The sequence below is a fragment of the Lysobacter sp. A421 genome (genome assembly GCF_054052145.1).
The window spans coordinates 1-113,656 of record NZ_JBSVRL010000005.1 but is presented as its reverse complement, the minus strand read 5'-3'; the positions used below and the strand labels follow the sequence as shown (position 1 = coordinate 113,656).

At 64.4% G+C, this 113,656-nt stretch carries 101 protein-coding genes, 3 pseudogenes and 3 riboswitches (1 of these 107 cut by a window edge); of the genes and pseudogenes, 43 read left to right on the top strand and 61 right to left on the bottom strand.

Annotation, left to right across the window (positions count from 1 at the left end):
• The 4 genes from ACW7G6_RS13150 to ACW7G6_RS13135 all read left to right on the top strand — a co-directional run.
• On the top strand, window positions 1–291 hold the 3' portion of the coding sequence (locus tag ACW7G6_RS13150; protein WP_456980241.1) for an ATP-dependent zinc protease family protein. Its footprint begins 177 nt before the window's first position; only the last 291 of its 468 coding nucleotides appear in the window; its start codon lies beyond the left edge, outside the window; it ends in the stop codon at window positions 289–291.
• Entirely contained in the window at window positions 288–1,208 is a 921-nt protein-coding gene (rimK, locus tag ACW7G6_RS13145) for a 30S ribosomal protein S6--L-glutamate ligase (protein ID WP_456980240.1), read from the top strand. Before ACW7G6_RS13150 ends, rimK begins: the two co-directional genes overlap by 4 nt.
• 265 nt (window positions 1,209–1,473) lie before the next feature.
• Window positions 1,474–2,157, top strand: coding sequence for a response regulator transcription factor (locus tag ACW7G6_RS13140; RefSeq protein WP_456980239.1), 684 nt, complete (start codon window positions 1,474–1,476; stop codon window positions 2,155–2,157).
• On the top strand, window positions 2,144–3,544 hold the full coding sequence (locus ACW7G6_RS13135; protein WP_456998447.1) for a sensor histidine kinase: 1,401 nt from the start codon (window positions 2,144–2,146) through the stop codon (window positions 3,542–3,544). Before ACW7G6_RS13140 ends, ACW7G6_RS13135 begins: the two co-directional genes overlap by 14 nt.
• 7 nt (window positions 3,545–3,551) lie before the next feature.
• Here ACW7G6_RS13135 and ACW7G6_RS13130 read toward each other — a convergent pair whose 3' ends face one another.
• The 12 genes from ACW7G6_RS13130 to ACW7G6_RS13075 form a co-directional block, all read right to left on the bottom strand.
• A complete protein-coding gene (locus tag ACW7G6_RS13130; RefSeq protein ID WP_456998446.1) occupies window positions 3,552–4,481 on the bottom strand; it encodes a branched-chain amino acid transaminase in 930 nt (309 codons plus the stop codon).
• A gap of 43 nt (window positions 4,482–4,524) precedes the next feature.
• Window positions 4,525–5,157: a hypothetical protein gene (locus tag ACW7G6_RS13125; RefSeq protein ID WP_456998445.1), complete on the bottom strand. Its 633-nt coding sequence runs from the start codon at window positions 5,155–5,157 to the stop codon at window positions 4,525–4,527.
• Between the two features lie 44 nt (window positions 5,158–5,201).
• The gene (locus ACW7G6_RS13120; protein WP_456998444.1) at window positions 5,202–5,843 is read right to left on the bottom strand and encodes a hypothetical protein; all 642 of its coding nucleotides are present in this window, start codon (window positions 5,841–5,843) and stop codon (window positions 5,202–5,204) included.
• Between the two features lie 106 nt (window positions 5,844–5,949).
• Window positions 5,950–6,774 carry a methylenetetrahydrofolate reductase [NAD(P)H] gene (gene metF, locus ACW7G6_RS13115; protein ID WP_456998443.1) on the bottom strand — a complete coding sequence of 275 codons (825 nt, stop codon included), beginning with the start codon at window positions 6,772–6,774 and terminating at the stop codon, window positions 5,950–5,952.
• A gap of 146 nt (window positions 6,775–6,920) precedes the next feature.
• Window positions 6,921–8,381 carry an adenosylhomocysteinase gene (ahcY, locus tag ACW7G6_RS13110; protein ID WP_456998442.1) on the bottom strand — a complete coding sequence of 487 codons (1,461 nt, stop codon included), beginning with the start codon at window positions 8,379–8,381 and terminating at the stop codon, window positions 6,921–6,923.
• A gap of 57 nt (window positions 8,382–8,438) precedes the next feature.
• A riboswitch (S-adenosyl-L-homocysteine riboswitch) is annotated at window positions 8,439–8,542 on the bottom strand.
• Window positions 8,543–8,575: 33 nt separating this feature from the next.
• Window positions 8,576–10,168: an SDR family NAD(P)-dependent oxidoreductase gene (locus ACW7G6_RS13105; RefSeq protein WP_456998528.1), complete on the bottom strand. Its 1,593-nt coding sequence runs from the start codon at window positions 10,166–10,168 to the stop codon at window positions 8,576–8,578.
• A 207-nt stretch (window positions 10,169–10,375) separates the two neighbouring features.
• Window positions 10,376–11,614 carry a methionine adenosyltransferase gene (gene metK / locus ACW7G6_RS13100; protein WP_456980232.1) on the bottom strand — a complete coding sequence of 413 codons (1,239 nt, stop codon included), beginning with the start codon at window positions 11,612–11,614 and terminating at the stop codon, window positions 10,376–10,378.
• Between the two features lie 145 nt (window positions 11,615–11,759).
• On the bottom strand, window positions 11,760–12,758 hold the full coding sequence (gene dusB, locus ACW7G6_RS13095) for a tRNA dihydrouridine synthase DusB (RefSeq protein WP_456998441.1): 999 nt from the start codon (window positions 12,756–12,758) through the stop codon (window positions 11,760–11,762).
• A gap of 10 nt (window positions 12,759–12,768) precedes the next feature.
• Entirely contained in the window at window positions 12,769–13,758 is a 990-nt protein-coding gene (locus tag ACW7G6_RS13090; protein WP_456998440.1) for a ribokinase, read from the bottom strand.
• A 13-nt stretch (window positions 13,759–13,771) separates the two neighbouring features.
• A complete protein-coding gene (locus ACW7G6_RS13085; protein WP_456998439.1) occupies window positions 13,772–15,046 on the bottom strand; it encodes a nucleoside permease in 1,275 nt (424 codons plus the stop codon).
• Between the two features lie 122 nt (window positions 15,047–15,168).
• Window positions 15,169–16,305, bottom strand: a complete 1,137-nt coding sequence (locus ACW7G6_RS13080) for a diguanylate cyclase (RefSeq protein WP_456998438.1) — start codon at window positions 16,303–16,305, stop codon at window positions 15,169–15,171.
• Window positions 16,306–16,366: 61 nt separating this feature from the next.
• Window positions 16,367–16,945: a TMEM165/GDT1 family protein gene (locus tag ACW7G6_RS13075; RefSeq protein ID WP_456980227.1), complete on the bottom strand. Its 579-nt coding sequence runs from the start codon at window positions 16,943–16,945 to the stop codon at window positions 16,367–16,369.
• A 71-nt stretch (window positions 16,946–17,016) separates the two neighbouring features.
• A riboswitch (yybP-ykoY riboswitch) is annotated at window positions 17,017–17,183 on the bottom strand.
• 141 nt (window positions 17,184–17,324) lie between these two features.
• Between ACW7G6_RS13075 and ACW7G6_RS13070 the strand changes: the two genes are divergently transcribed.
• The 8 genes and pseudogenes from ACW7G6_RS13070 to gcvH all read left to right on the top strand — a co-directional run bounded on the left by ACW7G6_RS13070 (window position 17,325) and on the right by gcvH (window position 25,189).
• The gene (locus ACW7G6_RS13070; RefSeq protein ID WP_456980226.1) at window positions 17,325–18,296 is read left to right on the top strand and encodes a potassium channel beta subunit family protein; all 972 of its coding nucleotides are present in this window, start codon (window positions 17,325–17,327) and stop codon (window positions 18,294–18,296) included.
• Window positions 18,297–18,503: 207 nt separating this feature from the next.
• Window positions 18,504–18,608: pseudogene (hemP, locus tag ACW7G6_RS13065) on the top strand (hemin uptake protein HemP); the annotation flags it as partial.
• A gap of 129 nt (window positions 18,609–18,737) precedes the next feature.
• The gene (locus ACW7G6_RS13060) at window positions 18,738–20,963 is read left to right on the top strand and encodes a TonB-dependent hemoglobin/transferrin/lactoferrin family receptor (protein ID WP_456998437.1); all 2,226 of its coding nucleotides are present in this window, start codon (window positions 18,738–18,740) and stop codon (window positions 20,961–20,963) included.
• Window positions 20,964–21,058: 95 nt separating this feature from the next.
• Window positions 21,059–22,012, top strand: a complete 954-nt coding sequence (locus tag ACW7G6_RS13055) for a DUF6607 family protein (protein ID WP_456998527.1) — start codon at window positions 21,059–21,061, stop codon at window positions 22,010–22,012.
• 58 nt (window positions 22,013–22,070) lie between these two features.
• A complete protein-coding gene (locus tag ACW7G6_RS13050; protein WP_456980223.1) occupies window positions 22,071–23,027 on the top strand; it encodes an SPFH domain-containing protein in 957 nt (318 codons plus the stop codon).
• 3 nt (window positions 23,028–23,030) lie between these two features.
• Complete coding sequence (locus ACW7G6_RS13045) at window positions 23,031–23,468, top strand: NfeD family protein (RefSeq protein ID WP_456980222.1); 438 nt, start codon at window positions 23,031–23,033, stop codon at window positions 23,466–23,468.
• 89 nt (window positions 23,469–23,557) lie between these two features.
• Window positions 23,558–24,694, top strand: coding sequence for a glycine cleavage system aminomethyltransferase GcvT (gene gcvT / locus ACW7G6_RS13040; RefSeq protein WP_456998436.1), 1,137 nt, complete (start codon window positions 23,558–23,560; stop codon window positions 24,692–24,694).
• 99 nt (window positions 24,695–24,793) lie between these two features.
• Entirely contained in the window at window positions 24,794–25,189 is a 396-nt protein-coding gene (gene gcvH, locus ACW7G6_RS13035; protein ID WP_456980220.1) for a glycine cleavage system protein GcvH, read from the top strand.
• Window positions 25,190–25,275: 86 nt separating this feature from the next.
• Here the strand turns inward: gcvH and ACW7G6_RS13030 are convergent, their stop codons facing one another.
• Window positions 25,276–25,443, bottom strand: a complete 168-nt coding sequence (locus ACW7G6_RS13030) for a hypothetical protein (protein WP_456980219.1) — start codon at window positions 25,441–25,443, stop codon at window positions 25,276–25,278.
• A 543-nt stretch (window positions 25,444–25,986) separates the two neighbouring features.
• Between ACW7G6_RS13030 and ACW7G6_RS13025 the strand changes: the two genes are divergently transcribed.
• Window positions 25,987–26,637, top strand: a complete 651-nt coding sequence (locus ACW7G6_RS13025) for a hypothetical protein (protein ID WP_456998435.1) — start codon at window positions 25,987–25,989, stop codon at window positions 26,635–26,637.
• Between the two features lie 95 nt (window positions 26,638–26,732).
• Here the strand turns inward: ACW7G6_RS13025 and ACW7G6_RS13020 are convergent, their stop codons facing one another.
• Entirely contained in the window at window positions 26,733–28,184 is a 1,452-nt protein-coding gene (locus ACW7G6_RS13020) for a serine hydrolase domain-containing protein (protein WP_456980217.1), read from the bottom strand.
• A gap of 70 nt (window positions 28,185–28,254) precedes the next feature.
• Between ACW7G6_RS13020 and ACW7G6_RS13015 the strand changes: the two genes are divergently transcribed.
• The 3 genes from ACW7G6_RS13015 to ACW7G6_RS13005 are packed head-to-tail and all read left to right on the top strand — an operon-like array spanning window position 28,255 to window position 32,137.
• Window positions 28,255–28,848 (top strand): LemA family protein, encoded by a 594-nt coding sequence (locus tag ACW7G6_RS13015; protein ID WP_456998434.1) that lies wholly within the window; start codon window positions 28,255–28,257, stop codon window positions 28,846–28,848.
• 32 nt (window positions 28,849–28,880) lie between these two features.
• On the top strand, window positions 28,881–30,791 hold the full coding sequence (locus ACW7G6_RS13010) for a M48 family metallopeptidase (RefSeq protein ID WP_456998433.1): 1,911 nt from the start codon (window positions 28,881–28,883) through the stop codon (window positions 30,789–30,791).
• Window positions 30,788–32,137, top strand: a complete 1,350-nt coding sequence (locus ACW7G6_RS13005) for an NTP/NDP exchange transporter (RefSeq protein ID WP_456980214.1) — start codon at window positions 30,788–30,790, stop codon at window positions 32,135–32,137. The genes ACW7G6_RS13010 and ACW7G6_RS13005 overlap by 4 nt, the downstream gene beginning before the upstream one ends.
• Window positions 32,138–32,173: 36 nt before the next feature.
• Here the strand turns inward: ACW7G6_RS13005 and ACW7G6_RS13000 are convergent, their stop codons facing one another.
• Complete coding sequence (locus ACW7G6_RS13000; RefSeq protein WP_456998432.1) at window positions 32,174–32,560, bottom strand: hypothetical protein; 387 nt, start codon at window positions 32,558–32,560, stop codon at window positions 32,174–32,176.
• Between the two features lie 105 nt (window positions 32,561–32,665).
• Complete coding sequence (locus ACW7G6_RS12995; RefSeq protein ID WP_456998431.1) at window positions 32,666–35,134, bottom strand: acyl-CoA dehydrogenase; 2,469 nt, start codon at window positions 35,132–35,134, stop codon at window positions 32,666–32,668.
• Window positions 35,135–35,306: 172 nt separating this feature from the next.
• Between ACW7G6_RS12995 and ACW7G6_RS12990 the strand changes: the two genes are divergently transcribed.
• A complete protein-coding gene (locus ACW7G6_RS12990; RefSeq protein ID WP_456998430.1) occupies window positions 35,307–35,924 on the top strand; it encodes a TetR/AcrR family transcriptional regulator in 618 nt (205 codons plus the stop codon).
• Window positions 35,925–36,008: 84 nt separating this feature from the next.
• Window positions 36,009–37,844 (top strand): phosphoenolpyruvate carboxykinase (GTP), encoded by a 1,836-nt coding sequence (locus ACW7G6_RS12985; protein ID WP_456998526.1) that lies wholly within the window; start codon window positions 36,009–36,011, stop codon window positions 37,842–37,844.
• 51 nt (window positions 37,845–37,895) lie between these two features.
• Here the strand turns inward: ACW7G6_RS12985 and ACW7G6_RS12980 are convergent, their stop codons facing one another.
• The 4 genes from ACW7G6_RS12980 to hslO all read right to left on the bottom strand — a co-directional run bounded on the left by ACW7G6_RS12980 (window position 37,896) and on the right by hslO (window position 44,489).
• On the bottom strand, window positions 37,896–39,203 hold the full coding sequence (locus ACW7G6_RS12980) for an aspartyl/asparaginyl beta-hydroxylase domain-containing protein (RefSeq protein WP_456998429.1): 1,308 nt from the start codon (window positions 39,201–39,203) through the stop codon (window positions 37,896–37,898).
• A gap of 135 nt (window positions 39,204–39,338) precedes the next feature.
• A complete protein-coding gene (locus tag ACW7G6_RS12975) occupies window positions 39,339–42,269 on the bottom strand; it encodes a TonB-dependent receptor (RefSeq protein WP_456998428.1) in 2,931 nt (976 codons plus the stop codon).
• A gap of 338 nt (window positions 42,270–42,607) precedes the next feature.
• The gene (locus tag ACW7G6_RS12970) at window positions 42,608–43,423 is read right to left on the bottom strand and encodes an XOO1806 family protein (protein WP_456998525.1); all 816 of its coding nucleotides are present in this window, start codon (window positions 43,421–43,423) and stop codon (window positions 42,608–42,610) included.
• Window positions 43,424–43,565: 142 nt separating this feature from the next.
• A complete protein-coding gene (hslO, locus tag ACW7G6_RS12965) occupies window positions 43,566–44,489 on the bottom strand; it encodes an Hsp33 family molecular chaperone HslO (RefSeq protein WP_456998524.1) in 924 nt (307 codons plus the stop codon).
• Between the two features lie 120 nt (window positions 44,490–44,609).
• On the opposite strand from hslO, the gene mtgA reads away from it, so the two are divergent.
• From mtgA to ACW7G6_RS12950, 3 genes are read left to right on the top strand one after another with little or no spacing between them, the layout of a single operon-like run.
• A complete protein-coding gene (gene mtgA / locus ACW7G6_RS12960) occupies window positions 44,610–45,380 on the top strand; it encodes a monofunctional biosynthetic peptidoglycan transglycosylase (RefSeq protein WP_456998427.1) in 771 nt (256 codons plus the stop codon).
• Between the two features lie 45 nt (window positions 45,381–45,425).
• The gene (locus ACW7G6_RS12955; protein ID WP_456998426.1) at window positions 45,426–46,469 is read left to right on the top strand and encodes a glycosyltransferase family 2 protein; all 1,044 of its coding nucleotides are present in this window, start codon (window positions 45,426–45,428) and stop codon (window positions 46,467–46,469) included.
• A complete protein-coding gene (locus tag ACW7G6_RS12950; protein WP_456980205.1) occupies window positions 46,429–46,857 on the top strand; it encodes a CBS domain-containing protein in 429 nt (142 codons plus the stop codon). The genes ACW7G6_RS12955 and ACW7G6_RS12950 overlap by 41 nt, the downstream gene beginning before the upstream one ends.
• A 40-nt stretch (window positions 46,858–46,897) precedes the next feature.
• Here ACW7G6_RS12950 and ACW7G6_RS12945 read toward each other — a convergent pair whose 3' ends face one another.
• Window positions 46,898–48,901, bottom strand: a complete 2,004-nt coding sequence (locus tag ACW7G6_RS12945) for an AsmA family protein (RefSeq protein WP_456998425.1) — start codon at window positions 48,899–48,901, stop codon at window positions 46,898–46,900.
• Between the two features lie 87 nt (window positions 48,902–48,988).
• The gene (locus ACW7G6_RS12940; protein ID WP_456960877.1) at window positions 48,989–50,593 is read right to left on the bottom strand and encodes a peptide chain release factor 3; all 1,605 of its coding nucleotides are present in this window, start codon (window positions 50,591–50,593) and stop codon (window positions 48,989–48,991) included.
• A gap of 160 nt (window positions 50,594–50,753) precedes the next feature.
• On the opposite strand from ACW7G6_RS12940, the gene ACW7G6_RS12935 reads away from it, so the two are divergent.
• Entirely contained in the window at window positions 50,754–51,875 is a 1,122-nt protein-coding gene (locus ACW7G6_RS12935) for an HDOD domain-containing protein (RefSeq protein WP_456980202.1), read from the top strand.
• Window positions 51,876–51,888: 13 nt separating this feature from the next.
• Here ACW7G6_RS12935 and ACW7G6_RS12930 read toward each other — a convergent pair whose 3' ends face one another.
• Together ACW7G6_RS12930 and ACW7G6_RS12925 are read right to left on the bottom strand one after the other, a co-directional pair.
• Entirely contained in the window at window positions 51,889–52,836 is a 948-nt protein-coding gene (locus ACW7G6_RS12930) for a peptidoglycan DD-metalloendopeptidase family protein (RefSeq protein WP_456998424.1), read from the bottom strand.
• Window positions 52,833–53,954, bottom strand: a complete 1,122-nt coding sequence (locus ACW7G6_RS12925; protein ID WP_456998423.1) for a phytase — start codon at window positions 53,952–53,954, stop codon at window positions 52,833–52,835. The genes ACW7G6_RS12930 and ACW7G6_RS12925 overlap by 4 nt, the downstream gene beginning before the upstream one ends.
• Before the next feature lie 152 nt (window positions 53,955–54,106).
• A riboswitch (SAM riboswitch) is annotated at window positions 54,107–54,231 on the top strand.
• Between the two features lie 64 nt (window positions 54,232–54,295).
• Between ACW7G6_RS12925 and metX the strand changes: the two genes are divergently transcribed.
• Genes metX through ACW7G6_RS12910 form a run of 3 tightly spaced genes read left to right on the top strand, consistent with a single transcriptional unit; the run spans window position 54,296 to window position 57,749 of the window.
• Window positions 54,296–55,366 carry a homoserine O-succinyltransferase MetX gene (metX, locus tag ACW7G6_RS12920; protein WP_456998422.1) on the top strand — a complete coding sequence of 357 codons (1,071 nt, stop codon included), beginning with the start codon at window positions 54,296–54,298 and terminating at the stop codon, window positions 55,364–55,366.
• A complete protein-coding gene (metB, locus tag ACW7G6_RS12915; protein ID WP_456998421.1) occupies window positions 55,363–56,601 on the top strand; it encodes a cystathionine gamma-synthase in 1,239 nt (412 codons plus the stop codon). Before metX ends, metB begins: the two co-directional genes overlap by 4 nt.
• On the top strand, window positions 56,598–57,749 hold the full coding sequence (locus tag ACW7G6_RS12910) for a homoserine dehydrogenase (protein WP_456998420.1): 1,152 nt from the start codon (window positions 56,598–56,600) through the stop codon (window positions 57,747–57,749). The genes metB and ACW7G6_RS12910 overlap by 4 nt, the downstream gene beginning before the upstream one ends.
• Window positions 57,750–57,774: 25 nt before the next feature.
• Here the strand turns inward: ACW7G6_RS12910 and ACW7G6_RS12905 are convergent, their stop codons facing one another.
• On the bottom strand, window positions 57,775–58,926 hold the full coding sequence (locus ACW7G6_RS12905; RefSeq protein ID WP_456998419.1) for a phytase: 1,152 nt from the start codon (window positions 58,924–58,926) through the stop codon (window positions 57,775–57,777).
• Between the two features lie 154 nt (window positions 58,927–59,080).
• Here ACW7G6_RS12905 and ACW7G6_RS12900 point away from each other — a divergent pair, with 154 nt between their 5' ends.
• Both ACW7G6_RS12900 and ACW7G6_RS12895 read left to right on the top strand, forming a co-directional pair.
• Window positions 59,081–61,438 carry a TonB-dependent receptor plug domain-containing protein gene (locus ACW7G6_RS12900; protein ID WP_456998418.1) on the top strand — a complete coding sequence of 786 codons (2,358 nt, stop codon included), beginning with the start codon at window positions 59,081–59,083 and terminating at the stop codon, window positions 61,436–61,438.
• Between the two features lie 158 nt (window positions 61,439–61,596).
• Window positions 61,597–62,304: a response regulator transcription factor gene (locus ACW7G6_RS12895; protein WP_456980194.1), complete on the top strand. Its 708-nt coding sequence runs from the start codon at window positions 61,597–61,599 to the stop codon at window positions 62,302–62,304.
• Here the strand turns inward: ACW7G6_RS12895 and ACW7G6_RS12890 are convergent.
• Entirely contained in the window at window positions 62,280–63,659 is a 1,380-nt protein-coding gene (locus ACW7G6_RS12890) for a sensor histidine kinase (protein ID WP_456980193.1), read from the bottom strand. The two genes, ACW7G6_RS12895 and ACW7G6_RS12890, sit on opposite strands and share 25 nt — an antisense overlap.
• Before the next feature lie 348 nt (window positions 63,660–64,007).
• Between ACW7G6_RS12890 and ACW7G6_RS12885 the strand changes: the two genes are divergently transcribed.
• Entirely contained in the window at window positions 64,008–71,474 is a 7,467-nt protein-coding gene (locus tag ACW7G6_RS12885; protein ID WP_456998417.1) for an ESPR-type extended signal peptide-containing protein, read from the top strand.
• Window positions 71,475–71,567: 93 nt separating this feature from the next.
• Complete coding sequence (locus ACW7G6_RS12880) at window positions 71,568–73,529, top strand: S8 family peptidase (protein WP_456998416.1); 1,962 nt, start codon at window positions 71,568–71,570, stop codon at window positions 73,527–73,529.
• Between the two features lie 106 nt (window positions 73,530–73,635).
• Here ACW7G6_RS12880 and ACW7G6_RS12875 read toward each other — a convergent pair whose 3' ends face one another.
• A complete protein-coding gene (locus ACW7G6_RS12875) occupies window positions 73,636–75,018 on the bottom strand; it encodes an L-serine ammonia-lyase (protein ID WP_456998415.1) in 1,383 nt (460 codons plus the stop codon).
• A gap of 94 nt (window positions 75,019–75,112) precedes the next feature.
• Here ACW7G6_RS12875 and ACW7G6_RS12870 point away from each other — a divergent pair, with 94 nt between their 5' ends.
• Window positions 75,113–75,343, top strand: a complete 231-nt coding sequence (locus tag ACW7G6_RS12870) for a glutaredoxin family protein (protein WP_456998414.1) — start codon at window positions 75,113–75,115, stop codon at window positions 75,341–75,343.
• A 7-nt stretch (window positions 75,344–75,350) separates the two neighbouring features.
• Here the strand turns inward: ACW7G6_RS12870 and ACW7G6_RS12865 are convergent, their stop codons facing one another.
• Genes ACW7G6_RS12865 through ACW7G6_RS12855 form a run of 3 tightly spaced genes read right to left on the bottom strand, consistent with a single transcriptional unit; the run spans window position 75,351 to window position 77,258 of the window.
• Window positions 75,351–75,911 carry a YceI family protein gene (locus ACW7G6_RS12865; protein ID WP_456998413.1) on the bottom strand — a complete coding sequence of 187 codons (561 nt, stop codon included), beginning with the start codon at window positions 75,909–75,911 and terminating at the stop codon, window positions 75,351–75,353.
• Window positions 75,901–76,482, bottom strand: coding sequence for a cytochrome b (locus tag ACW7G6_RS12860; protein ID WP_456998412.1), 582 nt, complete (start codon window positions 76,480–76,482; stop codon window positions 75,901–75,903). Before ACW7G6_RS12860 ends, ACW7G6_RS12865 begins: the two co-directional genes overlap by 11 nt.
• Window positions 76,479–77,258, bottom strand: coding sequence for a YceI family protein (locus ACW7G6_RS12855; protein WP_456998411.1), 780 nt, complete (start codon window positions 77,256–77,258; stop codon window positions 76,479–76,481). The genes ACW7G6_RS12860 and ACW7G6_RS12855 overlap by 4 nt, the downstream gene beginning before the upstream one ends.
• 169 nt (window positions 77,259–77,427) lie before the next feature.
• On the opposite strand from ACW7G6_RS12855, the gene ACW7G6_RS12850 reads away from it, so the two are divergent.
• Window positions 77,428–80,976 carry a hybrid sensor histidine kinase/response regulator gene (locus ACW7G6_RS12850; protein WP_456998410.1) on the top strand — a complete coding sequence of 1,183 codons (3,549 nt, stop codon included), beginning with the start codon at window positions 77,428–77,430 and terminating at the stop codon, window positions 80,974–80,976.
• 25 nt (window positions 80,977–81,001) lie between these two features.
• On the opposite strand, the gene hemE is transcribed toward ACW7G6_RS12850, so the two are convergent.
• The 4 genes from hemE to ACW7G6_RS12830 form a co-directional block, all read right to left on the bottom strand.
• Window positions 81,002–82,075 carry a uroporphyrinogen decarboxylase gene (hemE, locus tag ACW7G6_RS12845; RefSeq protein ID WP_456998523.1) on the bottom strand — a complete coding sequence of 358 codons (1,074 nt, stop codon included), beginning with the start codon at window positions 82,073–82,075 and terminating at the stop codon, window positions 81,002–81,004.
• 71 nt (window positions 82,076–82,146) lie between these two features.
• Complete coding sequence (locus ACW7G6_RS12840; protein WP_456980185.1) at window positions 82,147–82,401, bottom strand: WGR domain-containing protein; 255 nt, start codon at window positions 82,399–82,401, stop codon at window positions 82,147–82,149.
• A 46-nt stretch (window positions 82,402–82,447) separates the two neighbouring features.
• The gene (gene aroB, locus ACW7G6_RS12835; protein WP_456998409.1) at window positions 82,448–83,593 is read right to left on the bottom strand and encodes a 3-dehydroquinate synthase; all 1,146 of its coding nucleotides are present in this window, start codon (window positions 83,591–83,593) and stop codon (window positions 82,448–82,450) included.
• Window positions 83,590–84,129 carry a shikimate kinase gene (locus ACW7G6_RS12830; protein ID WP_456998408.1) on the bottom strand — a complete coding sequence of 180 codons (540 nt, stop codon included), beginning with the start codon at window positions 84,127–84,129 and terminating at the stop codon, window positions 83,590–83,592. The genes aroB and ACW7G6_RS12830 overlap by 4 nt, the downstream gene beginning before the upstream one ends.
• Before the next feature lie 132 nt (window positions 84,130–84,261).
• Between ACW7G6_RS12830 and ACW7G6_RS12825 the strand changes: the two genes are divergently transcribed.
• The 3 genes from ACW7G6_RS12825 to ACW7G6_RS12815 all read left to right on the top strand — a co-directional run bounded on the left by ACW7G6_RS12825 (window position 84,262) and on the right by ACW7G6_RS12815 (window position 86,030).
• A complete protein-coding gene (locus ACW7G6_RS12825) occupies window positions 84,262–84,465 on the top strand; it encodes a dodecin family protein (RefSeq protein WP_456980182.1) in 204 nt (67 codons plus the stop codon).
• Between the two features lie 111 nt (window positions 84,466–84,576).
• Window positions 84,577–85,203, top strand: a complete 627-nt coding sequence (pdxH, locus tag ACW7G6_RS12820; protein ID WP_456998407.1) for a pyridoxamine 5'-phosphate oxidase — start codon at window positions 84,577–84,579, stop codon at window positions 85,201–85,203.
• Window positions 85,204–85,205: 2 nt separating this feature from the next.
• Complete coding sequence (locus ACW7G6_RS12815) at window positions 85,206–86,030, top strand: ABC transporter substrate-binding protein (RefSeq protein WP_456998522.1); 825 nt, start codon at window positions 85,206–85,208, stop codon at window positions 86,028–86,030.
• A 6-nt stretch (window positions 86,031–86,036) separates the two neighbouring features.
• Here the strand turns inward: ACW7G6_RS12815 and ACW7G6_RS12810 are convergent, their stop codons facing one another.
• On the bottom strand, window positions 86,037–86,552 hold the full coding sequence (locus ACW7G6_RS12810; protein WP_456998406.1) for a DUF4426 domain-containing protein: 516 nt from the start codon (window positions 86,550–86,552) through the stop codon (window positions 86,037–86,039).
• A gap of 4 nt (window positions 86,553–86,556) precedes the next feature.
• Complete coding sequence (gene proC / locus ACW7G6_RS12805; RefSeq protein WP_456998405.1) at window positions 86,557–87,408, bottom strand: pyrroline-5-carboxylate reductase; 852 nt, start codon at window positions 87,406–87,408, stop codon at window positions 86,557–86,559.
• A 236-nt stretch (window positions 87,409–87,644) separates the two neighbouring features.
• Here proC and ACW7G6_RS12800 point away from each other — a divergent pair, with 236 nt between their 5' ends.
• Together ACW7G6_RS12800 and ACW7G6_RS12795 are read left to right on the top strand one after the other, a co-directional pair.
• Complete coding sequence (locus ACW7G6_RS12800) at window positions 87,645–88,682, top strand: type IV pilus twitching motility protein PilT (protein WP_456980177.1); 1,038 nt, start codon at window positions 87,645–87,647, stop codon at window positions 88,680–88,682.
• 69 nt (window positions 88,683–88,751) lie between these two features.
• The gene (locus ACW7G6_RS12795; protein ID WP_456980176.1) at window positions 88,752–89,894 is read left to right on the top strand and encodes a PilT/PilU family type 4a pilus ATPase; all 1,143 of its coding nucleotides are present in this window, start codon (window positions 88,752–88,754) and stop codon (window positions 89,892–89,894) included.
• 47 nt (window positions 89,895–89,941) lie between these two features.
• Here the strand turns inward: ACW7G6_RS12795 and ACW7G6_RS12790 are convergent, their stop codons facing one another.
• From ACW7G6_RS12790 to ACW7G6_RS12780, 3 genes are read right to left on the bottom strand one after another with little or no spacing between them, the layout of a single operon-like run.
• Window positions 89,942–90,763 (bottom strand): DUF4377 domain-containing protein, encoded by an 822-nt coding sequence (locus ACW7G6_RS12790; RefSeq protein ID WP_456998404.1) that lies wholly within the window; start codon window positions 90,761–90,763, stop codon window positions 89,942–89,944.
• 26 nt (window positions 90,764–90,789) lie between these two features.
• The gene (locus ACW7G6_RS12785) at window positions 90,790–91,227 is read right to left on the bottom strand and encodes a response regulator (protein ID WP_456960903.1); all 438 of its coding nucleotides are present in this window, start codon (window positions 91,225–91,227) and stop codon (window positions 90,790–90,792) included.
• The gene (locus ACW7G6_RS12780; protein WP_456998403.1) at window positions 91,224–93,077 is read right to left on the bottom strand and encodes a sensor histidine kinase; all 1,854 of its coding nucleotides are present in this window, start codon (window positions 93,075–93,077) and stop codon (window positions 91,224–91,226) included. Before ACW7G6_RS12780 ends, ACW7G6_RS12785 begins: the two co-directional genes overlap by 4 nt.
• A gap of 175 nt (window positions 93,078–93,252) precedes the next feature.
• Here ACW7G6_RS12780 and ACW7G6_RS12775 point away from each other — a divergent pair, with 175 nt between their 5' ends.
• The 3 genes from ACW7G6_RS12775 to ACW7G6_RS12765 are packed head-to-tail and all read left to right on the top strand — an operon-like array spanning window position 93,253 to window position 95,281.
• The gene (locus ACW7G6_RS12775) at window positions 93,253–93,819 is read left to right on the top strand and encodes a YqgE/AlgH family protein (RefSeq protein WP_456998402.1); all 567 of its coding nucleotides are present in this window, start codon (window positions 93,253–93,255) and stop codon (window positions 93,817–93,819) included.
• A complete protein-coding gene (gene ruvX, locus ACW7G6_RS12770) occupies window positions 93,816–94,328 on the top strand; it encodes a Holliday junction resolvase RuvX (RefSeq protein WP_456998401.1) in 513 nt (170 codons plus the stop codon). Before ACW7G6_RS12775 ends, ruvX begins: the two co-directional genes overlap by 4 nt.
• Window positions 94,325–95,281 (top strand): aspartate carbamoyltransferase catalytic subunit, encoded by a 957-nt coding sequence (locus ACW7G6_RS12765; protein WP_456980171.1) that lies wholly within the window; start codon window positions 94,325–94,327, stop codon window positions 95,279–95,281. The genes ruvX and ACW7G6_RS12765 overlap by 4 nt, the downstream gene beginning before the upstream one ends.
• Before the next feature lie 32 nt (window positions 95,282–95,313).
• On the opposite strand, the gene ACW7G6_RS12760 is transcribed toward ACW7G6_RS12765, so the two are convergent.
• From ACW7G6_RS12760 to ACW7G6_RS12690, 15 genes and pseudogenes are all read right to left on the bottom strand, one after another.
• The gene (locus ACW7G6_RS12760; protein ID WP_456998400.1) at window positions 95,314–96,177 is read right to left on the bottom strand and encodes a DNA ligase; all 864 of its coding nucleotides are present in this window, start codon (window positions 96,175–96,177) and stop codon (window positions 95,314–95,316) included.
• A gap of 328 nt (window positions 96,178–96,505) precedes the next feature.
• Window positions 96,506–97,006: a hypothetical protein gene (locus ACW7G6_RS12755; protein WP_456980169.1), complete on the bottom strand. Its 501-nt coding sequence runs from the start codon at window positions 97,004–97,006 to the stop codon at window positions 96,506–96,508.
• Between the two features lie 80 nt (window positions 97,007–97,086).
• Window positions 97,087–97,470 carry a fluoride efflux transporter CrcB gene (crcB, locus tag ACW7G6_RS12750; RefSeq protein WP_456980168.1) on the bottom strand — a complete coding sequence of 128 codons (384 nt, stop codon included), beginning with the start codon at window positions 97,468–97,470 and terminating at the stop codon, window positions 97,087–97,089.
• A gap of 186 nt (window positions 97,471–97,656) precedes the next feature.
• Window positions 97,657–98,052, bottom strand: coding sequence for a VOC family protein (locus ACW7G6_RS12745; RefSeq protein WP_456980167.1), 396 nt, complete (start codon window positions 98,050–98,052; stop codon window positions 97,657–97,659).
• Between the two features lie 150 nt (window positions 98,053–98,202).
• A complete protein-coding gene (locus ACW7G6_RS12740) occupies window positions 98,203–98,553 on the bottom strand; it encodes a VOC family protein (protein WP_456980166.1) in 351 nt (116 codons plus the stop codon).
• A 200-nt stretch (window positions 98,554–98,753) separates the two neighbouring features.
• Complete coding sequence (locus ACW7G6_RS12735; RefSeq protein ID WP_456980165.1) at window positions 98,754–99,074, bottom strand: DUF1330 domain-containing protein; 321 nt, start codon at window positions 99,072–99,074, stop codon at window positions 98,754–98,756.
• 299 nt (window positions 99,075–99,373) lie between these two features.
• Window positions 99,374–99,937, bottom strand: a complete 564-nt coding sequence (locus tag ACW7G6_RS12730) for a DUF7010 family protein (protein ID WP_456998399.1) — start codon at window positions 99,935–99,937, stop codon at window positions 99,374–99,376.
• 88 nt (window positions 99,938–100,025) lie between these two features.
• Window positions 100,026–100,910 carry an amidohydrolase family protein gene (locus ACW7G6_RS12725; RefSeq protein WP_456980163.1) on the bottom strand — a complete coding sequence of 295 codons (885 nt, stop codon included), beginning with the start codon at window positions 100,908–100,910 and terminating at the stop codon, window positions 100,026–100,028.
• 95 nt (window positions 100,911–101,005) lie between these two features.
• The gene (locus tag ACW7G6_RS12720; RefSeq protein WP_456980162.1) at window positions 101,006–101,461 is read right to left on the bottom strand and encodes an IS3 family transposase; all 456 of its coding nucleotides are present in this window, start codon (window positions 101,459–101,461) and stop codon (window positions 101,006–101,008) included.
• Window positions 101,458–101,718 (bottom strand): IS3 family transposase, encoded by a 261-nt coding sequence (locus tag ACW7G6_RS12715; RefSeq protein ID WP_456980161.1) that lies wholly within the window; start codon window positions 101,716–101,718, stop codon window positions 101,458–101,460. Before ACW7G6_RS12715 ends, ACW7G6_RS12720 begins: the two co-directional genes overlap by 4 nt.
• Before the next feature lie 92 nt (window positions 101,719–101,810).
• Window positions 101,811–102,167 carry a transposase gene (locus ACW7G6_RS12710; protein ID WP_456998398.1) on the bottom strand — a complete coding sequence of 119 codons (357 nt, stop codon included), beginning with the start codon at window positions 102,165–102,167 and terminating at the stop codon, window positions 101,811–101,813.
• Window positions 102,168–102,803: 636 nt separating this feature from the next.
• Window positions 102,804–103,067 (bottom strand): Txe/YoeB family addiction module toxin, encoded by a 264-nt coding sequence (locus tag ACW7G6_RS12705; RefSeq protein WP_456998397.1) that lies wholly within the window; start codon window positions 103,065–103,067, stop codon window positions 102,804–102,806.
• On the bottom strand, window positions 103,064–103,312 hold the full coding sequence (locus ACW7G6_RS12700; protein ID WP_456980158.1) for a type II toxin-antitoxin system Phd/YefM family antitoxin: 249 nt from the start codon (window positions 103,310–103,312) through the stop codon (window positions 103,064–103,066). The genes ACW7G6_RS12705 and ACW7G6_RS12700 overlap by 4 nt, the downstream gene beginning before the upstream one ends.
• 184 nt (window positions 103,313–103,496) lie before the next feature.
• Window positions 103,497–103,592 (bottom strand): annotated as a pseudogene (locus ACW7G6_RS12695) (IS3 family transposase); the annotation flags it as partial.
• A 318-nt stretch (window positions 103,593–103,910) separates the two neighbouring features.
• Window positions 103,911–104,402: a GNAT family N-acetyltransferase gene (locus tag ACW7G6_RS12690; protein ID WP_456998396.1), complete on the bottom strand. Its 492-nt coding sequence runs from the start codon at window positions 104,400–104,402 to the stop codon at window positions 103,911–103,913.
• A gap of 219 nt (window positions 104,403–104,621) precedes the next feature.
• Here ACW7G6_RS12690 and ACW7G6_RS12685 point away from each other — a divergent pair.
• Window positions 104,622–105,613, top strand: a pseudogene (locus tag ACW7G6_RS12685) (IS30 family transposase).
• A 1-nt stretch (window position 105,614) separates the two neighbouring features.
• Here ACW7G6_RS12685 and ACW7G6_RS12680 read toward each other — a convergent pair.
• The 4 genes from ACW7G6_RS12680 to ACW7G6_RS12665 form a co-directional block, all read right to left on the bottom strand.
• Entirely contained in the window at window positions 105,615–105,935 is a 321-nt protein-coding gene (locus ACW7G6_RS12680; protein ID WP_456998395.1) for a type II toxin-antitoxin system RelE/ParE family toxin, read from the bottom strand.
• Window positions 105,923–106,180, bottom strand: a complete 258-nt coding sequence (locus ACW7G6_RS12675; protein WP_456960923.1) for a type II toxin-antitoxin system prevent-host-death family antitoxin — start codon at window positions 106,178–106,180, stop codon at window positions 105,923–105,925. The genes ACW7G6_RS12680 and ACW7G6_RS12675 overlap by 13 nt, the downstream gene beginning before the upstream one ends.
• Window positions 106,181–106,244: 64 nt before the next feature.
• Entirely contained in the window at window positions 106,245–106,718 is a 474-nt protein-coding gene (locus ACW7G6_RS12670; protein ID WP_456980155.1) for a GNAT family N-acetyltransferase, read from the bottom strand.
• A gap of 110 nt (window positions 106,719–106,828) precedes the next feature.
• Window positions 106,829–107,329 (bottom strand): arsinothricin resistance N-acetyltransferase ArsN1 family B, encoded by a 501-nt coding sequence (locus ACW7G6_RS12665; RefSeq protein ID WP_456980154.1) that lies wholly within the window; start codon window positions 107,327–107,329, stop codon window positions 106,829–106,831.
• Window positions 107,330–107,955: 626 nt separating this feature from the next.
• On the opposite strand from ACW7G6_RS12665, the gene ACW7G6_RS12660 reads away from it, so the two are divergent.
• The gene (locus tag ACW7G6_RS12660; protein WP_456998394.1) at window positions 107,956–108,726 is read left to right on the top strand and encodes an SDR family oxidoreductase; all 771 of its coding nucleotides are present in this window, start codon (window positions 107,956–107,958) and stop codon (window positions 108,724–108,726) included.
• A 219-nt stretch (window positions 108,727–108,945) separates the two neighbouring features.
• Here ACW7G6_RS12660 and ACW7G6_RS12655 read toward each other — a convergent pair whose 3' ends face one another.
• Window positions 108,946–109,155 (bottom strand): DUF1737 domain-containing protein, encoded by a 210-nt coding sequence (locus ACW7G6_RS12655; RefSeq protein ID WP_456978858.1) that lies wholly within the window; start codon window positions 109,153–109,155, stop codon window positions 108,946–108,948.
• A gap of 246 nt (window positions 109,156–109,401) precedes the next feature.
• On the opposite strand from ACW7G6_RS12655, the gene ACW7G6_RS12650 reads away from it, so the two are divergent.
• The gene (locus ACW7G6_RS12650; protein ID WP_456998393.1) at window positions 109,402–110,325 is read left to right on the top strand and encodes an IS110 family RNA-guided transposase; all 924 of its coding nucleotides are present in this window, start codon (window positions 109,402–109,404) and stop codon (window positions 110,323–110,325) included.
• A 499-nt stretch (window positions 110,326–110,824) separates the two neighbouring features.
• On the opposite strand, the gene ACW7G6_RS12645 is transcribed toward ACW7G6_RS12650, so the two are convergent.
• Window positions 110,825–111,478 (bottom strand): hypothetical protein, encoded by a 654-nt coding sequence (locus ACW7G6_RS12645; protein WP_456998392.1) that lies wholly within the window; start codon window positions 111,476–111,478, stop codon window positions 110,825–110,827.
• A 238-nt stretch (window positions 111,479–111,716) separates the two neighbouring features.
• Here ACW7G6_RS12645 and ACW7G6_RS12640 point away from each other — a divergent pair, with 238 nt between their 5' ends.
• On the top strand, window positions 111,717–112,640 hold the full coding sequence (locus tag ACW7G6_RS12640; RefSeq protein WP_456998391.1) for an IS110 family RNA-guided transposase: 924 nt from the start codon (window positions 111,717–111,719) through the stop codon (window positions 112,638–112,640).
• Window positions 112,641–113,238: 598 nt separating this feature from the next.
• On the opposite strand, the gene ACW7G6_RS12635 is transcribed toward ACW7G6_RS12640, so the two are convergent.
• On the bottom strand, window positions 113,239–113,514 hold the full coding sequence (locus tag ACW7G6_RS12635; RefSeq protein WP_456998390.1) for a hypothetical protein: 276 nt from the start codon (window positions 113,512–113,514) through the stop codon (window positions 113,239–113,241).
• Between the last annotated feature and the right edge of the window lie 142 nt (window positions 113,515–113,656).

Here is a 113,656-nt window from a genome sequence, read left to right as displayed (position 1 = left end):
GTCGGCGGCATTTCGATGGAATGTGTCGCGCCATTGGCGGACGAGCGCGAGGTCACCGACTCGGGTGGCCATCGGACCCGTCGCGCGTTCGTGAGGACGTCGCTACGCCTGGGAGGTGTCGAGCGCCAGATCGACATCAACCTGGCCGACCGACGAGGCATGCTGTTTCCGATGTTGCTCGGCCGTACCGCGATGGCCCATGCGTTCATGGTCGATCCGGCACGCTCGTTCCTGCACGGCAAGCCCGTGTCCGATCGTTCGTTCGACCACCCATGGACCCTGTCCGCATGAAACTCGCGATCCTGTCGCGCAACACCAAGTTGTACTCGACCCGGCGCCTGGTCGAGGCCGCCCGGGAGCAGGGCCACAGCGTCCGCACGCTCGATCCGTTGCGTTGTTACATGCGCATCTCCGGCGATGGCTTTGCGATGAATTACAAGGGCCGGCCCATCTCCGGTTACCACGCGGTGATTCCCCGTATCGGCGCTTCGGTCACCCGCTACGGCAGCGCGGTACTGCGCCAGTTCGAGCTGATGGGCACCCTCAGCCCGAACCCGTCGGACGCGATCCTGCGCGCACGCGACAAGTTGCGCAGCCACCAGCTGCTCGCCGCGGAGGGGATCGGGATGCCGGCAACGGTGTTTGGCGACAACCCCGATGACACTGTCGACCTGCTGTCGATGCTGGGGCCACCCCCGCACGTGATCAAGCTCAACGAAGGCACCCAGGGCGCCGGCGTGATGCTGACCGAGAAGATGTCGGCCTCACGCGGAGTGATCGAGGCGTTGCGTGGCCTGTACGCGCAATTTCTGGTGCAGGAGTTCATTCCCGAGGCCCAGGGCGCGGACCTGCGTTGCTTCGTGGTTGGCAGCAAGGTGGTGGCGGCCATGCGACGCCAGGCGCCAGCGGGGGATTTCCGTTCCAATCTGCACCGCGGCGGCAAGGCCAAGGGCGCACGTGCCACGTTGGCTGAACAGGAGGTCGCGATCCGCGCGGCACGGGTGCTGGGACTGGGCGTCGCCGGTGTCGACCTGATCCGTTCGCGCCAGGGCCCGCTGGTGCTCGAGGTGAATGCCTCGCCGGGTCTGGAGGGCATCGAGTCGGCCAGTGGCGTCGATGTGGCCGGCGAGATTGTTGATTACGTGGCCCAGCGATACAAACGGCGCGCGGCCAAGCGTGTCACTGCAAAAAACCGAGGGTCCGATTAACAAACGTTTAATCGGCGACCACGTAGATTGATCTGGACCGGAATACTGTCCGTTGCATATCAGTGTTCGCGCCAATTGACCAAGTCAGTCGATTACACCGCAGCAGTGGCAATGCAGGTTTCGGTATCGGGCAACAACTTTTGGCCCAGGCGCGGTGGTCCCGTGTCTGGGCTTTCTTTTATGCTGGTGCCCAGCGCCAGCACACTGCCATGATGTGAACCCTGTCACGCTGATTGCCGGCCAACCCTCAACCAGGAACCACCACATGCGCATCCTCGTCATCGAAGACAATCAGGACATCGCCGCCAACCTGGGCGACTTCCTGGAAGATCGGGGCCACACCGTCGACTTCGCCGCTGATGGCATTACCGGACTGCACCTGGCGGTCGTCCACGACTTCGATGCGATCGTGCTCGATCTCAACTTGCCGGGCATGGACGGGCTGGAAGTCTGCCGGAAGCTGCGCAACGAGGCGCGCAAGCAGACCCCGGTATTGATGCTGACCGCGCGCGACAGCCTGGACAACAAGTTGGCCGGCTTCGACTCGGGCGCGGATGACTACCTGATCAAGCCGTTTGCGCTGCAGGAAGTCGAGGTCCGGCTGAACGCGCTGTCGCGCCGGGGGCGCGGGGTGCAGACCCGGGTGCTGACTGCCGCCGATCTGGAGTACAACCTGGACACGCTGGAAGTGCGTCGCCAGGGAAAGCTGCTGCAGCTCAATCCCACCGGTCTGAAAATATTGCAGTCACTCATGGAGTCGTCGCCTGCGGTGGTGACCCGGCAAGAGTTGGAGACCCGGGTATGGGGCGAAGAGCTGCCGGACTCCGATAGCCTGCGTGTGCATATCCACGGGCTGCGCGCGGTGGTCGACAAGCCTTTCGAAACGTCGCTGATCCACACCCGTCACGGCATTGGCTACCGGATCGCCGAACTCGATGCCACCAACTGAGTCAACGTCCGGCTCGCCGGCGCCGACGCGCCGTCGGATGCGTTACCGGCGGCGCCTACGCAGCCGCATCATCCTGTCGTTCGTGCTGCTGGGTTTCAGCCTGACCCTGCTGTTTGCCTGGGCGACCAACTGGACCCGCACCCGGGTGGAAAACCAGCTGGTCGAGGAGATGATGAATCGCAACATCTCCGAGGCGGCGCGGCAGTTTGAACTGGACCCGGAGAACCCGTTGTTCCCGGTCGACCAGATCAAGGCTTATGTCTACACGCCCGACAAGTTCGGGTCGGTCCGGCGCAACCGGCCCGAGTGGTACGAGCTGTCCGACGGCATCACCGGCATGCTCGGGGTCGATGAGACCGGTGACGAGTTCGCGTACAAGCTGGCGGTGCGGAAAACGCCGCAGGCCTGGTTCTTCCTGGCCTATGACATGACCCAGTCCAAGCGCAGCGAAGAGCAGTTCAATCGCGCCTTGTATGGCTCGGTGTTGCTGTTCACCCTGCTGTCGCTGGTGCTGGGCTGGTGGTCGGCGTCGCGGGTGATGAGCCCGGTGCTGGAGCTGGCGAAGCGTCTCAAGGTATCCGGCCGCAGTGCCGAATCGGAGGAGCTGGCCGCGCACTTTCCCGATGACGAAGTTGGCCAGTTGGCCGAGGCGCTGGATGACTATGCCGGGCGACTGACCGAAGTCGTCCAGCGCGACCGGGAGTTCAACGCCGATGTCAGCCACGAACTGCGCACGCCGCTGGCGGTAATCCGCGGCGCGGCGGAATTGTTGCTGTCACGGCCCGATATCGACGACAAGAGCCGCGCGCGTCTGCACCGGATCGAGCGCGCCGAGCAGCAATGTACCGACCTGATCAGCGCGCTGTTGCTGCTGTCCAGGAACGAGCGTGGGCGTGGCTCGACCGATGTGGCCAAGCTGGCGGCGCAGTCGCTGGATGTGCATCGCACCCAGCTTGCGGGAAAGCCCTTGCAGTTGCGGCTTGAGGATGAGCTCGGCCCGCTGGTGGTCGATGCACCGGAAGCCGCCGTCGCGGTGGCGCTGGGCAACCTGATTGGTAATGCGGTCAAGTACACCACCCGGGGGGAGGTGATCGTACGCATGCTGCCCAACGCAGTCGAGGTGATTGATTCGGGCCCCGGTCTGAGTGCCGAAGATGCCGCCCACGTATTCCAGCGCGGCTATCGGGGCACCCACGCCGGTTACTCACAAGGGGGCGGGATCGGCCTGTCGATCGTACGCCGGCTGTGCGACCTGTATGGCTGGAACGTATCGGTACGGCCAGGCGCCGAAATCGGCGTGGTTGCGACATTGAGGTTCGACGAGGGCGACGCGCTGGCGGCGACCAGCGATGCCGGTGTCGATCCCGACACCGGCCCGCCGGCCTGAGCCGAAGCTACGATCTGGCCGGCTCTTCCACTGGTTCCAACCAGCCGTACGTGTCCGGCGTACTGCCGTCAAACAGACCGAAGAACAATTCCTGGATTCGCTGCGTCACCGGTCCCGGTTTCCCGGTGCCGACCTGGCGGCCGTCAACCGAGCGGATCGGGGTGATCTCCGCCGCGGTGCCGCACATGAACAGCTCGTCGCACAGGTACAGGTACTCGCGTGGCATGTCCCGTTCGACCACCTCGATGCCGGCATCGCGGGCCAGGCGGATGATCGAGTTGCGGGTGATGCCGTTGAGTAGCGCGGCACTGACCGGGGTGGTGTGCAGGGCGCCATCGAACACCAGGAATATGTTCTCGCCGGCGCCCTCCGACAGCAGGCCGGTCGATGCCAGCGCGATCCCTTCGCCGAAGCCGAGCCGACGTGCCTCACGTGCGATCAGCTGGCCGGACAGGTAGTTTCCGCCGGCCTTGGCCCCGGTCGGGATGGTGTTGGGGGCGAGTCGCTGCCAGCTCGACACGCAAGCGTCGATGCCGGCCTCCAGCACGCCGGCGCCGAGGTATGGGCCCATTTCCCAGGCCGCCACCGACAGCTCGACCGGGGTGTCGGCAGACAGGCCGAAGCCGCCGAGGCCGCGGAAAGCGAGGGGACGCAGGTAAGCCTTGCCCAGGTTGTTGCGGCGAATGACCTCGCGACAGGCGGTGTTGACCTCGGCCACGCTGTAGGGCATCGGCATGTCGTAGATCCTGGCCGATGCGTACAGGCGAGTGTTGTGGTCGGTCAGGCGGAAGATCGCCGGGCCGTCGGGCGTCTCGTAGCTGCGGATGCCTTCGAACACCGATGAGCCGTAGTGCAGCGCGTGCGACATCACGTGGGTGGTTGCATCTTCCCAGCGCTTGATCGCGCCGTTGTGCCAAATCCATTCGGGGTATTGCATCGGTCGGGTATCCGCGTGTGGGTGAGCGTTTCATTGTGCCTGCTCAATTCCTGATCCACAGGCAACCGAAGTAGCGGTGCAACCCGAACACCGTTTCCGATGGCGTGACGCCGTTCTCGAGGGTCTGCATGACCCGCAATGCAACCGGCTTGGCGTCGGTCACCGTGGAGGGGTAATAGCGTTCGCCTGGGTCACCTACGGTCCGCGTGAACACCGGCAATGGTGCTGGCTCCGGCTCCGGCACCACGGGCACGATGTCGACCAGTGGCCGGCTGACCACCACGGCAAGCCGGGTCATCACCGCGGCGGCGCCGCGGCTGGACGCGCCCGCCCAGTGGTAGACGCTGGCAAGCCGGTTTGCGTCGCCACCGTCGATCGCGGTGGTCATCTCGAACATCAGGTCCTGCACGTTGCGCGCGCAGCCATCACGATAGATCCGGCGACTGCCGACGCGGGCGGGCGCGGGTGCCCGTTCGACCGCGCCAATGTCCGAGCAACGACGGTCGGTATACGCCATCGTGCCGTCGCTGTGCTGGCAGCGGTTGATCTGGGCGGCCGCGTTGGGTGACCAGGCCAGCGCGCACAACAGTCCGAGCGCGACCAGGCCGCCGCGGCGCGACAAGCCGGGCGGGAGCAATGTCTGGTCAGGGTGGCTCTGGTCAGGGTGGAATGCCATCCCGCCAGCGTACGCGGCGGCGACGCATCGTTGAAGCGGGTCGCTCAGAACTGGACGAAATAGCAGCCGTGGTAACGCCGGACCTTGAAATCCTGCACCCGGCGCGACGCGTCGTCGCCAAACACGAGTTGCATGACCCCGACATTGCGGTGGTCGGCGCCGCCGGAGGCATCGGCCAACTGCATCATTCCGCCACCGATCCGGGCGTCGAAAAAGTGGGCCTGCCACAGCGGTTGCTCTGCCAGGCGGCCGAGCCGCTGCATGATCGAACGCGTCTGGCCGGAGTCGAGCCCGACCCAGTGGTAACTCTCGGCGATCCGGTTGACGTCGCCCAGCGCCCATGCACCTTGCAGATCCATCGACAGCTGGGTCGAGGAGCGGGCGCAGCCGCTGGCGGCGGAACGGCGCGCAACTGCCGGGGCACGGCGGCCGCCGAACACGGCATGGGCGGCGCCGTCATCGCCAGCATTGTCGGAGGCCAGGCGCGTCAGCAGTTCGCCCGACATCGGCATCGCGGTGGCGCCGAACGTCGAGCAGGCCTTGTCGGTGTAGATCTCGGTGCCGTCGGGCGCTTCGCAGCGTTGGATGCCGTCCTGGAGGTTGCCGCCTTGGGCAGGCGCAACGCCGGGCATGGCGAGTGCGGCCAGCACGGTTGCGGCGAGGAGGATCAGCGAGTGCGTGTTCATGGTGACGGGGGACCAGCGGGGGATACCCACAGAATCCGCCCGGCTCCGTCAAAGCCTTGTAACCAAAGGGCTTCAGGACTGAACGCCTTGGCAACCGCCGCTGAACTCAGGCCAACTTGGCGAGTACGTTCATGCTCGGTTTTGCCAGGTTCAGCGTGTAGAAGTGCAGGCCCGGGGCGCCGCCTTCGACCAATCGCCTGCACAAACCAGCCACCACGTCGGTGGCAAAGCCGCGGATGCTTTCGGCGTCGTCGCCATAGGCCAGCATGCGTTGGGCAATCCAGCGCGGGATCTCGGCGCCGCACATTTCGGAGAAACGCCGGAGCTGGCTGAAGTTCGAGATCGGCATGATCCCCGGCACGATCGGGATGTCGACCCCGGCCGCGCGCACGTCGTCGACGAAGCGGAAGTAGGCATCGGTGTTGTAGAAATACTGGGTGATTGCCCCATCGGCACCGGCCCGCACCTTGCGCACGAAATGGTCGACGTCGGTGTGGGCATCGCGCGACTGCGGATGGGTTTCCGGGTAGGCGGCGACCTCGATGTGGAATTGGCCGTCATGCTCGCGGCGGATGAACTCGACCAGGTCGCTGGCGTAGCGGAAGTCGCCGGGGTGGCCCATGCCCGACGGCAGGTCGCCGCGCAGGGCGACGATACGGTGGCAGCCCATGGCCTTGTAGCGCTGCAGCAACTCGCCCAGTTCGGCGCGGGTGCCGCCGACGCAGGAGATGTGCGGGGCAGAGCTGAGCTCGTGTCGGTGCTGCAGCCGTTCCACGGTCTCCGGGGTGTAGCTCAGGGTCGAGCCGCCGGCGCCGAAGGTGCACGACACGTATTCCGGCGAATGCGTCTTGAGCCGCGTGGTGGTGCGGTCGAGTTGCGCGCGCTGCTCGTCGGTCTTGGGCGGGTAGAACTCGAAACTGATCGGGATCATGGGCTGGCCGGCACGATGGGATTGCTGGAGTATATCGCTTCATCGCGATGAAGCTACCGAAGTATTGAAGTCCCACATAAAAAACTGGCAGGCAAAAAAAACGGGCGCCGAAGCGCCCGTTTTCCGTATCGACCCGACCGCCGGAATCAGTAGCGGTAATGATCCGGCTTGTACGGGCCTTCGACCGGCACGCCAAGGTACTCGGCTTGTTCCTTGCTCAGGGTGGTCAGCTTCACGCCGATCTTCTCCAGGTGCAGCCGCGCGACTTCCTCGTCGAGCTTCTTGGGCAGCAGGTAGACCTGCTTGCCGTAGCTGTCCTTGTTCGCCCACAGGTCGATCTGCGCCAGCGTCTGGTTGGCAAACGAGTTGGACATCACGAAGCTCGGATGGCCGGTGGCGCAGCCCAGGTTCACCAGGCGGCCCTCGGCCAGCAGGAAGATCGCGTTGCCGTTCGGGAAGATGAACTTGTCCACCTGCGGTTTGATGTTGACGTGCTCGACGCCCTTGAGCTCCTTCAGCGCATCGACCTGGATCTCGTTGTCGAAGTGGCCGATGTTGCAGACGATCGCCTGGTCCTTCATCGCCTGCATGTGCACGGCGGTGATGATGTCCTTGTTGCCGGTGGTGGTGACATAGATGTCGCCGCGGCCCAGGGTGGACTCGATGGTGTTGACCTCGAAGCCTTCCATCGCCGCCTGCAGGGCGCAGATCGGGTCGATCTCGGTGACCACCACGCGCGCGCCGTAGGCTTGCAGCGACGCCGCGCAGCCCTTGCCGACGTCGCCATAGCCGCAGACCACCGCGACCTTGCCGGCCAGCATCACGTCCATCGCGCGCTTCAGGCCGTCGGCCAGCGACTCGCGGCAGCCGTACAGGTTGTCGAACTTGGACTTGGTGACCGAGTCGTTGACGTTGATCGCCGGGATCAGCAGCGAGCCGGCTTCGGCCAGCTGGTACAGGCGGTGCACGCCGGTGGTGGTCTCTTCGGAGACGCCCTTCCAGTCATTGACCACGGTGTGCCAGTAACCCGGGCGCTCGGTCGCGACACGCTTGAGCAGGTTCTTGATCACCTGCTCCTCGTGCGAGGTGGCCGGCTCATCGACCCACTTGCTGCCGTTCTCGAGCTCATAGCCCTTGTGGATCAGCAGGGTCACGTCGCCGCCGTCGTCGACCACCAGCTGCGGTCCGAGAAATTTTTCTTTACCGTCCGCGCCCTTGCCGTCGCGGAAGCTCAACGCCTCCAGCGTGCAGTCCCAGTACTCCTCCAGCGACTCGCCCTTCCAGGCGAACACCGGGGTGCCGGTGGCGGCGATCGCGGCGGCGGCGTGGTCTTGGGTGCTGAAGATGTTGCACGACGCCCAGCGCACGTCGGCGCCGATGTCCTTCAGCGTCTCGATCAGCACCGCGGTCTGGATCGTCATGTGCAACGAGCCGGTCACGCGCACGCCCTTGAGCGGCAGGGTGGCGGCGTGCTTCTGGCGGATTGACATCAGGCCCGGCATCTCGTGCTCGGCGATGTCGAGTTCCTTGCGTCCCCAGTCGGCCAGGGAGATATCGGCGATCTTGTAATCGCCCTCGGTCGAGAAGGTCTTGGTGTTGTCGTTCATGGGGTGCTCCGGTTCGGTCCCTGCCGCATCGAACATGCGGACGTCAGGGCGGGTAATGGCAACCGGGCGCCGTTGTTGCGGACAGCACGCCCATGGGACGTGTCATCGGTTCTGCCAAGCCTGGCCGTACTCTGGTTACGGTCGCAGCGCCCCTTGGCGGACCGGCCGATTATACCGGTTCGACCCGACAATCGTTACCAGTCGGTCGGCTTGTAGTCCTTCAGGAACTGGCCCCAGACGTGCTCGCCGGTATTGATGCCATTGATGATCGGATCGACGATCCGCGCCGCCCCATCAATGATGTCCAGCGGCGGATGGAAGCGTTCTTCCAATACCTTGCGCGCGGCCAGCTCGGCCGGATCCTCGTCGGTCACCCAGCCGGTATCGACGCTGTTCATGTGGATGCCGTCGCCGTGGTAATCGGCGGCCGAGGTGCGCGTCATCATGTTCAACGCCGCCTTGGCCATGTTGGTATGCGGATGGCGGGTGGTCTTGAAGTTGCGATAAAACTGGCCCTCCACCGCGGACACGTTGACGATGTGCTTGTCGCGGGTCGGTGCGCTGCCATCCGCGCTGCGCAGCATCAGCGGCTTCAGGCGTGCGTTGATGAGGAACGGTGCGATCGCGTTCACCAGTTGCACCTCCAGCAATTCCACCGACGGCACCTCGTGCATCTGCAGCCGCCAGGAATTGCGCCCGCGCAGGTCAACCTGCTGCAGGTCCTGGTCGAGCCGGCCTTCGGGGAACAGGTGTTTCTGGCCCAGCAGTTCCTCCGCCAGCAGCGGCACCTGCGACAGCTCGGCCGCACGCAGCAGCCCGGCGGCCTCGCCAGTCATCGTCGGCAAGTCGCTGCGCGCCGCCGCGGCCTGCACCGATGCGGTCGCCTCGCCGAGCAGGTCCTGGCTGCGCAAGCCCTCGTAATTGCCGATCAACTGGCGCACCGCTTCCGGCGTATCGCGCAGCGCCGCGGTCTCGCCGGCCATCATGTGGGCGTAGAACTCCGGCGGGCGACGCACCGTCTGGCAGGCGTTGTTGATGATGAAGTCCAGCCGCGGGCGGGTGGCCAGCAGCTCGCTGCAGAACGCCTCTACGCTCGGCGTATGGCGCAGGTCCAGGCCGAACACCTCCAGCCGGTGGCCCCAGTCGCCAAAATCCGGCTCCTGCGCGTAGCGGGCGGCGGAATCGCGGGGGAAGCGGGTGGTGACAATCAGTTCCGCGCCCGCGCGCAGCAGTTTCAGTCCGGCCTGATAGCCGATCTTGACCCGCCCGCCGGTCAGCAGCGCGACCCGGCCGCTGAGGTCGGCCAGCTCGGTGCGCTTGTGGAAATTGAATGTTGCGCAGGTCGGGCACAACTGGTCGTAGAAGTGGTGCACCTGTGTGTATTTCTGCTTGCAGACGTAGCAGTGCAACAGCTCGGGGGATTCGTGGCTGCCGCTTGCTGCGTCGACCTCGCCATGGGCCAGTAACGCCTGCGCGCCGGGACCGTGAGGTGGGAAGTAGTTGAGCGCGGTGAACACCGGCTTGCGCCGTAGCGCGCGGATGCCGGTCTGGTTCAGCACCGCGTCGGCACGGCGGATGTTCTCGGCGTTGCGCTCGCGCTCGCGTGCCTTGAGTTTCTGTCGGCGGGTGCCCGGTTCGGGGTGGTAGACCCGGGCGACCGCCTGGTGCAGTCGCTTGCGCTCGGCATCCGGCACGGCATCGAGCAACGTGCGGTCAGCGGCGACGGCTTCCAGCAGCTCCAGCGCCGCGCGCAGGCGCTCGGGCGAGAGATGGTCGCTATCGTCCATTGGCGGAGGGGTGGTGTCGGTGTTCAAGGAGCGCAATCCGTGTTCTGGGGCGGGCAGTGCCGCTGGTCGTGCGACCAACGAAGAGGGGCGGCTGTGATCGGTGCGGATGCCACCGTGAATGTCACGGCGAGCAACGTAAACGGGCCGCGAGAGGCGGCCCGTTTACGACGACATCATTCCGATTGCAGCCGCGCAAGCCGCGCCATTCTACTTCTTCAGCTTCGCCGCCTTGCGCAGCTCTTCGGCCTTGTCGGTTTTCTCCCACGAGAACGCCGTCGCCTTGTGGGTCACGCCGACCGAGTCGGTGTAGCTGACGTCCCTGGGCTTGCGGCCAAAGTGACCGTAAGCGGCGGTCGCCTGGTAAACCGGGTGGATCAGGTCGAGCATCTTGACGATGCCGTACGGGCGCAGGTCGAAATGCTTGCGGATCAGCAGTTCGAGCTTGTCATCGCTGATCTTGCCGGTGCCGAACGTGGTGACCGAGATCGAGGTCGGCTCGGCGACGCCGATCGCGTAGGACAACTGCACCTCGCACTTGTCGGCCAGACCGGCGGCGACCAGGTTCTTGGCCACGTAACGCGCGGCGTAGGCGGCCGAACGGTCGACCTTGGATGGGTCCTTGCCGGAGAACGCACCGCCACCGTGGCGCGCCATGCCGCCGTAGGTGTCAACAATGATTTTGCGCCCGGTCAGGCCGCAATCGCCCACCGGCCCGCCCACCACGAAGATGCCGGTCGGGTTGATGTGGATCTTGTTCTTGGGCAGTGACTCCAGCCACGCCTTCGGCAGCACCGGCTTGAGGATGTGCTCGCGGACCGCCTCGACCAGGTCCTTCTGCTTGATGCCCGGATCGTGCTGGGTCGACAGCACCACCGCATCCAGGCCGGCGATCTGGCCGGCGTCGTCATAGCGCAGGGTGACCTGGCTCTTGGCGTCCGGACGCAGCCACGGCAGCGGGGAGTTCTTCTTCTTGCGGATCTTCGCCTGCTGCTCGACCAGCCGATGGCTGTAATAGATCGGCGCCGGCATGAACTCGGGGGCCTCGTTGCAGGCATAGCCGAACATCAGCCCCTGGTCGCCCGCGCCTTGCTCTTCCGGCTTTTTCAGCTTCTTCTTGCTGCCATCCACGCCGGCGGCGATATCAAGCGACTGCTTGCCGATCAGGTTCAACACGCCGCAGGTGGCGCCGTCAAAACCGACCTCGGAGCTGTTGTAGCCGATATCCAGGATGACCTTGCGGGTCACCTCTTCCAGATCGATCCACGCCGAGGTGGTGATCTCGCCAGCGACGATGGCGACGCCGGTCTTGACCATGGTTTCGCAGGCCACGCGGGCGCGCTTGTCCTGGGTCAGGATCGCATCCAGGACGGCGTCGGAGATCTGGTCGGCGATCTTGTCCGGGTGGCCTTCGGAAACGGATTCAGAGGTAAACAGGTAGCTGGACATCAGGGCTATATCCTTGCATTCGGATAAAGGGATGGGTGCGAATGATACAGGCAACATCTGGTTGGCGCATTGTGCCGTGACCGGAGTTTGCCTGTGGTTAAGGTGGTACTGAGGGCGGGTGGCCGGCTCCAGCCGAGGAGTATATTCAGGCGGCGACGGGCAGCTGCGGCGCGACGCCGGCGATCAACGCGTCGAAATAATCGCGGGTCAGCCGGACCTGCAGTTGGGCGGTCTCGGCCTGGTTGACCACGGCGCGGAAGGCGGTGTTTTCCGGGTGGTCTTTCGCATACCAACCCAGGTGCTTGCGCGCGATACGCACGCCGGAACGCTCGCCATAGAACCGGTGAAGGTGATCAAGGTGACCCAGCAACACGTCACGCACCTCGACCAGGGAAGGCTCGGCCAGCAACTCGCCGGTGGCCAGGTAATGGGCAATCCCGCGGAATATCCAGGGCCGGCCTTGCGCGGCACGCCCCACCATCACCGCATCGCAACCGGTGTACTTCAATACCGCCTCGGCCTTGCGCGGCGAGTCGATATCGCCATTGGCGATGACCGGGATCGACAGCGCCGCCTTGACCTCGGCGATGGTGTCGTACTCGGCCACGCCTTTGTACTGTTGGTCTCGGGTGCGTCCATGCACCGCCAATGCGGCGATGCCGGCGGACTCGGCGATGCGGGCGATCTCCAGCGCATTGCGTTGGCCGGCCGCCCAGCCAGTGCGGATCTTCAGCGTCACCGGAACATCGACCGCGTTGACCACTGCTTCCATGATCCGCGAAACCAATGCCGGCTCGCGCATCAGCGCCGACCCGGCCCACGCGTTGCAGACCTTCTTGGCCGGGCAACCCATGTTGATGTCGATGATCTGCGCTCCCTGATCGACGTTGTGGCGCGCCGCGTCGGCCATTATCGCCGGCACGGTACCGGCGATCTGGATGCTGATCGGCGCCGGCTCGCCGGCATGGTCCATGCGGTGGCGGGACTTGGTTGTCGCCCAGAAGCGCGGGTCGGATGTGGTCATCTCCGACACGCACAGCCCCGCACCCAGGCGTTTGCACAGCACCCGGAACGGCTTGTCGGTGACCCCGGCCATGGGGGCGAGGATCACTTTCGGGTCAATGGTGTAAGGGCCGATCTGCATGGTGGGTATTCTAGCTGGCGGGGATGACGGCAATGGCCCCGTCCGCTTCCGGACGCAGGCGTGGCATTGCCTGTGCGGCGCCGGTGTGTTCGGTGGCGCGTGCGGCGTAGCGGTTGGCAAAGGCTATGTGCCGGGCGAAGGGATGCGACGGCAGCTGGGCGATCGATGCCACCAGCGCGCCGTTGAAGGCGTCGCCGGCACCGGTGGTGTCGACCACCTGCGCCAAGGCGGCGGCAACCCGATAGAACGCGCGGTCATCGCCGCGGCGTTGGTGCTCGACGTGGGACACAAAGCAGCCGGCCGCGCCGAGGGTGATGATCACGCTCCCATGCGGCAACAATTTGCGGCAGTGTCCGTGCAGGGTTGCATCGTCCAAGGCGCCGAGATCGTCGGCGGCCAGCCGGTCGCCGTGGTGGCGAAGCAACTGCGAACAGAACTCCGACTCGTTGGGCGTGATCATGTCGCTGAGCGCCAGCAGGGCGGGGGTCAGGTCGGCATCCGCCGGTGCCGGGTTGAGCACCGTCATCACATCGTTGGCGCGGGCAATGGCGAACCCGGCCGCCACCGCCGCGACCGGCGACTCCAGTTGCGCCAGCACCACCGTCGAGGCGGCCAGCACGCGAGCCTGCGCGTGCACGAAGTCCGCGCCCAGATCCGCGTTCGCACCGGGACCGAAGACGATGCTGTTGCGACCCTGCCGGTCGACGTAGATGCCGGCGGTCCCGGTGAGCGCATTGCTGTCGGCGGCGTGCAGCTCGATGCCGTCCGCGCCGGCCAACGAGCGGGCGAGCTGGCCACCCGCATCCGAACCCAGCGAGCAGACGAACGCGGTCTGTGCTCCTGCGCGCGCGGCCGCGGTGGCCTGGTTGAAGCCCTTGCCGCCCGGGCCGGTGTGGTACGTGCCGGCCAACGTTTCACCGACTTGCGGCAGAGTCGGCAGCGCCCACACGTGGTCGATGTTGAACGAACCGATGACGGTGACCGTGCCGACCGGCGTCATCCTTCGCTCCCGCTCAGGCACCGAGATCGCCGGCGCGGCGCTGGTCCGCAACCGCCGCGGACTCGCGCTTGTGCTTGAACAACGGCACGAACAGCACCGTGATGGCGAGCGCGTACAGCGCAAAGGTCATCCAGATGCCATGCCAGTTTTTGCTCTGGTCCGGATAGGTGAACCAGTGCTCGATGATGAAGCCGCTCAACACGCTACCCAGCACCGCGCCGACACCGTTGGTCATCATCATGAACAAGCCTTGCGCGCTGGCCCGTATCTTCGGGTCGCTCTGGCCCTCGACGAACAACGAACCGGAGATGTTGAAAAAATCGAAGGCCATGCCGTAGACGATGCACGACAGCACGATCATCCAAAGTCCGTCGCCCGGGTCGCCATAGGCGAACAGCCCGAAGCGCAGGAACCACGCCAGCATGCTCATGGTCATCACCGCCTTGATCCCGAAGCGCTTCAGGAAGAACGGGATGGTCAGGATGAACAAGGCCTCGGAGATCTGCGATATCGACATGATGATGGCCGGGTAGCGCACCGCCAGCGTGTCCTTGTAGAGCGGGTCGTTGGCGAAGTCGTGCAGGAACGTATCGCCATAGGCATTGGTCAGTTGCAGGGCCGCGCCCAGCAGCATCGCGAAGATGAAGAAGATCGCCATGTTGCGATCACGGAACAGGCGGAACGAGGTCAAGCCCAGCGCGTCCACCAGCGAGTGTTTCTCACTCTTGCCCAGCTTGGGCGGGCACGGCGGCAGGGTGAATGCATACAGTCCCAGCAGCAACGAGGCGCCGGCGGCGACGTAGAACTGACCGGCCGAGGTCTCCAGATGCAGCAGGCTGACCGTCCACAAAGCGGCGATGAACCCGACCGTTCCCCAGACCCGGATCGGCGGATAGTCGTTGACCACGTCGCGGCCCTCGTTCTTCAGCGCGTTGTACGCCACCGCGATCGCCAGGGCGATGGTCGGCATGTAGAACAGCATGTTGAGCAGCATCACCCAGAACATCGTGGTCGGGTTGTCGACCCGGGGCAGGAAGAACAGCACCACCGCACCGCCAATGTGCAGCAGGCCGTACAGCTTTTCTGCGTTGATCCACTTGTCCGCGACGATGCCCATCAACGAGGGCATGAACAGCGAAGCGATGCCCATGGTCGAGAAGATCGCGCCAAACCCGGTGCCCGACCACTCCTTGTTCTGGAACCAGTAGGCGCCGATGGTCAACAGCCAGGCGCCCCAGATGAAGAACTGCAGGAAGTTCAGCACGATCAGTCGAAGTTTCAGGCTCACCAGATGCTTCCCCTTGGTCACGGCCCGCATTGAGCCATCGTTGCAGGGCAGCGTAGAGGGAAATGACGTGGTGGTGAAGCGCTGCGACCGGGCGCCGGGGAAGTTGCCGCGCTTCCGCGCGCTCAGCCCTCGCGGGCGATGACCCGGTTGCGACCTTCACGCTTGGCCACTTTCAGGCGTTGATCGGCACGACGCAGCAGCTTGGACAAGTCGTGTCCGTCCTGCGGACTGGCGGCGATCCCGGCGCTGAATGTCAACCACATCGGCTCGAGCTGGCCGCGTTCAGGGTTGAACGGATGTTCCGCCAGTACGTGCCGTATTGCCTCTACCCGTTCCCAGGCGGTGCCTACCGGTTGCCGCATCACCAGCACCAACTCCTCCCCGCCCAGTCGCACCAGCCAGTCACCCGGTTCCACCGCGTCCTGGATGACACCGACCACGTGGCGCAGCGCCCGGTCACCTGCGTGGTGTCCGGCTTCATCGTTGACCCGCTTGAAGTGGTCGATATCGATCAACGCCAAGCTCAGGCTGTGACCGTCCTGGTTGGCAGCCTGCAGCAACCGCGGCATCCGGTGCAGCAGCCAGGTGCGATTGGGCAGCCGGGTCAGCCCGTCGGTACCCGACATCTCCACCAGCCGTTGGGTCCGGTAAACCACCGTGGCGGTGAGCAGGGTCACGATCACCAGCAGCAGCAGTCGCTGGATCTGGGTGCTTGCGGTCACCGCCCCATAATCGCTGGAGATCAACTGCTCCGGTGACGTCGCCGCGGCGAAGACCAGCGCGCTCAACAGACCGTACTGCACCAGCGCCAGCACGCCGGCAAACACGGTAGTGCGACCGTCATTTCGCAACGCCGTCAGCAGGATCGCAAGGAAGTAACAGCACCACACGACCATGCTGTTGAGTGCGGCAGGCAAATGTTGGGTGGCCAGTACGACCAGCACCAGCGTGGTGGCGGTGACGTCGAAGGCGGCGGTCGCGAACGGAAGCCAGCGATAGTGGCGCGGCCGGCGTGCCAGTTGTAACCAGAGCAGGGAAATCAGGTTGGCGAAAATTGCCCCGCCCAGTCCGGTCAGGGTCTCGGCGACCGAGCCGCCCGTCAATGCATGCGCCAACGGCAGCAACAGCAACAATGCGGCGATGACCACCCGCAGCCGGGCCACCAGCAACTCACCGCTGGCGCCGCTTTCAAGCATGATCTCGTCAGGTCGCGACAGCAGCGTCCTTACCGCCTCGCTGAAACCTTGGTGGCTATCCATCGCGTCCCCTCAATGCCTGCGGCGAGGATAGCGCGAGCGCGTGATGGATGTCGGCGGGAGGCTACCCCAGGCCGCGCGCTGCCACCCAGATGCCCAGGCCTGCGAATACCGCCGCGGCCACGTAACGTGCTGCCTTGAGCGGCAACCGATCGGCGAACCGGCTGCCCAGCAGGACTACCGGCACGTTCGCCAGCAGCATGCCGACGGTGGTGCCGACCACCACCTCCCACAAGGGCGAATACTTCGCCGCCAACAACACCGTAGCGACCTGGGTCTTGTCGCCGATCTCGGCAACGAAGAAGGCGATGGTGGTGGCGATGAATGCGCCACGTGCCGGCGTCGGCGAATCGTCCTCGTCGAGCGTGTCGGGCTTGAGCGTCCACAACGCCACGGCGATGAAGCTGGCCGCCACGATCCAGCGCAGCGACTCGGGCTGTAGCCATTGTGCAACCATCGTTCCGAACCAGGCCGCAAGTGCGTGGTTGAGGATGGTCGCGACAAAAATGCCGCCGATGATCGGCCATGGCTTGCGGAAGCGTGCGGCCAGCAGCAGTGCCAGCAGTTGGGTCTTGTCGCCGATCTCTGCCAGGGCCACGGTGCCGGCCGAGAGCAGGGCGGTCGCAAGCGGGAATGCATCCATTTCAAGTTCCGGGGCCGGGCGGCGTGGTGACGAAAGCAGGCCGCGCCGCCCGACCCGGGCCGTCCCGTGAAGGGATCGCCCATGGATTGTCTGCGCAAGCCTGCCTTCGGTCTCGTCCACGCCACATCATCGGATGCGACCCGCATGCACCATGGCCAGCCGGCCAAGTATGTTGATGCATGCTCCCGTGTCGATGTGTTCGACGCTACGTCGACGCGGGCGGACTACTCCCCGGAGGAAGAAGCCCGCGCAGTCTACCTCGTTGCCGTCTGGTTGTCGTGGCGTGCTGTCGTGGCGTGCTGTCGTGGCGGGGCAGGGCGTCATGGTGGTCGCGGCTGCCGGATTACACTGAGGCCATCGCGTAGAAGGAGTCGTCGTCATGCAATATCGCCGCCTGGGAACTTCCGGCCTGCAACTGTCAGCGCTGTCGTTTGGTGCCTGGGTCACCTTCGGCGGGCAGATCCCCCGTGGCACCGCGCGTGAGCTGATCGCCGCCGCGTGGGATCACGGCGTCAACTTCTTCGACAATGCCGAGACCTACGGCAATGGCGTGGCCGAGCAGTTGATGGGCGATGTCATTGCCGACCTGCGGCTGCCGCGCGATGGCTACTGCGTGTCCAGCAAGGTGTACTTCGGTGCCACCGACGCCCCGCGACCGACCCAGCGCGGGTTGTCGCGCAAGCACGTCACCGACGCCTGCCACGATGCGCTCAAGCGCCTGCGCGTCGATTATCTCGATCTTTACTACTGCCACCGTCCCGATCCCGATACCCCGATCGAGGAGACCGTGTGGGCGATGGACGCACTGATCCGCCAAGGCAAGGTGCTGTATTGGGGCACCTCGGAATGGTCTGCAGCGCAGATCCGCGAGGCGCACAAGGCCGCCCGTAATCATCACCTGCACGCACCCACCATGGAACAGCCGCAGTACAACCTGTTCCATCGCGAACGGGTCGAGCTGGAATACGCGCCGCTGTATTCCGAATACGGCATGGGCATCACCACCTGGTCGCCGCTGGCGTCGGGCCTGCTCACCGGCAAGTACAACGCCGGCATCCCCGAGCAGACCCGGCTGGGCCGGCAGGACAACGGTTGGCTGCGCAAGTTGGCGATCGGCGAGCCCGAACAGCACCGGATTGAGCGTGCCCGGAAATTCACCGCGCTGGCGGCCGAGTTCGATGTGGCCCCCGCACCGTTGGCGATCGCCTGGTGTCTGCGTAACCCGCACGTGTCCAGCGTGATCCTCGGTGCCAGCCGGGTGGAGCAGTTGTTGCAGAACCTGCAGGCCATCGAACTGCTGGAGCGGCTGGACGAGACGTGCTGGCACAAGGTACGTGTTGTGGCGGCTTGAGCGGGCGGGATACGGTATCGCTTGATTCTCAAATGAGAATGATTATCATCATCAGTCAATCCTGATCGAGTAATGCCCATGCGCCCGCAGCTCTCGTTGGCCCATTCGCCGGATGTCCAGTTCAAGTCACGCATCGCCAACCCGGTTTCCTTTCCCCAGGCGTTCCGGCCACAAGCGCCGGCGTCGTTGGCGCCTGGCCAGTTCGACAGCGACTCGTTGCTCGGCGGCGCGCGCGAAGTGCTGATCCGTCACGGTGGCGAGGTCTATCGCCTGCGCCATACGCGTAACGACAAGTTGATCCTGACCAAGTAGCTCCCTTTCCACGGTTGCCTGTCCCGCGGTGGCCACGCCGCGCGGCTGCACGCCGATATTTCCCAGGTCGCCCGCCACCGGTATCCGCCGCAAGCCAGCTCGCCATCATTCTTTTCGAGCGAGCCCGATATGCTGCCCCATCCGTTGTTTTTCGCCCTGTGCCTGGCGTTGCCCGGCATTGCCGTTGCCAGTGACCAGTCCTCCCGGGCCACGGCTGCGGTCGTTGCCGCTGAACTGGATCGTGTGGTGGTGACCGCCACCCGCACAACGCGCCAGATTGTCGATGTGCCCAATACGGTCGATGTGATCGAGCGTGAGCGGATGGACGACATCCTGGCGAACAACCTGAGGGACCTGTTCCGTTATGAGCCCGGCATCAGCGTGCCCGCGGAGTTTGGCCGCTTCGGTATCGGCGGCATCCGCATCCGCGGCCTGGATGGCAATCGGGTGCGCATCCAGACCGATGGCATCCCGGTGGCGGATGCATTTGCGATCGGCGGCTTCTCCAACGCCAACCGCAACTTCGTCGATCTCGATACCCTGAAACGGGTCGAGGTGGTACGCGGGCCGTCCAGTTCGCTCTACGGCTCCGACGCGCTTGGTGGGGTGGTGTCGTTCATCACCCGCGATCCGCTGGATTACCTGCGCGACGGCAAGACCGCCTACTTCGGTTTCAAGATCGGCCATGAGGGCAGCTGGAATGCCTTGTCCGGTAGCGCTACCGCGGCGTTCGCTGGCGAGCGCTGGTCGGGCATGGTCGCTGCCGGCCATCGGCAGGGCCGGGAAACCGAAAACCAGGGAAGTGACCACAGCGAGGGCAGCTCGCGTACCGCGCCCAACCCGCAACATCGTGACGGCCGCAGCCTGCTGTCCAAACTGGTGTTCGCGCCCAATGCGTCGCAGCGCTTCCGGTTGACGGTCGAGGGCAACGAGGACGATGCGCAGACCGATGTGCTGACCTCTCGGGGGTTGCAATCGTTGACTGGCGCAAACAACCTGCAGGTCCTCGGTGATGACCATCAATCACGCGCACGGATATCGCTGAGTCACGAGCTGGATGCACTGGATGCCGGTTTCGCCGACGCCCTGGACTGGCAGCTCTATCGCCAGGACAGCCAGACCACCCAGGACAGCATCGAACGGCGCCGAACCGCCGCAGGCGTGAACGAACTGCGCGCGCGGGAATTTGATTTCGATCAGCGTCTGTATGGGCTCCAGGCAAACGCGCGCAAGTCGTTCAGCACCGGCCGGGTGGAGCATGCGCTGAGCTACGGGCTGGACCTGGCGCGCACTGAAACGCGGCAAAAACGCGACGGCCGCGTGCACAACCTGGATACCGGCGCGGTCAGCAACGCGATGCTGCCGGACGTGTTTCCGGTACGCGATTTCCCGATCAGCCGTACCACCACTGCCGCGCTCTACCTGCAGGACGAGATCGACTTCGCCGATGGCAGCTTCCGCCTGGTGCCGGCGTTGCGGATCGATCATTACGAACTGCGTCCGCGCCTGGACAACATCTTCGCCGAAGACAATCCGGGCGTGCGGGTCAGTGGCCTGATCGAGACCAATCTGTCGCCCAAGCTTGGCGCGGTCTGGCACTTCTCCACGGACTGGTCGCTGTTTGGCGGCTATTCGCGAGGCTTCCGCTCGCCGCCCTACAACGATGTCAACATCGGGTTCACCAACCTGATGTTCGGCTACACCGCCATCGCCAACCCGAACCTCAAGCCGGAAACCAGCGACGGCATCGAGCTCGGCCTTCGTTTCGCCGGCGAAGCCGTCCACGCCAGCCTGGCGGGCTACGACAACCGCTACGACGACTTCATCGAGTCGTACCGCCTCATCGGTTTCGACGATGCCGGCCTGATGGTCTTCCAGTCGCAGAACGTCGCCGATGCGCGCATTCGTGGCCTCGAGCTCAAGGCCGGGGTCGAGCTTGGCGCGCTGGCCGATGGCCTGCAGGGATGGTCGCTGCGTGGGGCGGCGGCCTATGCGCGCGGTGACAACCGCAGCGAGGACGTGCCGCTGGACTCGGTCGACCCGCTGACCGCCACCCTCGGGCTGGCCTGGGACCGCCATGACCGTGGCGTGGAGCTGGCCGGCCGTTTCGTCGGGCGCAAGGATCACGTGTCCGATCCGGCGCTGTACGGGCAAGGCGGTTATGGCGTGTTCGACCTGCTGGCCCATTGGCGCTTTGCTCCCGGGGCGAAGGTCAACGTTGGTGTGTTCAACCTGACCGACCGCAAGTACTGGCAATCGGGTGACGTGCCGGCGGTCGCTGCTACCAGCCGCACGCTGGATCGCTACACCAGTCCCGGCCGCAATCTTTCCGTGAGCGTGGCCTTCCAGTGGTGACGCCGCTTCGATCCTGTCTGGAGAAACCCATGTCCTTGAACCCTGTTTCCACAGAACCCATGTCCACGAAACCCATGTCCGCAAAACCCATGACCATCCTGCTATCGGCGGCATTGGCCGCCCTCACCGGGCTGGTGGCAACGCCGGCCATCGCGGCGGTGTCCAGCCCTGCTGCCGACCGTGCCGCGATCCTCGCCATGCAGGGCGAATACCTGGTCGACTTCGCCTTCGACGAGACCGTGTTGCTCCAACCTGGATACGAACGTGCGCCGGCGATGCGCAGCGGCGGCAGCGAGACAGTGATCGTGGTGGAGGACACACCCGACAGGATCGTGTTGCAGCATATTCTGGTCGACGCCCGCAGCGGCCACGTCACCAAGCACTGGCGTCAGGATTGGGTGTACGAGGCACCGCAGCGGTTCGAGTTCAGCGCCGACCAGACCTGGACCGTGCATGCGATTCGCGCTGACGTGACCCGCGGCGCCTGGACCCAATGCGTGTACGAGGTCAGCGACGCCCCGCGCTATTGCGGCACCGGTGAATGGCAGCATGCCAAAGGCATTTCCACCTGGACCAGCGATACCAGCTGGCGCCCGTTGCCGCGACGCGAGTACACCCGGCGCAGCGACTACAACGCGCTGGCGGTGATCAACCGGCACACCATCACTCCCGGCGGATGGTCCCACGAGCAGTTCAACACCAAGGTCCGGCGCGAGGCGGATGGCAGCCAGGTCGAACTGGCCCGCGAGTTCGGCTTCAACGATTACGTCAGGACCACCGATGTCGACTTCCAGCCCGCCTACACCTACTGGGCCGCTACCGCCGACTTCTGGGCCGGGGTACGTGCGCGCTGGTCGGACCTGCTGTCCACCAATGGCGCGCATATGAAGACCGGAATCGATGGCATGGCGATGATCATGCCGTTGTTTGCCCAGGCGGCCGAGCTCGAACAAGGGCACCAGGTGGCGGCGTCGGATATCGATGCGGTGTTTGCCGAATGGGTCGAGCCGGCGCAGACGGAAGGCCCAGCGGCGACCTCCGCGCCCTGATCCGCGCGGGGCAAGCAGCTGTGCCTATACTCGTCCCTTCAGACAAGGGGAACAGGGAATGACACTGGGATCGATACTCGCCATCGTGCTGCTGGTCGTCGGCGTCGTGATGGTATTCAAGGCGGTACGCATGGTGCCGCAAGGCTATGAGTGGACGGTCGAGGCGTTCGGCAAGTACACCCACACGCTGTCGCCGGGGCTGCACTTCCTGATCCCCGTCTACCAGGACATCGGCCGCAAGATCAACATGATGGAGCAGGTGCTGGACGTGCCCAGCCAGGACGTCATCACCAAGGACAACGCCGTGGTCAAGGTCGACGGCGTGGTCTATTTCCAGGTGCTCGACGCGGCCAAGGCGGCCTACGAGGTCGCGCAGCTGGAGATCGCCACGCTCAACCTGGTGATGACCAACATCCGCACCTCGATCGGCTCCATGGACCTGGACGAATCGCTGTCGCGTCGTGACGAGATCAACGCCAAGGTGCTGGTCGCCGTCGACCAGGCCACCCATCCGTGGGGGCTGAAGGTCAACCGCATCGAGCTGAAGGACATCGCCCCGCCGCGCGACCTGGTCGAGGCGATGGCCCGGCAGATGAAGGCCGAGCGTGAAAAGCGCGCCAACATCCTGGAAGCCGAGGGCTTCCGCCAGGCCGAGATCCTGAAAGCCGAGGGCCAGAAGCAGGGCGCGATCCTGCATGCCGAAGGCGAGCGCGAAGCGGCTTTCCGTGAAGCGGAAGCGCGCGAGCGGCTGGCCGAGGCGGAAGCCAAGGCGACCGAGATGGTGTCCAACGCGATTTCGCAGGGCAACGTGCAGGCGATCAATTACTTCATCGCGCAGAAATACATCGAGGCGTTCAAGGCCCTGGCCGAAGCGCCGAACCAGAAGTTCGTGCTGATGCCGATGGAGTCGGCCGGCGTGATCGGCTCGCTGGCCGGCATCGCCGAGTTGGCCAAGGACGCGTTGGGTCAGCAGCCCGGCAATCGCCCGGTGCCGCCGATGCGGGTTGGAGGCTGAGTCATGCATTGGGACTGGCAGGCGGTGAGCTGGGGAGCGGTCGCACTGGCGTTGTTCGCCATTGAGGCCCTCGCGCCAGGTGCGTTCATGCTCTGGCTGGGGTTTGCGGCGGCGGCGGTGTTCGTGTTGGTGTTGCTGTTCGACATGCCCCTGCTGGCACAGATAACCGCGTTCGTGGTGCTGAGCTTCGTGTCGATCCAGATCTATCGTGTCCGGTTTCGTGGTCGCGGGCGCCAAAGCGACCGGCCGAACCTCAATCGCCGCGCCGATGCGCTGGTCGGCCAGGTGGTGCCATTGCAGCAGGCGATCGTGCAGGGCCACGGACGGGTGCAGATCGCCGACGCCTATTGGGATGTCAGCGGTCCGGATCTGCCGGTCGGCGTGCCGGTGCGAATCGTCGGCAGTTCGGACATGACCCTGCTGGTCGAATCGGCCGGTTGATCGGTGGCGTCATCGGCGGGGACAACCTGCCCCGAAAATGTTCGCGTCTCTGGGATAATGACTGGCTTCCCCTTTCATCAGGATTGGTCATGACCCAGACGACGGCTTTGAAACAAACGGTCCTCAATGGCAGCCATCGTGCGCTTGGCGCCAAGATGGTCGACTTCGGCGGCTGGGACATGCCGATCCACTACGGCTCCCAGATCGACGAGCATCACGCGGTGCGCAAGACGGCGGGCATGTTCGACGTCAGCCATATGACCGTGGTCGACCTGCATGGCGAGCGCACCCGAGAGTTCTTGCGCAAGTTGGTCGCCAACTCGATCGACAAGCTGAAGAAGCCGGGCAAGGCGTTGTACACCTGCATGCTCAACGAGCGCGGCGGTGTCATCGACGACCTGATCATCTATTTCATGGCCGAGGATTTCTTCCGCCTGGTGGTCAACGCTTCCACCCGGGACAAGGACATGGCCTGGATCAACGCGCAGGCGCAGGCGTTTGACGTGCGTGTCTCCGAGCGCGAGGACCTGGCCCTGGTGGCCGTGCAGGGCCCACGGGCGCGGGATACGGTGCTCGGGTTGCTGGAAGAGGGCGAGCGCGAGCGGGTCGGCAAGCTCGCGAAATTCTCCGCGACCGATACCCGCACCGCCAACGGCACCCAGGTGTTCCTGGCGCGCACCGGCTATACCGGTGAGGACGGCTTCGAGCTGGTGCTGGAGCAGGGTCGCGCCGTTGCCTTGTGGGACGCCTTGCTCGCCGCCGACGTGAAACCCGCCGGCCTCGGTGCCCGCGATACCTTGCGCCTGGAGGCGGGCATGAACCTGTACGGCCAGGACATGGATGAGGAGGTCTCGCCCTACGAAGCCGCACTGGGCTGGACCGTATCGCTCGACGGGGGCCGTGACTTCATCGGTCGCGACGTGCTCGAGCAGCAACATGCCGATGGCGCGCCCCGGCAGCTGATCGCCCTGGTGATGGACGACCGCGGGGTGTTGCGTCACGGCCAGAAAGTGCTGACCGACCATGGCGACGGCGAAATCACCTCCGGCACCTTTTCACCCACCCTGGGCAAGGCGATCGCGTTTGCCCGGATTCCTGCTGGCGAGGTGTCGCTTGGCAGTGCCGGCAACGTGCGCGTGGACATCCGTGGCAAGGAAGTGCCGGTCCGGGTGGTGAAGTTCCCGTTCGTGCGCGACGGCCAGGCCCAGGATGGGGTACTGGCGTGAGCCGACCGGCAATCCGTGTCTCGGGACACCCCGCGGCACCCACCCTTGGTTACACTATTTGCCCCTTCATCCCATCAGCCGTAGCAGCGGAGCATTGTCATGAGTGAGATCCCCGGCGACTTGAAGTTCCAGAAAACCCACGAATGGGCCCGAGCCGAAGACGACGGCCGGGTCACGGTGGGAATATCCGACCACGCCCAGGGACTGCTGGGTGACCTGGTGTACGTCGAGTTGCCGAACATCGGTGACCGCATCGAGGCCGGCAACCCCTGCGCCGTGGTCGAGTCGGTCAAGGCTGCATCGGACATCTACGCGCCGGTCACCGGCACCGTGGTCGCGGTCAACGATGCGCTGACCGACAAGCCCGAGACCATCAACGAAGACGCATTCGGCGAAGGCTGGATCTTCGCCCTGGAGGTCGAGAATCGCGACGAGCTGGAAGAGCTGCTCGACCCCGACGCATACGGCGAGTTGATTGAAGACGACGATCACTGATCGACGCCTTGGCTTACCCGAACCCGCGTCGTTACCGACGCGGGTTTTTTTGTCGATGGACATCGCGGACAAGCCGACATCGGTGCTCACGCGATGTTGAAACCTTCGCGCATTTCGGCGCACTTGTGCTTGTGCAATGCGGTGGCGCGATGGATTGGCTTCAGATTTGGATGCGACGATTGTGTGGTGAAAATATCACCACTTGAATTTTCCGGCGCGATGCGTCGATTGCCAACTGCACCGACGCGGGGCATGGGAGCGTCATTGAAAGCCGTACTGCATATGGCTTCCTGCATGCCAGCAAAAATGCGTCATGCAAAACGGCGTTGCGTGTGTCGGCTTGAACGTGCGTGCCAGATGCCTTGGTTGAAGGGGTCGGCGACGTCACTTGGATAAATCGATCGTGCGCAATTGTTGACAGCTTGAAAGTCCGTGATTAGGTTTTGCCCAGCAGACACTTACTGCGGAAGAGAGTGAGCAAAGCCAACGCAACAACGTGTGCAACAAGTCGGGCCTCCATCACGTCAATCGAAATGGTGGCCGCGGCATTGTTGTCCCTGGCGGGAAACGCATCACGTCGTTGCAACAGGTCCATCGCAATCAGCCCGGTTCGTCAACGGCGAATCGGGTTTTTGTTTTCCCGGCGTTGCAGTCGTCAAGTCCGGTGTTGCGTGGGGCTGGTTCGAATCCGTTCCGGAGCGTCTTCTTGCACCGGCGGCTGGTCGTGGGATGTACCCACGGCATTACTTGGTACTGGGCTGTATTTACCGATAGACCACTGACGAGGAGTCATCAACATGGCCACCACGAAGAAAGCTGCGAAGAAGAAACCCGCTGCCAAGAAGGCGGCAACCAAGGTTGCCGGCAAGCCGGCGGCGAAGAAGGTTGCCAAGAAGGCAGCGACCAAGAAGCCTGTTGCCAAAAAGGCAGTGAAGAAGGCGGTCGTCAAGAAGTCAGCTGCCAAAAAGGCGGTGAAGAAGTCCGTTGCCAAGAAGCCGGCAGCCAAGAAGGCCGTAAAGAAGGCCACAGCCAAAAAATCTGCGGCGAAGAAGACCGTGAAGAAGGCCGCAGCCAAGAAGGCCACTGCCAAGAAGGCCACTGCCAAGAAGGCCACTGCCAAGAAGGCCACTGCCAAGAAGGCCACTGCCAAGAAGGCCGTGAAGAAGGCCACCGCGAAGAAGGCGACGGCCAAGAAAGCAGTAAAGAAAACTGCCGCGAAGAAAGCCACGGCCAAGAAAGCAGTGAAGAAGGCCACGGCAAAGAAACCCGCCGTCAAGAAAGCAGCCAAGAAGAGTGCAGTAGCCCGCAAGCCGGCAGCGAAGAAGGCCAGCAAGCCGGCGGTCAAGAAAGTAGCCGACAGTGGCACGGCCAAGAAGCCGGCACGGCGTGCGTCCCGCAAGCCAGCCGCGCCCAAGCCGATGCCGGCCACCCCGGCGCCAATAATCTGATTAGTACCCGATACCGGAACAGCTGATCCGACTCTCTCCCGCAGCCCAGGCGGGGGAGAGTTTTTTTATTTGCGATGGTGCCGGGAGAAACCCGGCTATTGCGGCGCGGCGGTAGCGCTGGTGGCCGTGCTGCCCGGAGCCTCACCCGGCTCCTGTCGGTTGGCGTACATGGTGGTCGTGGTCCGGTCCATATCCACATCGACCCAGGCAGTGAGCTCCGAGGGGATGCCCACCGCGCGGTCGATCAGGGTCGGCAGCAGCCCTGATGGAAGCGAGCTTTCGCCGTTCCACAGCACCGCAATGCCCAGGTCGCTCTCGGGCAGCAGTGCGATCATGCCCCGATAACCCTGCACCGCTCCGGCGTGGTAGATCAGCCGGTGGCCGGAGTAGTCATAGACGCGCCAGCCCAACGCATACCCTGCCGAGTCCAGGCGCGCGCGCCGCCAGGCCGAACTGCGCGTCTGATAGGGCGTATCCACCAGCGACTCGTGCAAGGTGGCCAGCAGCGGGGCAGGCAGTACGTCGGGGCGGTGACCGGTCTGGGCGATCAACCATTGCGCCATGTCGCTGGCGCTGGCATTGACCCCCGCCGCCGGTGCCACTTCGTAATAGGTGGGCTTGGGCATCAGCGAGACCCAGCCGCCGCTGCGGCGCACATGCGGTTTGGCCCAACGCGCGCTGGACTCGATGCCTTCCAGGCCGACGCTGGCGTCGTTCATCCCCAAGGGCTTGAGCAGGCGGCTTTGGACTTCCTGGCTGTAGAAGTCGCCGGTCGCGGCAAACACGATGTCGCCAATCAGGCTGAAGGCCACGTTCTGATAGGCATAGCAGGTGCCCGGCGCGCACTTCATTGGCGCGTTGGCCAGCTTGCGGGTCAAGTCGCGGTAGGAAACGTAATTTTCAAGGTCACGGTCATAGGCGTTATGCGGCAGGCCGACGCGGTGACTGAGCAGGTCCGCGACGGTGATCTTCTGCGCGGCGCCGGCCGTGCTGAGTTCGAACTGGGGAAGGTAATCGGTCAGCTTGCTGTCCCAGCGCAAGGTGCCATTGCTGACCAGCAGCCCCGCCGTGGCGCCGGCGAACGCTTTCGACAGGGAGGCCAGGCGGAACACCGTGTGTCCGTCGACCGGCTCGGCATCGCTGACATCGGTAATGCCATAACCGCGAGCGCTGAGGATCTGTCCGTTATGCACGATCGCCATCGCCAGGCCCGGCACCCGTTGGTCGGCGACGATCTGCTGCGCCATGGCCTCGAAGGTCTGGACATCAAAACCCGTGGGTAGCGGCGGACCGGCGGGAACGATCGCGGGCGGTGGCAGCTCGGCGTTGGTCAAGCTTTCAGGCGAGCCGGACGGCACCACCACCGGTACCACGGTGGCTGCCGGCGCCTGGCCAGTGCCTGCCACGGTGATGGTCGGACTCGGCGGCGGCGCATCGTCCCCGCGCAATGAAGTCTGCGCAGTGGAGGCCAAGGCCAGGGTCAGGAGGAATGCGAGCGCCGCCAAGCGTCCGCTGATGCCGGGTCGCCTGTTTGGATCGTCTTTCATCGGTCGCAGCGCCTGCGTATGCTGGGTTCACCCGATCATAACGCTGTTATCCAGAGGTTTGCGAGCAATCATGTTCAGCTTCCTGATTCTATTGGCTTTAGTTGCCCTGTTCATCTTCTGGGGTGTCGGTCTTTACAACGGTCTGGTGACGGCGCGGAATCGGTTCAAGAACGCATTTGCCCAGATTGACGTGCAACTGCAACGGCGGTTCGAGTTGATCCCCAACCTGGTGGAAACCGCCAAGGGTTACCTGAAACACGAGCGCGAGACCCTGGAGTCGGTCATGAACGCTCGCGCGGCGGCAATATCGGGCCTGTCGGCGGCCAATAGCCATCCCGGTGATCCCGAAGCCATGGCGCAACTGGGCAACAGCGAGGGCATGCTGCAGGGCGCCCTGGGCCGGCTGCTGGCCGTGGTCGAGGCGTATCCGGACCTGAAAGGCAACCAGACCATGATGCAGCTGACCGAGGCACTGACCAGCACCGAAAACAAGGTGGCCTTCGCCCGACAGGCCTACAACGATGCGGTGACCGCCTACAACACGCGGCGTGAGGTGTTTCCGGCCAGCCTGATCGCCGGCAACTTCGGCTTCAAGCCGGCGGGTCTGCTCGACATTCCTGCCGATCAGGCGCAGATGCGCCAAGCGCCTCAGGTACAGTTCTAGCGTCGCCGCCGGTAGCGCCGCCAGGTCAGCCGATGAACTTCTTTGAACACCAGGCCGCGGCCCGGCGCAGCTCCACGCGCCTGGTGGTGCTGTTCGTGTTGGCGGTACTGGCCATCGTGGTCGCGGTCGACTTGGTGGTGTGGTTGTTCGCGGGCGCCCATCCCGGCGCGCTGCTGTTTTTCACCCTGGGGACGCTGGCGGTGATCGGCCTGGGGTCGCTGTACCGCTTGTCCAGTTTGAGCGGCGGTGGCGAGTCGATCGCGCTGCAACTGGGCGGGGTGCCGGTGCCCGAGGACCCCGGCGATCTGGATCTGCGACGGTTCCGCAACGTGGTCGAAGAGATCGCCATCGCCTCCGGCGTGCCGATGCCGCAGTTGTATGTGCTCGAGAACGATGCAGGCATCAACGCGTTTGCCGCGGGCTACTCCTCGTCGGACGCCGTGGTCGCGGTCACCCGCGGCACCCTGGACCGGCTCAACCGCGACGAGTTGCAGGGCGTGGTGGCCCACGAGTTCAGTCATATCCTCAACGGCGACATGCGACTGAACCTGCACCTGGTCGGGGTGCTGTTCGGGATATCGATGATCGCCCTGATCGGCCACAAGGTGCTGAGCTTCGGCACGATTGGCTTGCGTGGCGGTGGGCGAGGGCGCGGTGCGGGCGTGGCGGTCGGCATCATGGTCAGCGCGTTCGTGGCGCTGGCGATCGGATGGATAGGCCTGTTCTTTGCGCGCATGATCCGTGCCGGTGTCAGCCGCAGTCGCGAGCGTCTCGCCGATGCCAGCGCGGTCCAGTTCACCCGGCAAACGGCCGGACTGGCGGGCGCACTGAAGAAAATCGGCGGGCTGCCCGATGGCTCGCAACTGGTATCGGCCGGCGATGCCGAGGAAGTCAGCCACATGCTGTTTGGCGAAGGGTTGGCGTTTGGTGGCTGGTCCGGCTCCCTGCTGGCAACCCACCCGCCGCTGCTGGAGCGCATTCAGGTGCTGGAGCCGGGCTTCCGCGTGGATCAGCTGGATGCGCTTTCTCAACGTTGGCTGCAGCAACCGCCCAGCGGGCTCGAAGAGGACCTGCAGATGGGTCTGCACGGCGGGTCGGCGTTGCCCGCAGCCGGTGAGCAGCAACTGGATGCTGTCGCCGTCTCCACCCAGGTCGGACAACCGGACCGCGATGACCACCGGCGCGCCGACGCGATCGTGACCCAGATGCCTGAACATCTGCGCGCGGTAGCCCGCGACCGTGAACGGGTCATGGCCTTGGTACTGGCCTTGTTGCTGGACCCGCGCCCGGCGATTGCCGACAAGCAGAAGATCGAAGTTGCCGCCCGCCTGGGCAAAGCGGCTGCCGTCGACATGGCCCAGTGGCAGGGCGAACTGGAAGCGCTGCACCCGATGTTGCGGCTGCCGCTGGCGGCGCTGGCCTTCCCGGTGTTGCGCCGCCGGCCCAGACCGCAGCTGGAGCTGTTCCTGGATGCCGCCAATGCGATGGTGTTCGCGGACGGCGACGTGTCGCTGTTCGAATACTGCCTGGGCCGGCTGCTGAGCGTGCAGTTGCGCGAGTCACTCGACCCCTCCCGCTATGCACGGATCGGGCGTCGCAAGCCGCGCCAGTTGAAGTCCGAAATCGCGACCTTGCTGGCGGTGGTCGCCGATGCCGGCCATGCCGACCCGGCCAGCGCCCGACGTGCCTACCTGGCCGGTTTGCAACGAATCCTGCCGCGCGACCACGTCGCTTATGCACCGCCGGCCTCCGGAGTGATCGCGCTGGAAGACGGCTGGGTGCCGCTGGATGCACTGGACCCGTTGGCAAAGCAGTTGCTGGTCGAGGCAATCACGATCGCGATCAGCCATGACGGCCGCGTCAGCGTGGCCGAGTCCGAGTTGCTGCGGACCATTTGTGGCGTGCTGCATTGTCCGCTGCCGCCGCTACTGGGCCGCGCGTGAACCGTCCCGACGGATTCCGTCGCCTCCATCGCTTCCGCGCTGCGCTGACCGACTCACCGCCGTTGTGGTGGTCGCTGCTGTATTTCTTCAGCCTGCTATGCGGCTACTACGTGTTGCGCCCGGTGCGCGACGCCATGGGCGCGTCTGGCGATGCCGCGACCGTGTTCCCGCGCTGGTTGCTCCGGTGGGCGGAAGGGGCGGGGTTTGCGCTGGGCGAGTACACCCTGCAAATCCTGTTTACCGGCACCTTCGTGGCGATGCTGGTGCTGCAACCGCTGTACGGCGGGCTGGTGGCACGGTTCCCGCGCCGGGTGTTCCTGCCAGTGGTGTACCTGGTCTTCATCGCCTGCCTGGTGTGCTTCTACTGGTTGTTCCACACCGGTGTGTCGGGTCGGGGCGGCGCGTTTTTCATCTGGACGGCCGTGTTCAACCTGTTCGCGGTGACGGTGTTCTGGAGTTTCATGGCCGATGTGTTCGATAACCAGCACGCCAAGCTGGTCTATGGGTACATCGGCGCCGGCGGCACCATTGGCGCGCTGGTGGGACCGGTGATTACCCAGGTACTGGTGGGGCGGCTGGGGATTGCCAACCTGCTGCTGGTGTCGGCGGGTTTTCTGGCGGTGTGCCTGCTTTGCATCCTCAGGCTGCGGCCCTGGGCGATGCAGCGCGAGCGCCTGCATGGCGAGGTGAATGGCGAGCAGGCCATGGGCGGCTCGGTGTGGGCCGGGCTCAAATTGGTGTGGCAGCGCCCGCTGCTGCGCGCGCTGGCGATCACCCTGTTCTTCGGCGTCGGCGTCGGCACCCTGCTGTACAACGAGCAGGCGGCGATCGTGAAGCAGTTCTATCCGAGCCCGGAAGCAGGCACGCGCTACTACGCCACGATCGATTGGGCAGTGAACGGATTGACGCTGCTGATCCAGCTACTGCTCACGCGCTGGCTGTTGCGACGCTACGGGGTCGCACCCGCGCTGTTGGGGCCGGCGATCGCGATCTTGCTGGGGTACTGCATGCTGGCCGCCTCGCCGTTGCCGGTGCTGATCGCGATCGTGCAGGTGATGACCCGCGCAGGCGAGTTCTCACTCGCCAAGCCCGCCCGCGAAACCCTGTACACCCGGGTCGACCGGGAGTCGCGTTACAAGGCCAAGGCGGTGATCGATACCGCGATCTATCGCGGCGCGGACGTGACCTTCGTGTGGCTGCACAAGGTGGTTGCCGTGTTCGGCTCGGGCGTGGTGTTCGCCACCGGCATCGTGGTTGCGCTGGGCATGACCGCTGGTGCGTGGCAGGTCGTACGCGCGCAACGTGATCTGCCCGAAGACGACGCAGCGGAGCCGCGCGAGCCGTGACTTCACCTGATCGAGCTGCCTGATCAACGAGCCTGTTCAACCAGCCTGGTCAACCAGCGGCAGCGCGAACAACACGGCGCCAAGAACGAACAAGGCGGTCAACACGTGCGCCATCGGCCGGTTGATCCGCAGGAATACGAACTGCTCGATCGTGCGGCCGACCCAGAACAACGACATGCCGGCCAGCAATGTCTGGCCCAGGGCGCTGTCATCGAGTTCATCGGTGAAGCAGAAGCAAAGCACAGCCATGCCCAGGAAGACGTAAATCAGCCGCAGGTTGAGGATCTGCAAGATCGCCCGGTCCACGGTGGTGGCGGCAGCCAGGCTTTTCCGCCACCGGAACAACCGCCAGAACGCCATGTGGAATATGGCAAAACCCAGGCTGTGGATGCCGCAAAGCTGGATCAGGGTGGCCGACGTCATCAGGGTGCCCTCGCTGTCTGGAGTGCTCGCGGTCGCTGGATTGCGAGTCCGGAAAAGACGACGGCGGGACCATGCCCGCCGCCGTGTCGCGATGTTTCCGCTGGTCTATGCCAGGGCCGGTTCCTGCCGGTCCTGGCGACGGTAACCGGCCGAGCGCAGTTCCTCGGTATCGAAGTCATCCACGCTGATGGTGTCGATGGTCATCTCGCGCAGCGCTTCCAGCTGGCCGCGCTCGTCGGCGCTGATCCAGCCCTCGCGCACGCCTTCATCGAGTTGTTCGGCAAAGGTCAGCGATTCGATGTCGCTGTTTTTCATCGCCTTCAGGAACTTGCGCTCCACCGGCTCGGCCAGGATCGCCGCCTGCAGGTAGCTGTTGATCCGGCCGGCCGGGTTGCTTGCCATCGGGGTCAGGAAAATGCCTTCGGCGAGGCGGTCGCGCGCCGCGTTGGGCGACATCAGCAAGCTCGCGGCACGATGGCCAAGACGATCGCTGGGGGCCTGTGCGCGGCGGCCCACCGGAAAGACCAGCACCCACAACAACCAGCCGACCGGACGGATCGGGAAGTTGCGCAGCGCGCCGGAGAACGCGATCTCGGCCTTGTGTACGGCGTTGTGGAACGCCCACGCCAGCAATGGCTGGTCAGTCTCCGGGCAGCCCTGATCCTGGTAGCGTTTGAGCAGGGCACTGGCAATGTAGAGCTGGCTGAGCACATCGCCCAGTCGGCCCGACAGCGATTCCTTGAATTTCAGCTTGCCGCCCAGCATCAGCATCGAGGTATCGGCGCACAACGCCAAGGCGGCCGAATAGCGGTTGAGCTTGCGGTAGTAACGCCGGGTGTAGGCATCACCGGGAGCGGTGCCGATGCTCGCGCCGGTCATGCCGAACCACAGCGAGCGCACGGCGTTGGATATCGCGAAACCGATGTGGCCAAACAGGTTGTGGTCGAACTCGCGCACGCGCTCGGGCCCGTCCGGCAGCATCGCGGCCTTCATCTCCTTGAGCACCCAGGGATGGCACAGAATCGCGCCCTGGCCGAAGATCATCAGCGAGCGGGTCATGATGTTGGCGCCCTCGACCGTGATCGCGATCGGGGCGGCCTGCCACGAGCGACCCAGGTAGTTTTTCGGCCCCAGGATGATGCCCTTGCCGCCGTGGATGTCCATCGCATCCTGGGCCACCTGACGGCCCAGCTCGGTGCAGTGGTACTTGGCGATGGTCGACGGTACGGCCGGGTTTTCCCCACGGGTCACCGCTGCCGCGGTGGATTCCGACAGCGCGCTGATCGTGTAGGCGTTGCCGGCAATCCGCGCCAGCGCCTCCTGCACGCCTTCGAAGCGTCCGATCGACAGGCCGAACTGCTTGCGGATGCGCGCGTATGCGCCGGTCACCACCGCACCCAGCTTGCTGCCGCCGCTGGCGGTGGAGGGCAGGGTGATGGAACGGCCGATCGACAACACCTCCACCAGCATCTGCCAGCCCTTGCCGGCCTGCGCCTCGCCGCCGATCAGCTGGCTCAGCGGGATGAATACCTCGCGGCCCTGCAACGGGCCATTCTGGAACGGGCTGTTGAGCGGGAAATGGCGACGGCCGATATCAATGCCGGCGGTATCGCGCGGCAACAACGCCAGGCTGATGCCGATGTCGCGCACGTCGCCCAGGATGGCGTCGGGGTCATACATCCGGAATGCCATGCCGATCAGGGTCGCGACCGGCGCCAGGGTGATATAGCGCTTGTCGAAGGTCAGCTTGACGCCGACCACGTTCGCGCCGTTCCACTCGCCCATGCAGACAATGCCGAAGTCGGGGATGGAGGTCGCGTCCGAGCCCGCCCACGGACCGGTCAGCGCGAAACAGGGCACTTCACGCCCGTCGGCCAGACGCGGCAGGTAGTGGTCTTTTTGTTCCTCGGTGCCGTAATGCATCAGCAACTCGGCCGGCCCCAGCGAGTTGGGTACGCCGACGGTCGAGCTGACTACGGCGGAGATCGACGCGAGTTTCTGGATCACCTTGTGGTTGGCCAGGGCAGAGAAACCCAGCCCGCCGTATTCCTTCGGCACGATCATGCCGAAGAACTTGTTGGTCTTGATGAACTCCCACATCTCCGGCGGCAGGTCGGCGCGCACGTGGGTGATGTCCCAGTCGTTGGTCATTGCGCACAGTTGCTCGCAGGGGCCGTCGAGGAATGCCTGTTCCTCGGCGGAGAGCCGGGGAGCGGGTTGGTCGAGCAACACGCGCCAATCGGGCTTGCCGGAGAACAGTTCACCTTCAAAACCGACCGTGCCCGCCTCCAGTGCGACCCGTTCGGTCTCCGACAGCGGCGGCAGGATCTTGGTGTAGAAGCCAAGTAGCGGGGTGGTGATGAAGGGCAGGCGAATCTGCGGCAGCAGCAACGGCACCGCGATGACGGCCATTACCAGCCCGGCAATGATGGTGGCAATGGCGTTGGCACCCAGCAGCCAGCATGCGACCAGCGCGACGGCGACCAACGCGACCCAGACCGGCAAGCGCCACCGGTGGTAAGCGGCGACTCCGCTTATCAGCAACAGAAGGAGAAACGGGATGGCGATGCTCATTGGGACGCTCCAGCGGCGGTGCGACGGGATGACCACAGACTAGTCATGAAGACAACATACGCTCAAGTATGGTAAACTCCGGCAACCGCTGTCAACCTTGCGCTTGCCGCGTTGATCGAGCCGCTACATACGCTTTACCAGCAGCGCCGTATGGTTGCTACACTCGACCGTCATGACCCAGACCATCACACCGCCCCCGGCCAGCGCGCCGCCCGTCAAGTCCGAGCGCAATGGCCGGCTCAGCGCCGATGATTGGGCACAGGCCGCATTGGATGTCATCGCCGAGCAGGGCGTGGCCGCGGTCGCCGTCGAGCCGCTGGCACGCAGGTTGGGGGTCACCAAGGGCAGTTTCTACTGGCACTTCCCATCGCGTGACGCATTGCTGGTGGCCGCGCTGGAGCGCTGGGAGAAGATGGAACAGGAAACCGTCTTCGGCCAGCTCGAGGCGGTCGCTGATCCGCGTGAACGCCTGCGTGCGCTGTTCTCGATGGTGGCCCACGAGTACAAGGCGCACATTATCTATTCCGAGCTGCTCAAGGCGCTGGACCACCCGGCGGTACAGCCGGTGATTGGTCGCGTGTCCGAGCGCCGGCTCGAGTACCTGACCGCCTCGTTCCGCCAGGCTGGTCTGGGCCGCAATGATGCCCAGAACCGCGCGCGGTTGGCCTATGCGGCCTACGTCGGTTTCCTGCAACTGAACCTGCAGTTGCGGCAGACGCGCCTGCAGCACGAGGACTTCGACGCCTACGTCGAGCACATGATGACGACGTTGATCCCCGACAAGCTGTAGAGATCCGCACCATCCGGACGCCTTCCGATGGGCGTGCGCCCATACCCGATAACCAACCGGCTGGAGGCCAGTGCCGTGAACGCAATCTCCAATGATGCAAGCTCCAATAGTGCAAGCTCCAATGATGTGCCAGTAGCGAAGGGCAGCACGCTCCAGGCGCTGAATACCTGGGTCGCCGAGGTGGCTGCGCTGACCCGGCCCGACCACATCCAATGGTGCGATGGCAGCGATGCACAGAGCGATGCACTCAACGCATTGATGCAGGCCGACGGCACCCTGATCAAGCTCAACGAGCAGACCCATCCGGGCAGCTGGCTGCATCGCTCCGACCCTGATGACGTCGCCCGGGTCGAGCACCTGACCTTCGTGTGCCCGTCCAATCGTGACGATGCCGGTCCCAATAATCACTGGATGCCGCCGGCCGAAGCCCACGCCAAGATCGATGCGTTGTTTGACGGCTGCATGCAGGGGCGCACGATGTACGTGATCCCGTATTGCATGGGGCCGATCGACTCCCCACTGTCGCGCTGTGGCGTGGAGATCACCGACAGCCCGTACGTGGTCGCCAACATGCGGATCATGACCCGCATGGGCGCGCCGGCGCTGGCCCGGATTGAGCGGGAAGGCGAGCGAGCCGCTCGCGGCGAGCGGACAGACACGTTCGTCAAGGGCCTGCACTCGACCGGTGAGCTCGACCCGAACCGCCGCCTCATCATGCATTTCCCAGAGGAACTGTCGATCAAGTCGTACGGCTCCGGCTATGGCGGCAACGCGCTGCTGGGCAAGAAGTGCCACGCGCTGCGAATCGCCAGCCACCAGGCGAAATCGGAAGGCTGGCTGGCCGAGCACATGCTGATCCTGGGGTTGGAGAACCCGCAGGGCGAGACCCATTACATCGCTGCGGCATTCCCGTCGGCGTGCGGCAAGACCAACCTGGCGATGCTGATCCCGCCGGAGGGTTACCGCACCGATGGCTGGAAGATCACCACCGTGGGCGACGACATTTGCTGGATGCGCCCGGGCGCCGACGGCCGGCTGTACGCGATCAATCCGGAGGCGGGCTTCTTCGGTGTCGCCCCGGGCACCTCGAAGAAGTCGAACCCCAATGCGCTGGAGTCGATCCAGTCCAACACCATCTTCACCAATGTCGGCGTGACCGCGGACAACCAGCCGTGGTGGGAAGGCCTGGGCGAGGGCGAGCCGGTCACCGACTGGCGTGGCGAGCCGTATGACGCCAGCAAACGCCCGGCCGCGCACCCCAATTCGCGTTTCACCGTGTCGGCGCGGCAATGCCCGAGCTACTCACCGGAGACCGAGAACCCGACCGGTGTTCCGATCTCGGCGATTGTCTTTGGCGGCCGCCGGGCCTCGCTGGTGCCGCTGGTGTTCGAGGCCCGTGACTGGGCCCACGGCGTGCTGGTCGGCGCCGCGATGGGCTCGGAGACCACCGCCGCCGCCACCGGCGCGGTAGGGGTGATGCGTCGCGACCCGATGGCGATGAAGCCGTTCTGTGGCTACAACTTCGCCGACTACTTCAACCACTGGCTGTCGTTCGACGCGCCGGGCGCGAAGCTGCCGAAGATCTTCCACGTCAACTGGTTCCGCAAGAGCGACGATGGCAAGTTCATGTGGCCCGGCTTCGGCGACAACCTGCGGGTGCTGGAGTGGATGATCGGCCGGGTGAAGGGCACAGCCGGTGCGGTCGAGACCCCGATCGGCTTCCTGCCGACCGACGCCGATATCAACCTTGAAGGTCTCGAGCTTGATGGCGAGGCCCGCGCCAAGCTGTTCGGCTTCGAGCCGGCCGGCTGGCAGGCCGAGTTCGCCAGTATCGGAGAGTACCTCGACGAGTACGGCTCCCGCATGCCGCAGGCGCTGAAGGACGAACAGCAGCGGATTGCAGCGCACCTGGCCGGCTGAGCCCCGCGCCGTGGCAACCCCGGGACAACCGGGGTTGTCTGAACTCAGGGTTTACAGATCGTCGCCCCTCAGGTCGGCAATCGCCGCTACCAGCTCGGTGACCGCGATCTGCTCGACCGGGGTCATGTGCGGGTTCCAGACATCAAACAACAGGATCACCCGGGTCCTGTTGCTGTTGTTCCACGCCTCGTGCTCGAAGGTGTCGTCAAACGTGATGCAACGGCCTTGTTGCCAGTCGTGGCGCTGGTCGGCGACGCGCAGGGTGCAGTCGCCCGGGACCAGCAGCGGCAGATGGGTGACCACGCGGGTGTTGGTCACGCCGGTGTGCGGCAGGATGTGCGAGCCGGCACCCAGCACCGAGAACAGCGACTCGGGTGCATGGCCGCGTATGCGCACCGTCGGCGCCGCCTCCAGGGCGGCGGCGGTCTGCGGGCAGCGCCGGCAGTTCTCCTCGTTGCGGTTCCCGTGGCGGTGGAAAAACAATCCATCCCACTGTGGCTTTACGTCCGCGCGACCGCCGAGATACTGCGAGGTCATGCCCGGTGGCGGCTCGCCCAGGAACGGAACCAGGTCCGCACCGTCGGCCGCCAACACCGCGAGCAGCTCGTCGCGGATCGCATCGGTGCACGCCTCCATCTGTTCGTACCAGGGGAACAGGTCACGCGACAGGAACGGCGTCTCGGGCAGGCCGGGGAAGTACAGGAAGGTTGGTTTCTGGACCGGGTTGGCCGGTCGGACCGAGAGATCCCCCAAATAGCCGGCCAGGCACTTGTCCACCCGCGCCATGGCCGCGCGTCCATGGCGTTCATGCAGCGGTGCCAGGACGGCATGTAACAGGCGGGGATAGCCGGCGCGGACGACCTCGGCGGCGTGCGCAACCACCGGCCGCAGACCCGCGGGCGTGCTTTGCGGGTCACGCCAGTGCCCCTGCGCATTGGCCAGGGTGAGTGCGCGCAGGTACTCGGTTGCCGCATCGTCGTCGCGCCCAAGCCGCTCCAGCGCGACGCCCAGGTACAGCCGGGCAACGAAATAGTCGGGCGCCTCATCCAGTGCCGGCTGCAGCACTTGTTGGGCGCGTTCGGGATCGCCCGAATGCAGCAGCGCGATGCCCAGGTTCTTGCGGGTCGGGGCGTCATCGGGCGCGACCGCGAGGGCGTGTTCCAGCAGTTCGCGTGCGCGCGCCAAATGGTCTCCGGACAGCGCATGGATGCCCAGGAAGTTGAGCGCCTCCACGTCGTCGGGTTGCACCTCAAGGAGCCTGGCGTAGCTGCCGTGCGCCATGGACGCCTGGCCGGTCTGTGCCGCTTTCCGCGCCGCGGCGCGCAAGTGCTCGTGTTGTGCGTTGCTGGTGTCGTGCATGGCAGTACTCGGTTGTGCATGCGGGCCGGCATTGATTGTACCCAGCATGAAAAAAGCGGCCCCGTTTCCGGGGCCGCCTTGGTTTACAGCAAGATCACTACAGCACGATCATTTACAGCATGATCAATGGATCGATCAGAAGCGCTGCACGTACTCCATGTAGATGTAGCGGGAGTCCGGGATGTCGTACTGCGGATCGAACGAGTTCGCAAATACCGAGTACGAGGTGGGCGCGATCTTCTTGAACACGTTGTTCACGCCCAGCTTGACGGTACCGTTCCACGGCAGCTCGTAACGCGCCTGCACGTCGTGGTAGGTGGTAGCGCCCAGCTTGTTGCGCGCCGCCAGACCGGTGTCGATACGCCGGGTGTCATCCGAACACAGGCCTTCGCCCGGGAACGGGCAATCCTCGACCAGACTGGAGTAGTAGCGGCTGATCCAGGTCACGCCGAAGTCGCCCATGGTCCAGTCCAGCGACCCGTTGGCACGCAAACGCCACTGAGGATCCTGGTCAAAGTAAATGCCCACGACATTTTCCGGCTCCGATTGCGGAGTGGACTGTGAGTCCCACTTCGCCATGTAGGACGCATTCAAGCCGACGTTGAACTGGCCATACGCCGTTTCCGGGGTCCGGTAGTTCACATCCAGGTCGTAGCCCTCGGCCTCGATGACGGCGAGGTTTTGTGGCCCCAGGAGCAGCTGGTCGATCTGGTGATCGGGCGTGCCGCGGCTGAACAGGTTGCAGTACGACTGGTCACCGCCGTTGTAGCACTGGTCCAGCATGTATGCGATCGAAGGCGTTGAAATGGCGTTCTCGATCTTGATGTTCCACCAGTCCAGCGAGATGTCCAGGCCGGTCGCGAACGACGGGCTGTACACCAGGCCCAGGGTCTTGGATACCGAGGTTTCCGGCCCGAGGTTCGGGTTACTGCCGATGTCGAACGGGAAGATGGTCTGCCCGAAGTACTTACTGCCCGAGTTTGTGCGCTGGAGGAAGTCCACCGGTACGCCATCAGCCAGACAGCTGGCTGCGATGGTCGCGTTCCGGCCGCCGTAGTCGGCCGAGCAGATATCACCGAAGCTCTCGTAGCTGGCGGCCAGGCCGCGGAACAGGTTCGAGATCGGCGGTGCGCGGAAGCCCTCGGCCCAGTTACCACGGACCAGCAGGTCTTCGATCGGCTTCCACTTGAAACCGAACTTGCTGTTGGTGGTGTCGCCGAAGTTGCTGTAGTCCGAGTAGCGCGACGCCAGGCTGACTTCCAGCAACTGGGCGCCAGGCATGTCGGCCAGGATCGGGATCAGCAACTCGCCGTAGATTTCATCCAGGTCGTAAGCACCCTCGGTCGGCTGGCGGGCATTGCCCGAGCTGTAGCCGGCCGAGACAAACGCGTCGGGATGGTCGAACCCGCTTTCCTTGCGGGACTCGATGCCCACCGCGAAGCCCATCATGCCCGCTGGCAGCTCGACAATTTCACCACTGAGGTTGGCGGTGAAGCTCTCGCTGCGGTTCTGGTAATTGTCGTGAGCGTCGAACAGGATGGCGTTGAGCATCTGTTCGTTGACGGCGCCCGCCGGCGACAGCGGGTTGAACGGTACGCAGCCATCGATGATGTTCGCGTCAAAGGGAGTGCCATCTGCACCGACACCTGAGGGGGTGCCGCAAACAACCCTACCCGTAGTCGGGTCAAGGAACGACGGGCCAACACCGGCCTGCACCGCCAGCATATTGGCGTCGCCGACCTGAGTGTCGTTCTGGTCATTCTTGTTGTAGGCGTAACCGACATCCCAATCGAAGTAACGATCGGCGAACTGGAAGCTGCCCTCGAACCCGACATAGGTATGGAAGGTCTTGACGTTCTGCTCGTAGGTGCGGTTCTGCTCGGTCAGGCGATGGCTCCAGTCCACATCACGCCCGTCACCACCGTAGAGGGTGTTGTACGGGTTGAAGTAACTGTCGCCGCTCAACGCCGCTTCCGGGCTGCCAAAGGCCGCGCCCGCGCTCAGCGGGAAGCCGGCCAGCTGCTGGCTGGAACGACGCTCGTTGTACAGCGCGTCGGCCCGCAGGCTGATGCTGTCGGTGATGTCGTACCGGCCTTTCAGGTACATCGCGGTACGGGTCTGCGGGGTCAGCAGGTAGTTGTCCGCAGCATAGTTGTACGCATGATTTGCGCCATCCCATGGCACGACCTGGTCCATGCCGTAGCGCTGCTGCCCGTCCGGGCCGATGCCAGTGGAGCCGGGCCCGACAACGCCGAAGTTCGCGTCGCCTATCTTGGGGTCATATGCGCCACTGGGGCCGGAGTTCCAGATCTTGCCGTTGGCCGAATAGCCGCTGTACAGATCCGAGCCCAGTCCATAGACCGGATCGGCCGAGATCGCACGATCCTTGGCAACCACTTCGCCTTCCTCGACGCGCGACAGGCTCAGGATCACGTTGCCGCGCTCGCCGTTCGCGCCGATGGTGGCCTCGATCGAGTTGCGCTCGCCGTCGCCCTGGTTGAACTGGCCGAGGTGGGTGCGGATTTCGGCGCCTTCGTAGTTGTCACGGGTGATGATGTTGATCACGCCGGCGATGGCATCGGAGCCGTAGATGGCCGAGGCGCCGTCTTTCAGGACTTCGACGCGCTCGATGATCGAGGCCGGGATGGTGTTCAGGTCAACCGAACCGCCCAGGCCGGTGGCCCAGCGGCGGCCATCGACCAGCACCAGGGTGCGTGAGGAGCCGAGGTTGCGCAGCGAAATGTTCGCGGAACCGTCGCCGCCGTTGTTGAACGTGCGGTTGAGGGACGGGCCGGCGGCAGAAATGCGGTTCAGCACTTCGGCGACCGAGGTCACGCCCTGCTTGGCGATGTCTTCGCGGCTGAGCACGAGGACCGGCTGTGAGGTTTCGGCATCGACCGAGCGGATACGTGAGCCGGTGACTTCAATGCGGTCCAGGGTGGTGGCTTGTTGGCCCTCCTGGTCTGCGTCCTGTGCGAGTGCCACGCCGGAGCCGGCGAGGGTGGTTGCGCCTACGACGAGCGCGAAGGAAATCGCGTCGCGGAGTTTGGTGGTCTTGAGCGTCATGATGTGTCTCTCTCTCCAAGTCAGTCTTGGTAATCCCATGGGAACCCGGCCGGTGATGTCAAACGAGACGCCAAATCCGGCAAGGTCGACTGATAGTAGCTGCCCGCGACCAAAAATTAAAGTGTCGTTAAATTTCAGCGCCGTTCAGTAGCTAATCGAATTAAAAGTTATAAAAAACAATTACTTGCGACAAGACGGTAGTTTGTTACGTCACCGTTACGCCTGTTCATATAATTGTCGAGGCAAAAAAAAACCCGATTTGATCGGGTTTTTTACGCTTGGGCGGGGGTTTATGCGATTCGCAGCGCTCTCGCTCACGCCGATCGGGCTTGCACTACCTACAGGTCTTGCTCGTAGCGCACGTAGGGCACGGTGCCTTCGTCTTCGTTTGCGTTGAGTGCAAACGGGTTGGAGCCGCGGGTGATCTTCTCCGCGCCTACCGTCAACCGGCCGCTCCACGGGGTACGCCAGGTCAAGCCGACCCCGAGGCCTTCCCAGCCACCGGCTTGATCGGGGGTGTCGACTACCCGACCAATGATGTTGGCACCAAAGTTGCCGTAGCCGGCACCCACGGTCACGCTGCGGCTGTCCCAATGATCGGCCAACGCCGGTACGTCGCCGGCAGGAATCAGCCGCGCCCGCGCCCAGGTGCCGCCGATGGACACGGTGGCTTCGCTGCCGATGTTCTGTTGGCCATAAACCGTCAATGTGTTCTGGTCGAGCTGCCTGCGCGGACCGGTGGGGTTGAGCCATGCGGGCAGGGTGTCGCGACCTTTGCCCAACGACAGCCCGAACCGGGTATCGCCTTTGCGCAGGCTGGCACCGGCGACCGCATGGCTGGCTTGCTTGCCGTCTTCCATCGCGGCCAGCAGGCAATGGTTGGCGAGGTTCCCGATGGTGCCGGCCAGGCCGGAGCTGCGATCGCAGACCAGGCCCAGGGTGTTACCGGCCTTCAAGCCGAACGCCGCATCCAGCGTGGTAGAGCCCACGCGCCAGCGCGCGTCTGCGGACGAGCTGCCGGTGGGTTCCAGCAACAGCAGCGCTTCGAGCTTCCCGCTGGTGTGGTTCCAGACCGGCAGGACCGTCGCGTCACGCGGCGAGTCGACCTTTGCCGATTGTGCGTGCACGCCCGTCGCCACGCCTAGGGCGAGCAGGAGGGCGAGCGGCAATCGGAGAAGTCGTTTGTCCATGGGCTCACTTTACGACCGGTTGAAGCCGGGAGAGTTCCCCGTCCCCGGAGTCTCGATACTAGGATGTTTATGTTTCTTTAACAATCAACAGGATGTGAAGGCGGTCTCACTGCAGCCGCTCCGGCGCACTCATTTCGGCCTTTGCGATGGCCAGCAGCTCGCGAATCCGCGTTTCGCTGAAGCCATAGCGCTGGCCACAGAACTCACAACGGATCTGCGCGTTGCCATCCGATGCCGCCGCGGCTGCGAGCGCTTCCTGCTCTCCCAGTGATACCAGCATCGCCTCGACCCGCTCGGTAGAGCACGAACAGGCGAAAGACAATGGCTTGTCCCCCAGCAGTTGTACGCCGTCTTCATGAAACAACCGGGTCAGCAGGTCCTGGGCGGGGAGATCGAGCAGTTCACCCTCGGAGAGCGTGTCGAACAACGCGGTGGTGCGGGTCCAGCCATCTAGGTCGCCTTCGTCGCCGGGCAGTTTTTGCAGCATCAAGCCGGCAGCGCGTTCGCCATCGCTGGCGAGCAACAGCCGGGTCGGCAACTGCTCGGACTGGCGGAAGTAATCTTCGAAAGCATCGGCCAGCGAATCGGCCTGCAGCGCAACCAGGCCTTGATAGCGCATCGGCTCGCGCCCGGTGGTGGACGGATTCTCGATGGTGATTGCCAGCACGGCGCCATCGCCCAGCTCACGCAGGTCGCGCGATACCGTGTTACGCGCCGGGTCATGGCCGGGATCGGCCAGTTGAACGACGCCGCGCAGGGTTCCGGCGGAGGTGCATTCGACAAACAAGGTCCGCAACGCACCGCTGCTGCTCAGCTGTACCGACAGGCGTCCCTCCACTTTGGCATGGCCGGTGAACAGTGCCGCCGCGGCAGTCGCCTCGCCAAGCATCTCGACCGCCGCCGGGGCTTGTGCGTTGGCGTCGCTCATCCGGTCGCGGATGTGTTGCCAGGTGGCCTGCAGGTGCACGCGCACACCGCGGACGCCGGCCTGGTTGATCAGGAACCGGGTCAGCCGGTCGCTGTCGGCAATGTGCTTGGTGCTGGTGCGGGTCTGGGTCATGGCGGTTTGTGTGACGGTGCGAGGATGCAAGGATAATGCGCGGCAACCCGGTTCATTTGAGCGCGGGAGGTTGAACCTTGGAGGTGGGGCTTGTCAGGCAAGACGCAAGGTGGGAGCGGGAACCGCCGCAATCGCGTCCCACGCGGCCGGCGCCGGGTTCGGTGGCTGTTGGCGTTGCCACTGCTGTGGCTGCTGGTCACCGTAGTGCAAGTGGCGGCGTTGCGCTTCGTCGATCCACCGTTCACCGCATTCATGGCCGCGCGCCAATTGGACGCCTGGAGCCAGGGTGACCGGGACTTCCGGGTGGCCTACCACTGGCGTGATCGTGATCAGGTGTCTTCGCATCTGGCGGTGGCGGTGATCGCGTCCGAAGACCAGCGATTCGCCGACCATCACGGCTTCGACCTGAAGGCGATCCGGAAAGCCCGCACGCGCCATGAGCGTGGCGGCAAATTGCGCGGTGCCAGCACCATCAGCCAGCAGACGGCCAAGAACCTGTTCCTGTGGAGCGGTCGCAGCTGGGTGCGCAAGGGCATGGAAGCCTGGTACACCGCGTTGATGGAATTGATGTGGCCCAAGTCGCGCATCATCGAGGTCTACGTCAACGTCGCCGAGTTCGGGGACGGCGTATACGGCGCGCAAGCGGCGGCGCGGCGCTACTTTGGAAAGGACGCCGCGCAGCTGACTCAGGCCGAAGCGGCGCGTCTGGCGGCGGTGTTGCCAAGCCCGAAGCGCTACAGCGCCACCCGCCCGGGGCCGTATGTGCAACGGCGCACCCGGCAGATCCAGCAGCAGATGCGGCAGATTGGCGGCGCCGCCTACCTGGAACGCCTGGATCGACGCGAGCCCGACCAGAAGTAGCGGGCCCGGCGGCGTTGACCGTGCCCGGTCGGATACCATGCCGCAATGAGTAGCCAACCCTCACCCGATGATTGCCTGACCGTTGTCGTTGCGGCTTTCAATGAGGCGGAAAGCCTGTCGCTGCTGCAGCCGCGCATCGCCGCGGCACTGCAGGTGGTGGCCGACGAGTACGGCATCGAAGGCACGGTGCTGTACGTCGACGATGGCAGCGTGGACGCGAGCTGGAGCGTGCTGCAGCAGCTGGCGGCGGCGGATCCCCGCATCTCTTTATTGCGCCTGTCGCGCAACTTCGGCAAGGAACTGGCTTTGACGGCGGGCCTGGACCGGGTCGAGCGCGGGGCGGCGATGATCCTGGATGCCGATGGCCAGGACCCCCCGGAGCTGATTCCGCGCTTCGTCGGCCTGTGGCGCGAAGGCCATGATGATGTCTTTGGCACCCGGCTGGTTCGCGAGGGCGAGGGCTGGCTTAAGCGCGCGACGGCGCACGTGTTTTACCGGTTGATCGGGCGGCTGTCGAAGACTCCGATCCCGGCCGACACCGGTGACTTCCGCCTGTTGTCGCCACGGGCATTGGACGCGCTGCGACAGCTTCGCGAGCGCCATCGCTTCATGAAGGGCTTGTTCGGCTGGGTCGGCTTCAATCGCGTTTCGCTGCCGTACCACCGTGAGGCGCGGCTGGCCGGTGCGAGCAAGTTCAACCTGTGGCGGTTGTGGAACCTCGCCCTGGAAGGCATCACCAGTTTTTCCACCGCGCCGCTGCGGCTGGCGACTTACCTGGGGCTGCTGACGGCGCTGGTGGCGTTTGCCTATGGCGCGTGGGTGATCGGCAAGGCGCTGTTCTGGGGAGATCCGGTGCAGGGTTGGCCGACGATGATGGCGGTGATCCTGTTCCTGGGTGGGGTGCAGTTGATCGCGCTGGGACTGATCGGTGAGTACCTGGGCCGGCTGTACGAGGAATCGAAGCAGCGCCCGCTGTACCTGGTGGACGCCTGGCAGCCGGCGTCCGGGGTATGCTCGGAGCAGGTTCATCCCGTAGGAGGACAAGGCCATGCGCAACGTACGGCACCTGCTCGAAGCGAAAGCCTCTGAGGTTTATGTGATCGGCCCGGATGCGCCGATGATCGACGCGATCCGGCTGATGGCCGAGAAGCACATCGGTGCGTTGCTGGTGATCCACGATGGCCGGCTGGCCGGGATCGTGTCGGAGCGGGACTACGCGCGCAAGATCGTGTTGCAGGGGCGCTCGTCGGCCACCACACCGGTGCGCGAGGTGATGACCGTCGATGTGCTCACGGTGGGCCTTGATGACACCGCTGAACATTGCATGGCGCTGGTCACCAACCAGCGCATACGCCACTTGCCGGTGGTGGTCGAGGGCGAGGTGCTGGGGCTGGTATCGATCGGCGACCTGGTGAAGGCGGTGATCGAGGACCAGCAGGTCGAGCTGGACCAGTTGCAGCGATACATCGCCAGCTGAAGCACGGCCGCGGTGCGACCCGGCACGGGGCACGGCACCGCTACTTGGCGTACTTGCCGCCGCAGCCCGAATCCTCGCCGGGACCCAGTTCCAGCGTCGCCAGCAACGCGGCCGGTGGAGCGATGCTGCCCAGGGTCAGCGCGATCGCGGCGCGTAGGACGATCGCGCCCATGTCCGGGCGGAAGTCCGGGTCCCTGAATGTCCCATCGAGCAGTAACGGCGCGCGGAAGGCGAACAGGCTGCGGTCCTTCGGGCGCGGCTTGATGACAAGGTCCAATTGCTCGGTGTCGAGGTTGATCGTGCCTTCGCCGATCAGGATCGTGTCGGTGGTATCGACCGCGAGCGAGCGCGCCGTCATCACGCCGCCGTCGACCTTGAAGTCGCCAAACGCGCAGCGGATCGGGATCAGCTGGTCTCCGGTCAACTTGAACTTGATGATCTCCGCGATATCGATGCCGGCCATCTCCATCAGCAGGTTGCTGATCTTGCCTCGGCCGATGCCGAGTGCGACATCGCCGTCGCTGCTGCCCAGCATCGCGGCGATCGAATTGCCGCTGCCGTCCAGGACGGCATGGCCGCTGAGCTTGCCGATGGCGTTCTGGACCAGTTCCACCGTGGGCAGCAGCTTGCTGAGGGTCAGGCCGCTGGCGGCCACGTCGGCCTTGGTGTGGATGGTCGCCTCGCGCGCGTTCATGCGCACCGTCGAACGGATCTGGCCATCGGCGACGCCGAAGTTCAATGGGTCCAGCAGCAGCAGGCCGGCGTCGAGTTTCAGGTGCGCGTCCATGTCGTCCAGCGGCAGCGACGGCGAGTTGATGCGCGTGGCTTTCAGGCGCACGTCGGCGTCCATCGCGCGCAGTTTTTCGAGTTGGTAGGGCGTGTCGGGCAGCACGCGCGCGCTGGCTTTTTGTTGCGCCGCCTGGGCGGCGAGTTCGGGGTTGGTGGTCTCGCCATTGCCGGTCTGCGGCGCGCCGCCGATGAAGCCGGCGAGGTCGTCGAAATCCAGTCGCTTCGAGTGCAGGTTCGCGCGCAGGAAAGGCCGCTCGCCACCGGTGGTGAAGGCGGCATCGCCGCCCAGGTCGCTGTCGCCGACGGTGCCGGCGAACTTGTCGTAATGCCAGATGGTATTTGCACCCTTGATGTCGCGGGTCAGGCGCCCGTCGAGTGTGTAGGGCGGGGTTGGTGGCAGCGCGACGCCGATCAGCGGATACAGGTCTTCCAGGTTTTTCCCGGCAAGCGTCAGTTGCAGGTCGAAATCGCGCAGGCGCAACGGGTCGCGCAGGGTGCCGCGGGCATGGGCCTTGGTGGCACCGGCCTGTGCGTGGACGTCGATGTGGTACGGGGCTTCGGTGTCGCGCAACTCCAGCGGCGATTCGGCGCTGCCTTGCAGGGTGAACTTGCTGTCGTTCCATTGCCCGCCGCCGTCGACCTTGATCGGCGGGACGTTGCGCGGGTCGCGCGCCTGCGTGCTGGTCACATCGACCTTGATGTCGGTCTTGGCGGCGGCATCCAGGAACGTAAGCTTGCCGTCGTCGATCCACACGCGCCGGAACTGCAGGTCGGTATCGCCGCCGGTGCTGCCGAACTGCCAGTTGCCACCGCCTTTCGGGTTCGCTTCCAGGTTCAACCTGGGGGCGGCCAGGCGCAGTTCGGGAATGCGGACCTCGCCGCGCAACAGCCGGCGAAGGTCGATGCTGATGTCGAGCCGGTCGGCGGTCGCCATGGTCGGCTGCCGTGACCAGTCGGCGTTGCCAAAGCTCAGCTGGTCAGCGTGGATCGTCGGCACCCAGCCCAGGTCGACATCCAGGTCGCCACCGATCTTGAACTCGCGCCCGGTGCGCGCTTCGACCTGACGTTCGACCGGCCCCTTGAACCAGTTCCAGTCCCACAGCAGGATCAGCACGACCAGTGCCACTACCAGCACGCCCAATGCCGTCAGCCAAGGGTGGCGGCGCGGCTGTTGCCACCAGCGTCCAGCGTTGCCGGCGCCGGAGGTCTGGCCGCCGGGTTGCTGTGGCGCGTCCGCGGCTGCGGGGGCTGGCATCGGTCGGAACCCTCAGGAGGACATTGCTGTCCACCTTCGATACTGGCCGGTAAAGCGGGAGTGAATACGTTGTGGCGCGTTCAGTGGCTAGCTCACGCTCACCGCATGCGCCTGCTCGCGGGTGGCGAGGAATTCGACATCCGGCGCGCGCTCCTGCGCCAACTGCAGGTTGACCCGGGTCGGGGCGAGGTAGACCAGCTGGTCGGCCGCATCCAGGGCCAGGTGACTGGCGTTCTTGTCGCGGAACTGCTCCAGCTTCTTCTCGTTGTCGCAACGGATCCAGCGGGTGGTGGAGACGGCAACCGACTCGAAGATCGCGTCCACGCCGTACTCGGCCTTCAGCCGGTAGGCGACCACCTCGAACTGCAATACGCCGACCGCGCCGAGGATCAGGTCGTTGCTCATCAGCGGCCGGAAAAACTGGGTTGCGCCTTCTTCGCTGAGTTGGGCCAGGCCCTTCTGCAATTGCTTTAGCTTGAGCGGATCGCGCAGGCGCGCACGCCGGAACAGTTCCGGTGCAAAGTTGGGGATGCCGGTGAAGGTGATCGGCTCGCCTTCGCTGAAACTGTCGCCGATCGACACGGTGCCGTGGTTGTGGATGCCCAGGACATCGCCGGAGTAAGCGGTCTCGGCGATCTCGCGGTCGCTGGCCATGAAGGTCAGCGCGTTGGCGAGCTTGAGTTCCTTGCCGGTGCGCACGTGGAAGGCCTTCATGCCGGCGGTGAACTTGCCCGAGCAGATCCGCATGAAGGCGACCCGGTCGCGATGCTGCGGGTCCATGTTGGCCTGGATCTTGAACACGAAGCCGGTCAGCTTGTCTTCGGTCGGATCCACGTCACGGGTAGTGGTCGCGCGCGGCTGCGGGCTGGGAGCATGCTTGACGAAGAAGTCCAGCAGCAGTTGCACGCCGAAATTGTTGACCGCCGAGCCAAAGAACACCGGGGTCTGTTCGCCGGCGAGGTATTTGTCCAACTCGAACGGATGGCTGGCGCCCTGGACCAGCTCCAGCTCCCCGCGTGCCTCGGCCAGCGCCGCAGCGCCGATCCGCGCTTCCAGCCCGGGGTCATCGATGGAGGAAAAGATGGTCGAATCCTGGCGGGTGAAGTTGCGCCCCTGCTCGTACAGGTGGACCTCGCCGGTCACCAGGTGGACCACGCCCTTGAGCCGCTTGCCCATCCCGATCGGCCAGGTGACCGGTGCGCACTGGATGCCCAGCACGCTCTCGACCTCGTCGAGCAGGTCGATCGGGTCCTTGCCGTCGCGGTCCAGCTTGTTGATGAAGGTCATGATCGGCGTGTCGCGCAGCCGGCAGACCTCCATCAGCTTGATCGTACGTTCTTCCACGCCCTTGGCCACGTCGATCACCATCAGCGCCGAGTCGACCGCGGTCAGCACCCGGTAGGTGTCCTCGCCGAAGTCCGCATGGCCCGGGGTGTCGAGCAGGTTGACGATGTGCCCGTTGTAGGGGAACTGCATCACCGAGGAGGTCACCGAGATGCCGCGCTCCTGCTCCAGCTTCATCCAGTCGGAGGTGGCATGGCGGGCGGCTTTGCGGCCCTTGACCGAGCCGGCCATCTGGATCGCGCCGCCGAACAGCAACAGCTTCTCGGTCAGCGTGGTCTTGCCGGCATCGGGGTGGGAAATGATGGCGAAGGTGCGGCGGCGCAGCGCCTGCTGGGAAACATCGGACATGGGGACGGCGCGCACGGGCACGCCAGCAGAGCGGGGAAGGACGCAATTATAGGGGGTGGCGAATGTGACCGGGGTCCGGACGGCCCTAAAGTCCGGCTGACGCCGGCCGCTACCGCGGTTGGGCGGACGATTCGTTCGCCACGTCCATGGAGAATTATCAGTGTTCATAGTTATTGCCGGTGAGGATGCAGGACAGGCCGATGAGCTGAAGTTGGTGCTTGCCGATTTCGGACTGGATTGGCAGGTTGAGTGCGTCGCTGACGCTGCCGCCGTCATTACCCTGGGCCGGCAGGTCGACGTACTGGTCACGGACCTGGGCTTGCATGGCTCCCACGTGCTGACCGAGCTGCGGGCCAAGCACCCCGATGCGGTGCGGATCCTGCTGCTGGAGCGCGGGCAGGGTGGCGAGGCCATGCACGCCCTGGCTGGCGCGCACCGCGTACTGCACAAACCACTGGACGGCGGGGAGTTGATCGATGCGGTCGAGGGGTTCATCGATCTGCGGGAGTTGCTGGACAACGAAGAGCTCAAACGAAGTGTCGGGCAGGTCGAGTCGTTGCCGCCGGCGCCGCGGATGTATATCGAACTGGTGCAGCTGATGGGCGATCCGGATGTGAGCATGGCCGAGATCGCCTATGTGCTTTCACAGGATCCGGCGCTGGCGGCCAAGGTGCTGCGACTGTGCAACTCCGCATTTTTCTCCGCCGGACGGGAGATTACCGATATCCGTTCGGCGGTGACCCGCCTGGGAATGGGCATGCTGGGACAACTGGTCCTGGTCAGTGAGGCCTTTGGCGGATCCGGCGAGGAGACCACAAATGTTGACCGGGAGGCGATGCAATGGCGCGCACTGGCGACGTCGCGCCTGGCCCGGAAACTGCTGGCCGGCCCCAGTGCCGAGTTGGCGGCCACCGCCGGGCTGCTTGCCGAGGTGGGCCTGCTGTTACCCGGCATTGGTGGCGAGACCGACCCGGAACTTGCATCCGAGCCTGACGGCGATGCGGACATCAGTGCGGCCAGTCCGGGTTACGCCGAGGCTGGCGCGTACCTGCTTGGCCTGTGGGGGCTGCCGATGCCCATCGTGGAGGCCGTGGCCCATCAATCCCGGCCACGCCGCATGCGTTCCACCGGCTTCTGGGTCACCGGCGCGGTGCATGTCGCCGCCGCGCTGGTGCGCGACACGCCGGTGGACGAAGGCTACCTGCACGCGGTCGGCATGCTCGACAAACTTCCCAGGTGGCGGGCGATGTCCGAAGAGTTGGGCCAGGCGGAAGCGGCCTGATCCGGCATCGCGGTCACCCTCCGGCGACGTCGCTGCTCAACGCAGCGGCGGGACGCGATGGTTCAATCTCGACGCCCTGCATGCGAAATGGCAGTGAGACCAGCCGCATGCCACGGTTCACCTGCACGACGAAGTGCAGGTGTGGACCGGTGGTGAAGCCGGTGTTTCCCGACAGGCCGATTTGCTGGCCGGCGGTGACGCGTTGGCCGGCTTGGACCAGCACCCCATCGACCTGCAGGTGGGCGTACAGGCTCATCGCGCCGTCGTCGTGCAGCAGCCGGATGAAATTGGCGCGGCCGGCGTAGGCATCCCGGTCCAGGCTGGTGCGTTCGAAGCCCTCTTCCAGTTGCATCACCACGCCGCCACGTGCTGCCAGTACCGGTGTCCCGACCGGTACCGCGAAGTCGACCGCATAGCGATTTTCCGGGTCGTCGTGGCTGAAGGTTCCGCCATAGCCCTGGTCGATTTCCGCGGTGTCGCGCGCCACCGGCAGCAGGTAGGTGGTATCGCCAGGTGCCGCGCTCGGGTTGCCCGGCAGGCTGTCCATGCGCAGGTCGAAGTCCACCGGCTGGCCAGGATCGGTTGCTCGCAGTACCGACACCACGGTGCTGCCGCCGGTGGGAACCGTCGCTCGCGCCGGTAGTGCGGGATCGCTGGTGGTGTTGCGGTGGTGCCGGTAATGCAGCATCACCTCGATCGGACCGCTCAGCTGGTTGTCGGCCCAGACGTAGTACTCGCTGCCGCGTGCCTCGATCCGCAGCCGGGCGATCGCCGTGGGTTCGACGAACGCCGGAATCCTGCCGCTCTCCACCGGGGGAGCGGTGTCCCGGAGCTGGCGGTCGCCGTAATGGTTGACGCCGTTGGCATCGGTCCAGCGGTACAGGGTGCCGGCGAGCGCGATCGGAACGATGCCCATCAACGCGATCGCCAGGCCCGGAACCAGTCGCCGGGAGCGCGTCATCGGGCGCCAGTGCAATCCGCGGAAAGGCCAAGGGCATTGGCGATATCCGCCAGATCGAATGTGGCCACCGCTTGATCGTCATGTACGGCGACCAGCACGCCATCAGGAAATGCCCGCGTGCTGGCGGCGTGCAAGGCAATGCCGTCGGTACCGGAGGTCCGTTGGCCGTGGAAGCTGCCCACCGGACGCAGGCTGTTGCGTTCGAACACGTGGAAGCTCGTCAATGGATCGTGTTGGTCGACGGCAACCCAATACCCGGTGCCATTGCGGCACGGCCACAAGGCAATGCCCTCGGCATCGGCCGCAAATGTGCCCGACGGCAGGCTGACGCCGGTGTAGCGGCCGTCGAGGGTGTACTCGCGCAAGGTGGACATGCGGCGACTTTGGTTGCCGGAGGGATACGGGGCTGCGCCGGCTGCGGCAGCGCCATGCTCGTCGGCAATCAGCAGACGGTCGTGGGCGGCATCGCCGGCGATCGACTCGACCACCTGCAACGCCCCGGGCTCCGTGGTCTCGCCAAACGACCCGAGGTAATTAATCTGCAATTCACCGGTTGCATCGGTGTGCGCGTGGAAGCGGCGTACGCGCTGGTCGAGCTCGGGCAGCGGCGGCACGATGTCGTAACGCTCGCCGTACATGAAGCTGTCGGTGACGTAGATATCCATCTCGCCCGGTGCGGTGTCGTTGATCCACAGGCCGTAGGGGCTGCGCAGCACGTCCTCGCCGAAGCTTGCGAGGGGCTGCAGCCCCGGCAGGTCGAACACCTGCAGTCGGTGGTTGTCGCGTTCCACGACAAACAGGCGGTCGCCATGCACGGCCACGCCGTTGGGCCGGTTGAATTGTCCGGAGTTCTTGCCCTTGCCGCCGATGGTGCGCAACAAGGCGCCGCTGTCGACATCGAACACCATCAGCTCGTGGGTGGATTTGGCGCTGGCGATCAACCAGGTGCTGCCGTCGTGTGCGTGCCAGGTCGCCAGCGAATCCAGCTCGGCTTCCGGATACGGCTCGGAGATGTAGCGCTCTGCGACGGTGTGAAGCCCGGTTGTCGGGACGGAGACCGTGGCGCACGCGCTTAGCAGGAGCGCGGTGCAGGCGATGGCAAGCAGGCGACGGATCATGCGGCGGTATCTTCAATGAGGCGGGCGGCGATGGGGCGGCAGTGTAGTGGTTTGTCGGCAGCGCCGAGATCTCAGTAGCTGGAAGATCTTATCAATCGCTCAATCCGGATAAAGCGATTGACACTTCGAAAATACGCTGGCAGACTCTTTCGCATCCATCGAGACCGGCAGAGGGACAGGCCCTTTGAAGCCGGGGCAACCTAGCGCAGCGCAAGCGACGCGAAGGTGCCAATTCCTGCGGTACCCGGTCCTCTGGCCGGTCACCGGAAGATGGTTGTCCGGCTCGCCTCGGGGTGTGCCGGCCATCCTGCTCGATGGCTCCCGCCACTCCGGAAGCCGCCATGAGCCTGCAACTTGCCCCGTCTGCCACCCCGTTTGCTATCCCGTCGTCCCTGAACGTCTCAACCGATACCGCTGCGGCTGGCCATGCACGACGTGGCGAGATCCGGGTCGAGCTTGATTTGCGCCATGCCGGCCGACGCGCGCTGGTGGTGCGTTACGAGTGGATTGGCGACCCCGGGTTGCCGGTGGTGCTGGTGGCCGGCGGCATCTCCGCCGACCGCCACGTTGCTGCCAGTGCGGCCTTCGGCAATGCCGGCTGGTGGGACGCGCAGTGCGGTTCAGGCCGCGCGCTGGACCCCGGGCATCACGCCATTTTGTCCCTCGACTGGGTTGGCAGCGACGGTGCGTTGGACGCACCGATCGACCCGGCCGACCAGGCCGATGTGATTGCGGCGCTACTGGATGGCTTGGGCGTGGAGCGGCTGGCCGCCTTCATCGGCTGTTCTTACGGCGCCATGGTCGGACTGCAGTTCGCCGCCTTGTATCCGAGCCGGCTGCACCGGCTGGTGGCGATCAGCGGCTGCCATCGTTCCCATCCCTATGCCAGTGCCTGGCGTGCGTTGCAGCGACGTGCGGTTACGCTGGGTGCGTTGCAATGCGACGATACCCACGGGCTGGCCCTGGCGCGCCAGTTGGCGATCCTGAGTTACCGCACGCCGGAGGAGTTCGACGGCCGTTTCGGCGCCGCCAAGGTGGTCAATGGCCAGGTGCGCGTGGCAGCCGAGGACTATCTGGAGCACTGCGGAAACCACTACGCCAACCGCACCGCCGCGACCGCATTCGTGCGTTTGTCCGAGTCGATCGACCTGCAGGCGCTGTCACCGGAAACGGTGCGGGTGCCGGTGACCGTGGTCGCGGTGGCCGAGGACCGGTTGGTGCCGGTGGCCGACGCTTATGAGCTGGTCGAACGCCTGCGTGGCGAGACCCGCCTGCAGGTGTTGAAATCGCTGTACGGCCACGATGCCTTCCTCAAGGAACCCGAAGCGATCGACCGCATCCTGCGCGAGGCGTTGCTGGATGTCGCCGATGCACAGGCATCCGTCGAAGCCGACGCGCGGGCATCGGCATGAGCCTGCATTCGCTGGACTGTCGTCAAGGTCATCGTTCCACCACCGCGGTGCGTGCCGGCATCGACCGCGACCTCGCGTTTGGTGCGGTGACACCGCCGTTGGTGTTGTCGTCCAATTTCAGTTTTGCCGGCTTCAACGACAAGCGCACCTACGACTACACCCGCAGTGGCAACCCGACCCGCGATCTGCTCGGCGAGGCACTGGCCGAGCTGGAGGGTGGCGCAGGCGGTGTGATCACCGCGACCGGCATGGCCGCGATCACCCTGGTGCTGAACGCATTGCTCAAGCCAGGTGACCGGCTGGTGGTACCTCACGATGCCTATGGCGGCAGCTGGCGCTTGTTCGATGCGCTGGCAACCAAGGGTGCGTTCCAGTTGATCACGGTCGACCTGACCGATGCGCGCGCGCTGAGCGAGGCATTGGCGCAAAGCCCGGCATTGGTATGGATCGAAACGCCATCCAACCCGTTGCTGCGCATCACCGACCTGCGCTTCGTGATCGAGGCCTCGCATGCGGCTGGCGCGCGGGTGGTGGTCGACAACACCTTCCTGTCACCCGCGTTGCAGCAACCCATATCGTTTGGCGCCGACGTGGTGGTGCATTCGACCACCAAGTACATCAACGGTCACAGCGACGTGGTGGGCGGGGCGGTGATCGCCAAAGACGCCGAGGTGCACCAGACGCTGGCGTGGTGGGCCAATTGCCTGGGCATCACCGGTTCGCCGTTCGACAGCTTCCTGACCTTGCGGGGTCTGCGCACACTGGATGCGCGCCTGCGCGTGCATCAGGAAAACACCCTCGCCCTGGTCGAGTTGCTGGATGCGCACCCGGCCGTGCGCGTAGTGCATTACCCGGGGTTGGAGAGCCATCCGGGTCATGCTGTCGCGGCTCGCCAGCAAAGCGGATTCGGCGCGATGCTGAGTGTCGAGCTGGAACATGGTGAGACGGAACATGGCGAGCTGGATGCAGAAACAGCGGTACGCGCATTCCTGGATGGGCTGGAGTACTTCACCCTGGCCGAGTCATTGGGCGGCGTGGAAAGCCTGGTTGCGCACGCGGCGACGATGACCCATGCGGCAATGTCGGCCGAAGCGCGGACGAAAGCGGGCATCGGTGACGGGCTGCTGCGGTTGTCGGTCGGCATCGAGCATGTCGATGACCTGGTCGCCGACATCACCGCCGCGTTGGAGCGCGTGCAGGCGACGCTGGTCGACAACAAACGCGTGGCGAAATGAGCGCCGCGGCGGCAGTGCTCGCGCGGTCACCGGAGGCTGTTGCGGCCTACCGACCGGGACCCGCGCGGCTGGCGTTGCTCGGCACCGGCAATGTCGGCAGCGCCGTGCTGGCCCGGCTGTCGGGTTGGGCCGGCACGCCGCTGGGTGATCGCGTGTTGCTGGTTGTGGTGGCCAACTCACGCATGGGGTTGCATGACGACGGGGGGCTTTGTCCCAGTCCCGATGGATCATTCGGCGCTGCGGCCGTGCAGTCACCGCACACGCCTGCGTCCATGGCGAATGCGTTAGATCTCGACCACGTCGCGCCCGGTCTGGGTAACAGTGGCCCGCGCATTCTGGTTGACGCCACTGCCAGCGAAGCGGTGGCAGAGCGCCATGCCGAATGGCTTACCCGCGGCATCCACGTAGTCACCGCGTGCAAGCTCGGCCAGGGCGGCTCGTTGTCACGGTGGCGCAGGATTCGCGCGGCTGCCGCGCACGGTGGTGCCTGCTACGGCGATAGCGCCACGGTGGGCGCGGGCTTGCCGCTACTGCGTTCGATCCGCGAGCTCCAAGCCGGCGGTGACGGCATTCATGCGATCGCCGGGGTGCTGTCGGGTTCGTTGGCATGGCTGTTCAATCATTACGACGGCGAGCGTCCGTTTTCCGGCTTCGTCCGCCAGGCACGACAGGCGGGTTACACCGAGCCCGACCCGCGCGAGGACCTGTCGGGTGACGACGTACGGCGCAAGATCCTGATCCTTGCCCGCAGCGCCGGGGTAGCGCTGGACAGCAATGAGGTGGAGGTCGAGTCGCTGGTGCCTGCAGCGCTTGCCGCGCTGCCCCGCGACCAGGTCGATGCGGCATTGCCCGCACTCGATGCCGCGTTGCGTGAGCGATTCGCTGCCGCACGCAAGGACGGGCGCAAACTGCGTTTCATCGCGCGCCTGGAACATATCCAGAATGGTCGGGGCGAGGCGCGCGTCAGCCTGGAGTCGTTGCCCGAGGATCATCCGCTGGCCGCCGGCACCGGCACCGACAACAAGGTCGCGATCTGGTCCGACCGTTACCGCGAACAGCCGTTGGTAATCCAGGGCCCCGGTGCCGGGGCCGAAGTCACCGCCGCCGCCTTGTTGGACGACGTACTGCGGATCGCGGCCAGCGCGTGACCGGCGCCGGTCGCCGCCGCGCAACTCACTGCGTGCAGCCGGCCTTGAGCTCTAGTGCACGGGCGATATCGCGCCAGTCAAACGCGCCCACGCCCTGGTCGTCGTTGACCGCATAGAACACCCCGGCCGGAAAGCGCGTGGTCGGTGCCTGCTGCAGCCACACGCCATCGGTGTTGGCCACGGTGTTGCCGGCAAACGCGCCCAGGTGCGCCAGGCTGATACGGTCGAACACGTGGAACACGCTGCGGTCGGCGAACTGATCGGTGGCGATCCAGTAACCGCTGCCGTCGTCGCATTGCCACAGTGCGATGCCCTCGGCCTGGGCCTGGAACACGTCGCCGCCGATGTTGCGGCCACGGAACCTGCCGTCCAGCCCGTACTCGCGCAACAGGGTGCCGCCGGCCTGGTCCTCTTCCGAAATCAGCAGGCGGTCATGCGTGGGGTCGCCCACCAGCGACTCGGTGATCCGGATCGCACCCGCGGCGGTGGTGTCGCCGAACATGCCGGCCAGTCGCGCCTGTACCCGGCCATCGGCCAGCGCCGCGGTATCGAGGCGGTAGCGCTTGATCCGCTCGTCCAGCTCGCCCAGTGGCGGCGGCAGGTCCTCGTTGGTTGGCGACATGTAGTTGTCGCTGACCAGCACTTCGATACCGCCGTCAGCCAGGCGGTTGACCCAAAGGCCGTAAGGTTGGCGCAGTTGCTGCTGGCCGAACGCACCCAGCGGCTCGAAACCGGGCAGCGCCAGCACCTGCACGCGGCGGTTGTCGCGCTCGACCACGAACAGCAGCGCCTGCCCCGCCCCAGATGCGGCGTCGTCAAGTACGGCGATGCCATTGGGCCGGCGAAACTTCCCCAACGCCGCGCCTTCGCCGCCGATATCGCGGACATGCGCGCCGCTGTCGCCGTCGTATACGGCGAGGCGGTGGGTGTCCTTGGCGGTCGCGATCAACCACGTCTTGCCAGCGTCGTCGGTCCAACTGGCCGGCGAGTCGATGTTCTCGGCCGGGGTGTTGGCGGTGAGGAAGGCTTCGGCGACCGTGGTGTAGCCGGTGGTGGGTGCAAGGATGTCGTCGCCCTCGTCGGGCTCGCGTTCGCTGCCGGCGGGCTGGCTGACGCAGGCGGCCAGCACCAGGGTCGAGGCGAGGACGGCGGCGAGCGGGGAGTAACGCAGTTGCATCGGGAAGATCCGGTAAATGCGGGCGTCGAAATCGCGCGCGCTGGCGGAGGTTTGTATCGCGCCAATGCGTCACGGCGATGACAACCCGCTCGTCATATCAGTGCCATGAAGGGGCCGTAGAACTTACGGCTTCAACCGGCGCAGGCACCCCTGAATGCAGCAGTCTCCCCTTACGGTTGCGCTCTCGCGCGGCATCGCGGTCATGGCGATGGCGGCCGCAAGTGGTGCGTTCGCTCAGGCTGTCCCCGTTGCCGTCCCGGTTGCAGCCATGGCGCCGGCATCCACGCCGGCTGGCGACGCAATCAAGGAACTCGACGCCGTGGTGGTGCAGGGTGAGATCACCTACCGCAACCGCACCCCGGACATCGCGCCGGTGCTGAGTTACGACCTGGAGTACTTCCAGCGCTTCGAGCCGTCCACGGTTGGCGACATGCTCAAGCGCGTGCCCAGCGCGGTGTTCGTCTCCGACGTGCTCGAGTACGACGGCGTGCAGTTGCGCGGACTGGATCCGGGTTACACCCAGATACTGGTCAACGGCAAGAAGGTGCCGGGCGCCGGCGACGACCGCTCGTTCTGGGTCGACCGCATCCCCGCTGAGATGGTCGAGCGCGTGGAGATCCTGCGCAGCAACAGCGCCAACCGCTCCGGCGACGCCGTGGCCGGAGCGATCAACATCGTGCTGCGCGACGCCTACGAGTTCGACGGCAGCTACATCCGTGTCGGCGCGATGCGCTACGACGACGGCGAGATCCAGCCGACCTTTGGCGCGGTGACCTCCGGCGAAGCGCTCGGCGGCCGCCTGCTGGTCGGCATCAATGTCCAGGACCGCTACAACCCGAAGATCAAGCGCAGTGACCGCTACGACAATCCCCAGGACCGCGGGCTGGTCTCGTGGGAAGACCAGACCGACACCCGCGACGGGCAGGACTATTCGGGCAACGTCTCCTACACCGCCGACCTCGGAGAAACCGGCCGCCTGTCGATCGACGGTTTCTACGTCAAGACCGACCGCGAACAGGTCGAGGTCTCGCACGAGGTCGAGTTCGATGGCGATGAAACCATCGTCGCCGACGTCCCCGGGCTGGGCCTCAACGACCAGGAGAACTGGGGTGTCGGACTCGAATACCGGTTCGACATGGCCGGCGGCACGACCGAATTCGACGTCGACCATGCCCGCTTCGAGGACGGCAGCGTCGAAACCGAGGAGTCGCACGCCTACGTCGATGGCGAATGGGACGAGTCCGAAGGCGAGCGGCTGGACATCGACGCCAGCGACACCGAAACCAGCTTCAAGATCGCGCACAAGCGCCCGGTCGGCGCGACCGAGATGGAGTTCGGTGTCGACTACCGCGCCAAGGAGCGCGACATCAACCACAGCTACTACGAGTTCGCCGCCGAAGCGGAAGGCGACCCCGTCGTGTACGAGCCCGATACCGTCATCGGCAGCCTGATCGAGGAAACCCGCGTCGACCCGTACCTGATGTTCTCCGGCGATGCCGGTGCACTGGCATGGGAGGCCGGCCTGCGCTACGAGGACACCCGTTCGGACATCGAATCCAGCCAGGACGGCGAGTCGGTGCGCGTCTCCAGGGACTACGGCGAGCTGTTGCCGTCACTGCACCTGAAGTGGGACATCGGCGAGGCCAACCGTATCAGCTTCTCAGCCGCGCGCAGCCTGCGTCGCCCGAACTTCAACCACGTCATCCCCGCGCTGCTGAGCGAGGAGTACGGCGACAACGACTTCCTCGGCAATCCCGAGCTGGAACCGGAGACCGCCACCGGTTTCGACCTCGGGTTCGAGCGCCGCCTGGGCAAGCGCGGCGTGGTCGGCGTGAACCTGTTCTACCGCGACATCACCGACCTGATCGAACTGGTCAACACCGGCGAGGCGAACGAGACGGCCTACGACGACTGGGCCGATGACATCGAGGAGTACATGGACGACAACGGTGTTGGCGAGGCAGAGGCCACCGCCGCCGTGCCATTCGAGCCCAACAGCTTCGTCTACACCATGGGGAATGTCGGCGACGGCAAGGTCTGGGGCGTCGAACTCGACCTGTCCACGCCGCTGACTGCATTCGGCATGCCCGACACCGGCGTGTTCATGAACTACTCGTGGCTCGACAGCGAGGTCGAGGATTTCCTCGGCGAGCGCCGCTTCAACAACCAGGCCGAGAACGTCTACAACGTCGGTTTCATCCAGGACCTGCCGACGTGGGCCGCCTCGTTCGGCGTCAGCTATCGCAAGCAGGGCGACGCTTACAGCCGCGTACTCGCCGAGGAGGTTCTGACCACCTATGACGGCGACCTGGAGCTGTTCGTCGAGAAGCGCTTCGGCGACAGCATCTCGGTGCGACTGAGCGGCACCAACCTGCTGGATGCTGACAAGACCGAGGTCTTCGACAAATTCGACAACCTGGCCGACCAGATCGATCGCGATCACGACGAGTACGAGATCGAGGCCGAACACGCGGGTCCACGCTACCAGTTGGTCATGCGTTACGCGTTCTAGGTCGCGCACCGGTCCGGGAGCGCGAGCGCGCCGGCCCGGACCGCTTGTTCCATTTTTTCGTGCTCGCGTTGGTGGAACCGGGATCCACGCATTCATCGACCGCGCCCATTCGCTACTATCGGCAGAGGTTTTGGTTCCGATAGCTGGTGATTGTCCCGATGACCCTGATGACCCCGGATACCAGTGGATTGCACATCGCGCTGCTGGAAGATGACGAGATGCTCCGCGAGCGGATCCTGTTGCCCGGGCTGGCCAATTTCGGATTCGCGGTGCATGGCCTGGCGACGGCGGCCAGCTTGCGCGAACAGATGCAATCGACCGTCTTCGACATCGTCGTGCTTGACGTCGGCCTGCCCGATGCCGATGGCTTCAGCCTTGCCGGTGAGATCCGCGTCGGGCACCCGGACATCGGCATCGTGATGCTCACCGGTCGTGGCGACACCCCCGACCGTGTCCGCGGCCTGAGTCAGGGGGCGGATGCCTATCTGTCCAAGCCCGTCGAGATCGAACTGATGGCCGCCACCCTGCACAGCCTGGCGCGCCGCTTGCGGGGCACGGCGGTGGCTATGGACAAGCGTTGGTGCTTGGGCGCCAACGGCTGGTGCCTGGTCTCGCCCGCGGGGCGCTCGGTGGCGCTTACCCGCGCGGAGCGTCGCGTGGCGGAGCGCCTGCTGGTCGCGCCGGGGCAACTGGTCACCCGCGATGCATTGATTGCGGTGCTGACCGAAAACGTCCACGACTTCGATCCGCACCGACTGGATTCACTGATCCATCGCTTGCGCCGCAAGGTGGTCGACGGCTGCGGCGCAGCCCTGCCGCTGATTGCGGTACATGGCGAAGGTTACGTGCTGAACGACGGGGCCTGATCCGCCCGGTGTCCTTCATGGGCCACCAGCGGCAGCCGGATGCGGAATACAGAGCCTTCGCCGACCACGCTGGCGACATCGATCTCTCCGCCGGCCACCTTCACCAGGTCACGGATCACCGCCAACCCAAGGCCGGTCCCGTCCGCGGCGGCCTTGGTGCTGAAGAATGGTTCGAAAATGCGCTGGCGGACATGCTCGTCCATGCCGTGGCCATTGTCGGCAAGCGTGATCTCGACGGTGTCGTGGGTCAGTCGTGCCGCGCGGACGTGGAAGTGGCCGCCATCGGGCATCGCGTCGCGGGCATTGGCCGCGATGTTGAGGACCATCAGTTCGAACTCGCTGCGGTCCAGTCGGACCGGCGCCGGTTCCGGGCAGGCATGCAGGTCGAAGCGCACCGACGGCGGAAACAGTTGTCGCAGCATCGGCCGCAACTCCGCCAGGGCCTGGCCTGCATTGAATACCTCGATCTTGAGCACGTCGGCGCGGCTGAAGTTGAGTAGCTTGCGGGTGATCGCTGTTCCGCGATGTGCTGCAATCTCGACGCCTTCGAGCGCACCGTCGAGTGCGGCGGCTTGTTCGGCGGCGCGGCCACCATCGCGCAGCGCATGGCGCTGGCGGGCGAAGCCGAGGATCACGTCGAGGATATTGTTGAAGTCATGGGCGACGCCGCTGGCGAGGCGACCGCTGACCTCCATCTTCTGCGAGTGGATCAGCTGCGATTGCGCGCGCTCGCGTTCGGCCATCTCGCGTTGCAGTTCGCGGCCACGCGAATTGGATTTGGCGAGGCTTTCGCGCAATGCATTGATCGAGCGATCGAGGACGATCGTGACGAGTGTGTAACTGATCAGGACCGCGGGGAGGTCGCGTAATGCCAGGCCTACCGGAATGCCGGCTTCGGTGGCGATCCTCACGTTGGTGGCGAAGCCGGTCGCGAATGCAGCCATCAACAAGCCCCAGACGATCCACAAGGCGCGCCGCCCCAGCACCAGGCCACTGATGGCCAAGGTCAGCATCGTGGGCGCCGGATCGATCAGCTGCGGCATCACGCCGACCATGGAAAAGGTGATCTCCAGCGAAATAAGCTGCGGTGCGAGGAACAGCATGATCGCCAGCCTGAACCGGCCATGCCGGATCAGGGCGATGCTGACCAAGGCCAGAGCGGCGATCAGCATGTCAACCGTGAAGACGATCGTCGACGTCCTGGAAATTTCACCAGTCGCGATACGCCACGCCCAGTTTGCGGGCAACAGCAATCCATAGAACAGCAGCAGCAGTTGCATGACCGGCGCGTTGCGACGGTCCACTTCGTCGGTCACCGGTACGTCGCGTAGCCAGTTGAGAACGCCATTCCACATTTCGATGCTCGTGCCTCGTTGATGCACAGAGGCGTCCATGCGGTTCGACCCGTTGAAAACCCCCGTTTTGCGTGCCCGCCTCATTGCCTGGAAGCGTCTGGTGGGCCGCGGTGAGATTTCCGTGAGTATTAAGTGAGAAAGCGAGCGTGACAAGGTCGACGCTGCCCTATTAGGTTCGCAAGTGGCCCGAGGTTGTCATTAGCTGACGTAGTTGGTCAAAAACCAGCGCTCAGACCGAAGTCCAAACCCCGCTGGGTGGGTGGACTCAGACGTTGCAATCGGTCAATCCGGCGTGCCTGAACGGGGACGGGAAAGCCAGTTGCGCTTAGAACTGAACACGGGAGATTTATGAACAAGGTCTTTGGTCTGGTATGGAATTCGTCGTTGCAGGCGATGGTGGTGGTGTCCGAGTTGGCGTCGTCGCACGGCGGCAAGGCGGCGCGTCCACGTCGTCTTGGCCATGCCTCGTTGGCGGCGGGGGTCCTGTCGGCGACTCTGATGTTGGCGCCACCGGTGGCGGCCGCCGAAACCGCGTCCACGGCGGTGACCAAGGACTGCCTGGTGGTCTTGCAGGACCAAAGCCGCGTGGCGGTCGACTGCGCGCAACTGCAGGAGCTACCTGCATTGGCCCGCTCCACGTCCCAGCGGCGTCGCGCGACCGAGAACAAGTTCGATCGGGACTACTTCAAGGCCAACGGCGCTGGCGACGGCACCGATGACGCCAGCGCGGAGGGCACGGGTGCGGTTGCGATCGGCAGTGGCGCACAGACCAAGGCGTGGAACAGCGAGGAGTTGGGCGAAACTTTCGAGGCCGTTGGCGCAGTCGCCGTCGGCAACAACGCCATCGCCGAAGGTTGGGAGTCGATGGCGATGGGCGTCAACGCGCACGCCTGGATGAACTCCTCCACCGCGGTCGGCGGCGACAGCAACGCCTTCGGCATCGGCGCCAGCGCCTTCGGCCAGGGCAGCCTGGCGATGGGCGATGCCAGCGTGGCGGTGGGCCAGACGGCCATGAGCCTGGGCTTCGGCAATACCGCGGTCGGCGCGCACGCCTCGGCCAGCGCCGAGCAGGCCGCGACCGCGCTCGGCGCGCTCAGCGAGGCCTGGGCCAACGGCTCCACCGCGATCGGCGGACAGGCGATCGCCGCCGGCGAAGGCAGCCTGGCGGCGGGCTTCGATGCGCAAGCCGGCGGCTACGAGTCGGTCGCGATCGGCGGCCATGCGCGCGTGGGCAACGGAGAGTCCGGCGTCGGTATCGGCGCCAACGCCGCGGCGCTGGGCGATGGCGCCGTCGGCGTCGGCAACAACAGCCTGGCCAACGGAGCCAACACCGTGGCCGCCGGCCGCAATGCCGCGGCCAACAGTGAAGGCGCGATCGCCATCGGCGGCAGCGAGTGGACCGACCTCGACGGCGATGGCATGCCCGACGTGGGCGAGGCGACGCTGGCCGAAGGCCAGAACGCGGTCGCGATCGGCAGCCTGGCTGGTGCCAGCGGCGACAACGCGCAGGCAGTCGGCCATCAGGCGAATGCGCTGGCCGAAAACGCCACGGCCACCGGCACGATGAGCCTGGCCGCGGCCGAAAACAGCACCGCGAATGGCGCCAGCAGCGTCGCCAACGGCGTCGACAGCAGCGCATACGGCGCGCAGAGCCAGGCCGATGCCGATCATTCGACGGCCATCGGCAGTGGCAGCCTGGCCTTGGGCGTGGGCAGTTCGGCGGTCGGCAGTGGCGCCAATGCGTTCGGCGACTACAGCATCGCCAACGGCTACGGCAGCGCGGCCGACGGCGCCGATGCGGTGGCGGTCGGCTCGAACAGCGCGGCCAGCGGCCTCGGCGCGAGTGCCTTGGGAGCAGGCGCCCAGGCAGTCGGTACGCAGTCCACGGCGATGGGCTTCAACAGCCAGGCGCTGGAAATGGCCAGCACGGCGGTGGGCGGTCAGACCGTGGCCAACCAGTGGTTCGCGACGGCGATCGGCTACGGATCGCAGGCCACCGGCTACAGCAGCGTGGCGCTGGGCGAAAACGTCCTGGCCACCGGCGAGATGAGCATCGCCATCGGCAACAGCTGGGCGGGGATGATGCAGACCCAGTCCAACGGCAACATGTCGGTCGCGATCGGCTCGGCGGCCGCGACCTGGGACAACTACGGCGTGGCCGTGGGCTCGCTGGCCGGTGCGAACACCGAGTACGCGACTTCGGTGGGCGCGATGTCGGCCGCGATCGGCCTGCAATCGACGGCGCTGGGCGCCGCAGCGATGAGCGAGGGCGACGAAAGCGTTGCCATCGGCTACTACTCCCATGCAGCGGGAGCGAACAGCGTGGCGCTGGGCAATGAATCGGTGGCCAGTCGTGACAACACGGTGTCGGTGGGCAAGGCCGGCAGCGAGCGCCAGATCACCAATGTCGCCGCCGGTACCGAGGCGACCGACGCGGTCAACAAGGCGCAGCTCGACGAAGTCGCCACGGGCGTCGCCGACGCCAACCACTACTTCGCCGCCAACGGTGCGGGCGACGGCAGTGACGATGCCGTTGCAGCGGGTGAACATGCCGTCGCCATCGGTGCGAACAGTATCGCCAATGGTGCGGAAAGCAGCGCTTACGGATACCAGAGCCAAGCTGACGGCGATTATTCGCAGGCCATCGGCAGCGGCAGCTACGCCGGCGCGATGGGCGCCAATGCGATCGGCACGGGCGCGACTGCGCTGGGTGAAACGTCCAACGCGATCGGCTATGGCAGCGTGGCGACGGGCTTGGACGCGGTGGCCGTAGGCACCTCGTCGAACGCGTCGGGCGTCAACGCCCTGGCCATGGGGGCCGCTTCCAGTGCCACCGCCGACGTGTCGGTCGCGATCAACACCGGATCGGTAGCCGGGCTCTGGGGCGCGACTCCGGGCGTCAGCGCCGCGGGTGGCGTGGGGATAGGCGCTGCCGCCGCCGTCGGCGCCAATGCCGACGCCGGTGTGGCGCTGGGCTTGAGCGCCACGGTCGCCGCCGATGCCTATCAAGGCGTTGCGATCGGCATGGCCAGCTATGTCGGCGACGCGCAGGGCATTGCGATCGGCGGGTTCGGCGCGAGGGTCATCGATGGCGCAATCGAGTTGCGTCCAACGGTCGCCATCGGCACCGCCGCAGTCGCCATCGGCCTGGGCTCTGAAACCTTCAACGACTACGCCACGGCACTGGGCGCCTTCAGCACGGTCATGGCGGAAAACGCCGTCGCGATCGGCGCCAATTCGCTGGCTGACCGCGACAACACGCTGTCGGTCGGTTCGGCCGGTGATGAGCGCCAGATCACCCACGTCGCCGCCGGTACCGAAGCGACCGATGCGGTGAACAAGGACCAGCTCGACAACGCCACGCGTTACCTGGCTGCCGACGGTGCCGGCGACGGCAGCGATGATGCCGTCGCGGCCGGTGAACATGCCACCGCCACCGGCGCCAGCAGCGTCGCCAATGGCGTCGAGAGCAGCGCCTACGGTTCGCAAAGCTACGCCGACGCCGACTACTCGACCGCGCTCGGCAGCAACAGCTTGGCGGTGGGCATCGGTTCGTCCGCGATTGGCTCCGGCGCCAATGCGCTGGGCGACTACAGCGTCGCCAACGGCTACGGTAGCGTCGCCAGCGGCCAATGGGCCATTGCGCAGGGCAACGACAGCTCGGCGACTGGCGAGGCATCGATCGCCATCGGCGCGCAAAGCAACGCCTATGGCACCGACAGCGCCAGCGTCGGCGCAGGCAGCTACGCGAGCGATTTCGGCACCGCCACTGGCGCGCTGAGCAACGCGTCCGGCACCGGCGCCAGCGCGTACGGTCACGGCGCGCAGGCACAGGGCAGCTATGCCTTGGCACTGGGCGCCAATGCCTGGTCGCTTGCGACGGGCTCCATTGCGATGGGTACCGACAGCTACGCCAATGCCGACCATGCCATCGCCATTGGCAGCATCGCGACGGCCTCGGGCAAGAACTCGATCGCAATGGGCTCGTTGTGGACCACCGCAGGCGCCGACAGTGCGATCGCGATCGGAGGCACCATGGCCTGCACCGGCTTCATGTGCATCGAGCAGAACACCGGCGCCTGGGGCATCAACAGCGTCGCGCTCGGTGCGGGTGCGCAGACCCAGGCGGATGGCGCAACCGCGGTAGGTGGTGGTGCCTTGGCCGGGGGTATCGATTCGATCGCGGTGGGCCAGTATGCGCAGGCGTGGACCGACGACTCGGTCGCCATTGGCTCGAACACCTTGGCGATGAGCAACAACTCGGTCGCGCTCGGCGCCGAATCGATCACCACGCGCGACAACACGGTATCGGTGGGCAACGAGTGGACGGGTAGCACACGTCAGATCACCAACGTTGCCGCCGGCACCGAGGCCACCGATGCGGTCAACAAGGGCCAGCTCGACGAACTTTCCGATAGCGTTGGCGATGCCAACCATTACTTCGCGGCCGATGGGGCCGGCGACGGCAGCGACGATGCCGTTGCATCGGGTGTCGGCAGCGTCGCCGCCGGTGCGAACAGCGTGGCCAGCGGTGTTGGCGCCGTCGTGTACGGCCGCGGTGCGCATGCGTCGGGTGAGCAGGCGATGGCGCTGGGCGATGGCGCGCAGGCGGACTACTACTACGCGATGGCGATCGGTGCCGGCGCCGTCTCCAGCAGTTGGGCCTCGATGGCCATCGGCCGGAACGCGATCGCGAGCGGCCCCCGCGCCGTGGCGATCGGCGAGAACGCGCAGGCCGCGGACAACGGCAACGTTGCCCTGGGCTGGGGCAGCCAGTCCCTCGGCATGTTCTCCGCCGCGCTCGGCGGCGCGGCGTCGGCGTTCGGCTGGAATACGCTGGCCGCAGGCTTTGGTGCATACGTGCTCGGCGACAATTCCACCGCGGTGGGCGCGGGCGCGGGTAGCTACTATGAAGCCGACGAGATCACGGCGGTCGGCTCCAATGCGCAGGCCAACAGTTTCCGCGGCACGGTGGTCGGCGCGGGTTCTGTTGCGGCCGAATGGGCGCCCAAGAGCACGATCGTCGGCGCCAATGCCTTCAGCTTCGACAGCAACGGCACCGCGATCGGTGAAAGCAGCGAGGTCGCTTATGGCGCGACCAACTCGGTCGCGCTGGGCTCGGGCTCGTATGCCGATCGTGCCGGTACCGTCTCGGTGGGTGCTTCGGGCCCATGGACTGACGGCTTCGGCGTCGAACATCCGGGATTGCAGCGCCAGATCACCAACGTGGCAGCCGGCACGGAAGCCACCGACGCGGTGAACCTGGCACAGCTCAATGCCGTCGACGACTACGTCGACGTCAACGGCCTCGGTGATGGCAGCGATGCCGCGTTGGCGATTGGTGACAATGCGAGTGCGATCGGGCCGAACGCGGTGGCGGGCGGCATCGAAAGCAGTGCATTCGGCTTCCAGAGCGATGCCGAAGGCGATTATTCGATCGCCGTGGGCAGCAGCAGCCTGGCGCTGGGCACCGGCAGTTCGGCCGTCGGCAATGGTGCCACTGCCCTCGGTGACTACAGTTCCGCCAATGGTTACGGTGCGGTCGCCACGGGCGAGAACAGCATCGCGCAGGGCAGCAGCAGTAATGCCGTGGGGATGAATTCGATCGCCATCGGCCAGGACAGCGGCACGCAGCACGGCGGTGGCATCGCGATTGGTGCGGGCAGTTTGTCGCAAGGCATCGGCGCCACTGCCATCGGTCTGCAAGCGCAGGCTTCCGGTCTTGCAGCGACGGCTGTCGGTTACGGCGCATGGGCCATCGGCCGCGAAACCACTGCGCTCGGTACGTTTGCGACTGCCGAAGGCTGGCAGGCGACCGCACTTGGCATCCGGTCGATCGCTGGTTCGTTTTCAACCGCCGTCGGCAGTTCCAGCCAGGCCGCCGAGGTTGCCACTGCCGTGGGCCAGGGTGCTATCGCCGATAGCGCCGGCGCTGCCTTGGGTGTGCAGGCACGGGCGGCGATGTACGGCGTCTCGCTGGGCAACAACGCAAACACCAGCGAAGGCGGCACTGCGGTCGGCTTCAACGCCATGGCGGGTATCGACGCTTACAGCGAGACCGAGGGCAAGTACGCCACCGCTGTCGGCAACGAGGCCTGGGCCACTGAGGATGGTGCCAGCGTGCTGGGCTACAACAGCTACGCGCAGGCGGTGAACTCGACCGTGCTTGGTTCCAACGCCTGGACCACCAAGGACGCCACCAACAGTGTGTCGCTGGGTGCGGGTTCGCTGGCCGACCGCGCCGACAGCGTCTCGGTGGGTGCCGCGCAGGAATGGACCGACGCGGCGGGCGTCGTGCACGCGGCGATCGATCGCCAAGTCACCAACGTCGCTGCCGGCACCGAGGCGACCGATGCGGTGAACAAGTCGCAGCTGGACGAAGTGGCGGCCGGGGCCGGCGAGGCCAACCACTACTTCGCCGCCAGCGGCGCGCGGGATGGCAGTGACGATGCCGTGGTCAATGGCCAGGGTGCGGTGGCTGCCGGCAGCAACAGCGTGGCCAATGCCAACGGCACCACGGCCGTGGGCGCCAACAGCCAGGCGTCGAAGGTCAGCGGTTCGGCCTTCGGCAGCAATGCCAACGCGGCCAACACCAATGCCACTGCGGTGGGCGCCAACAGCCAGGCGCTGGCGGCGACATCGTCGGCGATCGGATCCAACGCGCAGGCCCGTGCGGCGGGGTCCAGTGCGTTTGGCTACGACGCCCGCGTGCTGGATGCCGCGAGCGACGGTACCGCGATCGGCGCGCGTGCGCAGGTCACGGCGGCAAATAGCGTGGCGCTGGGTGCCGGATCGGTGGCTGATCGCGCCGACAGTGTCTCGGTAGGCGCTGAGGGGACCGAACGGCAGATCACCAACGTTGCCGGTGGCAGCCTGTCCGCGACCAGCACCGATGCGGTCAACGGCTCGCAGTTGTTCGGGATGGGCGATGCAATGGCGCAATCGCTCGGCGGCGGCGCGTCGATGGGGCCGGGTGGCTTTGTCGGTCCGATGTTCTCGATCCAGGGCGGCAGCTACTACAACGCCGGTGATGCATTCAGCGCGGTCGATGGCGCGATCAGCGGGCTCGACGATCGTCTCTCGGTGGTCGAGGGCGGAACAGCCGCGTCAACCTCCTCAACCGCTTCGGCAGTCTCGACCGCCGGCGTCGATGGCGACGTCACGCCCCTGGAAAATGGCGACGCCGTTGCCAGCCAGTCCGCGAAGGAGGCCTCGGCCGCGACGGCGTCGGTGGAAGCAGGGATTGCCGGTGAGGAAGAGACCGCGCTTGCGGAGGTTCCGGATGCCGAGGAGAGCCAGGGCAGCATTACCGCGGCTGCCGTCGATGCTCCCCGTCAGGTCGCCAATGTAGCCACCGATACCAACGCCAACGGGGCTGGCGCCGTCAATGCCAAAGCCAACGCTCCGGTACAGCCGGCCGATGCGGCAACGTTGGCGTCGGCCAACGCCTACACCGATACCACTGCGACCAAGACGCTGAGTTCGGCCAAGACCTACACCGACAGCCAGATAACGCTGATGGACGACAAGTTCACCCAGCTGAGCGACGACGTCGGCCTGCGCCTGGGCCAGCAGGACGAGCGCATCGACCGTCAGGGTGCGATGAACGCGGCAATGATGAACATGGCGATCAATGCCGCGAACAGCCGTAGTCCGCGCGGCCGCCTGGGTGTCGGTGCCGGTTGGCAGAACGGTGAGAGCGCGCTGTCGGTGGGCTACTCCAAGCAGGTCGGCGAGAGCGCGTCGTTCAGCATCGGCGGTGCCTTCAGCAGCGATGACCAGTCCGCCGGTATCGGCTTCGGCTTCGACCTTTAAGCACCCCTGCGTTAACAGCGAAGGGCGCCCGCTGTTCACCCCCCCTCGAGCAGCAGCGGCGTCCCTCGCACCTTTTCCCTGGAGAGAGAAAGAATGAAAAAGAGCACTCGCATTATCTGTAGCGGCACACTGGCTGCCGCCGTTTCGGTTGCCTTGGCGGCATTTGCATCCGGCCACGTCGGTGGCGGCTCCATGTTGTCGACCGCGATGCTGTCGACCGCGGCGCCGGATGCCACCAAACCCGCCACCGGCGCACCGGCCAAGGGTGTTGGACACGGTGCCCCGTCGCTGTCGAACAAGATGATGTCCCTCAGCACGCCGCCACCGCAGGCCAGCTTCGACCGTTTCATCGTCAAGTATCGCGATAGTGCCACCACGCGCAGCACGGCAGCGATCCTGAGTGCGGTGAATGCCGCGGCGAGCCACGCCGGGGTCGCGGGTATGAAGACCACCACCAATGGCAGCCGCTCCGCGCTGACCGCGCAACACCTGCGCACGTTGGCGGTGGGCGGCGAGGTGATCAAGCTGTCGCGTGCCCTGGCTCGCACCGAAGCCGATGCGCTACTGGCGCAGCTGCGCGCCGACCCGGCGGTCGAGTATGCGCAGCCCGACTACATCAAGCACCGCTTCGACGTCACCCCCGACGATCCGAACTTCGGCCTGCAGTGGCATTACACCCATCCCACCGCCGGTATCCATGCGCCGGCAGCTTGGGACACCACCGCCGGCGAAGGCGTGGTGGTAGCGGTGCTCGATACCGGCTATATCGACCACAGCGACCTCAACGACAACATCATCGACGGCTACGACTTCATCAGCGCCTACGGACAGGACGCGCAGAACCCGGATATCGCCGGTGACGGCGATGGCCGCGACGCCGACGCGCACGACACCGGTGACTGGACCGACGAGAGCATGATGCAGTGGTGCGGCCGAATCACCGACAGCTCCTTCCACGGCACCCACGTCGCCGGCACGGTCGCGGCGGTCACCAACAACGGCATCGGGCTTGCGGGCGTTGCCTACAACGCCAAGGTGCAACCGGTACGCGTGCTTGGCCACTGCGGCGGCTTCTCCTCAGACATCGCCGATGCCATCGTCTGGGCTTCCGGCGGCACGGTCGACGGTGTACCGGACAACACCACACCAGCCGAGGTGCTGAACCTGAGTCTGGGTGGCACCGGCAGTTGCAGCAGCGACCCGGTGACCCAGGCGGCAGTCGACGGTGCGATCGAGCGTGGCACCACCGTGGTGGTGGCCGCCGGCAACGACAACGACAACGCCGCGAACTATTCGCCGGCTAGTTGCGAAGGTGTCATCACGGTGGGCGCCACGGGTATCGACGGCGCCAAGTCCTACTTCTCCAACTATGGCCCGGCCGTCAGCGTCAGCGCGCCCGGCGGCAGCGCCACCAGCAACTCGGACCCTGACGATGCCTGGATCTGGTCGCTCGGCAACAAGGGCACCACCACGCCGATCGCCGGCCCCGATGGCGAAGCCCTGGTCGGCAATATCGGCACCTCGATGGCCAGCCCCCACGTGGCCGCGGTGGTCGCCTTGATGCAGAGCGCGGCGGTGGCCGCGGGCAATCCGGCACTGACTCCGGTCCGGGTGCGTACGCTGCTGCGCAACACCGCGCAGCCGTTCGTGGTCGCGCCACCGATGAGCACGCCGATCGGTGCCGGCATCCTCGACGCCGCCGCCGCGGTGGCCGCTGCGGCCCAGCCGATTGGCGAAGAGCTGCCCACCCTGCTGGTCAACCTGCAGCCGCTGAAAGCACAAACCGGCGTCGCCGGGGAAGGCCTGCTGTACGAGATCAGTGTCCCGGCGGGCGCGCGCAGTCTCAACCTGCGTAGCTACGGTGGCAACGGCGACGTGTCCTTGTACGTCTCGTTTGATGCGATGCCGACGGCCGAACTGTACGACCGCAAGTCGGTCAAGCCCGGCAACAGCGAGGCGGTGGTGATCACCAACCCGGCCGCGGGCACTTACTACGTGCGTATGGTTGGCGAGAAGGATTTCGCCAATGTCACGGTGCTGGGGTTGTATCGCTAACGCGACATGCCTTGATGCTGATGTGAACATGTTGATGTGAACATGTTGATTTGAACCAGGAGGCGGGGAAACCCGCCTCCTTCCATTTCAGCTCAGCACTTTCAGCTCAGCACTCGATGACATTCACCGCGAGGCCTCCACGCGAGGTCTCCTTGTACTTGTCCTGCATGTCGCGGCCGGTGTCGCGCATGGTCTTGATGACCTTGTCCAGGCTGACCTTGTGCTGGCCGTCGCCGCGCATCGCCAGGCGCGAGGCGTTGATCGCCTTCACCGAGCCCATCGCGTTGCGCTCGATGCAGGGAATCTGCACCAGCCCGCCGATCGGGTCGCAGGTCAGGCCGAGGTTGTGCTCCATGCCGATCTCGGCAGCGTTCTCGATCCGGCTCGCGCTGCCGCCCAGTGCGGCGGTCAATCCAGCGGCGGCCATCGAGCAGGCCACGCCGACCTCGCCCTGGCAGCCGACTTCAGCCCCGGAAATGCTCGCGTTTTCCTTGTACAGAATACCCACCGCAGCGGCGGTCAGCAGGAAGGTGCGTATGCCTTCGATGTTGGCGCCGGGAATGAAACGCTCGTAGTAATGCAGCACCGCCGGGATGATGCCCGCCGCGCCATTGGTCGGGGCGGTGACCACGCGGCCGCCGGCGGCGTTTTCCTCGTTGACCGCCAGTGCGAACAGGTTGACCCAGTCGAGCATGGTCAGCGGATCGTCGTGTTCGGACGGCGGACGTTCGGTCAGGTCGGCATGCAGTCGCGGGGCGCGGCGGCCCACGCGCAGACCGCCGGGCAGGGTGCCGGGCGAGCGGATGCCGCGTTCGACGCAGGACTGCATCGCCGCCCACAACTCGTCCAGCCCGGCGTCGATCTCGGCCGGGGTGCGCCAGACCTGCTCGTTGGCGTACATCATCTGGGCGATGGTCAGGCCGGTTTCTTCCGCCCGCGCCAGCAGCTCGTCGCCGGAGGAAAACGGGTAGGGCACGGTGCTGGTGTCGGCGACGATACGGTCTTCGGCCGCCTCGTCCTGATTGACCACGAAACCGCCACCGACCGAGTAGTAATCGCGCGTGGCGATGACCTCGCCGCCCGCATCAAAGGCGGTGAAGCGCATGCCGTTGGTGTGGAACGGCAGCTTCTGCCGCTTGTTCATTATCAGGTCGTGCTTCTCGTCGAAGCCGATCTCGTGGCGGCCGGACAGGCGCAGGCGCTTCTCGCTGCGGATGCGTTCCAGTGTGCCGGGAATGATGTCCGGGTCGATCTGGTTCGGCCAATGGCCTTCCAGCCCCATCATCAGTGCCTTGTCGGTGCCGTGTCCACGGCCGGTCATCGCCAGCGAGCCGAACACCTCGGCCCGCACGCGCGCGGTGCGCTCAAGATCGCCGTTGTCGACGATCCAGCGCTCGATGAAGCGGGCGGCCGCTCGCATCGGCCCCACGGTATGGGAGGAGCTCGGCCCGATGCCGATCTTGAACAGGTCGAAACAGCTGACGGACATGGAGTATCCAGTGGAATGGGCGGGGCGCGTGGTACGGCCTATCATAGCCCGCAGCGTCATCCGTCTCTCGCTCTCCACCGCCGTGGTTCATGCCTTGATCCCAGTACTCACCTTGTTCCAGCGCGATGATTGCCACCTGTGCGACCTGGCGTTGGCGGTGCTGGCCGGTGCGGGTACGCCGGATTTCGAGAGCGTGTTCATCGACGGCGACGAGGCGCTGGAAGTTCGCTATGGCGCGCGCGTGCCAGTGTTGCGCGACGAGACACGATGCCTGGAGCTGGACTGGCCGTTTGATCAGGCGCGCCTGGCCGGATTCCTGCGCTGAGCCTGGCTCAGGGCGCGGGCTGCAGGTTGACGCGGGTGCTTACGGCGACGGCGTTGGGAATCATCGACAAGTCGGCCCAATCGCCACCGCCTACGCCAAACGCCAGGCGCTGGATGCCTGCCTTGCCCGTCAATACCGGGTTGGCACCCTCGGTCCAGGTGAACTCCAGTGTGACCGGCAGGGTGATCTGACGCAGGGTCAGCTCGCCCTCGGCGGCATACCGGTTGCCACCCAGGTGACGGAACTGACTGGCGTGGTAACGGGCCTGCGGGAATGCCGCGGCATTGAAGAACTGGCTGCCCAGCAAGGTCTCGTCGCGCTCGGGGTTGGCGGTGGTCGCGCTGTCCAGCGGGATCACCACGTCCAGCTCGGCGTCTTCCAATTGCTGTGGATCGAAGCGCAGCGTGGTGGTGAATTGCTGGAAGTGACCGCTGAACACCTCGCCCTCGAATCCTGACGCGAAGGTCAGGGTCGAGCCGGGTGCCTGCACGTAGTTGGCGGCCAGCACCGGTGCACTGGCCAGCGCCAGCGCGACGGCGAGCAGGCTGACGCGGCAATCAAATGTCATCAGGGGACTCCCGGTGGGTAGTGCGTGGTTTGGGCAACATGCGTCGCAGGGTCGCATCGCCTTCGAAAAAATGATGATAGAAGGCCGCGCCCGCGTGCACGGCGACCAACGCCACCAGTACCCAGAACAGCCATTCGTGGGCGCCGTGGGCAAACTCGCGCAGCGCCGGGTTGGGGCCGGTGAGCTTGGGCACTTCGAACAGGGTGTACCAGTGCAACGGACGCAAGCCACTGGCGGAGTCGTATAACCAGCCCGACAACGGCATCGCGAAGATCAACGCGTACAGCAGGCCGTGGGTAACCGAGGCAATGCGCGATTGCCAGGTTGGCAGGCCCGGGAGCCGGTCCGGGGCTCCCGCGTACACGCGCCAGGCCAGCCGCAGCACGGTCAGGGCGAGCACGGTCAGACCGGTGGATTTGTGCAGGTCATAGACCCAGAAATACTTCGGGGATTTGGGCAGGCTGTCCAATGAAAGGCCGATCACCGCCAGACACAGCAACAAGGCCACGATGACCCAGTGCAGCCACTGGCTGACGGCACCCCAGCGGTCCACGGGATTCTTGAGGCTCATGGTTGCAACTCGACGGGGGTTGAGGTCGGATCGCCCAGCTCGGTGAGCGGCGGGAGGGTGGGCAGTATGGGCATCGGTGTCTCGGGCAGCGGTTTATCGGGGATCGTTTCTGGCGGTGGTGGTTGTAACAGCCCGGCGGCTGCCGAGCGACGGGCGTGGGTCGCTTCGGCTTCGATTCGCAGACCTACTTCATCGCCAATCATCGACGGCCATGCGTCGATGCCGAAGTCGCTACGGCTCAGGGTGGTGGTCGCGGAGAAGCCCACGGTGCGCCGGAACGGAGGCATCGGGTGGCGCTTGATGGCATTGAGGACGACGTCCAGGCACAGCGGCCTGGTCACCGCGTGCAACGTCAGCTCACCACAAACCCGGGCGTGCGTGGCGTCATGACCGGTGACCGTGGTTGAGCGGAAATATGCGCTTGGGTAAGTCCCGGCATCCAGCAGTCCGGAGGCCAGCACCGCCTCGTTCCAGTCGGCGTCGCCAAGCTCCAGCTGCGCCAGCGGTACGGTGACCTGCAGCTGCGCGCTGCTCCAGTCGTCAGGGTCGAACAACAACACCCCCTCGCTGCCCGATACCGTTCCCAGCGCCTTGGAAAAGCCGGCGTGGGAAACGGCGAACATCACCCGGGTATGCACCGGATCCAGCGACCACGCATCGGGCTCGGCGGCACCGGCTACCGCGCAGGGCAACGCCAGTAGTGCCAGCAACACGACCTCGCGGCAGCGAGCGAGCTTCGACGCGGGACAGGGCAACGGCGCGTGGGGAGTCGGCATCCATTGGATTCTAGGCGGTACCGGCTGCTTTTGCCGACGAGGACGCGTACGCCGATCCTGCGCAGCAGCACTCGCCGATCGCTGCCGACTTGCCTGCCGGCGCGCAATCCACCACTGTGGGCCGGCCCTAGGGGAAGGCTGGAACGCAATGACCACCAAGGAAGGCTCAATGCGCGCAACGATCGCGGTGATGGTGTTGGCGATGGCGTTAGCGCTATCAATGCTCCTGACCAGCATGGCAGCGACGGCCGCGGTCCCGGAAACGCCCAACTTGCGTCATGTCGACGTCGCCGACGGACTGCCTTCCAGCAATATCAACAGCCTGGCACTGGATGCCGATGGCTATCTGTGGCTGGCCACCACCGACGGATTGGCGCGCTACGACGGGGTCGGAATGCGGGTCTGGCGGCACGTCCCGGACGACCCGAAATCATTGCCGGTGAACTATCTCACGGCGGTCCATGTTGATCCGCAGGGGCACATCTGGGTCGCGCCGGAGGGCAGTGGGCTGAGCGTCCTGGAGGCCGGTCACGCCGGCTTCCGTCATTACCGCACAACCACTCACCCTTGGATGGGCAGTGATGACATCTGGGCGATTACCAGTCACCACGATGCCCTGTGGTTTGGCGGTTTTGGCGGTGGGCTGCATCGCCTCGCTGCCGACGGCACGATCACCCGTTATCAGCACAGCGAGGGCGACCCGCGCAGCTTGCCGTCAGGCATCGTGCTGTCGTTGGCAGTGGACGCGATGGACCGGTTGTGGGTGGGCACGACCAAAGGACTCGCGCGCTGGACGGGAACCGATTTCGAGCGGGTCCCGCTTCCCGGTGCCGATCAGGCGCCAATGATTTTCTCGGTGACGCCGGTTGGCAGCGGCCTGTGGGTTGGTGCCGGTAGCGGCGCGTTCCGGCTTTCCGGCGATGGCAGCTGGAAGCAGCCGGCGTGGTCGGCCATGTTCGAGTATCCCAATGCGGTGTTCAGCGTGCTCGCCGATCCGGGCGGCGAGTTGTGGCTGGGCAGCCATCGGCAGTTGTGGAGGGTTCCAGTCGGCGGCGTGCCGGTGCCGGTGCCGATCGGCGCGAAGGGCCCGGTATCGCCGATCTATCAAATGATCAAGCAGGCCGATGGCGCGATGTGGTTTCCGGTGCCGGGTGTCGGCCTGGGTTACCTGCCGTCGGACTGGCGTCGGATTGCCCAGTTCAACCGTGAGCCCGACGGACTCACCGCAGAACTGTATCCGGGGGTCGCCACGGCACGCGACGGTGGACTTTGGCTGGCCGGTGAGCGTGCCGAACTGGAGCGGCTGGACCCGCAAGGCCGCGTGTTGCCGGTCGACGAAGCGATACAGGCGCAGCTGGAGGGCGCGCGGGCCATGTCGGTACTGGAAGATCCGGCCGGCCGGCTGTGGGTGGGGCAGACCCGCGGGCTGGTGCGCATCGACACCGATGATGGTGACGTGCGTCGTTGGAGTCGTCACACGGCTGAGGATGCAACTCTTGGTGGCCCGCTGGACCTGCTCGCGTTCGCACCCGATGGCAGCTTGTGGTTGTCGTTTGCCGGCGCCGGCCTGCAGCAACGCGATCCGGCGTCCGGCCGGGTTTTGGTGACGGTACTGGCAGGTCCCGAACAGGGGCTCGGGGTGGGGGATACCCAGTCGCTGGGCTTCGACGCACAAGGGCAGTTATGGATTGCCGGTGGCCGTGGACTGCAACGCTGGGACCCGGCTACCGCGAAACTGGAACCGGTGGCCGGCATCGATGGCGACACAAAAACGGTATTCGCGTTCCAGTTTGATGGTGACAACGCACTGTGGTTGCAGCGCCTGTCCGGCCTGGAACAGTACCGGCGCGATGGCGACCGCTGGCGCCGTGTTGCCACGGTCGGCCCGGAACAGGGCATCCCCGCCGTCGAGGCGGCCGGGTTGCGCATCGACCCGCGTGGCCGGGTCTGGATGTCGAGCTTGCGCGGCCTGTTCCGCTGGGATCCGGACACCGGCCATACACGCAGTTTCGGTGTTGCAGATGGCCTGGGCAGCCAGGAATTCGTCGATCGCACCCTGGTGTTGACCGATGCAGGGGTGCTGGCCTCGGCGCTTGCAGACGGTGGTGTGGTCCTAGTCGACACGCTTGCTCCCGATCCGCCGCCCGCCCGGCCAGCGCTGCGCTGGAGCCAGGTGGAGGTACGTCGTGACGGACGCTGGGTGGCGCTGGATGACAGTCAGCCACTGGTGCTGTCACCACACGAGCGGGAGTTGCGGGTGCAGTTGCGGTTGCTGGCCTATGACAACCCCGCAGCAAACCGCTATTACACGCGGCTGGAGGGCTATGACACGGACTGGATCCAACATGGTTCCCAGGGCGAGCGGGTACTGGCGGGATTGCCGGCGGGCAGCTACCGCTTGCGAGCGCGCGCGGTGGATGCTGCCGGCAATGCCGCCGTGGAGCAGGTACTGGCCTTCCAGGTGCAGCCACCGTGGTGGCGCACGTCGTGGGCGATGGCCGGGTTTGCCGGCTTGCTGGTGTTGTTGCTGTGGGCGATCGCGGACCAGTATCGAGCGCGACTGAAGCGGCGTCACGACTGGCAACGCGCGGAGCACGAGCGTGAGGTCACGCACCAGGCGTCGCTGGCCAAGACGCGATTTCTGGCCACCCTGGGACACGAGGTGCGTACCCCGATGACCGGCGTGTTGGGGATGAGCGAGTTGTTGCTGGGCACCGCGCTGGATCCGCAACAACGCAGCTATACCCGGTCAATCCATGGGGCCGGCGAACATCTGCTGCGACTGGTCAACGACGCTCTGGACCTGGCCAGGATCGAGGCCGGGAAACTCCATCTGGGTGACGAGCCGTTTAACCTGCATGTGCTGTTCAACGAGGTTGTTGACATGACCGCACCGCTGGCGCGGGCCGATGGGCTGGAGTTTGTCGACTGCTGTGATGACAGCGCGCCGGTTGGTGTTCGCGGTGACCCGGTGCGGGTGCGGCAGATCCTGCTGAACCTGCTGGGTAACGCGATCAAGTTCACCGAATCGGGCACGATCCGGTTTGGGGTTTCCGGCCATGATGGTGGCGTTGAGTTCCACGTCGTCGACACCGGTCCGGGCCTCGACGAGGAGCAGTTGTCACGGCTGTTCCAGCGCTTTGAACAGGCCGATGGTGCCCGCACTGCCGCACGGTACGGGGGCAGCGGACTGGGCCTGGCCATTTGCCAGGAGCTGGCGATCGCGATGGGCGGCGTGATCACCGCCCACAGCGTGCTGGGCGAAGGCGCGCGTTTCGACGTGCGATTGCCGCTGCGCGAAACCGGCATCCCGGTGGCGACCGAAGTGGTCGCGCTGGCGCCTGCGTCAGCCGGTTGCGACCTGATGGTGTTGCTGGTGGAGGATGACCCCACCATCGCGGAGGTCATTACCGGTTTGCTGCGTACCCAGGGCCATCAGGTCGTCCACGCCAGCCATGGCCTGGCAGCGTTGGTGGCGACCAGCGTCACCCGCTTCGATGCGGCGTTGCTGGACCTGGACCTGCCTGGACTGGGCGGGTTGTCGCTGGCACGGCAACTTCGCGCCCAGGGGTTCGACCGGCCGCTGATTGCCATCACCGCGCAAGGCGACGTGGATGCGGAGTCGCAGGCGCTGGCTGCCGGCTTCGATCGCTTTGTGCGCAAGCCGGTTACCGGGATGATCCTGCGTGAACTGTTCCAGACCGAAGGGCCGCGATGAGCCCGGTTGTCCGGGCCTTCCCCGATCAGCGTGCGCTGAGCTGGTGCACCGCATCCACCATGACCGCCACATGCTCGGGTTTCATGTCGGGCGACATCCCGTGGCCGAGGTTGAATACGTGGCCTTCGCGGGAGCCGTCGTTGCCATCGCGGTAGCTGTCGAGCGCGCGGCCGACGTGGGCACGGATGGTGTCCGGCTCGGCATACAAGGTCACCGGGTCCAGGTTGCCCTGCAACGCGACCTTGCCACCGGCGCGGCGGGCCGCATCGGCCAGGTCGATGGTCCAGTCCACGCCGATACCTTCGGCGCCGGTGTCCGCCAGCTCGCCGACATAGGCGCCATTGCCCTTGCCGAAGAGGATAAGTGGGGTGCGCTCGGCACCTTCGCCGCGCGGAAGTTCAGCGGCGATGCGCTGCATGTAGCGCAGCGAGAACTCGCGGTACATCGACGGCGACAGCACGCCGCCCCAGGTATCGAACAACTGCAGCGCCTGCGCGCCGGCCGCACGCTGCGCCGAGAGGTAGGCAATCACCGCGTCGGTGGTCACGTCCAGCAACCGGTGCATCGCGGCGGGGTCGTTCATCGCCAACGCCTTCACCCGCGCGAAGTCCTTGCTGCCGCTGCCTTCGACCATGTAGCAGGCCAGCGTCCACGGGCTGCCGGAGAAGCCGATCAGCGGCACTGCGTTGTCCAGCTCGCGGCGGATGGTGCTGACCGCGTCCATCACGTAGCGCAGGTCGGTCGCCATATCGGGCACGCCGAGCTTGGCGATGTCGGCGGCGGTGCGCACCGGGCGCTCGAACTTTGGACCTTCGCCATCGACGAAATACAGCCCCAACCCCATGGCATCGGGGATGGTCAGGATGTCGGAGAACAGGATTGCCGCGTCCAGCGGGAACCGCCGCAACGGTTGCAAGGTGACCTCGCAAGCCAGTTCGGGGTTCTTCGCCAGCGCCAGGAAGCTGCCGGCGGCGGCCCGGGTCGCGCGATACTCGGGCAGGTAACGCCCGGCCTGACGCATCAGCCAGACCGGCGTGCAATCCACGGGTTCGCGGCGCAGGGCACGCAGGAAACGGTCGTTGCGGGGCGGGGTGGACAAGGCCTGGTCGGACAAGGCGGGACTCCTGGTAAGTGGATGTGGTTCATCGGCGCACGGGCGTCGCCGTCGATCTATCGCGGTGCGTTGGCGCCTTGGCTGAACATCAGCTGGAAGCCGCGCTTGAGCTGATGGTCGCGTGCCTGTTCCAGCGCGGCAATCGCGCTGGCATGGTCCAGGAACTGCTCGCGACGCACCTGGCTGCGACCGCCGATCAGGCCAGACTCGCGCACCAGTGTCCAGCCACCCAGCAGGTCGGGCTGGAGCATCAGCTGGACGAAGCGGGGCGCTTCAGCGTGGTCGGGGCGTTGTTGCAGTAGCAGGCGCATGGCTGGATTGTACGGGGTTCCCAAGCGCGGCTATCGGAAGCTGGCGTCACCGGCCAGCGGGGACGGGCGTGGCGTCGGCGAGCACCGCCAATACCGCTGGATCGTCCACCCCGGCGACCAGCCGTCCATGGCCGATGCCGTCCCACAGCACGAAGCGGATACCGTCGGCGTTGGCCTTCTTGTCCAGCCGCATGCGCGCCAGCAGTGCGGTGGGATCGAGCCCGGAGGGCAGCCCGGTCGGCAGGCCAAAACGATGCAGCAGGGCGCACAGACGCTCGGCATCGGCCGTCGGCGCCAGCCCCAGCCGGGCCGACAGGCGCGTTGCCAGCACCATGCCGACCGCGACCGCTTCGCCATGGTTGAGACCATCGGCGGTGGTGCCGGCATAGCCCTGCTGGGTCTCGATGGCATGGCCAAAGGTATGGCCGAAGTTGAGCAGCGCGCGCTGGCCACGCTCGAACGGGTCGCGCGCGACCACCGCGGCCTTGAGCGCGCAGCAGCGGGCGATGGTTTCGGTCAATACCGCATCGTCGCGGGCCAGCAGGGCATCGACATGGCTTTCCAGCCAGCCCAGGAAGCCGGCATCGTCGGAGTCCAGGGACGAGGCGATCGCGCCGTACTTGACCACTTCGGCCAGCCCGGCGCGCAATTCGCGGTCGGGCAGGGTGCGCAACGTCGTGGTGTCGGCGATCACCGCGCGGGGGGAATGGAATGCGCCGACCAGGTTCTTGCCCGAGGGCAGGTCGACAGCGGTTTTGCCGCCTACCGAGGAGTCGACCATCGCCAGCAACGTGGTGGGCAGCTGGATCACGTCGATGCCACGCATCCAGCAGGCAGCGGCGAACCCGGCCAGGTCACCGATGACGCCACCTCCCAATGCAAGCACGACGGCATCCCGGGTCGCGCCCATGGCGGCCAGTGCATCCAGCGCCTCGCTGAACCGGGCCATGGTCTTTTCGTGTTCGCCGGCGGGGATCACGAGCCGCGCGCAGGCCAGCCCCGGCAGCGCCACGCGCAGGCTGTCCTCTACACCACGGGCATACAACGGCGCGACGTTGGCATCGCTTGCCAGCAGTGCGTGGCGTCCGCGGATCGCGGCGGCGATGCAGGCACCGTCGGCCAGCAAGCCCGGGCCGATGCTGATGGTGTAGGGCGCGGCCGCGTCTACCTCGACGGTGCGGATGGCACTCATGGAGTGACGGCGCGTCGCCATTGCTGCTCCAGCTGTTCGACCAGCGCGGTGGTCGCCTGCTCGATCGACAAACTGCCGGTGTCGAAGCGCAGGTCCGCGACCTGCGCGTACAGCGGTGTGCGCAGCAGGGCGAGCTGGTGCAACGCGACGTCGCGGTCCTCACGTTGCAGCAATGGGCGGGTCTTGTCGTCGGCCAGGCGGGCCAGTTGCTGGGCGACGCTGACGTGCAAATGCACCACGAAGCCCCGCTCACGCAACAGTTGGCGATTGCCGCTGTCCAGTACCGTGCCGCCACCGGTGGCCAGCACGATGCCGTCGCCGTTCAATACCTCCGCCAGCGTCGTGCGCTCGCGACTGCGGAAGCCGGGCTCGCCTTCGGAGCGGAAGATCGCATCGACACTGGCACCCGCGCGTTGTTCGACTTGCTGGTCGTTGTCGACCAGCGGTAGCCGGAAATGGGTCGCCAGGCGTGCGCCGATGCAGGATTTGCCGGCACCCATTGGGCCGACCAGGATTAAGTTTGCAGCAGGATTCATGCGGCGATTGTAGAGGTTGCCAGCGGTCGATGGCGGCGCTGCCGGACCGTTTGCGCGTCTTTAACACGGTCCCGGCTAGGTTCATTGCTCCGGGTCGCATATCGCGACGCGCAGATTCTTCTGGAGATCATCATGGCAGTTGCAAAAATCATTGAACTCAATGCCTCGTCTACGAAAGGCCTGGAAGACGCGATCCAGGTCGGCCTGCACAAGGCCGCCACCTCGGTAAAGGGCCTGCAGGGTGCCTGGATCAAGGAGATCAAGGTGGTTACCGATGCAGAGGGCAACATCACCGAGTGGCGGGCGGACATGAAAGTGAGCTTCATGGTCCAGTAGCGTTGGTCAAGTACCGTTGACCCAGTAGCGTCGGCCCGGCCGGCGGGCTGTCACGGCGTGCTGTCGTCGGCAACGGGTGCAGCCAGCGCCGCGCCGGCCCACAATAGCCGCATGACCATTGACGCGACCGCGCTGGAACCAGCGCTTCCCGAGCTGCTGCGCGAGGCGCTCGTGACCTTTGACGAGCTGTTTGCGCAAGCAGGCATTGCCGGTGAACCGGACCCGACGGCGATGGCGGTAGCGACCGCCAGCCGCGATGCCTGCCCGTCGCTGCGAACCGTGTTGTTGAAGGCGCACGACGGGCGTGGGTTTGTTTTCTACACCCATCTGGATGGCCGCAAGGGTCGCGAGTTGCAGGACAACCCGCGCGCGGCCTTGATGTTCCATTGGCCGCGGGTACGCGAGGGCGTGCAGATACGGATCGCCGGGCCGGTGGAGATGGTCAGCGACGAGGAGGCGGACGCCTATTTCGCCACGCGTGCCCGCGGCAGCCAGGTCGGGGCCTGGGCATCCAAGCAGTCCGAGACCCTGGACCGCGAGCGCTTCCATGAGCGGATAGCCCAGGTCGAGCAGGAGTTCGAGGGCCGCGACATTCCGCGTCCGCCGCGCTGGACCGGGCTGCGTGTGCGACCGATGGCGATCGAGTTCTGGTACGGCGCACAGTTTCGCCTGCACGAGCGACAGCTGTACGAGTGCGATGCGGCCGGCGAATGGTCGAAGCGGAATCTGTACCCGTGAGCATGCCGGCGGCGACGGGGACGGCGACCACGAAGGGCCCGAGGCGGATCGTCTGCCTGACCGAAGAACCCACCGAGACCTTGTACGCGCTTGGTGAGCAGGACCGCATCGTCGGCATCAGCGGGTTTACCGTGCGGCCGCCGATCGCGCGCAAGACCAAACCCAAGGTCAGCGCGTTCACCAGTGCGAAGATCGGCGAGATCCTGAAACTCGAACCCGACTTCGTGGTGGGGTTTTCCGACATCCAGGCGGACATTGCCGCCGAATTGATCCGCAGCGGGGTCGAGGTGTGGATCAGCAACCATCGCAGTGTCGACGGCATCGTGGACTATGTCCGCCGGCTGGGGGCGCTGGTGGGCGCGTCCGACAAGGCCAATGCTTACGCCGATGAGCTGCAGCGCGGGCTGGACCGCATTGCCGAGACCGCCGCGCGTTTGCCACGACGGCCGAGGGTGTATTTCGAAGAGTGGGATGAGCCACTGATCAGCGGGATCCAGTGGGTGGCCGAACTGGTACGCATCGCCGGCGGCGACGACATCTTCCCGGAACGCGCCGCCGAATCGCTGGCCAAACAACGCATCCTGGAAGACCCCGACGAGGTGATCCGGCGTGCGCCGGACATCATCCTGGGGTCGTGGTGTGGCAAGAAGTTCCGCCCGGAAAAGGTCGCCGCCCGCGATGGCTGGGATGCCATCGCGGCGGTGCGTGACGGCGAGCTGCACGAGATCAAGTCGGTGATGATCCTGCAGCCCGGCCCGGCCGCGTTGACCGATGGCGTCAACGCGATTGCCGCGATCATCAACGATTGGGCCGCGCGCCACGGCTGAGCGCGCTCAGTGCGGGGCGAACTGGCGACTGAAGCGCATGGTCGAGCGCGCGCCGTCGTCCAACTGGATGTCGACCTGGAACCTCAGCGTGTCGGGCAAGGTGACCTGGACGAAACCGACGTAATCGACCAGCTCGCCGCTGGCCAGCGGGCGCAACTCGATGCTCTCGCGTTGTCCGCGCAGGTCGGTTGTGGTGGCACTGACCTGCGCCGGGACTGACGCCGCCTGTCCGGACTCGCCCTGGCGCAAACCGACCAGCAGCATGACGCGATCGTCGCTGCGTTCAATGCCGTACTTGCTGGCGACCAATTCACCCAGCGTCGAGGTCTGCAGCACCGTGGCGCGCACGGTGGTGTCGCCGATCCGGATCGTGGTGTCCTGGGACGCCGCGGCGGTCGTGGCCGGCGCGATACCGGCGGTGTCGGGCGAGGGTGCCTCGGCCGAGCACCCCGACAACAAGGCGGTGCCCAGCAGTCCGGCCAGGGCCATCCGCAAGGCCGTACGCGTAATGGAGGGAGTCATCGTCTCAGTCCTCGTTCGCTGCCGACAGCTCGCGCCCGCGCACGGTGGCGGCGGTGATTGCACGGTCGACCAGCTCACGCAAGCCGCCGGTCTCGAAGGCTTGGATCGCGGCGTGGGTGGTCCCGCCGGGTGAGGTGACCTTCTTGCGCAGGCCGTCGGCGGACTCGTCCAGCTCCGTCAGCATGCGGGCGGCACCGAGCAGGGTCTGGTTGGCGAGCACGCGCGCCGTATCGGCGGACAGACCCTGCTTCACGCCGGCGGCCTGCATCGCTTCCGAGAGCAGGAAGACATAGGCGGGACCGCTGCCCGATACGGCGGTGACGGCGTCCATTTGGCGCTCATCGTCGATCCAGGCGGTGATTCCGACCGCATCCAGCAACCGGGTTGCCTGCTCGCGCTGTGTGGCATCCACGTGGGGGTTGGCAAACAGCCCGGTCATGCCCGCCCCGAGCAGCGCCGGTGTGTTGGGCATCGCACGCACCACCGGAACGTCGCCGCCCAGCCAGCCCGACAGCTGGCCGGAGGTGATGCCGGCCGCAACCGAGATGGCCACCGGTCGGGTGGACTGCGCGATGGCGGCGACCTCGTTGCAGACCGCCCGCATGACCTGCGGCTTGACGGCCAGCAACCAGACCGCCGCGCCCTGGACGGCCTCGCTGGCCGTGGCGAAGGCCGACACGCCAAAATCGGCCTGCAGCGACTGCCGCAATGTTTCGACCGGCTCGGCCACGCGCACGCGGCCGGGCTCGGCACCGCGCGCAATCATGCCGCCGATCAGGCTGCGGGCCATGTTGCCGCCACCGATGAAGGCAACGACCGGGAACTGCACGGAGGCAGGGCTGGATGCGGAACTCATGTGGGAAACCTTGTTGCGGACAGGCGGCCAGTGTAAGAGGGCCGGCGCCGGCTTGCCTGGCTGGGCGATGACAGTCGCTGATCCTGTGATGAAAGACAGGGTTGACGACGCGGGTCCGGGGCTATACTGCTGGCCAAGGGGCTTTCAAGTGCCAGCCAACAAACGACTGCCGGCGTTCCGGGCGGGGGTCGTTGATATGCGGCGGGACAAACCATCCACGGTGTTGGGGAACATATATGGATATCGCCGAACTATTGGCATTTTCGGTCAAGAACAAGGCATCCGACCTGCATCTGTCCGCGGGCATGCCGCCGATGATCCGGGTTGACGGTGACGTCCGCCGGATCAATATCCCGGCGCTGGACCACAAGTCCGTCCACGCGCTGATCTACGACATCATGTCGGACAAGCAGCGGCGCGACTTCGAGGAGTTCCTCGAGGTCGATTTCTCGTTCGAGATTCCCGGCCTTGCCCGCTTCCGTGTCAACGCGTTCAACCAGAACCGCGGCGCCGGTGCCGTGTTCCGCACGATTCCCTCCGAAGTTCTGACGCTGGAGGACCTCGGGACCCCGCGCATCTTCAAGGAACTGATCGACCAGCCGCAGGGCCTGATCCTGGTCACCGGCCCGACCGGCTCGGGCAAATCGACCACGCTGGCGGCGATGATCGACCACATCAACAAGAACGAGTACGCGCACATCTTGTCGGTTGAAGACCCGATCGAGTTCGTGCACACCTCGCAGAAATGCCTGATCAACCAGCGCGAAGTCCACCGCGATACCCATGGATTCAGCGAAGCATTGCGCTCGGCGCTGCGTGAGGATCCCGACTACATCCTGGTGGGCGAGTTGCGCGACCTGGAGACGATCCGCCTGGCGCTGACGGCCGCGGAAACCGGCCATCTGGTATTTGGCACCTTGCATACCAGCTCGGCGGCCAAGACGGTCGACCGCATCATCGATGTGTTTCCCGCCGGCGAGAAGCCGATGGTGCGCTCGATGCTGTCGGAATCCCTGCGTGCGGTGATCAGCCAGGCGCTGCTGAAGAAGGTGGGCGGCGGGCGTACGGCCGCATGGGAAATCATGGTCGGCACCCCGGCCATCCGCAACCTGATCCGCGAGGACAAGGTCGCGCAGATGTACTCGTCGATCCAGACCGGCCAGAACGCCGGAATGATGACCCTCGACCAGCACCTGCAAGACCTGGTGAAGCGTGGCCTGATCTTGCGTCCGCAAGCCCGCGAGTACGCCAAGGACAAGCGCCTGTTCGACTGATCGAGTGATTGACCGACCTACCGAAATACGTCGCCGGGCATTGAGCCTTGCGACCCAGGGGATACCGCAATGAGCAGCACCGCCGAAAGCATCGACTTCACCTCGTTCCTCAAGTTGATGGCGCACGAGAAAGCGTCCGACTTGTTCATCACTGCCGGCATGGCGCCGCAGATGAAGGTCAACGGCACCCTGCAGCCGATCACCCAGAATCCGTTGACGCCACAGCAGAGTCGCGACCTGGTGCTCAACGTGATGAACCCGATGCAACGCGAGGAGTTCGAGAAGACCCACGAGGCCAACTTCGCGATCGGCCTGGCCAACGTCGGCCGCTTCCGGGTGAGCTGCTTCTACCAGCGCAACCAGGTCGGCATGGTGTTGCGGCGGATCGAGACCAAGATCCCGACCATCGAGGAACTCGGCCTGCCGCCGGTGATCAAGACCCTGGCGATGACCAAGCGCGGCATCATCCTGTTCGTCGGCGCGACCGGCACCGGCAAGTCGACGTCACTGGCGGCGATGATCGGCTATCGCAACCAGAACTCGACCGGCCACATCATCACCATCGAAGACCCGATCGAATTCGTGCACAAGCACGAGGGCTGCATCATCACCCAGCGCGAAGTCGGCATCGACACCGACAGCTGGGAGAACGCGCTCAAGAACACCCTGCGCCAGGCACCGGACGTGATCATGATCGGTGAGGTGCGCACCCGGGAGGGCATGGACCACGCGATCGCCTTCGCCGAGACCGGCCACCTGGTGCTGTGCACGTTGCACGCCAACAACGCCAACCAGGCGATGGACCGGATGATCAACTTCTTCCCTGAGGATCGTCGCAACCAGTTGTTGATGGATCTGTCGCTGAACCTCAAGGGTGTCGTGGCGCAGCAGCTGATCCCTACCCCGGACGGCAAATCGCGTCGCGTCGCGATGGAGATCTTGCTCGGCACTCCGCTGGTCCAGGACTACATCCGCGACGGCGAGATCCACAAGCTCAAGGAAGTGATGAAGGAGTCCATCCAGTTGGGCATGCGCACCTTCGACCAGGCCTTGTTCGAGCTCTACCAGGCCGGCGAGATCAGCTACGACGATGCGCTGCGGTATGCCGACTCGCAGAACGAGGTGCGGCTGCGCATCAAGCTGGCCCAGAGTGGCGATGCCCGAACCCTGTCAGCGGGCATGGAAGGCGTTGAGATCGCCGAGACGCGCTGAGAGTTGCGGCGTGGTCTGGCCGGCGTTGAATGCCGGTCACTCATTTATCAGGGCGTGACGCGTTCGGACTCGACCACCATGTCCAGCACGTACGCGATTGACGAGCCATCGGCAGGTGGATTGGCGATGGTGAACTGCTTCAACCGCAGCACATTGCGGATGCCCGGCTCGTGCGTGTAGCCCTCGATATCCTGGTATAGCGGCTCCCATTCTCCGGGCGTACCGACGACCAGCCCGTTCTCGTCATACGTCCGCTCGCGCACCTGCAGGCAGGACTTGTCGGGAATCAGGGGGTGGTTGCAAGGTTTGGTCTGCGCAGCGACTTCCAGAAACACCTGCTCGCCTTCGCTGCCGTAGCGCGTTTCCGCCGTGGGCTTGCCGACGAATACCAGGACGTCGCCGCTGGTGGTGGTCAGGGTCAGTTGGGCGCTGTCGCCATCTTGTTGCGATGCAATGGTTGCCGGATCGGCCAGGCGGTCACCGACGGCATCGTCAAGTGCGGCCAGTGCGGGGTCGGCGCACGCCATCATGGTTTGCGCCAATCGGTCGACCTGCAGCTGTCCGCCGTCAATGCTGAAACCGCCGCTCATCGAGTTGCAGGTGTTGCTGATCTGGATGCGGCTGTCCGCGAAGTCCAGTTGCACCGGATGCTCAGGACGGACGAGCAGCGCATCGATACGCTGGCCGTCGGCGTCGGTGGCTTGATCAAGCTGCCAGTGGTAACGCCCAAGCAACGCGGAATCCACGGCTTGCCCGGCCGTGGCGTCCGCGATTGCCGCGTTGGTGACCGGTGGCGGGGCGGCGTCGGGTGGGGTTGGCGCGGAACACGCAACGAGCATCAGCGGGAACAGCAACACCAATGGTTTCATGGTCACTCCTTTCGGGCAGAACGCGGTTATTCCGACGGTACTTCGTTGAATATCGCCCAGAACTGGCCAAGCGTCTTTACTGCCGTGAAAAACTGATCGATATCCACGGGCTTGACCACGTACGCGTTGACACCCAGGTCCCAACTGCGCGCCAAGTCACTCTCCTCGCTGGAGGAGGTCAGCATCACCACCGGTATACGCCGTAGCGACTCGTCGTCGCGCATCTTCTGCAGCACTTCCAGACCATCCATCCGCGGCATCTTGATATCGAGCAGCAGCACGGCCGGGTCGCCGTCCTTGCGGTCGGCCCAGCGGCCGCGGCGCAGGAGGTAGTCCAGCGTCTCGACGCCGTCCTCTACATGGACGACGTGGTTGATGAGGTTGGCCTCGCGCAGGGCGTCCATCGCCATTTCGGCATCGGCGGGACTGTCTTCTGCCAACAAGATGGTGCGGATCGGATTCATGCGTTGCGCTCTCGGTCAGGGGTGTTGTCAAGGGTGGAAGGAAGCACGAAATGGAAGACCGCGCCAACGTCTGGCGTGGCGTCCGCCCAGACCCGGCCAGTATGGCGCGTTATCACCCGGCGAACGCTCGCCAGGCCGATGCCGGTGCCGGGGAATTCGGAGGCCTTGTGCATGCGCTGGAATACCCCGAACAGCTTCCCTGCATATTGCATGTCGAAGCCGGTGCCATTGTCGCGCACGCTGAAGTGATGACTGCCATCTTGCAGGCGTTCGTGGTCGACTTCGATCACGGAAGGTTCGCGTCCGGAGCTGTACTTGACCGCGTTGCCCAGCAGGTTGAGCCAGACTTGGCGGAGCATGTTCTCGTCCCCGATGAGGATGGGCAGCGGGGCGATGCGCCAGGTGATCTGGCGATCGGGCGCGTCGATGGCCGTGTTGGCTTCGAGCATTGCCCGGGTTTCGGACACCATGGACTGCATGTCCACCGCCTGCAGTCGCAAAGCACTGCGCCCCAGGCGGGAGTAAACCAGCAGGTCGTCAATCAGCGAAGCCATGCGCTTGGCCGAGCTGCCGATGACATCGAGGTAGTGGCGACCCTTGTCGTCGAGTTCATCACCCAGGTGCTGGCCGAGCTTGTCGGCAAAGCCGGCGACATGCCGCAACGGGGCGCGCAAGTCATGCGATACCGAATAGCTGAATGCCTCCAGCTCCCGGTTGACTTCCGATACCTGCTCGATCTTGCCTTCCAGCTGACTGTTGAGTTCGCGGATGTGGTTCTCGGTGGCCTTCCGCGCGGTGATATCACTGACGGTGATCAACACCACCCGGTCCTCGCTGTCCGGTAGCGGCATGCGCCGGGCGTTGATGAGCATCACCCGGTCGCTGCCATCGCTGGTGCGCTGGCGCTGCTCGTAATCCCACAACTCCCGGTTGCGCTTGAGTACGTCGGTCAGGCGTTGCAGGAATACCGGGTCTTGCCAGGCGCCTCCGCCAATCTCTGCCAATGGGCGGCCGTGGAAAACCTCCGCATTCGCCAACGCGGGGTCAGCGTCCTTACGGCCCTCGGTTTCGGGATGGCCATACAGCTCGGTGAACGCCGTGTTGTGCATCACCACGCGTTGGCCGGCGTCAATCGCCACGATCGGTTCACGCACCGTCTGCAAAGCCGATTCTGCACGGGCGTTGGCACCTTGCAACGCACGCTCGGTGTGCAGACTGCGAACGCTCTGGGCTTGCGACAAGTACGTCAGCAGGCCCAGCAGCGCGAGCTGCGCGATCATGGCCACCCAGATCAGGCCGTAGCCTTGGCCACGCAGGCGTTGCGCAATGTCGATGTGGTGGTCGAGACGCTCATGTTCCCGGTCCAGGATCTGCGCGGTAATCGACTGGATCGGATAGCGGGTGATGATCTCCTCGGCCCTGGTGAACTGCTCATCCCGGCCGGTACTGCGCGTGGTCTCATCGGCCAGACGGCGACGTTGCTCCAGGATGCTTTTCAGCTGGCCCATGGCCAGTTGCTGCTGCGGATCTTCGCGCGTGAGTTGAACCAGCTTGGCGAACTTCTCGGGGATCTGCGCGGTACTGTCCTGCAGGCGGCTGCGGACCAGCGGCGTGTCGATACCGGCGGCGAGTGCCAGTGTGGCGGCCTCGGTATTGCGCACGTCATACGTCAACGAGTGGATCATCGACTCCACGTTGCGGATGTGGTTGACCCGGTCGGCGGCTTCGAAGTTTCCACGCATCACCGAGTACAGCAGGATCATGGGCAGCACGACAATCAGCAGGATGGCAGCCGCCAGCGCCGGCAGTCGCCACCGCTTCCATCGTTCGCTGCGCGCGGTCATCGGCATGTTGTTGTTGCTCCCCTGTCGGTGTGGTCGTCCCCGTCACCGCCATTGCGTGGGCCGGGCCCAAGACCCGGGCATCATCGCGTCTGGTTTCGAGCAAATCAACAATGGGTGATCGCGGATCAGTCCCGTGTGAATACCCGTTGGCTTGGTGGATGCGCAGGCTAGAATGCTGGCCATGAGTTCTGTCGCCACCCTACTTGCCAATCAGCTGCTGATCGCCTTGCCGTCCCTGGGCGAGAGCCCGTTCTCGCGCAGCGTCGCCCTGATCTGCCAGCACGACGCTGATGGGGCGATGGGCATCGTGGTCAACCGTACCTCCGAGTATTGCCTGGGCGACGTGCTGGGGCAGATGGATGTTGACGGTGGTGATGAGGGCATGCGCGCCCAGCCCGTGCTGGCAGGCGGCCCGGTCCACCCCGAGCGCGGCTTCGTCCTGCACGATGGCGGTGGCCAATGGGACTCGACGCTGGCAATCAGCCCGTCATTGTTCCTGAGCACCTCGCGCGACATCCTGGAAGCGATGGCGCGCGGTGAGGGGCCGGCCAACGCGCTGGTCGCGCTGGGTTGCGCTGGATGGGGGGCCGGTCAGCTTGAGCAGGAGTTGGCCGAAAATGACTGGTTGACCGCTCCCGCCGACACCGAGTTGCTGTTTTCCCTGCCATTGGACGTCCGCTGGGAAGCCGCCGCCGGCCGCATCGGTGTGGATTTTGCCCACCTGGCTTCCTATTCCGGGCGCGCATGAGTGCCGGCACGCCGACGCCGGTTGCGGAAGCGGCGGAGATCCGCCGCGACGGCACCGTGTTTGGTTTCGATGTGGGCTCCCGCCGGATCGGCGTCGCCGTGGGCAACAGCTTCGGTCACCACGCCCGTCCGTTGGCGGTTATCGGCGTACATGATCACGGCCCGGACTGGGTCACACTGGACCGGTTGCGCAGTCAATGGCTCCCCGACGGCATGGTCGTTGGTGACCCGCTGACCCTGGACGGTGGCAGCCAGCCGGCCAGGGTCCGGGCGCACGCCTTTGCGCGTCAGCTGCAGGCGCGTTACCGGCTGCCCGTGGCGCTGGTCGACGAGCGCTCCAGCTCGATCGAGGCAGCACAACGTTTTGCCGATGATCGGGCCCAGGGCCGCAAGCGGCGCAAGGATGCGCAAACGCTGGATGCGGTTGCCGCCGCGGTCATTGTCGAGCGCTGGTTGGCAGCACCCGATGACGCCATATCCATCTGCCGGGTTAGCGAAGAGAACACATGACTGTCACCACGCATTATCCAGAGGTCTCCGGGCCGGCCAGTCGGCATTTGCTGACCTTGGAGGACATGCCGCGCAAGCAGCTTGTCGCGCTGCTCGACCACGCCCAGCGTTATGCCGATGGCCAGGACAACCGCCATTCACTTGCCGGTGTTGCTGTTTGCACCTTGTTTTTCGAGGCGTCCACCCGCACCCGGCTGAGCTTCCAGCTCGCGGCCCAAAGGCTCGGCGCCGACGTACTCAATTTCGATGTGTCCACGTCCTCCACCCGCAAAGGTGAAACGGCCAGTGACACCCTCAGGACCATCGAGGCGATGGGCGTGCGCGGGTTCGTGGTGCGTCATCAGGACAATGGCGCGGTGGCGGCGCTTGCCGCCCACGCGGGCGCACAGACCTCGCTGGTGAACGCTGGCGATGGCCGCAACGCCCATCCCACCCAGGGTTTGCTCGACATGCTGACGCTGCGGCAAGCCAAGGGTGGGGACTTTTCCGGGCTCAATGTACTGATCGTCGGTGACGTCAAGCACTCGCGCGTGGCCCGTTCCGATCTGGATGCCTTGCGCACTCTCGGAACCGGCGAGATCCGCGTCTGTGGGCCCGAGGGGTTGTTGCCGGATCCATCCAGCCTCCCGGGCTGCCGCGTCCTCCACGACCTGGACGCCGCTCTGGATGGCGTCGACGTCGTGATGATGCTGCGCCTGCAGCGCGAACGGATGGCGGATGGCCTGGTCAACTCGCTGGATGATTACCACCGCGATTACGGACTCACTGCCGCGCGTCTGCGCCGGGCCGCGCCGGACGCGGTGGTGACGCACCCGGGCCCGATCAATCGTGGCGTCGAGATTACCGACGAGGTAGCCGATGGAGCGCAGTCCCTGGTCCTGCAACAAGTCCGCAACGGGGTCGCCGTGCGGATGGCGGTATTGGAAAGCCTGTTGAAGGCGTCAGCGGCGTAGTGCCCGCACGAGACGCGGTTACCGGGTGATCATCACTCGGGGTCGGGAGGCGGCAGCAAATGGCGGATGTGCAGGAACCGCGCAAAACGCGGCACGCCGTTGGATGTCAATCCGTTGTATCTATAGGTGACATGGCTCCCCACCGGTGGCGGTTCCGCCCGCTGCACATCGGTGAAGCCGCTGCCGATGCGGAACCGGAGCCCGTCGGGTCGCTCCACGATCAGCGCGCCAAGCAGGCCCGTGTATTTTCCGCGCCCGTCCGTATGGCCGACCACTCGTGCCTCGGCATCCTGGTATGGCTTGTACTTGAGCAGGTCATCACTTCGACCAAATGCATATTTCGCCAGCCGATGATGCAGCATCAGCCCTTCGCCACCGGCCGCGACTACCGCATCAAACCGCTCGTCGAGGTCCCCGGCATTGGCGACCCGGACCTGGGCCACCGGTTGCAGCCAGTCGATATCCGCCTGGGCAAGCACGGAGCGCATCTGCATCACTCGCGTTCCGAACGGCTCGGTGGAGGCGGGCAGGTCGAACACCATGAACTTCACCTGCCGCCAAGCCTCCTCATCCGGCTCAATGGATCGCACCACACCGCTGACGTCGGAGAACCGCCCGCGCCCCATCCACAATTCGCCATCCATCGCCACCGCCGGCCAGTCAGCGGTGAACCAGTCCGGGGGTTCAACCCGGTATCCCCCCCGGGTACGCAGCACCGTGCCATCCCAACGGCCGCGCACCCCATCCAGCTTTTCGCTGACCCAATAGTCGGACACATCAATGCCGACCTCGTAGGTCGTCGCGAGCATCAAGGCGGGGGGCGTGGGCTCGGCTGCGAAAGACGATGGGCAGCACGGAAAAAACAGCAGGCATGACAGCAGGGCGCGCAAAAGCATGGTCTCATCCTTGAGTTGATGGCTGGATATCGGATCCTTGATCCCCGAGCGGAGCTCGACGTCAGTGTGACGCATCCGCCGGACTTGCGTTGGGAGGGGTCAATCAGTACGGGCTTGCCGTCGGCCGCACGATTCTGGTCGCACAGTACCAAGTACGCCTTCCTCACCGATGGCGTTCGCGTTGGCTGGGGCAGCATGCCTCGTCACATGGTGGAGTCCGACACCGCCGCGGGGAGCCTGGTACTCCTTGATACACGCGAGGACTCCGCATTGATCATGTCTGCTTGTCACCGGGCGTCGGCGCCGCCCCGGCCCGCAGGACGATGGTTCATCGACCACTTGAAGGGTTTGGTCGAGCGGCGTCAGGCCGTCGAGCCCTGATTGCACGGCTGACGATCAGGGCGATGGGGATGCCGAACAAGAGCATATGTGAGAGCAGATCCAAGACCGTGGACAGCGGCTTGAAAGTGACGGGGTGAGGATAGGCCGACAGCGGCAAAACAAGCAGCCGCATGCATAGAAAGACAATCAGCCCGAAGGCCAGCCCAGCCACGAAGGGCCGACGTGCCAGGACCGGTAGTTGCCGGGCAGCGATTGCAAACACAACCGCCCAAAGGACGGATAACGCGAAATGGCAACCGACGCCCAGGACGGCAACGCTGCTACCACCTGCAAAGGCAGCGTCACCTAGGAGGCCGCTGGCGATGGTTTGGAAGACACGGCTCGGCGCCGCACCGTTATAGCCGGCGAACGAGATTGCGAAGAGAAGATCAAGAGCGCCACCGATGAGACCAGCGCCCAAGATCGCCTTTAGCAGTGGTCGCTGCATCATGATTCCTCTCCCGAGGCTTACACGCCTGAATCAATCCGACACGCCAAGCGGGTTCGGCTTGAATGAATTGTCCGGCCTCATCGCGGGAACATCGAGATGACCTTGAGCCCCAGCCAGACTGCGGCGATGCCAAGGACCACGCTGGCAACAGCATACAAGGCAGCCACCAACAGCTCCCCGCGGCGCAAGAGCAACATTGCGTCAAGGCCGAACGCGGAAAAGGTTGTGAACCCTCCGAGCAGACCGGTGAAGAGAAACAGCCTCGTGCCGGGGCCGAACAACTCATACCGCTCGGCCAGACCGGCAAGAACACCGATGACCAGACAGCCCAGAATATTGACCGCGAACGTACTGTAAGGAAGACGTTCCTGCGCTGTCATGTGCAGTACCAGACCGCCAAGCTTGTAGCGTGCGACAGAGCCGATGAATCCTCCGAGGCCGACTAGCAGGATGCTTTTCATGTTTGAGACTGATCGTGGTTGGGACTGAGGCCTGATGCGATGGGGGGCAAAGCCGATGATTTGTGTCGCACTGGGCGATGTGAGTTGGCCTTGACCAGTTGGGTCATTGGATGTCAACCGCCTAACGCAGAAAATCAGCGGCGCGGGAACCGCGTCCGCTGCGGCGATATGTTGGAGGCCGCCTGTTCATGCTGAGTACGGGGCCTGAACCAAACGCTGAGAAACCCACCAGATATTACCGTGCGGGTCTTTGACGCCACCTTGCCGATCGCCGTAGGGCATGTCGCTGACCTCCATTTCCTGCGTAGCACCTGCCGCAAGCGCCTGTGCCATAGTCTTATCAGCGTTCTCCACATAGATGTAACAGGCGGTTGGCATTGGCGTGTAACGATCAGTGGCCTCGCTTGCCATGACGGTGGTAGTGCCGATACGAACCTGCGCATTGGCGATACGGCCGTCTGGGCGCAGACTGCGAAGCACCTCTATACCACCGAGTCCTTTGACCAGGAATGAAACAAACGACTCCGCTTCCTTGACGAAGAAATATGGTGTAACAGTGCCAAAGCCGGACGGGATGTACATGAATACTCTCAGTTTCGCGCGGGCGTTAACGCCTGAGTTAAGCCGACCTGCGTAGCCGACAACGTGGCAAGCTTAACCTGCCAGCTCGTTGGTGTAACCAAGCGGTTTCGGCCTGAATGAATTTTTGGGCCGCAGCTTACCGGCAGCCCGTCATAGATGCTCAAGAATATTGAGGAGTCTGCCAAATGGGTCGCGCACATAGAAGCGACGAACACCCCACGGCTCCTCCACAGGTCCGTACTCGATCGCGATATCAGCTTGCCTGGCCCTACTCAATGCACTATTTAGATCATCAACTTCTATCGACAAATCAGGAACCGGCGTGCCGGAGCCACCCTGCGACGCAACACTGACTTGCACAGTCATCTTGTGGCTTGACCCGAAAGTCTTGATCCAGCCGTGATCCATCAAAAGTTCAAGGCCTAGTAGATCCTGATAGAAGGCCTGAGCCTCAGCTGGGTCTGGAGCTTCAATGTTGGCGACGATGCGGAGGACTTTCATGAACTCTCCGTTTGCGACTGCGGCTTAACTAAGACGTTAGGCGCTTGCTGACTGCCCAAAAAGTACCTTGCCGAACCGATCCAACCCTTTGTTGTGGCCTGGTGGGTCAAGAAATGACTCATCCGGCGGCAGGGGCAGATGCCAGGAACTCAACCTCAAACTGAGGCTTGGGGTGAGGGCCGACACCCCACCCTGGGCTGCTAGCCAAGGATGTCTGCGCCTCTGTGGCCCCCTGGTACGCCTTGAACCAAAAGCACGTCACCCTCTGTGTGCTCGGTACGCAGGGGGCGAATTGCCTTGTAAGCATCGGACTCGTACCAACCTTGGGCTTGCTCCATGGAGGGGAACTCAATGACAACCAAGTCACCGGACCATGCACCCTCAAGCGGTTGATAGGGACCGCCATGTACACGGTACTCGCCAGAGAAGGGAGCCAGTGTGTCGTCGATGCGTTGCAAGTACTCCTTGATCTCGTCACCAAACCGGGTTTCGCGTATCACGGCAACAGCATAAGCAGTCATAGATTGCTCCAAAATGTCGTAAATGTATCAGTACGCGCCCGCGAAGTAGCCGAAGCCGGCCGTCCGAAGCCGATGACAACTGACCGGTGCAAGAGGCTGTGCCCCATCCGTGCCTGCTGGACGAAGCGAAGCGTCCCCTGGAGCCCCTCGCCGTGTGATCAGTGCTCATTTATGCAGTTGGGACAACCTGTATTCAACCATCCGGATGACCAGCGCCTTGGGAATTGCCTTGCCCAACGGAAACTGGATCGAACCCTTGGCGAATTTGTACTCGGCAAGCTGATCAGCGAAGGCTTCTATCACGTCCGGATAAGGATAGAAGCCAGCACCCAGCGATGGTGCTGTACGAGGAGGATGACCGCGAAGACCGCCTCGAGTGCTGCGCCAGTGAGGGCGGCGGCAAGCGCAGGAGCCGCCAGATAGCCCAGCGCGGAGCCTGCGGCGGCAAGGGCCAGGCCCAGCGCCCAGTACAGGCGCATACCGTACAGAGTTGCGAACACCAAGTAGCGACCGCCGATGATCAGCAGCATGGCCGGGAAGAACCAGTCCAGCTCTTGCAGGCTCAGCGCATAGGCAAGTGGCAGGCAGAAGATGAGCCAAAAAGTGCTGGCCCCTGCCAGTTGGCCCAATGGATTGCCCTTGGCGTGGCTTCCGCGAGAACCCAACACCTTGCAGATGAGCACCGCCACCGGATGGATCAACATGCCCCCGATGAGGAGTGCCCAGACCGCGTTCTGAGCGGAGCCGAAAACAGCAACGCCCGTGGCCACTGACCAGGCGAGTGCCGAAGCTAGAATGCCGGCGCCACCACTGCAATAGCCCTGCCGCATGTCCACCTGTGCTTCCGAAATCACCATATCCATGTTTCCGGATCTCCTTGTAGTGGCTGTGCGGCGTAGCGCCTGAGTTAAGCCGACATGCGTAGCGGAGCCAACAACATGATCTCAGTCCCTATGGACCAAACAGGGTGCGGGCGTTCTCGTAACGTATCTTCGCCTTCTCGCTCTCGCTGAGATCTAAGCGGCTAAGCGCACTCACGTTCTGCTCTAGCGAATATTGAGGATAGTCCGATCCCAGTAAGATGTGATCAATCCCGACATTACGCATTGTCCAAACGAATTCTTCCTCTATGGGCGAATCGGCGACAAGCACGACGGTGGCAGAGATGTCGAAATAGATGTTGTCGCCAAACAGACCTTCGGCTGTCCGTGCAGCTTTAAGGATATTCCAGAAGCGAAAGTTCATTCCGCCCATATGTGCAAAGATGAACTTTGTTCTGGGAGCTTGGAGCGCAAGGTTGAACAGATCCTGGTTGTCGCCAGGCAGAATATTTGCATTGTCGATCAGCACGATCACGTCGAGCTCGCCGGCGCGCTTGACGAGTGTCAGCACACGCGGATCATCGGACTCGAACTTCTGGGTGTGCGGGTGGAGCTTGAGGACCTTGACGCCCCTAGCCGCCACGCGCTCCAGCTCTGCCACCGCGGTCGGGCTGTCATAGGGATGGACGGTAACGATCGGTATCATCTTAGGGTGATTGGCCGCCAACGCGATGATGTCGTCGTTGCGCACCTGAATCTGCTCAGGGTGCCCGACGAGTGCTTGGTTCGGGCCGCCGAACCACATGGCACCGATGCCCGCCACCTCCGGCCGCCTCTCTTTCAGCTGCTCCTCATAGGCTTGAAGCGACTTCTCGCCGTTCGAAAGATGGACGTGCGAGTCGAAGAGCGGCGATTGAGCGGCTGCAGCCTGCGCGACCAAAGCCAACGCAACGGCAACGATAACGCGACCGCCCACTGGCAGAACTAGTCGACCAAATTCGTAGCTGAACGTCATAGCGTTTCCCCGAAATTGTGTGGTGCGCCTAACGCCTGAGTTAAGCCGAGCCGCGAAGCGGCTGAGAGTTCCTACGAAAAAGTGGACACCTTCGATCAGACACATAGTGCCTCAAACTCGTTTGGTGAGCGATAGCCCAGCGCCGAATGCAAGCGGTGCTGGTTGTAGAAATCGATGTAACTGCGCAGGGCAGAACGTAACGTCTGGTCGTCGGTGAAAATCTGGCGGTGGTACATGTCCGACTTCATGGATTTGTTCCACGACTCCATGTGCGCGTTGTCGGTCATCCGGCGAGGGCGGTTTACGCTCTGCACCAAACCGGCCTTGGCCAAGGCGCGCTTGAAGGTGCCCGCAAGAAATTCAACGCCGCGATCGCTGTGCACCAGGGTGCCGGGCTGTAGTTGCCGGTGCCGCACGGCCGCTACCAGCGCTCGACGGGTCAACTCGGCTGACTTCTCCCGACCCAGCGACCAGCCCAGCAGGCGGCGTGAATACCGATCCATTACCGTCGCCAGGTAACGCCATGTGCCGGCGACTTTCAGGTAAGTCACATCGGTAACCCATACCGGTCGGTGCGTTCAACTGAAATGGCGTGAATTTCATTGCCGACACTGGCGAAGAATCGGCCCATTCCCGGCAGGCGCCTATAGAGCGTGGCCGAACAGGCTTTGATCGCGTGATCACGCATCAGCCGCTCAACCCGGCGACGCCCGACGGGCTCGCCTTGCTTGCGCAGCTCGGCATGCACGCGCGGGCTGCCATAGGTTTCCCGGCTTGCTTGATGCACCCGCCGCACGTGATCGATCAACCGAGCATCGTCCAAGGCGCGTGCGCTGGCCGGTCGACCCCGCCAAGCGTAGAAGCCGCTGGGACTGACGCCGAACAGACGACACATCCGCTTCACGGGGTAGTTTTCTTGCTGCTGCTCGATGAAGGCAAAACGTTCGCTTTTCGAGCGGAAGTGAACGCGATCGCTTTTTTTAAAAGGTCATGCTCGACCTTCAGCTGTTCGTACGCCTTCTTCACCCGGCGCAGCTCCTTAAGCTCGGCCGACACCGCCTGATCCACGGCAACTCCTTTGGTCATGATCTTGCCCTCACGCGCCCATTTGCGCCAACGAGACAGCATGAAGGGGTGGATGTAAAGCGATGCGGCGACGTCCTGCACGAGCACGCCGGGAAGCTCACTGAGGCGCACGGCAGTGGCTTTGAATTCGTCGCTGTAGCGGGTAATGGTTCGTGGGCCTGGCTTAGGCATGGAGCACTCCTGAAAGTTAGTTCAAGGTGTCCACTAAACCGTAGGAACTATCGCTTCGGCTTGAATGAATTGTTAGCTGCCTCAGCGCGACCCTGCAGGACATACACAAGAGCCGCAAGGGGTACAGCCACCGCTGCCGATGTGGAGGCGATGTCTGCAACTGTGTGGTACTGCTGATAGAGCATGAGAAGGAAGTACGCCAGTAAAGTCGCAGCCACAGGAAGCCGCAGTCTAGGGGAGCTGGTGCCAATAGCCGCTGCTAGAGCGAGTGCAACCGCAGAGTGAGTGCTGTAATCGAGTCCGACGGAGGGCCACCACAGGAACGCGTTGTCAGCCCACATGAAGGAATAGGCGATAACAAGCGCGAACAAGCCGAGGACAAGTCGCCAGAACGCCTGACGCCATTGCCGAAAAAATGCCGACTGGCTAACGAGCGCGAGCCAGACGACACCGAGCAACGGTGTGTATGAATCAGCCACTTTGTCTAGAAGTTCAAATGAAGTCACAGGGAACTCTCGAGGCAGCTAACGCCTGAGTTAAGCCGACTTGCGTAGCGTAGCCGACTAACGTGGCAAGCTTTACCTGCCACGTTGTTGGTGTAGTGAAGCAAGTTCGGCTTGAACGAATTGTTAGCTGCTACTCGTAGTGCGACCACATCCGCAAGACTTTGACTGTGTGCTCAGTCGCCAGGACTTGGTATACGAGCCGATGCTGGATGTTGATACGCCGAGAGTACGCGCCGGCCAGATCTCCAACCAGCTTCTCGTAGGGTGGAGGTGCCTGAAAAGGGTTCTCCGCGAGCACGGCTAAGAGCGACTGAGCCTTGGCCTTGAGGCCGGCAGAACTGAGATTGCGTGCGTCTTTCTGGGCTTGTTTGGTAAAGACGAGGCGCCAACTCACCAGTCAAGCTTCTCAGAGCAGGACTCAATGGGCTCGGCCATGCCGGTCTTGATGGACTCGCGCATGCCGGGAACAGACAGCAGGAACAGGGTTTCCTGGATGGCAGTCCAGTCTTCCGCCGCGAGAAGCACGGAATTGTGGCGTTTGCCGGAGATGAGGATAGGCTGATGGGACTCGGCCGCCTCATCCATCAAACGATAGAGGTTGGCGCGGGCTTCGCTGGCGGTAAGGGTAGTGGCAGTCATGGCAGGCTCCGATTTGAAGTTGATCGTACGTTAAAGCGTACGCAAACGCAAGTGGCCTGTAGCGGCTAACGCTTGAGTTAAGCCGACTTGCGTAGTGGAGCCAACAGCATGGCAAGCTTTATCTGCCATGTTGTTGGTGTAGCGAAGCAGGTGAGAGTTCCTACGAAAAAGTGGACACCTTCGGTCAGACACACAGTGCCTCAAACTCGTTTGGTGAGCGATAGCCCAACGCCGAGTGCAAGCGGTGCTGGTTGTAGAAATCGATGTAACTGCGCAGGGCAGAACGTAACGTCTGGTCGTCGGTGAAAGTCTGGCGGTGGCACATGTCCGACTTCATGCTGCACCAAACCGGCCTTGGCCAAAGCGCGCTTGAAGGTGCCCGCAAGAAATTCAACGCCGCGATCGCTGTGCACCAGGGTGCCCGGCTGCGGTTGCCGGTGCCGCACGGCGACGTCCTGCACGAGCACGCCGGGAAGCTCACTGAGGCGCACGGCTGTGGCTTTGAATTTGTCGCTGTAACGGATAACGGTTCGCGGGCCTGGCTTAGGCATGGAGCACTCCTGAAAGTTAGTTCAGGGTGTCCACTAAACCGTAGGAACTATCGGTTCGGCTTGAATGAATTGTCAGGCAGCAGCTCCTTGACCATGTGTGCGTTGGACAGCGCTACGCCCATTACTGCTACGGACTGACGAGTGTTCACCACGAAGCCATGCCAAGTGAAAAATTCTTCTGCAGCAAGGCTGACGTCCGCAATAAGCTTGGGCAAGCCACGCTCTTCCGCAACGTCATGGATATGCCGCATAAGCCCAGATCCGACGCCACGATGAGAAAACTCCCCTGACACAAAGAAGTGGTCTATGTAGCCGGAGGCTTGGAGGTCAGCGTAACCAGCAACCCGACTGCCAACAACCGCTACAAATGGGCGAATCGTGGCAATCTTCTCGCGCCATTTATTCCTGTCGTAGGTGGCGGGCGCCCATGCGTTGATCTGCTCGGGTGTGTAGTAGGTCCGGGCCAGTTGATGTACAGATGACAGGAATACCTCTCGAAGAATTGCTTCTTCTCCCGGTATGTACTCGCGGATGAGCATGTTTGCTGCCTAACGCCTGAGTTAAGCCGACCTGCGCAGTGGAGGCAACGGCGTGGCGAGCTTTTTCTGCCACGCCGGTGCTGTAACGAAGCAGTTTCGGCTTGAACGAATTGTTAGCACTCGCAGGTTAACAAAGTAAGTGCAACACCCGCGCCGCCCGGAAAAGAAGAGGTGAGCTGGCAGACTGGAAGGGATTTCTCCGGCAAGAGACGATCCCGCATGTACCACCAACTCACCGAGCCAGAACGATACACCCTGTCTGTGTTGAGGCGGGAAGGGCGAACGTTCCGCGCCATTGCCCAAGCACTGGGGCGCAGCCCCAGCACCATCAGTCGCGAGGTTCGTCGTAACGCGACGCTGAATGCTGCGAAGGGACGCTCGTTCTATGTGCCGAGCAACGCCCAGGAGCATGCGAACGGTCGGCGCAGCCGCAGTCGACGGGTGAAGACCACGGCCCTGAGGTGTATGCGCACATCGAGGCTCGGCTGATCGAAGTGCAATGGAGCCCGGAACAGATCGCCAGGGAATTGCCCCAAGGGCTGGGCGTGACGCTCAGTCATATGACGATCTACCGGCACGTTCGGCGGGATCAGCGCGCTGGCGGCCGCTTGTTCAAGCAGCTCCGGCAGGGCGGTAAACGCCGACGCAAGCGCACCTATGGTGTTGAAAAACGGGGGAAATTAAGCGGTAAGGCGATGATCGACAGCCGCCCTGGTGTGATCGAGCTTCGGCAGGAAGTCGGGCATTGGGAAGGCGACACGGTGATGGGTGCCAGCGGCGAGCGCACCTGCCTTTTGACCCTGGTCGAGCGTGCGACAGGCCTGGCGTTGGTGATTCGGCTACCGCACCGCACGGTGCGCGCGGTGAACCGAGCGGTGATCGGCGCGATCAAGAACAGCGGTCTGCCGTTCAAGACGATCACCTGGGACAACGGCACGGAATTCCACGGCTATCGCCAGATCGAGGAAGCCACCGGCGTCCGCAGCTACTTCGCCTACCCGCACCGCCCGTGGGAGCGGGGCAGCAACGAAAACTTCAACGGCTTGCTCCGGCAATACTTTCGGAAAGGGCGAAGTCTGTCCGGGAAACGACAGGCCGACTGCGACCAAGCGGTCGTTAAACTGAACACACGACCGAGGAAACGCTATGGCTTCCAGACCCCCGCCGACCGCATGCACAAACTCTCAGGAGTGTTGCACTTGGAGTGTTAATTCACCCCTTTGCCTGCTTTGCACGAGATGCAAGCCGTCCTTTACGGAGTAGACGCTCTGACCGCATGACGTGCAGGATAAAAACCTTGTGTCCGTCATAGCGATAGAAGATGCGGCAGGGCGGTTCAACAACTTGGCGATACCGTGACCGCTTGAGTTCCGGTGGGCGGCTGCCACTCTCCGGATGATCCGCAAGATGCTCAATGTGGGCGACTACGCGCTTGACTAGCACTGCAGCTGCAGCCGTATTCTCCAGGGCGATGTAGTCGGCAATAGCGTCCAAGTCGCTCAACGCCGGCTCCGACCAGATTATTTCAACCATCGGGCCAAGCGCTTCTTGGCTTGGGCGTGGGTGGCCACGCGTCCTTCAGCGACTGCCTGCTCCCCGCGGGCGATGCCCTCCAGCACGGTCATGCGCTGTTGCATGAGTTGGTAGGTCTCAACGTCCACGAGATAGGCGCTGGGCAGTCCATGCTGGGTGATGAGGATGGGCTCTTTGTCTCGCTCGATGTCCGAGAGGAGGTCAGTAGCTTGGCGCTTAAGGGTGGTGACGAGTTCTGTACGCATGAAGTGACACTACAGTGCTACTTTGAGACGCGCAAGTGCTTGGTGCAAAGGTCTAACACTTGAATTAAGCCGACCCGCGAAGCGGGTTTGGCTTGAATGAATTGTTAGGCGGCACCGCCCACGCCATGTGGACCGTGCCACCAGCGACCGACTCTGTCTTGAACCCCAAACGATCATACAACGCTCTAGCTGGGTTCTCCTCGTACACCCGAAGCTGCAGCCGAAGGATGTTACGGCTGACCGCAATAGCCTGCGCTTGCTGCACCGCCCACGTGCCGATGCTCTGGCCTTGACGCTGTGGAAGCACCTGAAGGTCTCTAAGACCCAGTGCATCTTGTTCCGGCACGAGCCTTAACAGACCGACGACGTCGGAGTCCGCCAGGATCACCAAGTTCTCGAACTCCAACCAGCTAGCGAGGAAGCGATCTGGATCCCACGCGATGCCTCTCGTGACGAGGTAGCCACCCATGTTGCGGCGATTGAGCGACATACAGAAGGCACGCTCTTCATCAACTGCGGGTCGGAGCGAAAGTTTCATTGCCGCCTAACGCCAGAGTTAAGCCGACCTGCGCAGTGGAGGCAACGGCGTGGCAAGCTTTTTCTGCCACGACGGTGCTGTAACGAAGCAGGTTCGGCTTGAACGACTTGTTAGGCCTCAAGCAATAGCTGCCAGTAGCCCACGTCTACCCAACGGTCTTGCTTGTAGCCCACTTGCTTAAAGTGAGCAACCTTTATGAAGCCTAGGCGCTCGTGAAGGCCGATGCTTGAATCGTTGGGAAGGGCTATGCCTCCTATTACTGCGTGCATCGAACATGCGCGAATTGCGTCGATGAGCGCGGCATAAAGACGTAGCCCAAAGCCCTTGCCGGTATGGACTGGATCCAGGTACACAGTGGACTCGACCGAGTAGCGGTACGCGCAGCGGCCCTTCCATCTTGAGGTATACGCGTAGCCGATGACTTGGCCTGAAGCCTCAGCCACTAACCAAGGGAGAGATGATGCCAATGCTTCCGCGATCCTATGCGCCATCTCCGGCGCATGGACTGGGTCAGTCTCGAAGGTGATGCATGTTTCAGACACATAAGTGTTGTAGATGGCAGCGATGTCGGTGGCATCGCTTTCTCTTGCAGATCGAATTGATACGTCCATGAGGCCTAACACCGTAGTTAAGCCGGCCCGCAACGAGTAGGCCGGATGCTGATTGAAGCCGAACCACGACTTTGCCTGGAAATGGGGCTTCGCGGGCTCGGCTTGAACGACCAGTTAGGTTGCAACCGTAGCCGAGAAAAGTCAGTTGCGAAAGACCATGCTGGGAGCAGCGCGTTAGATGGAACTTGCGCCCGATGAGCTGGACTGCGTGAACTGGCCGATCACCGCGATTTAGCCGAGCGAGAACCCGGCGGCGAAGGCCTGCGGATGCTTACGCTGACCTTGGTGTAGCGGGATGAGTCACGTGTTGCGACACCAGAAACCATGGTGAAGCGACTCAAACAATCGTTACGACACCGCACTGCCACGCAAGATGCTTTTACTGCGACCTAACGTTTGACATGAGCGGCAGCCGAAGGGCGCAGCCCTTTGGATGTCCGCTCGATGGAACGGTTGGGCGTCACTGGCGATCCAAGCAGCCACATAACTTCTTCATGATTGATCTACCAAACACATGGAAGGCACGGCGTTGCCCTTGAAGCGGGGCAATTGCACGTCCGAAAACGGCGAGACAGTTGGCTTGTGCGGGAACACAGTGGCGCTTCATCAACCGACGGAGAGAAAGTATGAGCGCACTGGCCAACAAAGTTGCCATCGTTACTGGGGCAAGTTCTGGAATCGGGTATGCGACCGCGAAGATGTTTGCACGAGAGGGTGCCAGGGTGGTCGTGACTGCGCGGCGCCAAACAGAGCTCGACAGACTGGTCGCGCAGATCGTGGAAGCTGGCGGTCAAGCGGTAGCCGTTGCGGGCGACGTGAGGGACGAGGCTGTCGCGAAACTCGTTGTAGAGACGGCGATCCACCACTTTGGAGGACTCGACATCGCTTTCAATAATGCGGGTGCGGTCGGTGAGACGGGGCCGGTTCATGACGTGTCGTTGGCCGGATGGCGGGACGTGCTGGATACCAATCTGACAAGTGCTTTCCTCGGCGCCAAATATCAGGTGCCAGCGATGATCGCGCGAGGCGGTGGGTCGTTGATTTTTACGGGCTCGTTCGTAGGCTACAGCGTCGGTATGCCCGGCATGGCCGCCTATGCCGCCAGCAAGGCAGGGCTGATCGGCCTGACCCAAGTCCTCGCCGCCGAGTTTGGCGCGAAGGGCATCCGCGCGAACGCAATCCTGCCCGGAGGTACTGATACTCCCGCGAGCATCACCAATGCTCCGGAAGCCACTTCCGAGGTACTCGCCTTTGTCGAAGGCCTTCATGCGCTCAAACGCATGGCGAAGCCTGACGAGATCGCGCGGTCGGTGCTTCACCTTGCGTCGGACGCCTCGAGTTTCATCACGGGCGCCGTGCTCCTCGTTGACGGTGGCGTCTCAATCACCAGAACTTGATTGAGTTGCCGTGAAGGCGTCGGGCGCAAGAGCGCGGGGGTGGCCGAAAAGAGGCGCCTCCGACGGCGCGTTTGCCCGATGCTGACGGCGTCATTCTGACGCCCAGAAGTGCGAAAGACTGCACTCGTTCTGGTGACGCCCAACGCTGGAGTTAAGCGGCGGCGCAGCCGTCCGCCTTGAACGAGTTGTTAGGCGCCACACTTTGCAGCGCGCCAACGATCATTGGTTAGTACCGGACAATTGGCGCTTTGTGCGAGGCCAAATAATGGCTTGCGCCAAGACGATTCTTTGGCCGTCGAAAGTTGCAGCAACCGAACCATAAAGCTCATAACCAAGTGCCAGAGCTCCACTAACACGGTGACAGAACGCAGCATCATCTGGACCGGTGAGCACACGATAGATCGGCAGGTCGTTTGGTGGTTGCTTCATGAACTCGCCTCGATGACGGATGTGGCGCCTAACGCCTTATGTCTTGAGTTTCCCCTACCGTAGGCGCCGAGAGCCCGACGTGCGCGCCCGATAACGCCTCGGTGTCAGACCACCGTAATTCAGCAGGGGCCGCACGCCGGATCTCGCGCCCTGCGCCCGAACAGTTGATCGAGGTTTCCCTCGAACTGATAAGCGTGGGCCTCGGGCGCGATGCTCTCGGCCAATCAACTGTAGCGGAGAACGAACATGTCAGCAGCAGGGATCGATGTGGGCAAGGCCAGCCTGGATTTGGCCGTGGATGGGCAGCCGCGCGTGCTCCGGTTCGCCAACAATCGGGCGGACATCGCCAAGCTGGTCAAGCGACTACAGGCACTTGGGGCCACGCGGATCGTGGTCGAAGCCACCGGCGGCTACGAGGAGCCACTGCTCGAGGCCTGCTGCGATGCCGGTCTGTGGATTGCCCGGGTCAACCCGCGCCAGGCCCGCGCCTTCGCCAACGCCACCGGCGAGCTGGCCAAGACCGACGACATCGACGCCCGGATCCTGGCACTCATGGCCCGGCTGTTCGCCGACCGTCTGCGCCCCTACCTCGCACCGCCGCCCTGGCAACGCGAGCTGCGTGATTGGCTGCGCCGTCGCAGCCAGGTGGTCGTCCTGCTCCAAGCCCAGAAGCAGCAGGCGGCGATGGCGCCTGCTTCCGTCCGCAAGCTTGCAGCCCGCACCATTGCCGCCTTGGTCCGGGAGCTTGCCGCGATCGAGAAAACAATGAAGGCCTTGATCCAGGCGCACGCCACGCCCGCGCTACGCTCGAGCAAGGTGCTTGGACCCGTGTTCCAGGCCACCGCTCTCGCGCTGCTGCCGGAGCTCGGCCACCTTGATCGCAGACAGATCGCCAAGCTCACCGGCGTGGCTCCGATGAACCGGGACAGCGGACAGGGCCAGGGCAAGCGGCGGATCCGTGGAGGGCGCGCGCCGGTTCGCGTCGCGCTCTACATGGCCACGCTCTCGGCCGTACGCTGGGATCCGACCATGAAGGCGCACTACCAGCAGCTGCGAGCGCGTGGAAAGCTGGGCAAGGTGGCTCTGGTGGCGTGCATGCGGAAGCTGCTCGGGATCATCAACGCAAGGCGGCGTGACGAGCTTCGGGCCGAGGGTCTGGCACTGGCTTGAGCGGCACGCTTCAAGACAGTTGCTGAATTAAGCCGACCCGCGAAGCGGGTTCGGCTTGAATGAATTGTTAGGTGCGCGGCCCGACAAGATCGGCGTGATAAGTATCAATCTCACGGCTCACCTCTCTAAGTTTGCTATCCAGATCAGCATACGTGTCTTGAACTGCCTGTAGGCCGCTGGGCAAGCCCCTTAGCATCTCGGCAAGTTTTCCCTGGTGTTCCATCAATGCCAGATAGTGAGTCCGTAATGCCAGAAGTGCATTGAGACGGCTCAAGCTATTAGCCCTCGCGGCTTCGTGAGCTGTCTGGCGGGCATACAACGCCGCCGCCACTGAAACCAAGAACGCGAGCAATGCCAGTGCAGTTCCCCAAGCCACAAAACTCTCCCTTGCGCACCTAACGCCTGAGTTAAGCCGACTTGCGTAGTGGAGCCAAACACATGGCAAGGTTTTTCCGCCATGTGTTTGGTGTAACGAAGCAAGTTCGGCTTGAACGAATTGTTAGGCGCCGCCCCCGTGCACCCAATCTAGTACGGGCTTAACCCATGCAGCTAGCGGCATGTAGAAAGCACCATGTGCTTTGCCGGTGGAGAGCGTGATCTCTTTAAAAGATTGAGGTTGCTCAGAACGATCCGCGAGGGGCTTGCAGCTATTGGTTAATGTATCACTAGTTTCATAAAGTGAAAGCACATGGCCCGTTAGACGGAGTTGTGGCTTATCAGGCCGATCCCAGCAAGCGGCGAGCAATACGAAGCGAACCTCCGGGCGCCGCAGGAAGCTGGAAACATGCAGTGCAATTGCACCGCCTTTTGAGAAGCCCACTACGACAATGTTCTTAGGTGGCACCCCGGATTGACGTAATCGTTCTACCTGCGAGATAACAATGCCGGCATACGCATCTACATCAGTGTCAGGCCCGCGCTGTGCCGAGATGACGGTGGCGCCTCTAGATGAAAGCGCATCAAGGATGGCTGGATAGTCATAGAGGCCAAAGCGTGCTCCAGTGGGGCGAGGCCCACGATCCTCAACGATGCGCCCGTGCAGGTAGATCAAGTAAATCTCCGCCGGGTCGACAGCGGCGGGGACGTCCGTGACCACATTGCCAGCGTGTACTGGTGCGATGACGGCAAGAAGGAGTACAAGCCAGGCTTTCATCGAGTAACCATCCTAGGCGCCTAACGCCTTATGTCTTGAGTTTCCCCTAGCCTAAGAGCCGAGAGCCCGGCGTGCGCGCCCGATAACGCCTCGGTGTCAGACCACCGTAATTCAGCAGGGGCCGTACGCCGGATCTCGCGCCCTGCGCCCGAACAGTTGATCGAGGTTTCCCTCGAACCGATAAGCGTGGGCCTCAGGCGCGATGCTCTCGACCGGCCAACTGTAACGGAGAACGGACATGACGGCAGTAGGGATCGATGTGGGTAAAGGCGCTTTGGATCTTGGTGTGGATGGACAGACCGGCGTCGCCCGGTTTCCCAACACCCGAGCCGGGATTGCCAAGATCATCAAGCGCCTGGTGGCGCTGGGTGCGTCCAGGATCGTGGTGGAAGCCACCGGCGGTTACGAAGAGCCGCTGTTGGACGCCTGCTGCGATGCCGGGCTGTGGATTGCGCGGGTGAATCCGCGCCAGGCCCGCGATTTTGCGCGTGCCACCGGCGAGCTGGCCAAGACCGATGCCATTGATGCGCGCTTGCTGGCGCTGATGGCCCGGATGTTCGCAGACCGCCTCCGCCGGTACGTCGCCCCGCTGCCGTGGCAGCGCGAGTTGCGCGACTGGCTGCGCCGACGGGGCCAGGTGGTCACCCTGCTACAAGCCCAGAAGCAACAGGCGGCGATGGCATCGCCATCGGTTCGTAAGCTGGCCGCTCGCACCATCGCCGCATTGGTCCGCGAGCTGGCGGCGATCGAGCGCACCATGAAGGACCTGATCCAACAGCACGCCACGCCCGCGCTGCGCTCCAGCAAGGGGCTCGGCCCCGTGTTCCAGGCGACCGCGCTGGCGCTGCTGCCCGAGCTTGGCCATCTTGATCGCCGGCAGATCGCCAAACTCGCCGGCGTGGCACCGATGAACCGCGACAGCGGGCAGGGCCAAGGCAAGCGCCGCATCCGCGGCGGGCGCGCCCCGGTACGCGTTGCGCTCTACATGGCCACGCTGTCGGCCGTGCGCTGGGATCCGATGATGAAGGCGCACTACCAGCAACTGCGTGCACGCGGAAAGCTGGGCAAGGTCGCGCTGGTGGCCTGCATGCGCAAGCTGCTCGGCATCATCAATGCCAGGCGGCGCGATGAGCTGCGTGCGGAGGGTCTGATTATGGCTTGACCCGACTAATCACAAGACAGTTGCTGAGTTAAGCCGACTTGCGTAGCGGAGCCAACAACATGGCAAGCTTTTTCTGCCATGTTGTTGGTGGAGCGAAGCAAGTTCGGCTTGAACGAATTGTTAGGCCGCGCACCGAGTTGCACGGCGTGCGGCCGCTGACCAAACGAACAGCAACACCTCAAGAGCCAAGTACACAACACCGAGAGTTGCAAGCGTGAGCCAGCCCCCCGCCCGGCTTGGCCCACAGTACGCCTCCGTAAGGCAATGGAACAAGCGAGCCACAAGCTTGAACTCTATGCCAAGAGCGACCGCGAACAGAACACCCAGAGCCAGACACAGTACCTTTGCCCTGGAGGAGGAATGCCACGGTGGCCGAACAGCATTTGGCCGGAACAACAGCCAAGCTCTAAGCGGAATGAGTGTTATGGCAGCTAGGCCCACGAAGCCAAACGCATAAATAACGACGGGCATAAGAGTTGCCATAGCGGCCTAACGCCGGAATTAAGCCGGCCCGCACGGTGCAGACCGGACGCCGATGCAGCATCGCCAACGGCACATTTGAGCGAAGCGACGAAGCGGGTTCGGCTTGAATGACTTGTTAGGCCGCGCCCCGCCAGCTACGCCAGCCGATCCACAGCCAACCAAGGGCTCCCCCGCTCAAGGATCCCCACAGTGCGCCATTGGTGAAGCGTTCACCAGCGTAGATAGCAGCAGCGGCACCAACTGCGAAGCCAATGAGCGCCAGCCAAGCAACCTTGCGTTTCTCTACGAGCCACCAAGCCTCCTTAGCCCTCTTGCGCCGGAGTTTTTCTTGGGCCCTCAGGTCTGGCTGCAGGATGGCACGAGCAATTGCCTCCGCGTGGGATTCTTCCATGTGACTCGATTCCTCGTCCTAGCGGCCTAACGCCTGAGTTAAGCCGACCCGCGTAGCGGAGCCAACAACATGGCAAGCTCAATCTGCCATTTTGTTGGTGGAGCGAAGCGGGTTCGGCTTGAACGAATTGTTAGGCCGGCCT

Bases quoted from the DNA above. Each gene is read 5' to 3' on its own strand.
- ACW7G6_RS12925 (WP_456998423.1), bottom strand. From the start codon at position 53,954: ATGATCCGTCGCCTGCTTGCCATCGCCTGCACCGCGCTCCTGCTAAGC.
- ACW7G6_RS13060 (WP_456998437.1), top strand. From the start codon at position 18,738: ATGCTGCCCCATCCGTTGTTTTTCGCCCTGTGCCTGGCGTTGCCCGGC.
- ACW7G6_RS12665 (WP_456980154.1), bottom strand. From the start codon at position 107,329: ATGGACGTATCAATTCGATCTGCAAGAGAAAGCGATGCCACCGACATC.
- ACW7G6_RS13015 (WP_456998434.1), top strand. From the start codon at position 28,255: ATGTTCAGCTTCCTGATTCTATTGGCTTTAGTTGCCCTGTTCATCTTC.
- ACW7G6_RS12815 (WP_456998522.1), top strand. From the start codon at position 85,206: ATGCCGGCGGCGACGGGGACGGCGACCACGAAGGGCCCGAGGCGGATC.
- ACW7G6_RS12710 (WP_456998398.1), bottom strand. From the start codon at position 102,167: ATGCCTAAGCCAGGCCCACGAACCATTACCCGCTACAGCGACGAATTC.
- ACW7G6_RS13020 (WP_456980217.1), bottom strand. From the start codon at position 28,184: ATGAAAGACGATCCAAACAGGCGACCCGGCATCAGCGGACGCTTGGCG.
- ACW7G6_RS12745 (WP_456980167.1), bottom strand. From the start codon at position 98,052: ATGTACATCCCGTCCGGCTTTGGCACTGTTACACCATATTTCTTCGTC.
- rimK (WP_456980240.1), top strand. From the start codon at position 288: ATGAAACTCGCGATCCTGTCGCGCAACACCAAGTTGTACTCGACCCGG.
- ACW7G6_RS12905 (WP_456998419.1), bottom strand. From the start codon at position 58,926: ATGCAACTGCGTTACTCCCCGCTCGCCGCCGTCCTCGCCTCGACCCTG.
- pdxH (WP_456998407.1), top strand. From the start codon at position 84,577: ATGACCATTGACGCGACCGCGCTGGAACCAGCGCTTCCCGAGCTGCTG.
- aroB (WP_456998409.1), bottom strand. From the start codon at position 83,593: ATGAGTGCCATCCGCACCGTCGAGGTAGACGCGGCCGCGCCCTACACC.
- ACW7G6_RS12800 (WP_456980177.1), top strand. From the start codon at position 87,645: ATGGATATCGCCGAACTATTGGCATTTTCGGTCAAGAACAAGGCATCC.
- ACW7G6_RS12775 (WP_456998402.1), top strand. From the start codon at position 93,253: ATGAGTTCTGTCGCCACCCTACTTGCCAATCAGCTGCTGATCGCCTTG.
- ACW7G6_RS12785 (WP_456960903.1), bottom strand. From the start codon at position 91,227: ATGAATCCGATCCGCACCATCTTGTTGGCAGAAGACAGTCCCGCCGAT.
- ACW7G6_RS12650 (WP_456998393.1), top strand. From the start codon at position 109,402: ATGTCAGCAGCAGGGATCGATGTGGGCAAGGCCAGCCTGGATTTGGCC.
- ACW7G6_RS13120 (WP_456998444.1), bottom strand. From the start codon at position 5,843: ATGAACACGCACTCGCTGATCCTCCTCGCCGCAACCGTGCTGGCCGCA.
- ACW7G6_RS12855 (WP_456998411.1), bottom strand. From the start codon at position 77,258: ATGCCGACTCCCCACGCGCCGTTGCCCTGTCCCGCGTCGAAGCTCGCT.
- ACW7G6_RS12825 (WP_456980182.1), top strand. From the start codon at position 84,262: ATGGCAGTTGCAAAAATCATTGAACTCAATGCCTCGTCTACGAAAGGC.
- gcvH (WP_456980220.1), top strand. From the start codon at position 24,794: ATGAGTGAGATCCCCGGCGACTTGAAGTTCCAGAAAACCCACGAATGG.
- ACW7G6_RS12955 (WP_456998426.1), top strand. From the start codon at position 45,426: ATGAGTAGCCAACCCTCACCCGATGATTGCCTGACCGTTGTCGTTGCG.
- crcB (WP_456980168.1), bottom strand. From the start codon at position 97,470: ATGAAAAGCATCCTGCTAGTCGGCCTCGGAGGATTCATCGGCTCTGTC.
- ACW7G6_RS12895 (WP_456980194.1), top strand. From the start codon at position 61,597: ATGACCCTGATGACCCCGGATACCAGTGGATTGCACATCGCGCTGCTG.
- ACW7G6_RS12975 (WP_456998428.1), bottom strand. From the start codon at position 42,269: ATGACGCTCAAGACCACCAAACTCCGCGACGCGATTTCCTTCGCGCTC.
- ruvX (WP_456998401.1), top strand. From the start codon at position 93,816: ATGAGTGCCGGCACGCCGACGCCGGTTGCGGAAGCGGCGGAGATCCGC.
- ACW7G6_RS13070 (WP_456980226.1), top strand. From the start codon at position 17,325: ATGCAATATCGCCGCCTGGGAACTTCCGGCCTGCAACTGTCAGCGCTG.
- ACW7G6_RS12875 (WP_456998415.1), bottom strand. From the start codon at position 75,018: ATGTCCGTCAGCTGTTTCGACCTGTTCAAGATCGGCATCGGGCCGAGC.
- ACW7G6_RS12840 (WP_456980185.1), bottom strand. From the start codon at position 82,401: ATGCGCCTGCTACTGCAACAACGCCCCGACCACGCTGAAGCGCCCCGC.
- ACW7G6_RS12645 (WP_456998392.1), bottom strand. From the start codon at position 111,478: ATGAAAGCCTGGCTTGTACTCCTTCTTGCCGTCATCGCACCAGTACAC.
- ACW7G6_RS13135 (WP_456998447.1), top strand. From the start codon at position 2,144: ATGCCACCAACTGAGTCAACGTCCGGCTCGCCGGCGCCGACGCGCCGT.
- ACW7G6_RS12795 (WP_456980176.1), top strand. From the start codon at position 88,752: ATGAGCAGCACCGCCGAAAGCATCGACTTCACCTCGTTCCTCAAGTTG.
- ACW7G6_RS12940 (WP_456960877.1), bottom strand. From the start codon at position 50,593: ATGTCCGATGTTTCCCAGCAGGCGCTGCGCCGCCGCACCTTCGCCATC.
- ahcY (WP_456998442.1), bottom strand. From the start codon at position 8,381: ATGAACGACAACACCAAGACCTTCTCGACCGAGGGCGATTACAAGATC.
- ACW7G6_RS13045 (WP_456980222.1), top strand. From the start codon at position 23,031: ATGCATTGGGACTGGCAGGCGGTGAGCTGGGGAGCGGTCGCACTGGCG.
- ACW7G6_RS12995 (WP_456998431.1), bottom strand. From the start codon at position 35,134: ATGAGCATCGCCATCCCGTTTCTCCTTCTGTTGCTGATAAGCGGAGTC.
- ACW7G6_RS12880 (WP_456998416.1), top strand. From the start codon at position 71,568: ATGAAAAAGAGCACTCGCATTATCTGTAGCGGCACACTGGCTGCCGCC.
- ACW7G6_RS12730 (WP_456998399.1), bottom strand. From the start codon at position 99,937: ATGGATATGGTGATTTCGGAAGCACAGGTGGACATGCGGCAGGGCTAT.
- ACW7G6_RS12700 (WP_456980158.1), bottom strand. From the start codon at position 103,312: ATGACTGCCACTACCCTTACCGCCAGCGAAGCCCGCGCCAACCTCTAT.
- ACW7G6_RS12660 (WP_456998394.1), top strand. From the start codon at position 107,956: ATGAGCGCACTGGCCAACAAAGTTGCCATCGTTACTGGGGCAAGTTCT.
- ACW7G6_RS12860 (WP_456998412.1), bottom strand. From the start codon at position 76,482: ATGAGCCTCAAGAATCCCGTGGACCGCTGGGGTGCCGTCAGCCAGTGG.
- ACW7G6_RS12640 (WP_456998391.1), top strand. From the start codon at position 111,717: ATGACGGCAGTAGGGATCGATGTGGGTAAAGGCGCTTTGGATCTTGGT.
- ACW7G6_RS12810 (WP_456998406.1), bottom strand. From the start codon at position 86,552: ATGACTCCCTCCATTACGCGTACGGCCTTGCGGATGGCCCTGGCCGGA.
- ACW7G6_RS13030 (WP_456980219.1), bottom strand. From the start codon at position 25,443: ATGCCCCGCGTCGGTGCAGTTGGCAATCGACGCATCGCGCCGGAAAAT.
- gcvT (WP_456998436.1), top strand. From the start codon at position 23,558: ATGACCCAGACGACGGCTTTGAAACAAACGGTCCTCAATGGCAGCCAT.
- ACW7G6_RS13080 (WP_456998438.1), bottom strand. From the start codon at position 16,305: ATGGATAGCCACCAAGGTTTCAGCGAGGCGGTAAGGACGCTGCTGTCG.
- ACW7G6_RS12680 (WP_456998395.1), bottom strand. From the start codon at position 105,935: ATGGTTGAAATAATCTGGTCGGAGCCGGCGTTGAGCGACTTGGACGCT.
- ACW7G6_RS13130 (WP_456998446.1), bottom strand. From the start codon at position 4,481: ATGCAATACCCCGAATGGATTTGGCACAACGGCGCGATCAAGCGCTGG.
- ACW7G6_RS13140 (WP_456980239.1), top strand. From the start codon at position 1,474: ATGCGCATCCTCGTCATCGAAGACAATCAGGACATCGCCGCCAACCTG.
- ACW7G6_RS12655 (WP_456978858.1), bottom strand. From the start codon at position 109,155: ATGAAGCAACCACCAAACGACCTGCCGATCTATCGTGTGCTCACCGGT.
- ACW7G6_RS12990 (WP_456998430.1), top strand. From the start codon at position 35,307: ATGACCCAGACCATCACACCGCCCCCGGCCAGCGCGCCGCCCGTCAAG.
- metF (WP_456998443.1), bottom strand. From the start codon at position 6,774: ATGATCCCGATCAGTTTCGAGTTCTACCCGCCCAAGACCGACGAGCAG.
- ACW7G6_RS13075 (WP_456980227.1), bottom strand. From the start codon at position 16,945: ATGGATGCATTCCCGCTTGCGACCGCCCTGCTCTCGGCCGGCACCGTG.
- ACW7G6_RS12760 (WP_456998400.1), bottom strand. From the start codon at position 96,177: ATGCTTTTGCGCGCCCTGCTGTCATGCCTGCTGTTTTTTCCGTGCTGC.
- ACW7G6_RS13010 (WP_456998433.1), top strand. From the start codon at position 28,881: ATGAACTTCTTTGAACACCAGGCCGCGGCCCGGCGCAGCTCCACGCGC.
- metB (WP_456998421.1), top strand. From the start codon at position 55,363: ATGAGCCTGCATTCGCTGGACTGTCGTCAAGGTCATCGTTCCACCACC.
- ACW7G6_RS12910 (WP_456998420.1), top strand. From the start codon at position 56,598: ATGAGCGCCGCGGCGGCAGTGCTCGCGCGGTCACCGGAGGCTGTTGCG.
- ACW7G6_RS12670 (WP_456980155.1), bottom strand. From the start codon at position 106,718: ATGAAACTTTCGCTCCGACCCGCAGTTGATGAAGAGCGTGCCTTCTGT.
- dusB (WP_456998441.1), bottom strand. From the start codon at position 12,758: ATGCAGATCGGCCCTTACACCATTGACCCGAAAGTGATCCTCGCCCCC.
- ACW7G6_RS12675 (WP_456960923.1), bottom strand. From the start codon at position 106,180: ATGCGTACAGAACTCGTCACCACCCTTAAGCGCCAAGCTACTGACCTC.
- ACW7G6_RS12755 (WP_456980169.1), bottom strand. From the start codon at position 97,006: ATGCAGCGACCACTGCTAAAGGCGATCTTGGGCGCTGGTCTCATCGGT.
- ACW7G6_RS12850 (WP_456998410.1), top strand. From the start codon at position 77,428: ATGCGCGCAACGATCGCGGTGATGGTGTTGGCGATGGCGTTAGCGCTA.
- ACW7G6_RS12900 (WP_456998418.1), top strand. From the start codon at position 59,081: ATGCAGCAGTCTCCCCTTACGGTTGCGCTCTCGCGCGGCATCGCGGTC.
- ACW7G6_RS13105 (WP_456998528.1), bottom strand. From the start codon at position 10,168: ATGGACGATAGCGACCATCTCTCGCCCGAGCGCCTGCGCGCGGCGCTG.
- ACW7G6_RS12980 (WP_456998429.1), bottom strand. From the start codon at position 39,203: ATGCACGACACCAGCAACGCACAACACGAGCACTTGCGCGCCGCGGCG.
- ACW7G6_RS12780 (WP_456998403.1), bottom strand. From the start codon at position 93,077: ATGCCGATGACCGCGCGCAGCGAACGATGGAAGCGGTGGCGACTGCCG.
- ACW7G6_RS12635 (WP_456998390.1), bottom strand. From the start codon at position 113,514: ATGGAAGAATCCCACGCGGAGGCAATTGCTCGTGCCATCCTGCAGCCA.
- proC (WP_456998405.1), bottom strand. From the start codon at position 87,408: ATGAGTTCCGCATCCAGCCCTGCCTCCGTGCAGTTCCCGGTCGTTGCC.
- metX (WP_456998422.1), top strand. From the start codon at position 54,296: ATGAGCCTGCAACTTGCCCCGTCTGCCACCCCGTTTGCTATCCCGTCG.
- ACW7G6_RS12865 (WP_456998413.1), bottom strand. From the start codon at position 75,911: ATGACATTTGATTGCCGCGTCAGCCTGCTCGCCGTCGCGCTGGCGCTG.
- ACW7G6_RS13090 (WP_456998440.1), bottom strand. From the start codon at position 13,758: ATGACGCCGGTCGGCACGGTCACCGTCATCGGTTCGTTCAACATCGAC.
- ACW7G6_RS12830 (WP_456998408.1), bottom strand. From the start codon at position 84,129: ATGAATCCTGCTGCAAACTTAATCCTGGTCGGCCCAATGGGTGCCGGC.
- ACW7G6_RS12945 (WP_456998425.1), bottom strand. From the start codon at position 48,901: ATGCCAGCCCCCGCAGCCGCGGACGCGCCACAGCAACCCGGCGGCCAG.
- ACW7G6_RS12765 (WP_456980171.1), top strand. From the start codon at position 94,325: ATGACTGTCACCACGCATTATCCAGAGGTCTCCGGGCCGGCCAGTCGG.
- ACW7G6_RS12690 (WP_456998396.1), bottom strand. From the start codon at position 104,402: ATGCTCATCCGCGAGTACATACCGGGAGAAGAAGCAATTCTTCGAGAG.
- ACW7G6_RS12930 (WP_456998424.1), bottom strand. From the start codon at position 52,836: ATGACGCGCTCCCGGCGACTGGTTCCGGGCCTGGCGATCGCGTTGATG.
- metK (WP_456980232.1), bottom strand. From the start codon at position 11,614: ATGTCCAGCTACCTGTTTACCTCTGAATCCGTTTCCGAAGGCCACCCG.
- ACW7G6_RS13125 (WP_456998445.1), bottom strand. From the start codon at position 5,157: ATGGCATTCCACCCTGACCAGAGCCACCCTGACCAGACATTGCTCCCG.
- ACW7G6_RS13025 (WP_456998435.1), top strand. From the start codon at position 25,987: ATGGCCACCACGAAGAAAGCTGCGAAGAAGAAACCCGCTGCCAAGAAG.
- ACW7G6_RS12740 (WP_456980166.1), bottom strand. From the start codon at position 98,553: ATGAAAGTCCTCCGCATCGTCGCCAACATTGAAGCTCCAGACCCAGCT.
- ACW7G6_RS12790 (WP_456998404.1), bottom strand. From the start codon at position 90,763: ATGAAACCATTGGTGTTGCTGTTCCCGCTGATGCTCGTTGCGTGTTCC.
- ACW7G6_RS13000 (WP_456998432.1), bottom strand. From the start codon at position 32,560: ATGACGTCGGCCACCCTGATCCAGCTTTGCGGCATCCACAGCCTGGGT.
- ACW7G6_RS12885 (WP_456998417.1), top strand. From the start codon at position 64,008: ATGAACAAGGTCTTTGGTCTGGTATGGAATTCGTCGTTGCAGGCGATG.
- ACW7G6_RS12735 (WP_456980165.1), bottom strand. From the start codon at position 99,074: ATGACTGCTTATGCTGTTGCCGTGATACGCGAAACCCGGTTTGGTGAC.
- ACW7G6_RS12950 (WP_456980205.1), top strand. From the start codon at position 46,429: ATGCGCAACGTACGGCACCTGCTCGAAGCGAAAGCCTCTGAGGTTTAT.
- ACW7G6_RS12890 (WP_456980193.1), bottom strand. From the start codon at position 63,659: ATGTGGAATGGCGTTCTCAACTGGCTACGCGACGTACCGGTGACCGAC.
- ACW7G6_RS13050 (WP_456980223.1), top strand. From the start codon at position 22,071: ATGACACTGGGATCGATACTCGCCATCGTGCTGCTGGTCGTCGGCGTC.
- ACW7G6_RS12725 (WP_456980163.1), bottom strand. From the start codon at position 100,910: ATGACGTTCAGCTACGAATTTGGTCGACTAGTTCTGCCAGTGGGCGGT.